This window comes from Burkholderia sp. CCA53 (assembly GCF_001685525.1).
GTDB classification, from domain to species: domain Bacteria; phylum Pseudomonadota; class Gammaproteobacteria; order Burkholderiales; family Burkholderiaceae; genus Burkholderia; species Burkholderia multivorans.
In genome coordinates, this window is the sequence record NZ_BDDJ01000001.1 from 2,826,283 (window position 1) to 2,941,625 (window position 115,343).

Here is a 115,343-nt window from a genome sequence, read left to right on the forward strand (position 1 = left end):
GCGCGGATGCGGTCGTCGTCCGGGAATTCGATCTCGTGCTGCGGCGCTTCGTCGACGACGGCTTCACGATCGACGTGCCGGGCCATCACACGGTCGGCTGGATCGATCGCGATACGGTGTACGTGAGCTGGGATCGCGGCGACGCGCATTCGACCGCAGCCGGCTATCCGTACGACGTGCGGCGCTGGGTGCGCGGCACGCCGCTCGCAAAGGCGCCGGTCGTGTTTCGCGGCGAACCGGACGACATCAGCGCCGGTGCGTGGTTCGATCCGATCGACGGTCGTCACGCCGCGTGGCGCAGCGTCGACTTCTTCGACGCGCATACCTACCGGCTGACCGAGGCGGGCGAGTGGGCGCGCTACGACGTGCCGACGCACGTCGAGGTCGGCTTCTGGGAAGGCTGGCTCGTGCTGGAGCCGCGGCTCGACTGGGACTGCGACGGCGTGCGTCATGCGGGCGGGTCGTTGCTCGCGATCCGCGAGCGCGCGTTCCTCGAAGGTTCGCGCGCGTTCACGACGCTGTTCGAGCCGCAGCCGTCGACGTCCGCCTGCACGTGGACGCATACGCGCCACACGCTGATCGCGAGCTGGCTCGACGACGTGCACAACCGCACGCTGCTATGGGAGCCGCGGCAGTCGGCCGACGGTACGTGGACCTGGGATGCGCGGCCGCTCGATTGGCCGGGCGACGCGCAGATCGACGTCGAGCCCGTCGAGCCGACGCTGAACGACGACGTCTACGTGGACGTCGATACCTATCTCGATCCGCCCGAATGCTGGCTCGCCGATCTAGCCGACCGCGCGGCGGATGCCGCGTCGCGGCGCGTGCTGCTCGATCGTCCGCCGGTGCAGTTCGATGCGGCCGGGCTCGTCGTGCGTCGCGCGAGCGCGCTCTCGCGCGACGGCACGCGCGTGCCGTACACGCTGATCGGCCCGCGCGATGCGCTCGACGGCGCTACGCGCATCGCGCGGCCGTGCCTGCTGTCCGGCTACGGCGGCTTCGCGCTGCCGAACCTGCCCGGCTACAGCGACGCGCTCGGCATCGGCTGGCTCGAGCGCGGCGGCGTCGCGGCGTTCGCGCACATCCGCGGCGGCGGCGAATTCGGGCCGCGCTGGCACGTCGACGCACAGCGCGAACATCGCCAGCGTTCGTTCGACGATTTCATCGCGGTCGCGGAGGACCTGATCGCGACCGGCGTGACGACGGCCGCGCAGCTCGGCATCGAAGGCGGCAGCAACGGCGGGCTGCTGGTCGCCGCATGCATGGTGCAGCGCCCGGCGCTGTTCGGCGCCGTGCTGTGCCGCGTGCCGCTGCTCGATATGCGGCGCTATCCGAAGCTGCATGCGGGCGCCGCGTGGCTCGACGAATACGGCGACCCGGACGATCCCGACGAAGGGGCGGCGCTCGCCGCGTATTCGCCGTATCACCGCGTGCGCGACGGCGTCGCGTATCCGCCGCTGCTGCTGACGACGTCGACGCGCGACGACCGCGTGCATCCGGCGCACGCGCGCAAGATGGCCGCGCGCATGCAGGCGCTCGGTCATCGCAACGTGTGGTACTGGGAGAACACCGACGGCGGTCACGGCAGCGCCGACGATCTGGAGCGCGCCGAATCCGACGCGGCGGAATTCGGCTTTCTGTGGGCCCATTTCGGGCCCGCGCCCGCGCGCGGCTGAGGGCACGTGGGGCAGGAGCAGGGCAGAAGCGGCAGGGCGGCGGCGTCAGCCGAGGACCGCGACGACCGGCGTATGGTCGGACGGCTGCTCCCACGTGCGCGGCACGCGATCGACTTCGCACGACGTGCAGCTGCCCGCGAGCGCCGGCGACAGCAGGATGTGATCGATGCGCAGCCCGGCGTTGCGGCGGAACGCGAACATCCGGTAGTCCCACCACGTGAAAGTCTTCTCGGGCTGCTCGAAGCGGCGGAACGCATCGACGAAGCCGAGCTCGATCAGCTTCGCGAAGTGCGCGCGCTCCTGCGGCGACACGAGGTTCTCGCCCTCCCATTTCGCCGGATCGTGCACGTCGCGATCTTCGGGCGCGATGTTGTAGTCGCCGAGCAGCGCGAGCTTCGGGTAGCGCTGCATCTCGGCGCGCAGCCACGCGTGCAGCGCGTCGAGCCACTGCATCTTGTACAGGAATTTGTCGGAGCCGACCGCCTGACCGTTCGGGAAGTAGGCGGACACGATCCGCACGCCGTCGATCGTGACGGCGATCACGCGCTGCTGCGTGTCCTCGAAGCCCGGAATATTGCGCACGACGTCCGATTCGTCGAACGGCAGCGTGTCGCGCGCGAGAATCGCGACGCCGTTGTAGGTCTTCTGGCCGGCGAACCAGCTGCGATAGCCGGCCGCCTCGAGATCGGCGCGCGGAAATTTCTCGTCCGGCAGTTTGAGTTCCTGCAGGCACAGTACGTCGACGGCGCTTTGCGCGAGCCAGTCGAGCACGTGCTGCTTGCGGACGTTGAGCGAGTTGACGTTCCAGGTGGCGATTTTCATGAACGGGGAAGCGCGCGTGCGGATCAATGCAAAGGCCGCCATCTTACCGCGAGCACGGGGCAGGAACGCGCGAAGCGCCGCGATGCATTAAGTACGAATATGACAAAAGTGTTGACGTAAGTGCTTAGCCACCCTATAATTTATTTCTCTGACGCGGGGTGGAGCAGTCTGGCAGCTCGTCGGGCTCATAACCCGAAGGTCGTAGGTTCAAATCCTACCCCCGCAACCAAGCACACCAGACGATGTGCAGCGCAAGTGACCGATGCGCGCTTCGTCGACAGGAACCCGGCCCCGTGCCGGGTTTTTTGTTTTGGGCGTTCGTTTCGCGTCGTTGCGTCAGCGCGCGGCCCATTCGACGGCCGCCTTGGCGTGCAGTGCCGTCGTGTCGAACACCGGCAGCGGCGAATCGTCGGTGCCGATCAGCAGTGTGATTTCCGTGCAGCCGAGAATCACCGCCTGCGCGCCGCGTTGCGCGAGCGATTCGATGATCCGCACGTACGTGCCGCGCGACTCGCGCGCGATGATGCCGTGGCACAGCTCGTCGTAGATGATCCGGTGCACGTCGGCGCGCTCGCGTTCGTCGGGCACGAGCACGTCGATGCCGAACCGCTCGCGCAGCCGCTGCGCGTAGAACGGCAGTTCCATCGTATAGCGCGTGCCGAGCAGCGCGACGCGCTCGACGCCCGCGTCGCGCAGCGCGGCGCCGGTCGGATCGGCGATATGCAGGAACGGCAGTGTGACGGCCGCTTCGATCGCGTCGTGCACGCGATGCATCGTGTTGGTCGTCAGCACGACGAGATCGGCGCCGGCCGCTTCGAGCTGCCGCGCGGCGTCGGCCATCCGTTCGCCGAGCGCAGGCCAGTCGTGCGCGCGCTGCAGCGCCTCGATCTCCGCGAAATCGACGGTCACGAGCACGCTCTTCGCGTTGTGATGACCGCCGTGCAGCGCTTTCGAATGGCGATTGATCAGCCGGTAGTATTCGGCCGACGATTCCCAGCTCATTCCGCCGATCAGTCCGATCGTCTTCATCCGTTGCCCTTTGGTTCGTATGGTCGCAGTCGAGTATAGGGGCCGGTGCGCGTGCGCGGCGGTACGCTTCGCGCAAAGCCGGCCGGTACGGCGCAGTGCGAGACGGCGGCGCGCGGCAGGGCAGCGCACGACGGCGGTCCGCGCCTGCCTCACGCGGCGGTTGAAACGCCCACTGTGTTTTTGTACAGTATCGGCACCGTGAATCCGTCCGCCATTCCGTCTTCCGATCCGCGCGAGCCGCCGCCCGACGGCGACGCACCGCCGCGCGTGCGCAAGATCATCCACTGCGATTGCGACTGCTTTTACGCATCGGTCGAGATGCGCGACGATCCGTCGTTGCGCAATCGTCCGCTCGCGGTCGGCGGCCGGCCCGACCAGCGCGGCGTAATCGCGACGTGCAATTACGAGGCGCGGCGCTATGGCGTGCACTCGGCGATGTCGTCGGCGCTGGCGATGCGCAAGTGTCCGGATCTGCTGATCCTGCCGAGCGCGATGGACAAGTACCGCACCGCATCGCGGCAGATCATGGCGATCTACCGCGACTACACCGCCGACGTCGAACCGCTGTCGCTCGACGAAGCCTATCTCGACGTGAGTCGCTCCGAGCGCTGTCAGGGCAGCGCGACGCTGATCGCGCGCGAGATCCGGCAGCGCGTGTACGAGACGGTCGGCGTGACGGTGTCGGCCGGCGTCGCGCCGAACAAGTTCATCGCGAAGATCGCCTCCGACTGGAACAAGCCCGACGGTCTATTCGTCGTGCGGCCGCACGAAGTCGACGCCTTCGTCGCCGCGCTGCCGGTGCGCAAGCTGCACGGCGTCGGCAAGGTCACGGCCATGCGGCTCGACCGGCTCGGAATCCAGACCTGCGCACAGCTGCGGACCTGGTCGCTGATCGATCTGCATCGCGAATTCGGCGCATTCGGCCGGCGGCTGTACGAGCTCGCGCGCGGGATCGACGAACGGCCGGTGCAGGCCGATCAGGAGCGCAAGTCGGTCAGCGTCGAGACGACCTACGTGACCGATCTGACCACCCTCGAGCAGTGCGCGGACGAGATCCGCCGGCTCGTCGTGCAGCTCGATGCGCGGATCGCCCGCGCAGGCGCCGCACGTGCGATCCGCAAGCTGTACGTGAAGATCCGCTTCGCGGATTTTCAGCGCACGACGGTCGAATGCGTGGCCGACGCCACGAATGCCGATACGGCCGTCGCGCTGCTCGCGAAAGGGCTGCTGCGGCGCGCGCAGGCGGTGCGGCTGCTCGGCGTCGGCGTGCGCATCGACGAAAACACGCCCGAGCGCCACGGGCAGTTCTCGCTGTTCGACGACGACTCGCGCGTGCAATGAAAAAGGCACCGCCGAAGCGGTGCCTGTGCGGCGGCGACGCGGCGCGGCCCGTCAGTGCGCGGGCGCGGCCATCCCGTTATGACGCAGCAGCGCGTCGATCTTCGGCTCGCGGCCGCGGAATGCCTTGAACGAATCCATCGCCGGGCGGCTGCCGCCGACCTCGAGGATTTCGCGGCGATAGCGCGTGCCGGTTGCCGCATCGAGCACGCTGCCGTTCGCGGCGGCCGCTTCCTCGAACGCCGCATAGGCGTCGGCGGACAGCACTTCGGCCCACTTGTAGCTGTAGTAGCCGGCCGCGTAGCCGCCCGCGAAGATGTGGCTGAACGTGTTCGGCCAGCGCGAGAACGGTGCCTGCGGGATCACGTGATAGCGCTCGTTGATGTCGCGCGCAAAGTCGTTCACGGCGAGCGCGCCGGCCGGATCGAAATCGACGTGCAGCAGCATGTCGAACATCGAGAACACGATCTGGCGCAGCGTGCCGAGCCCGCTCTGGAAGTTCTTCGCGGCGATCATCTTGTCGAACAGCGCGCGCGGCAGCGACGCGCCTGTATCGACGTGCGACGACATCGACGACAGCACGTCCCATTCCCAGCAGAAGTTCTCCATGAACTGCGACGGCAGCTCGACCGCATCCCATTCGACGCCGTTGATGCCGGACACGCCGAGCTCGTCGACGCGCGTGAGCATGTGATGCAGCCCGTGGCCGAATTCGTGGAACAGCGTGATCACTTCGTCGTGCGTGAAGCAGGCGGGCTTGCCGCCGACCGGCGCGGAGAAGTTGCAGGTCAGATACGCGACCGGTGTCTGCACGCCGTCGCCGCGCTTCGCGCGCGAACGCGCGTCGTCCATCCACGCACCGCCGCGCTTGCCTTCGCGTGCGTACAGATCGAGATAGAACTGCGCGACGAGGGAGCCGTCGCGGTTTTCGACGCGGAAAAAGCGCACGTCCTTGTGCCAGACCGGCGCATCGTCCGGCTTGATCTGCACGCCGAACAGCGTCTCGGTCACGGTGAACAGACCCTTCAGCACGGCCGGTTCCGGGAAGTACTGCTTGACCTCGTTTTCCGAGAACGCATAGCGCTGCTGGCGCAGCTTCTCGGCCGCGTACGCGACGTCCCACGGCGCGAGTTCGCTGAGGCCGAGTTCCTTCGAGGCGAACGCGCGCAGCTCGTCCCAGTCCTTTTCCGCGTGCGGACGCGCGCGCGTCGCGAGATCCTCGAGGAACGCGATCACCTGCTGCGGCGACTCGGCCATCTTCGGCGCGAGCGACACTTCGGCGAAGTTACGGTAGCCGAGCATCTGCGCCTCTTCGCGGCGCAGCTTCAGTTCGTCTGCGACGATCGCGGTGTTGTCCCATTCGGCCTTGCCGCCGCCGTACTGCGGGCCGAGCTCCGAGGCGCGCGTCGCATACGCGCGGTACAGCGCCTCGCGCATCGCGCGGTTGTCCGCGTACTGCAGCACCGGGAAATACGAGGGAAAGTGCAGCGTGAATTTCCAGCCTTCCTTGCCGTCCTTCTGCGCCGCTTCGCGCGCGGCTTCGATCGCGTCGCCCGGCAGGCCGGCCAGTTCGGCTTCGTCGTGCGCGAAGTACGCATACGCGTTGGTCGCGTCGAGCACGTGATCGGAGAACGCCTTCGCGAGCGCGGCCTGCTGCTCCTGCAGTTCCGCGAAACGCGGCTTCCGGTCTTCGGGCAGCTCGGCGCCCGACAGGCGGAAGTCGCGCAGCGCGTTGTCGAGGATCTTCTTGCGCTCGGCGGACAGCGTCGTATATTCGGCGCCGGCCGCGATCGCCTTGTACTTGTCGTAGAGCGCGAGATTCTGGCCGACGCTCGACCAGAACTCAGTCACGCGCGGCAGGTTTTCGCCGTACGCGGCGCGCAGCTCGGGCGTATCGGCGACCGCGTTCAGGTGGCCGACGATACCCCATGCGCGGCCGAGCGGCTCGGTCGCACGCTCGACCGTTTCGACGACGTCGGCCCAGGTTGCGGGCGTCGCCGGCGCGCTCGCGGTTTCGACCGCGCGATTGGCGGCATCGAGCAGTGCGTCGAGCGCGGGCGTCACGTGTTCGGGGCGAATCTCGCCGAAGCGGGGCAGGCCGGAGAAATCGAGGAGCGGATTGGTGTGGGCGCTGTCGGACATAAGACTCCCTGTCTGTTGCCGGATGAACCGGGATGAAAACGGTGAGGCGCGAGGCGCGCCGATACCGACATTATTGGGGCGCGTCGCGCGCTTTCCAATCGTTAGTTTCTAACGGCGCGATTGAGGCAGGGTCGGATGCGCGGCGCGTACGCACTGCGCAATGGGCGAGGCGCGCGGCGAGCGGCGCTCGCGCGGGGGCCGCCGAGCGGCGGCCGGCAGGAAGCCGGCGCGCACACGCGCCGGCGGGCATGGGGTCAGGCGGCCGCGGCGGCGCGCTCGGCCGATTCGAGCGTGTTGATCAGCAGCATCGTGATCGTCATCGGCCCGACGCCGCCCGGCACCGGCGTGATGTAGCCGGCGACTTCCTTCACGCCCGCGAAATCGACGTCGCCGCACAGCTTGCCTGCGTCGTCGCGGTTCATCCCGACGTCGATCACGGTCGCGCCCGGCTTCACCATGTCGGCGGTCAGGATGTTGCGCTTGCCGACCGCGGCGACGATGATGTCGGCCTGCCGCGTATGCGCGGCGAGGTCGCGCGTCTTGCTGTGGCAGATCGTCACGGTCGCGCCCGCTTCGAGCAGCAGCATCGCCATCGGCTTGCCGACGATGTTCGAGCGGCCGATCACGACCGCGTTCGCACCCTGCAGCGCAATGCCGTGCGCGGCGAACATCTTCATCACGCCGTACGGCGTGCACGGGCGGAACAGCGGCTTGCCCGTCATCAGTGCGCCGGCGTTGGCGACGTGAAAGCCGTCGACGTCCTTCTCGGGCGCAATCGCCTCGATCACCTTGTGGCTGTCGATATGCGCGGGCAGCGGCAGTTGCACGAGGATCCCGTGAATCTTCGGATCGCGGTTCAGTTCGTCGATGCGCGCGAGCAGGTCGGCCTCGGACAGCGTCGCCGGGTACGCGTCCTTTTGCGAGAAGAAGCCGTTGTCCTCGCACGCCTTGATCTTGTTGCGCACGTAGACTTCGCTCGCCGCGTTGTCGCCGACGAGGATCACCGCGAGGCCGGGCTGGTGGCCGCGGGCGGTCAGGGCGGCGGCGCGTTCGGCGGCCTGCGCGCGCAAGGTCTTCGAGAGGGCGTTGCCGTCGATGAGGAGGGCTGTCATGGTGGTGGGTTCTGCCGGGAAGTTGGAATGCGGGCGTGCGGCGTCGGGAAACGCCGCAGCAAAGCACGCAATTATACCGTTCGCCTGTCGCGGTCCGACAGCGAATGCGCGGAATGCGTCATGATCGGCGCGCACGGGCGCCGCAAGCAACGCCGCCCCGAGCGAGAGGGCCGTATCGCTCGGGGCGGAAGGGGAGCGGGCGCACCGGGCCGCGCGGCCCGGCGTGCGCGCCGCGTGTTCAGGCGGGCTTCTTCGACAGCGCGAGGCGCAGCAGGTCGGCTACCGTGTTGACGTTGAGCTTTTCCATGATGTTCGCGCGGTGCGCTTCGACCGTCTTGATGCTGATCCCGAGATCGTCGGCGATCTGCTTGTTCAGGCGGCCTGCAATGATGCGCTCGAGCACCTGCTGCTCGCGCGCGGTCAGCTTCGACAGGCGCTCGCTCGCGGCGCGCTGTTCCTGCACGCTCTTGCTTTCGCTTCGGGCCTTGTCGAGCATCCGCTCGACGAGCTTGCGCAGTTCCGCTTCGTCGAACGGTTTCTCGATAAAGTCCATCGCACCCTTTTTCATCGTCGACACGGCCATCGGCACGTCGCCGTGACCGGTGACGAAGATGATGGGCAGCGCGGCATTGTCGGCGATCAGACGCTCCTGCAGTTCGAGGCCGCTCATACCCGACATCCGCACGTCGAGGATCAGGCACGCGATCTGGCCGGCCTGCTGCGCGGGCTGATACGCGTCGAGAAACTGCTCCGCGCTCGAGAAGCATTGCACGCGATAGCCGTTCGCCTCCAGCAGCCAGCGCAGCGAGTCCCGCACGGCCTCGTCGTCGTCGACGACAAAGACGGTTTCCTGGGTGGTGGTGACAGGACTATTCATAGTTCTCCCGTAACGGTATGTGATGCCGATGTCTCGGACCCCCCTTGGCCGAGATCAGCGGGTTCCCCAATGGGCAGGCTGCAGTGGAACGTCGCGCCGGAAATGCGGCCGTCCGGCTCGACGTTGTTGACCACCCACAGGCGCCCCCGATGCGATTCGATGATCGAACGGCAGATGTTCAGCCCCATGCCCATGCCGTCGGACTTGGTGCTGTAAAACGGTTCGAACAGGCGCTCGGCCGTCGCTTCGTCGACGCCGGGCCCCTGATCGATCACGCGAATGTCGACGAAGCCGGCGTCGATGTCGGCGACGACGCGAATCACGCCGTCGGCCGACGGCGGCTTCACGTCTGCCATCGCTTCGGCCGCGTTCTTCATCAGGTTCACGAGCACTTGCTCGATCAGCACGGGGTCGACATAAATAATAGGCATTCTTGCGAGGATTTCGGTGACGATCCGAATCCTGCGCTTCCTGGCCTCGATTTCGGCGAGCCCGACCGCATCGGCGACGATGTCCGCGACGCGCGCCGGCTGGCGCTTCGGCTCGCTGCGCTTCACGAATTCGCGGATCCGCTTGACGATCATGCCCGCGCGCAGCGCCTGCTGGGCGGTCTTTTCGAGCGCCGGCTGCAGCATCTCCGGCGTGCCGCGGCCGCTCTTCACGAGCGCGAGCGTGCCGGAGCAGTAGTTGTTGATCGCCGCGAGCGGCTGGTTCAGTTCGTGCGCGATCGACGACGCCATTTCGCCCATCGTCATCAGCCGGCTCGTGAACTGCAGCTTTTCTTCCTGCTGATGCGCGAGTTCCTGCGCCTTCTTGCGGGTCGTGATGTCGGTCGCGATCTGCATCTGCGCGAGGTGGCCGTCGACCCACTGGATGTACTGGCGGCGCACCTCGAACCATTTCTGGATGCTTTCGACGTACACCTCCTGCGCGTCGGCCGCGGTGTTCGTCAGCGCGGTGGCCGGCAGGCCCGCGAACGCATCGACCATGTCGATCGAATCGGACGACGCCTGCGCGCGGTCGAAGCCGCCGCCCGACAGCTCGAGATGGCCGTCCGGGCGGATCCCGAACAGGTGGCGGTAGTAGCGGTTCGCGAACAGCAGCTCGGCTTCGTCGGCCGCGAGCACCGACACCGCGGCGTCGAGGCTTTCGAGCACCGTCGTGAAGCGCTCGTGCGCGGCCGCGAGCTCCTCGCGCGCGCGCTTCGGCTCGGTGATGTCGGTCATCGACGACATCCAGCCGGTCTGGCGCCCCGAGCTGTCGATCAGCGGCGAGACGTAGAGCCGTGCGTGGAACAGCGTGCCGTTCTTGCGCCGCACGCGCAGCTCGAAGCCCGAGCTCGGCGCCTTGCCGCGCAGCGTCATGTCGAGCTGGCGCTGCATTTCGGGATACGCATCGCGCGGCCAGTAGGGGAACGGTGCGACCTTGCCGACCAGATCGCTTTCGTCCCAGCCCGTCATGCGGCAGAACGCGGGGTTCACGTGCGTGATGCGGCCGTGCATGTCGAGCACGCGCATGCCGATCAGCACCGAGTTTTCCATCGCACGGCGGAAGAACGCTTCCGCGTAGAGCGCCTGCTGCGCCTCGAAGCGCTGGCGCGTGTGCTTCCACAGGCTCCAGAGGCTCCACAGCACGAAGCACGACAGGCCGGCGACGAGCCACACGAGCGTGTTGTTGGTCAGGTTCGTGAGCTGCGGGAACGCGTAGACGCGCACCGTGAGCCCCTGGCCGGGCGGATCGAGCGGCAGGTCGTAGTGCGAGTCGCGCGGCAGGCGCGGGCGCGTGGAAGTCGACGACAGTTCGCGGTTGTTCGCGTCGGTGATCGAGATCTTGTACTTCGACGACAGTTCCTGCGGGATGTCGTGCTTCAGGATGCCCTCGACCGAGAACACCGCGGCGAGCGAGCCGAGATAGTCGCGGTCGCCGCGCATCACGGGCGTCTGCAGCGTGATGTAGCCGTTGCCGAAGTCGTCGTAGATCAGCGGCGAATACGCCTGGCGGCGCGAGCTGCGCGCTTCGTCGTAGGCGCCGCGCACCGCGTCCTGCAGCTGCGCGTCGCCGGGCTTCGCGAGCCGCTGGCCGAGCAGCGGCGGATGCACGGTCGGCCAGCGCTGCACGCCGGGCGCCGTATACCAGTTCAGATAGAGGATTTCCGGATGCGTCTGCATGACGTCCGCGACGGCCATCTGGAACGCGTTCTGGTCGAGGCGCCCCGACGCGAGGTCGCGCGACAGCGCCTGCAGCTGTTCCTGCGCGCCCGTCATCGACAGCCGGATCTGCTGCTGCGCCCACGCGACGTTACGGAACAGCGTGTCTTCCTGCTGCTGCTGTTCCCGGCGGTTGAGGCTCCATAGAATGAGGCTCATCACCACGAGGAACACGAGGATCGACAGCAGCGGCGTCAGCAAATAGGAATTGGACCACCACGGTCCGTGGTGCCAACGGGACGGCTGCGACTCCGCCGGCGGGCCCGACGGTCGCGCCGAGCGTGCGAAAAGCCGATCGGTCAACATGGCAGGATTGTAGCGCAGCGCAATACATGGAAAACCTATACCCGATATGTTGAGCCGAAACGAATTTATGCGGCCGGCGCGGGCCGCAGCGCCCCGCGGCATGGGTGCAGCGCAGCAATATTCCGCATTACGAGAAAAGATCTCATAATTCGAAAATTTTGTTGCGTGCGGCCCGGCACGCTCATTACAATCCGCTGAGCTTGCCCGCAGCCGGCCGCGCCGCGTCGTCTGCACGAGAGCGATCCTCACATTCCAGGACCCAGGAGACGAGAATGTCCGCTGTACCGAACGAAGTGATGAAGTATGTCGCCGCCGAGCGTGACGACGACCCGCAGGAAACCGTTGAATGGCTCGAGGCGCTGGACGGCGTGATCTCCTCCGTGGGTACCGGCCGCGCGCACTACCTGATCGAAAAGCAGATCGAATTCGCACGCATGCATGGCGAACATCTGCCGTTTTCCGCGAACACCCCGTACATCAACACGATTCCGGTCGAAGCCCAGGCCAAGATTCCGGGCGACCAGGACATCGAGCACCGCATCCGCTCGTACACGCGCTGGAACGCGCTCGCGATGGTGCTGCGCGCCGGCAAGGACACGAACGTCGGCGGCCACATTGCGTCGTTCGCGTCGGCCGCGACGCTCTACGACGTCGGCTACAACCATTTCTGGCACGCCCCGTCCGACCAGCACGGCGGCGATCTCGTGTTCGTGCAGGGCCACTCGTCGCCGGGCGTGTACTCGCGCGCGTTCCTGCTCGGCCGCCTGACCGAGGAGCAGCTCGACAACTTCCGCCAGGAAGTCGGCGGCAACGGCATCTCGTCGTACCCGCACCCGTGGCTGATGCCGGACTTCTGGCAGTTCCCGACCGTGTCGATGGGTCTCGGCCCGATCATGGCGATCTATCAGGCGCGCTTCATGAAGTACCTCGAGGCGCGCGGCATCGCGAAGACGGAAGGCCGCAAGGTGTGGGCGTTCCTCGGCGACGGCGAGACCGACGAACCGGAATCGCTCGGCGCGATCGGGATGGCGAGCCGCGAGAAGCTCGACAACCTCGTGTTCGTGATCAACTGCAACCTGCAGCGTCTCGACGGCCCGGTGCGCGGCAACGGCAAGATCATCCAGGAGCTGGAATCGGAATTCCGCGGCGCCGGCTGGAACGTCATCAAGGTGATCTGGGGCAGCCGCTGGGATGCGCTGTTCGCACGCGACAAGACGGGCGCGCTGATGCGCCGGATGATGGAAGTCGTCGACGGCGAATACCAGACGTACAAGTCGGAGTCGGGCGCGTTCGTCCGCGAGCACTTCTTCAACACGCCGGAGCTGAAGGCGCTCGTCGCCGACTGGTCCGACGACGACATCTGGAACCTGAACCGCGGCGGCCACGATCCGCACAAGATCTACGCGGCGTTCCATGAAGCGACGCACACGAAGGGCGCGCCGACCGTCATCCTCGCGAAGACCATCAAGGGCTACGGGATGGGCGAGTCCGGTCAGGCGATGAACATCACGCACCAGCAGAAGAAGCTGCCGGTCGAGCAACTGAAGAAGTTCCGCGACCAGTTCCGCCTGCCGATCACCGACGAGCAGATCGCCGACGTGCCGTATCTGAAGTTCGAGGAAGGCTCGAAGGAACTCGAATACATGCGCCAGAAGCGCATGGACCTCGGCGGCTACCTGCCGCAGCGTCGCCAGAAGGCGGCATCGCTGCCGGTGCCGGCGCTCGACGCGTTCGAGCCGCTGCTCAAGGGCACGGGCGAAGGCCGCGAGATCTCGACGACGATGGCGTTCGTGCGGATCCTGAACATCCTGCTGAAGGACAAGGCGCTCGGCAAGCGCGTGGTGCCGATCGTCCCGGACGAGTCGCGCACGTTCGGCATGGAAGGCCTGTTCCGCCAGATCGGCATCTGGAACCAGGAAGGCCAGAAGTACGTGCCGGAAGATTCCGATCAGCTGATGTTCTACAAGGAATCGCAGACCGGCCAGATTCTGCAGGAAGGCATCAACGAAGCGGGCGGCATGTGTGACTGGATCGCGGCGGCGACGTCGTATTCGACGCACGGCGAGATCATGGTGCCGTTCTACATCTTCTACTCGATGTTCGGCTTCCAGCGGATCGGCGATCTGGCATGGGCGGCCGGCGACATGCGTTCGCGCGGCTTCCTGCTCGGCGGCACCGCGGGCCGCACGACGCTGAACGGCGAAGGTCTGCAGCACGAAGACGGTCACTCGCTGCTGTGGGCGGCATCGGTGCCGAACTGCGTCAGCTACGACCCGACGTTCGGCTACGAGCTCGCCGTCATCATCCAGGACGGCCTGCGCCGGATGGTGCAGGATCAGGAAGACGTGTACTACTACATCACGGTGATGAACGAGAACTACGAGCACCCGGCGATTCCGCAGGGCGAGCACGTGGCGGCCGACATCATCAAGGGCATGTACGCGTTCCGCAAGGCGGACGCCAACGCGAAGGCGCCGCGCGTGCAGCTGCTCGGCGCGGGCACGATCTTCAACGAAGTGATCGCCGCCGCCGATCTGCTGAAGAAGGACTGGGGCGTCGCCGCCGATCTGTGGAGCGTGCCGAGCTTCACCGAGCTCGCGCGCGAAGGCCACGACGTCGAGCGCTGGAACCTGCTGCACCCGACCGAGGAGCGTCGCCTGTCGCACGTGCAGAAGTGCCTGAAGGACACGCAGGGCCCGGTCATCGCCTCGACCGACTACGTGCGTGCGCTGGCCGACCAGATCCGCGGCCAGATCGATCGCCGCTACGTCGTGCTCGGCACCGACGGCTACGGCCGTTCGGATACGCGTGAGAAGCTGCGTCACTTCTTCGAAGTCGACCGCTACTGGGTGACGGTGGCCGCGCTGAACGCGCTGGCCGACGAGGGCACGATCGATCGCAAGATCGTCGCCGACGCGATCGCGAAGTACAACCTCGATCCGTCGAAGCCGAACCCGATGACCGTTTAACGACACGCGCCGCGTGATGCCGCGCGCCGCCTCGCGGGGAGGCGCGCGGTCCTGGAGACACAGACAGATGAGTCAAGCGATCGAAGTGAAGGTGCCGGATATCGGCGATTACAAGGACGTGCCCGTCATCGAGGTGCTCGTGAAAGCGGGCGACACGGTCGAGCCCGAGCAGTCGCTCGTCACGCTCGAGTCCGACAAGGCGACGATGGACGTGCCGAGCCCCGCCGCGGGCACGGTCAAGGAAGTGAAGGTCAAGGTGGGCGACGCCGTGTCGGAAGGCACGCTGATCATCCTGCTCGAAGGGGGCGCCGCCGCGCAGCCGAACGGCGCCGCTGCGCCGGCGGCCGCACCGGCCCAGGCGTCCGCGCCGGCTCCGGCTGCCGCGCCTGCCGCACCGGCCGCTGCGCCCGCCGCATCGGGCGGCACGCTCGAAGTGAAGGTGCCCGACATCGGCGACTACAAGGACGTGCCGGTGATCGAGATCGGCGTGAAGGTCGGCGACACGGTCGAGAAGGAGCAGTCGCTCGTCACGCTCGAATCGGACAAGGCGACGATGGACGTGCCGAGCCCGGCCGCCGGCGTCGTGAAGGACATCAAGGTGAAGGTCGGCGACACCGTGTCGGAAGGCACGCTGATCGTGCTGCTCGAGGCCGCCGGCGCAGCGCCGGCCGCTGCGGCGCCGCAGGCGAGCGCACCGGCGCCGGCCGCCGCCGCTCCGGCCGCTGCGCCTGCTCCGGCACCGGCACCGGCACCGGCGAAGGCCGCGGCACCGGCTGCCGCGTCGGCCGCTGCCGCACCGTCGGGCGAACACCGTGCGAGCCACGCGTCGCCGTCGGTGCGCAAGTTCGCGCGCGAACTGGGCGTCGACGTGTCGCGCGTGCAGGGCAGCGGTCCGAAGGGCCGCATCACGAAGGAAGACGTCACGGCGTTCGTGAAGGGCGTGATGACGGGCCAGCAGGCGGCACCGGCCGCAGCGGTCGCGCCGGCCGGCGGCGGCGAGCTGAACCTGCTGCCGTGGCCGAAGGTCGACTTCTCGAAGTTCGGCCCGTTCGAGTCGAAGCCGCTGTCGCGCATCAAGAAGATCTCGGGCGCGAACCTGCATCGCAACTGGGTGATGATCCCGCACGTCACGAACAACGACGAAGCCGACATCACCGATCTCGAAGCGCTGCGCGTGCAGCTGAACAAGGAGCACGAGAAGGCGGGCGTGAAGTTCACGATGCTCGCATTCGTGATCAAGGCGGTCGTCGCCGCGCTGAAGAAGTTCCCGACCTTCAACGCGAGCCTCGACGGCGACAACCTGGTGTTCAAGCAGTACTACCACATCGGTTTCGCGGCCGACACGCCGAACGGTCTCGTCGTGCCGGTGATCCGCGATGCGGACAAGAAGGGCCTCGTCGAAATCGCGAAGGAAATGGCAGAGCTGTCGAAGGCCGCGCGCGAAGGCAAGCTGAAGCCGGACCAGATGCAGGGCGGCTGCTTCTCGATCTCGTCGCTCGGCGGGATCGGCGGCACGCATTTCACGCCGATCATCAACGCGCCGGAAGTCGCGATCCTCGGCTTGTCGCGCGGCCAGATGAAGCCGGTGTGGGACGGCAAGCAGTTCGTGCCGCGCCTGACGCTGCCGCTGTCGCTGTCGTATGACCATCGTGTGATCGATGGCGCGGAGGCCGCGCGGTTCAATGCGTATCTGGGGTCGTTGCTCGGCGACTTCCGTCGGGTGATTCTTTGATGAGCTGAGGGGTGCTCGCAGGGGCGCGGGCCGCATGTCGGTGATCCGCGCCCTGTCGTTGAACTCGCTTTCTTGACGGTCTGCCGGCGTCGCCCCTGCGCGGGGCGGCGGTCACTTTTCTTTGTCTTGCCAAAGAAAAGTAACCAAAAGAAAGGCGCGTCCTTGGGCGGACGGCAAAGGGGGTACTGCCGGTGTCGGCGTGCTCCGGTCAGGCCGTAGTTCAATGCGAGTTTCCCTTCCTCTCTCTGCAGCTAAACAAGAAGGGGACGTATATGAGTCTCATCGAAGTCAAGGTTCCGGATATCGGAGATTTCAGCGGCGTCGATGTCATCGAAGTCAACGTGAAGCCGGGCGACGTGATCGAAAAAGAGCAGACGCTCATCACGCTCGAATCGGACAAGGCCTCCATGGAAGTGCCGAGCGACGTCGCCGGCACCGTCAAGGAAATCAAGATCAAGGCCGGCGACAAGGTCTCGCAAGGCACGATCATCGCGCTCGTCGAAGCAGCGGAAGGCGCAGCCGCCCCGGCACCGGCGAAAGCGCCGGAGCCGGCCAAGCCCGCCGCAGCCGCGCCGGCGGCCGCCCCCGCAGCCGCACCGGCACCCGCGCCGCAAGCGGGCAGCTATGCGGGCGCAGCCGACATCGAGTGCGACATGCTCGTGCTCGGCGCCGGCCCCGGCGGCTACTCGGCCGCGTTCCGCGCGGCCGACCTCGGCATGAAGACGGTGCTCGTCGAGCGCTACCCGACGCTCGGCGGCGTGTGCCTGAACGTCGGCTGCATCCCGTCGAAGGCGCTGCTGCACACGGCGCTCGTCGTCGAGGAAGCCGAGGCGCTCGCGGCGCACGGCATCTCGTTCGGCAAGCCGCAGGTCGACCTCGACAAGCTGCGCGACTTCAAGGGCGGCGTCGTCAAGAAGCTGACGACGGGCCTCGCCGGTATGGCAAAGGCGCGCAAGGTCGAAGTCGTGACCGGCGTCGGCACGTTCGTCGATCCGCATCACATGGAAGTGCAGGGCGAAAACGGCAAGAAGGTCGTCAAGTTCAAGCAGGCGATCATCGCCGCGGGCTCGCAGGCCGTGAAGCTGCCGTTCATGCCGGAAGATCCGCGCGTCGTCGATTCGACGGGTGCGCTCGAGCTGCGCCAGCTGCCGAAGCGGATGCTCGTGATCGGCGGCGGCATCATCGGCCTCGAAATGGCGACGGTCTATTCGACGCTCGGCGCCGAAATCGACGTCGTCGAAATGATGGACGGCCTGATGATGGGCGCAGACCGCGATCTCGTGAAGGTCTGGGAAAAGTACAACGCGAAGCGCTTCGGCAACGTGATGCTGAAGACCAAGACGGTCGGCGCGGAAGCGAAGGAAGACGGCATCTACGTGAAGTTCGAAGGCGAGAAGGCGCCGGCGGAACCGCAGCGCTACGACCTCGTGCTCGTCGCGGTCGGCCGCAGCCCGAACGGCAAGAAGATCGGTGCCGACAAGGCGGGCGTCGCCGTCACGGACCGCGGCTTCATCGAAGTCGACAAGCAGATGCGCACGAACGTCCCGCACATCTTCGCGATCGGCGACATCGTCGGCCAGCCGATGCTCGCGCACAAGGCCGTCCATGAAGGCCACGTCGCCGCCGAAGCCGCACACGGCGAAAAGGCGTACTTCGATGCGCTGCAGATTCCGTCCGTCGCCTATACGGATCCGGAAGTCGCGTGGGCCGGCAAGACGGAAGATCAGTGCAAGGCCGAAGGCATCAAGTACGGCAAGGCCGTGTTCCCGTGGGCCGCATCGGGCCGCGCGATCGCGAACGGCCGCGACGAAGGCTTCACGAAGCTGATCTTCGACGAGGAGACGCATCGCGTGATCGGCGGCGGTATCGTCGGCCTGAACGCGGGCGATCTGATCAGCGAAGTGTGCCTCGCGGTCGAAATGGGCGCGGACGCCGAAGACATCGGCAAGACGATTCACCCGCACCCGACGCTCGGCGAATCGGTCGGCATGGCTGCCGAACTGTACGAAGGCGTCTGCACGGACCTGCCGCCGCAGCGCAAGAAGTAACGCGCACGACCGGCCGCGCGCCGGTCGAAACGAACGCCGCCTGCCCGGGCTTTCCGGCAGGCGGCGTTTTTCGTTGGATCGGGCGCCGGTCGCGCCGGTCCGGCGCCTGCGCGAGCGGCGGTGTCAAGTCCTAGAATAGGTTGACAGTATCCGTACGCTAGAACGCCCGATGCACCGCATCGGGCGTTTTGTATTTCAGGGCAGCATGTGGCCGCTCGTGGTTGTAGGTGCGCACGGACTGTTCGACCATCTTGGTGGCCTGCTCGAGGTCAGCAGGACGCTGCAGCAAGAACTCACCCTTGAGGATGCCGTTGACCCGCTCGGCCAGCGCATTTTGATAGCAGTCGTAGCCGTCCGTCATCGAACAGCGCAAGCCGTGACGCCGATGGATGTCCTGATAGTAGGTCGAGCAGTACTGGATCCCACGATCGGAATGATGGATCAAGGGCTGGCTGGTCTGGCGCGTGCGCAACGCCTTCTTCAGCGCCTGACTGACCTGTTCGGTCTGTAGGCTGTCGTGAACGTGATGACCGACGATCTTGCGCGAGAACGCATCGGTAATCAGGCTCAGGTACACGAACGGGCCAGCCGTGGGCAGATAGGTGATGTCGGCCACCCACACTTGTTCGGGCCCAGTCGGCACGACCTGATCCGGCCCGGGTTTAAGCAGATTCGGATGTCGCCGGAAGCGATGATGGCTCTGCGTCGTCTTGTGGTACGCCCGGTGTGGCACGACCAACAGGCGCGCGGCGCGCAGCACATCGAACAATCGATCTCGCCCGAGCTTGATGCCGCGCTCACCCAAGACAGGCCCGAGCAGATGGTGCAGCTTTCGTGCCCCGAGTCTCGGTTGGCGCAGCCGTATATCGCGCACCAGCGTCGTCACGACTTCGGCTTGCGTGCTGCGGCGTTCCTCGCTGCGACATCGCTTGTAATACGCTTGCCGGCTGATGCCCATGTAGCGGCAGGCTCGTTCGACGCTCAGCTTTTTGATCCGCTTTTGCGCGACGACCTGCCCGAAGGCTTTTTTACGGTGATCCCGTAGTCCTTGCGCATCACGTCGAGCACGGCCTCGAACAACGCAGCTTTCTCCTGTGCCTCTCGCAGCTGCGTTTCCAATTCCTTGATGCGCTGCTCCGGCGTGAGCGGCTTGGCGTCTTGCTTTGACATAGTAGAACCCGATCGCGCACGGCCGGATGGATCGGCCCAATCCTGCAAGCCGTGCTTACGTAACCATACCAGCACGGTCGAGCGTCCTTGGATGCCGTAGCGCCGCTGCGCCTCTTTATACGTCAGCTCGCCTTTTTCGACTTGGGCCACCACCGATAGCTTAAAAGCCAAGCTGTAGTCCCGCTGCGTCCGCTTGATCCCTTGTTCCACTTGCCACCTCTTCGTCTCGGCGAAAAAGTGTCAACCTATTTCAGGACGGGTCACGGAAATGAAAAAAGCCGCGCAGTGCGCGGCTCTTTCCGGGAGCAGAGGACGCTTACGCGGCCGGCTTGCTCGTGCGGCGCGACGCAGCGGCGGTCGCAGCCTTCGACGCGACCGCAGCGGCTGCGTTGAAGTTCGTCTCGGCGATCTCGACGGCCTGCTTCGTGGCCTTCTGGACCGTTTCGTACGTCGTGTTCGCGGCGTTCAGCGCCGACTTCAGCGCGGCGACAGCCGTTTCCGAACCGGCCGGTGCGTTCTTCGCGACGTTGTCGACGAGCGCCTGCACCTTCCTGTTCTGCTCTTCGAATTGCGCTTCGGCGACCTTCGCGAACTCGGCTTGCGTGGCCGACGCGATTTCGTAGAGATGACGGCCGTACGACAGCACCTTTTCCGCGACCGGCTGCGTCAGGCTCGCCTGCAGCGCGATCAGTTCCTGCGCATCCTTCACCGACAGCAGACGCTGTGCGTTTTCCTGGCCTTCGGCCAGCGTCGACTTCACGACCTGAAGGTTGAGTTCGATCAGCTTTTCGACGCCTTCGAACGCCTTGGTGGTCAGACCGAACAGGCTCTCGAGGTTGGCTTTTTGGGCGGCGGCGATTTGCTCGGGGGTCAGCAAGGACATGTCAAGCTCCTGGAAAGCGATCGCGTCGATCGCGGGGTAAAGGGCACTGCGCTGGGGAATCTTGCGGCGACGTGCTTTGTGCAACGCAGCAATGGAGCCTATTTTAGGGCAGAGAAAAACCTTGTCAAGCATTTTTTGTGCATTGCACAATAATGACAAATTATCGACAAAACAACGGCTTACCGCCGCGTTCCGGAATCGGTTTCAGCGGCTGTCCACGCTGGTGCACGGCGCGTGCCCCGGCGCGCGGCGCACCATGATCGCGCGCAGGTAAACCGCGCACGCGCGTGGAACGTTATGCTTATGTCCGTGTCGAAATGCGCGCCGTTTCGACACACGCGCCCGTGGCGACGTGCCTTCGCCCGTGCCGAGCCCGCGCCGCGGCAGGCCTGGCGCGGACTACGTAGTAACCCCGCTTTAAAACGCCCCCGAAGTGACGTTATCTCAATTAACCGTGCGGTAATCGGGAGACGGCCGCTGTCGCGCCGTATCGATGATTTTTTTCGATGGAAGCGCGCAGGTCGATCGACCGAATGTTGGCGGACGCTTACAATTCGGTTTAACGACGCTCGGTAAGTGCCTAATATTGCTCTTTTTTTCAGCTTTAACTACACTGGCGGAACCCTCCCGCCCGCTTTGTCCAGACCCCAATGAAAGCCGAATCGTTTTCACCGCGCAGATTGTTGCAGAGCATGACGCTCGGCACGGCTGTGTCGGTCGCCGTCGCGCTGCTCGCGACCGCCGCGTCCGTCACGCCCGCTGACGCCTTTGCCGCCACTGCGAAGACTCACCACGCCGCCAAGAAAGCCGCTTCGCCCGCGAAGCAGAAGGCGGCATCCGGCAAATCCGCGAAGGTCGCTGCGGCCGAGGCGCCGCGCGCGAAGGCGTCGCGCAAGCGCGTGACGCTCGCGGCGAACGTGCGCGGCGGCCACCATGGCGCGGTGCGCCGCGTTGCGTTCCAGCCGCGTCAGCCGACGGTCGGCCAGGCCTTCGGCCTGCATGACACGCCGGACGCGCTCGCGCTGCGTTCGAGCGTCGCGTATGTCGTCGACCAGAACACCGGCGAGCCGCTGTTCGACAAGAACTCGCACGCCGTCGTGCCGATCGCGTCGATCTCGAAGCTGATGACCGCGATGGTCGTGCTCGATTCGAAAGCGCCGATGACCGAGCAGATCGAAGTCACCGACGAAGACCGCGACTACGAGAAGGGCACGGGCTCGCGCCTGTCGGTCGGCTCGGTGCTGTCGCGGGAAGACATGCTGCACATCGCGTTGATGGCGTCGGAAAACCGCGCGGCGGCCGCGCTGTCGCGCTATTACCCGGGCGGCCGTCCGGCCTTCATCGCGGCGATGAACGCGAAGGCGAAGGCGCTCGGGATGACGGATACGCACTTCGAGAATTCGACGGGGCTGTCGAGCTCGAACGTGTCGAGCGCGCGCGATCTCGTGAAGATGGTCAACGCCGCGTATCAGTATCCGCTGATCCGCAAGTTCTCGACCGATCGCACCTACGAGGTCTATACGGGCAAGCGCAATCTCGTCTACAACAGCACGAACGCGCTGATCCGCGGCAACGGCTCGTGGGATATCGGTCTGCAGAAGACGGGCTTCATCAACGAGGCCGGCGAATGCCTGGTGATGCAGGCGACGATTCACGGCCGCCCGGTCGTGATGGTGCTGCTCGATTCGTTCGGCAAGTATTCGCGTTTCGCCGATGCGTCGCGCCTGCGCAACTGGCTCGACGCCGGCGGCGGCGAGCGCCTGACCGCGGCCAACACGCCGGCCGGCGGCACCTGAACCCGATCGCGCGACGCGGCGCTGCCGTTGCAGTCGCCGCGCCCGAAGTCGAAAAAAAGCCCCGCGACAGCGAGGCTTTTTGCATTCCGACGCCTGCGGCGGCGCATCATGCCTGCCGTTGCAGGCCTTCCGCTTCCTTCACGACTTCCGGTCGGTAGCCGAGCGCTTCTGAGATCGTCAGCGCGGTGCGGCTGAGCTGGCTGATCCACGCATCCTGCAGACGATCGGCCGGCGCCGACAGCGACAGCCCCGCGACGAGCTTGCCCGAATCGTCGTAGATGCCGGCCGCGATGCAGCGCACGCCGAGCTCGAGCTCCTCGTTGTCGCGCGCGCACGATTGCTGGCGCACGAGCGTCAGTTCGCGCTCGAGCTTGGTCAGATCGGTGATGCTGTTCTGCGTGTGGCCGGACAGCCCCGTGCGCGTCGCGTACGCGCGTACGCGCGACGTTTCGTCGGCCGCGAGGAACAGCTTGCCGACGGAGGTCAGATGCAGCGGCGCGCGGCCGCCGATCGCGCGGACGACCTGCATGCCCGAGCGCTCCGAATACGCACGCTCGATATAGACGATCTCGTCGCCTTGCCGGACCGACAGGTTGACCGTCTGGCCGGTGAGGCGGTGCAGTTCGCGCATCGGCATCAGCGCCGCGTCGCGCACCGACAGGCGCGCCTTCACGAGGTTGCCGAGTTCGAGCAGCCGCATGCCGAGCCGGTACGTGCCGGGATCGGAGCGGTCGACGAGGCGGCAGGTCACCATGTCGTTCAGGATGCGATGCGCGGTGGACGGATGCAGTTCCGTGCGCTGCGCGAGTTCCTTCAGGCTGACGGGATCGCTGTGAGCGGCGAGCGCGTCCAGCAGCCTCATCATGCGTTCGATCACCTGGATCGACGTTTTGGAATCCGGGGTGGGTTGGTTCATGTCGGCGGGAGAATCAGTTGACGCGGCAAGCGGTGTTGAACCGATTGTATCTCGTATGGTGAAAAAAGCGAACGCTGTTCGAGGAAGTCCTCGTTTGCGGCAGGGGCACGCGCCGGCGTTGGTCTTGTCGGCCAAACGGCGGATAATGAGGGCCGTTTTCCCGGAGGAGCGCGTATGCGAGTCGGTTTGTTCGTGACCTGTCTGGTCGATCTGATGCGTCCCGAAATTGGTTTCTCGGCGCTCAAGCTGATTCGCGACGCGGGCTACGAGGTATTCGTGCCGCCCGCGCAGACGTGCTGCGGCCAGCCTGCCTACAACTCGGGCGAGCGCGCGCTCGCGCGCGACCTCGCCGAAAAGATGCTGCGCGAGTTCGAGCAGTTCGACTATGTCGTCGCGCCGTCCGGGTCGTGCGGCGGGATGATTCGCGCGCACTACGGCGACCTGTTCCGCGACGATCCGGAGCTGATGGCCCGCTATGCGCGGCTGCAGCCGAAGGTCTACGAGCTGACCGATTTCCTCGTCAACGTCGCGAAGGTCGCGCTGGCGCCCGGCGAGTTCGCGGGGCCCGTGACCTATCACGACTCGTGCTCCGGCTTGCGCGAACTCGGCGTGAAGGCGCAGCCGCGCGCGCTGCTCGCGCAGCGCGGCGTCGCGGTCACCGAGATGAAGGACTGCGAGCATTGCTGCGGCTTCGGCGGCACGTTCGCGGTCAAGTACGGCGACATTTCGGCGGCGATCGCGGACGAGAAGTGCGCGAACGTACGCGCGTCGGGCGCCGGCACGGTCGTGCTCGGCGATCTCGGCTGCATGCTGAACATCGAAGGGCGGTTGCGCCGTACCGGCGACCGCGATACGCGCGTGCTGCACGTCGCGCAGGTGCTGGCGGGCGACGTCTGACGCCCGGTTCCGCTCACTTTCCCCCGATACCGCGATGCAAGTCCAATCGATGCACTTCAAGGCGCGCGCCGGCCAGAAGCTGGCGGATCAGCGTCTGCAGCAGAACCTGAAGAAACTGTCGACGAAGTTCGTGTCCGCGCGCGCGGACGCGATGACGGCGATCGACTTTCCGGCGACGCGCGCGGCGCTGAAGGCGCGCCGCAACCGCGCGCTCGACAATCTCGACGTGTGGCTCGAGGCCTTCGAGCGCGAAGCGACGCGCCGCGGCACGACTGTGCTGTTCGCCGAAACGACGGCCGACGCGGCGCGGCTCGTCGCCGACATCGCGCGCCGTCACGACGTGAAGAAGGTCATCAAGACGAAGTCGATGGTGTCCGAGGAAATGCACGTGAACGCGGTACTCGCCGAGATGGGCGTGCAGTCGATCGAGACGGACCTCGGCGAATACATCCTGCAGATCAACGACAACGAGCCGCCGAGCCACATCATTGCGCCGGTCGTCCACAAGGACAAGGACGAGATCGCCGATCTGTTCGCGCGCACGCACCGGCGCGAGCGGCTGACCGAGATCCCGGACATGACGCGCGAGGCGCGCGAGATGCTGCGCCCGCACTTCCTGTCGGCGGACATGGGCGTGACGGGCGGCAACTTCGTGATCGCGGAAACCGGCTCGGTCGCGCTCGTCACGAACGAGGGCAACGAGGGGATGTGCACGGTGATGCCGCGCGTGCATGTCGCGGTGACGGGCATCGAGAAGGTGCTGCCGACGCTCGAGGATCTCGCGACCGCGATGCGCTTGCTGCCGCGCTCCGCGACCGGCCAGAAGACGTCGAACTATTTCTCGCTGCTGACGGGCCCGCGCGGGCCCGGCGACGAGGACGGCCCCGAGCACAACTACGTCGTGCTGGTCGACGGCGGACGCACCGGCCTCATCGGCGGCGAATTCCAGGAAATGCTGCGCTGCATCCGCTGCGGCGCGTGCATGAACCATTGTCCCGTGTATCAGAAGGTCGGCGGCCACACCTACGGATGGGTGTATCCCGGCCCGATGGGATCGGTGCTGACGCCGAGCTACGTGGGGCTCGACCGCGCGCTCGACCTGCCGCAGGCGGCGACGCTCTGCGGCGAATGCGACAGCGTGTGCCCGGTCGGGATTCCGCTGTCGCACCTGCTGCGCACGTTGCGCGAAAAGCAGGTGGAGCGTCACCTGCGGCCGTGGCGCGAACGCGCGGCGCTTGCCGCGTGGGGCTTCCTCGCGCGCCGTCCGATGCTGTACGCGCTGACGACGAAGCTGGCGGTGCGGATTCTCGAGCGGCTCGGCGGCGACGGCGGGATGCTGCGACGGCTGCCGATGATGGGCGGCTGGATGGACACGCGCGACATGCCGACGCCGACGGGGCGCACGTTCCGCGAACTGTACGCGGCGTCGCAAAGCCATCTCGGCTGATACTGTTCATCGCGACGCAACACTGCATTCACTATTTGCGTATTTATCCTGATAGATGCGGTCTATAGAATACGTCCTGTAGTCCCCGGAATCGGGTTTCCGGGGCATCAGGTCAACGAGGTCCGCATCATGAGAAAGACAATAGCGACGTACTGGCCGCTTGCAATCGTCGTACCGCTTGCAGCGGCCGCTTATCTGCACGCGATGGACAACGCGCCGTCGCGCGGTCCGGTCGCGGTTCATCAGGCTTCCGCCGAACTGGCGCGCGCCGTGTCGTTCGGTCTCGTCGGCGACGCGTCGCAGCCGTTGCCGGCCGCCTCCGGCGACGTCGTGCTCGCCGCCCCGAAGACGCTGTAGTACAGGTCGCCGTCGCATGGCGCGACGGCGCGATCTCGGGCGCCTTTGTATAATGGCGCGTTCTTCCTCCACGCGGTCCGCCGCGGCTTTCCGATAGTGCGATGACCCGCGTTGCGATCTGTTTCGTCTGTCTCGGCAACATCTGCCGCTCGCCCACCGCGGAGGGCGTCATGCGGCATCGGGTCGACGCGGCAGGGCTGGGCGACCATATCGAGATCGATTCGGCCGGCACCGGCGACTGGCACGTCGGCGAGCCGCCCGACACGCGCGCGCAAGCCGCGGCGCGCACGCGCGGCTACGATCTGTCGACGCTGCGTGCACGGCAGGTGAGCGCCGACGATTTCGAGCGCTTCGACCTGCTGCTCGCGATGGACGAAGCCAATCTCGCGGAATTGCGGCGGCGCTGCCCGTCCGCGCATCGCGACAAGGTGCGCTTGCTGATGGAATTCGCGCCCGACGCGACCGAAACCGAGGTGGCTGATCCGTATTTCGGCGGCGCGCAGGGCTTCGAACAGGTGCTCGACCAGGTCGAGCGCGCGTGCGAGGGCCTGCTCGACACGCTGCGCGCGCGCATCGCCCGCTGATCGCGGCGCGGTATTCAGCGATCTGCGAATACCCTGCCGAAGACATGGATACTTGACTAAAATCGTCAAATATTTATACTTGACCAAAATCGTCAAGATTGCAGTCCCCTAGACACCATGAGACTCACCACCAAAGGCCGTTTCGCCGTCACGGCGATGATCGACTTGGCACTGCGCCAGGAGCAGGGCCCGGTGACGCTTGCAGGCATCAGCCAGCGCCAGCGGATTTCGCTCTCGTATCTCGAACAGCTGTTCGGCAAGCTGCGCAGGCATGAAATCGTCGAATCCGTGCGCGGCCCGGGCGGCGGCTACAACCTCGCGCGCCGCGCGCAGGACGTCACCGTTGCCGACATCATCATCGCGGTCGACGAACCGCTCGACGCGACGCAATGCGGCGGCAAGGGCACGTGCGACGGCTCGAAGCAGCCGGACGGCCACTGCATGACGCATGAGCTGTGGTCGACGCTGAACCAGAAAATGGTCGAATACCTCGATTCCGTGTCGCTGCAGGATCTCGTCGATCAGCAGCGCGCACGCGAAGGCGCGCCCGCGGTGCTGCGCGACCGGCGCGCGCCGGAGCCCGTCGCCGCGCCGGCCGAGCCGGTGCGCACGATGCCGCTCGGTCCCAATTCGGTGTTCAACATCGCGAGTTCGTGAGCGCGAACCGCGCCACACCCTATAACGCATATCGTCCCTGCACAGAATCCCGGAGCGACAGATGACTCAACAGACCCTCCACCTGCCCATCTACATGGATTACAGCGCCACGACGCCCGTCGATCCGCGCGTGGTCGACAAGATGGTGCCGTACCTGCGCGAACAGTTCGGCAACCCGGCGTCGCGCAGCCATGCGTACGGCTGGGATGCCGAGCGCGCGGTCGAGGAGGCGCGCGAGCAGGTGGCCGCGCTCGTGAACGCGGATCCGCGCGAGATCATCTGGACGTCCGGCGCCACGGAATCGGACAACCTTGCGATCAAGGGCGCCGCGAACTTCTACAAGGGCAAGGGCAAGCACATCATCACGGTGAAGACCGAGCACAAGGCCGTGCTCGACACGTGCCGCGAGCTCGAGCGTGACGGCTTCGAAGTCACGTATCTCGACGTGAAGGAAAACGGACTGCTCGACCTCGACGTGTTCAAGGCCGCGCTGCGCCCCGACACGATCCTCGTGTCCGTGATGCACGTGAACAACGAGATCGGCGTGATCCAGGACATCGAGACGATCGGCGAGATCTGCCGCGAGAAGGGCATCGTGTTCCACGTCGATGCCGCCCAGGCGACCGGCAAGGTCGAAATCGATCTCGCGAAGCTGAAGGTCGATCTGATGTCGTTTTCGGCGCACAAGACGTACGGCCCGAAGGGCATCGGCGCGCTGTACGTGCGTCGCAAGCCGCGCGTGCGCATCGAAGCGCAGATGCACGGTGGCGGCCACGAGCGCGGCATGCGTTCGGGCACGCTGCCGACGCACCAGATCGTCGGCATGGGCGAAGCGTTCCGCATCGCGCGCGAAGAAATGGCGACCGAGAACGAGCGCATCCGCATGCTGCGCGACAAGCTGCTGCGTGGCCTGTCGCAGATCGAGGAAACGTACGTGAACGGCGACATGGAGCACCGTATCCCGCACAACCTCAACATCAGTTTCAACTTCGTCGAAGGCGAGTCGCTGATCATGGCGATCAAGGACGTCGCGGTGTCGTCGGGTTCCGCCTGCACGTCGGCGTCGCTGGAGCCGTCGTACGTGCTGCGTGCGCTCGGCCGCAACGACGAGCTCGCGCACAGCTCGATCCGCTTCACGGTCGGCCGCTTCACGACGGAGCAGGAAGTCGACTACGTGATCGAACTGCTGAACAGCAAGATCGCGAAGCTGCGCGAGCTGTCGCCGCTCTGGGAAATGCACCAGGAAGGCATCGATCTGTCGACGATCGAATGGGCCGCACACTGAGCACCGCATATCGAACATACCCGCGGGCGGATTCGCGCACGCAGACGTAACGAGTCAAGGAGTCTGAGTCATGTCTTACAGCAACAAGGTTCTGGATCACTACGAAAACCCGCGCAACGTCGGTTCGTTCGCGAAGGACGACGATGCGGTCGGCACGGGCATGGTCGGCGCGCCGGCCTGCGGCGACGTGATGAAGCTGCAGATTCGCGTCGGCGCGGATGGCGTGATCGAAGACGCGAAGTTCAAGACCTACGGCTGCGGTTCCGCGATCGCATCGAGCTCGCTCGTCACCGAATGGGTGAAGGGCAAGACGCTCGACGAAGCGCTCGCGATCAAGAACACGCAGATCGCCGAAGAACTCGCGCTGCCGCCGGTGAAGATCCACTGCTCGATCCTCGCGGAAGACGCGATCAAGGCAGCCGTGGCCGACTACAAGAAGCGCCACGACACGAAGCAGGACGATCAGGCAGCGGCCTGACGCATCGAGCGGCTTGTGAAGGGAATCGCGGCGTGCCGACGGCGCGCCGCGGCAAGGACATCATGGCAATTACACTGACCGAAAAAGCAGCACAGCACGTCCAGAAATACCTGGTCCGTCGCGGCAAGGGCCTGGGCCTGCGGCTCGGCGTTCGCACGACCGGGTGCTCGGGGCTCGCGTACAAGCTCGAGTATGTCGACGAGCTTGCCCCCGAGGATCAGGTGTTCGAGAGCCATGGCGTGAAGGTCGTCGTCGACCCGAAAAGCCTCGCGTATATCGACGGCACCGAGCTCGACTTCGCGCGCGAAGGCCTGAACGAAGGATTCAAGTTCAACAACCCGAACGTGAAGGACGAGTGCGGCTGCGGCGAATCCTTCCGCGTCTGACGCGGATCTCCGCGCGACGCGGGCAAGAGGCGGCACGGGCCGCCTTTTTAATGGGCGGCGTTCGCCGCACGACGAACCGGAATTGAACGCGACGATGGTCTCGCTGAAAGACAGCCATTTCGATCTGTTTCATCTGCCGGCGCAGTTCGCGCTCGACGAAGCGGCGCTCGACGCCGCCTATCGGGCCGTGCAGACGCAGGTGCATCCGGACCGCTTCGCCGCGGCCGGCGACGCGCAGAAGCGCATCGCGATGCAGTGGGCGACGCGCGCGAACGAAGCGTACCGGACGCTGCGCGATCCGTTGAAGCGCGCGACCTATCTGCTGTCGCTGCGCGGCGTCGACATCGGCGCGGAGAACAACACCGCGATGGAGCCCGCGTTCCTGATGCAGCAGATGGAATGGCGCGAAAGCATCGAGGACGCCGCGGCAGCCCGCAACGTCGATGCGCTCGACGCCCTGCTTGCGGAACTGCGCGACGAGAAGCGCGCGCGTCTCGAGCGGCTCGGCACGCTGCTCGACAGCGGCGCCGATCAGGCGGCCGCCGAGGCCGTGCGCCAGCTGATGTTCATCGAGCGCGTCGCGTCTGAAGTGGGCGCGCAGATCGAGCGCCTCGAAACTTAACCGCGTGCCTCGCGGCACGCGCAGCAAACGGGCCGAGCGCCCGAACCAACCAAGATGGCTTTACTGCAAATTTCCGAACCGGGCATGGCGCCGGCGCCGCACCAGCGGCGGCTCGCCGTCGGGATCGATCTCGGCACGACGAACTCGCTCGTCGCGGCCGTGCGCAACAGCGTGCCCGAAGTGCTGCCGGACGACGCGGGCCGCGTGCTGTTGCCGTCCGTGGTCCGTTATCTCGAGAACGGCGGCCGCCGTATCGGCCATGACGCCAAGGCGCAGGCCGCCACCGATCCGCGCAATACCATCGTGTCGGTCAAGCGCTTCATGGGTCGCGGCAAGGCCGAAGTCGAAGGGGCGGCGAACGCGCCGTACGAATTCGTCGATGCGCCGGGCATGGTGCAGATCCGCACGGTCGACGGCGTGAAAAGCCCGGTCGAGGTGTCGGCCGAGATTCTCGCGACGCTGCGGCAACGTGCCGAAGACACGCTCGGCGACGAGCTCGTCGGCGCCGTGATCACGGTGCCGGCCTACTTCGACGACGCGCAGCGTCAGGCCACGAAGGATGCCGCGCGGCTCGCCGGCCTGAACGTGCTGCGTCTGCTGAACGAGCCGACCGCGGCGGCGATCGCATACGGTCTCGACAATGCGGCCGAAGGGCTTTACGCCGTCTACGACCTCGGCGGCGGCACGTTCGACCTGTCGATCCTGAAGCTCACGAAGGGCGTGTTCGAAGTGCTGGCGGCGGGCGGCGATTCCGCGCTCGGCGGCGACGATTTCGATCACGCGCTGTTCGATCACGTGCTCGCACAGGCCGGTCTCGACGCGAAGACGCTCGCGCCCGAAGACGTGCGCCTGCTGCTCGATCGCGTGCGCGTGCTGAAGGAGGCGCTGTCGTCGGCACCCGAGGCGGCGCTCGACGTCACGTTGTCGAACGGCACGCATCTCGCGCAGACGATCTCGCACGACACGTTCGCGACGCTTGTCGAGCCGCTCGTGCAGCGCACGCTGACGCCGACGCGCAAGGCGCTGCGCGATGCGCAGGTGACGCCGGCCGACATCAAGGGCGTGGTGCTCGTCGGCGGCGCGACGCGCATGCCGGTGATCCGCGAGGCGGTCGCGAAGTATTTCGGCCAGCCGCCGCTCGTCAACCTCGATCCGGACCAGGTCGTCGCGCTCGGCGCGGCGATCCAGGCCGATCTGCTCGCCGGCAATCGCGGCAGCGGCGACGACTGGCTGCTGCTCGACGTGATTCCGCTGTCGCTCGGCGTCGAGACGATGGGCGGACTCGTCGAGAAGATCATTCCGCGCAATTCGACGATTCCGATCGCACGCGCGCAGGAATTCACGACGTTCAAGGACGGCCAGACCGCAATGGCGATTCACGTCGTGCAGGGCGAGCGCGAGCTCGTCGCCGACTGCCGGTCGCTTGCGCGCTTCGAGCTGCGCGGCATTCCGCCGATGACGGCCGGCGCGGCGCGCATTCGCGTCACGTATCAGGTCGATGCGGACGGGCTGCTCTCGGTGTTCGCGCGCGAACAGCATTCGGGCGTCGAGGCGTCGGTCGTCGTGAAGCCGTCGTACGGCCTCGCCGACGACGACATCGCGAAGATGCTCGAGGACAGCTTCAAGACGGCCGAAGTCGACATGCGCGCACGTGCGCTGCGCGAGGCGCAGGTCGAGGCCGAGCGAATGATCGAGGCGACGCAGGCCGCGCTCGCGGCCGACGGCGAACTGCTCGATGCCGCAGAGCGCGCGGAAATCGATGCGCGCGTCGCGGCGCTGCGCACGATCGCGCAGGGCGACGACGCGGACGCGATCGAAGCGGCGACCAAGGCGCTCGCCGACGGCACCGACGAATTCGCGGCGCGCCGGATGGACAAGAGCATCAAGCGCGCGCTGTCGGGCCGGCGGCTCGACGAGATCTGAACGAACGACGACTCGCGCGCGGGCCCGACGGCCCGCGCGATATTGAACCGTGCGGCGCGCGTCGCCGCACTCTGACTGACGGAACGGACATGCCTCAACTGGTGGTGCTGCCTCACGTCGAACTGTGCCCGGACGGCGCGGTGATCGACGCGACGCCCGGCAAGAGTATTTGCGACAACCTGCTCGACAACGGCATCGAGATCGAGCACGCGTGCGAGAAGTCGTGCGCGTGTACGACCTGCCACGTGGTGATCCGCGAAGGCTTCAACGAACTCGATCCGTCCGAGGAGGACGAGGACGATCTGCTCGACAAGGCGTGGGGGCTCGAACCGACGTCGCGCCTGTCGTGTCAGGCGATCGTCAAGGAGGATTCGGATCTGGTGGTCGAGATTCCTAAGTACTCGATCAATCACGCGAAGGAAAATCACTGACGGACGGACGGACGGACGGACGGACGGACGGGCGGGGCGACAGGCGGCCTGTCTGCCGGGCCGGCCCGCCATCGATACGGGAGAGCAGGCCATGAAATGGACCGATTCGCGCGAAATCGCGATCGCGCTTGCAGACAAGCATCCGGATGTCGATCCGCAGCGGATCAATTTCGTCGATCTGCGCGCGTGGGTGATCGCGCTCGACGGGTTCGACGACGATCCGAACCGCTCCGGCGAGAAAATCCTCGAAGCGATCCAGGCGCACTGGATCGACGAATCGGACTTCGACGACGAAGACTGACGTCCCCGCGCTTCGCGCAAAAGAAACGGCTCGTGACTTGCGTCACGAGCCGTTTTTTATTGTCTCAGCGCGTAGCCGCCCGCCGTGCGGGCGGCCGCGACGATCATGCACCGACCAGCGTGCCGTTCTCGACGCGTACGCGCTGACCCTGGCCGAACGGCGGCGGGTTGCGGTACGTGAACGTGCGCGTCGCGCCGTTCTCCATCTGCACTTGCACCTGATAGTCGGTTTCCGCGCGAACCTGCTTCTCGACCTGGTTGCCGGCGAGACCGCCGCCCAGCGCGCCGATGATCGTCATCGCGGTGCGGCCGTTGCCGTGCCCGAACTGGTTGCCGAGCAGGCCGCCCGCGGCCGCGCCGCCGATCGCGCCGATGCCCGAGCTCTGGCCGGCCGTACGCGTCTGCGTGATCGCGACGACCGTGCCGCACGACTGGCAGTACGCGGCCTGCGCGGGCGCGGACGGCTGCTGTGCATACTGCGGCGGCTGCGGCGCCGGCGTATGGCGCCGGTGAACCGGGCGCGGCGCCGGCTTCGGCTCGGGCTGAGCGGCCGCGGCCTTGTGCTGCGCGGCCTGTTCGGCCGCCTGCTGCTGCGCCTGCGCGGCGAGCGCGGCGCTTGCGGCCGCCGCCGTATCGACGGCCGGCTGCGAGGCGATCAGCGCGGCCTGGGTCTGCCCGTTCTGCTCGCCGGTACTGTTCGCTTTCGGGAATACGCCCGTGATCGCGGCCGTTGCCGCGAGACTCGCGACGATCACGGCGCCCGCGGCCGTGGCGATCAGCGGATGAAGGCGTTGCTTTTGCGGTGTGGTCTGATTCTGATTGTCCATTTTGGCTCTCCGAGGGTCGATCCGCGTTGCGCAGCAGCGCTGAAGCGGATCCCACGCGTCGGGATCGATCGGACGCGGCGTGCATGCCGCCGTGCCGGCCCCGTTGCAATGCGTGGTGACGCATCCGGAGTGTCGTCCACGCGCAAACGGCGTGCCGTATCAAGGTGTAACGAATTGCAGCGGTCGCGCCCGTATGGCGGGGCGGCGAAGGAGAGGGCGGCCGGGCGCGCGCGGCGCCGGTGAAGCGAATAAAACGGGGGAGGATCGACAGCCGGCCCGTATCGGCCGGCAGGATTTACGCGCCGTTACAAAGCTGACGCGTGCGCCGCAGCGGCGGCGCACGCGAGCGCGTGAATCGTCAGTCTTCGCGACGCAGGTGCGGGAACAGCAGCACGTCGCGGATCGTCGGGCTGTCGGTGAGCAGCATGACGAGACGGTCGATGCCGATCCCGCAGCCGCCGGTCGGCGGCATCCCGTATTCGAGCGCGCGGATATAGTCGGCGTCGAAGTACATCGCTTCCTCGTCGCCGGCATCCTTCTGCTCGACCTGCTTCTTGAAGCGTGCGGCCTGATCTTCCGGATCGTTCAGCTCCGAGAAGCCGTTCGCGATCTCGCGGCCGGTGATGAACAGCTCGAAGCGCTCGGTGATGCCCGGCACCGTGTCCGATGCGCGTGCAAGCGGCGACACTTCGACCGGGTAGTCGATGATGAACGTCGGCTCCCACAGCTGCGATTCGGCCGTTTCTTCGAACAGCGCGAGCTGCAGCGCGCCGATGCCGGCGTTCAGGAACGCGGGCTGCGCGACGTCGACGCCGAGGCGCTTCAGTTCGCTGCGCAGATACGCGTCGTCGGACAGCTGACCGTCGGTGTACTGCGGCGCGTATTTCTGGATCGCCTGCGTGATCGTGAGCCGATGGAACGGCTTCGCGAGGTCGAGCTCGCGGCCCTGGTACTGGATCGTCGCGGTGCCGAGCGCATCGATCGCGGCCTGGCGGATCAGCTGCTCGGTGAAGTCCATCAGCCAGCGATAGTCGGTGTACGCGGCGTAGAACTCCATCATCGTGAATTCCGGGTTGTGGCGCGGCGACACGCCTTCGTTCCGGAAATTGCGGTTGATCTCGAACACGCGCTCGAAGCCGCCGACGATCAGCCGCTTCAGGTACAGCTCCGGCGCGATGCGCAGGAACATCTGCATATCGAGCGCATTGTGATGCGTGACGAACGGCTTCGCCGCGGCGCCGCCCGGGATCGGATGCAGCATCGGCGTCTCGACTTCCATGAACTCGGCATCGCTCATGAACTTGCGGATCGATGCGATCGTCTTCGTGCGCGCACGGAACGTGTCGCGCGTCTCCGGCGTGACGATCAGGTCGACGTAGCGCTGCCGATAGCGCATTTCCTGGTCGGACAGGCCGTGGAATTTGTCGGGCAGCGGACGCAGCGCCTTCGACAGCAGCCGAAGCTCCGTGCACTTGACCGACAGCTCGCCCTTGTTGGTGCGGAACAGCACGCCGCGCGCTGCGACAATGTCGCCGAGGTCCCACTTCTTGAACGCGTCGTAGGTTTCTGCGCCGACGTCGTTCGGCGTCACGAAGAACTGGATCTGGCCCGAACCGTCCTGCACGGTCGCGAAGCTCGCCTTGCCCATCACGCGCTTGAGCATCATCCGGCCCGCGACGGCGACCTCGAACGGGTTCGCTTCGAGCGCTTCCTTGTCCGACTCGGCGAATTTCGCCTGCAACTCGGCCGCGCGGTGCGTCGGGCGGAAGTCGTTCGGATAGGCGACGCCTTGCTCGCGCAAGGCGCGGAGCTTGTCGCGGCGTTCGGCGATGATCTGGTTTTCGTCCGCCGCGACGGCGGGCTGCGTTTGGGTCGGTTCGGTCATGATGGTCGGAATTCGGAATGGGTGCGGCAACGCAAACGGGAAGGGCGGCGCGGCCCGGCCGCGCCGCGGCGCTTACACGCCCTGTTTGAGGCTCGCGCTGATGAAGTCGTCGAGATCGCCGTCGAGCACCGCCTTCGTGTTGCTCATTTCGACGTTCGTACGCAGATCCTTCACGCGGCTCTGGTCGAGCACGTACGAGCGGATCTGGTGACCCCAGCCCACGTCGGTCTTGCTCGATTCGAGCTTGTCCTGCTCGGCCTGGCGCTTGCGCAGCTCGGCTTCGTACAGGCGCGACTTCAGCATCGCCATCGCTTCCGCGCGGTTGCGGTGCTGCGAGCGGTCGTTCTGGCACTGCACGACGATGCCGGTCGGCATGTGCGTGATCCGCACCGCCGAGTCGGTCTTGTTGATGTGCTGGCCGCCCGCGCCCGATGCGCGGTACGTGTCGATCCGCAGGTCGGCCGGGTTGATCTCGACTTCGATCGAGTCGTCGATTTCCGGATAGACGAACACCGACGAGAACGACGTGTGACGGCCGCCCGACGAGTCGAACGGCGACTTGCGCACGAGCCGGTGGATGCCGGTTTCGGTGCGCAGATAGCCGTATGCGTATTCGCCCGATACCTTGATCGTCGCGTTCTTGATCCCGGCGACGTCGCCGTCGGATTCTTCGAGCACTTCGGCCTTGAAGCCCTTGCGCTCGCAGTAGCGCAGGTACTGGCGCAGCAGCATCGACGCCCAGTCGCAGGCTTCGGTGCCGCCGGCGCCGGCCTGGATGTCGATGAAGCAGTTGTTCGGGTCGGCCGGGTTCGAGAACATCCGGCGGAATTCGATGTCGGCGACGCGCGCTTCGAGCTTCGCGGCGTCCTCTTCGGAGGCGATGAGCGTGTCCTCGTCGCCTTCCTCGCGTGCAAGCTCGAACAGGTCGAGCGCGTCGCGCAGGTCGTTATCGAGTTCGGTGAGCGTCGTGACGACGCCTTCGAGCAGCTTCTTTTCGCGGCCGAGCGCCTGGGCGTTCTTCGAATCGTTCCAGACGTTCGGGTCTTCGAGTTCCTTGTTGACTTCGGTCAGACGCGCTGCTTTGGCGTCGTAGTCAAAGATACCCCCGAAGCTCGCCCGCGCGCGTGCGCAGGTCGAGCAGGGAGCTTTCGATCGCGTTGAGACGTTCCGCTTCCATGATCGTTTCGCTTTTCGTGCTTCGTAAAAAAGCGGAATTATAGCCGATCGGCAGAGGCTCCCGGTGGCGCCGATCGAATGCGGGCGGCCGCGGCGGGCCCGTCCGGCGCGGCATCGCGCCAGGCCGCGGTGCCCGTCACGCGTCCGCGTGCTCGACGATCAGCTGCACGCGCGTGACGCCGTTCCACGTGTCGGCGACGAGCCGATACGCGAGCAGCGCGCTCGCCGGCAGCGGCTCGGTCCGGTTGAACCAGATCGCGTTGAAGCGCTGGCGCCCGCGCGCGAGCTGCAGCTTCAGGTGCTTGTCCTTCACGAGGCTTTGCGACACGACGTCGAACTCGCCCGAGAAAAGCGGGGCCGGAAAGCCCTGGCCCCAGACCGCCTCGTCGAGCAGGCCGACGAACTGCGGCGTGAAGTACGCGTCCTCGAGTTCGCCGTCGGTCTCGATCACGCGCGCGAGCGCGTCGTCGGACAGCCATTCGCGAGCGACGGCCTCGAACGCGGCGGCGAAGCGCGGCACGTTGTCGGTGTCGAGCGTGACGCCGGCTGCCATCGCATGGCCGCCGAACGCGACGAGCAGGTCCGGCTCGCGCTTCGAGACGAGGTCGAGCGCATCGCGCAGATGGAAGCCCGGAATCGATCGCCCGGAGCCCTTCACGCGCGTGCCGTGCTCGTCCGCGTGCGCGAACGTGAACGATGGCCGGTGGAACTTCTCCTTGAGCCGGCCGGCGACGATGCCGATCACGCCCTGGTGCCATTCGGGATTGAACAGCGTGATCGAGCACGCATCGGCCGGATCGACGTCGGCGAGATCGGCGAGCGCCTGCTGCTGCATGCCGGCCTCGATCTCGCGCCGTTCGCGGTTCATCGTGTCGAGCTGCTGCGCGAGCGCCCAGGCGCGGCCGATGTCGTCGGTGATCAGGCATTCGATGCCGAGCGACATGTCGGAGAGCCGGCCGGCCGCGTTCAGCCGCGGGCCGAGGCCGAAGCCGAGATCGAAGCCCGACGCGGTGCGGGCGTCGCGTCCCGCCGCGCGGAACAGCGCGGCGATGCCGGGCTGCATGCGGCCGTTGCGGATGCGCTGCAGCCCCTGCGCGACGAGCACGCGGTTGTTGCCGTCGAGCCGGACGACGTCGGCGACGGTGCCGAGCGCGACGAGGTCGAGCAGCCCGTCGAGGCGCGGCTCGGCGGCCTTGCTCGCGAATGCGCCGCGGCGACGCAGCTCGGCGCGCAGCGCGAGCAGCACATAGAACATCACGCCGACACCCGCGATGTGCTTGCTCGCAAACGCGCAGCCGGGCTGATTCGGGTTCACGATCGCGCGCGCGGGCGGCAATGCTTCGCCGGGCAGATGGTGGTCGGTCACGAGTACGTCGATGCCGCGCGCGTTCGCCGCTTCGACGCCGGCGACGCTCGCAATGCCGTTGTCGACGGTGATCAGCAGGTCGGGCTTGCGCGCGGCGGCCAGCTCGACGATTTCGGGCGTGAGCCCGTAGCCGTATTCGAAGCGGTTCGGCACCAGGTAGTCGATCTGCGCGCCGAACATGCGCAGCCCGCGCACTGCCACCGCGCAGGCGGTCGCGCCGTCGCAGTCGTAGTCGGCGACGACGAGCAGGCGCCGCTTCTCGGCGATCGCGTCGGCGAGCAGCGCGGCGGCGTCGGCGCAGCCTTTCAGTTCGGTCGGCGGGACGAGGCGCGCGAGCGCCGTCTCGATGTCGGCGGGCGATTGCACGCCGCGCGACGCGTACAGGCGCGCGAGCACCGGATGCAGGCCGTGGCGCGCGAGCGCTTCGGCGTCGGCGGGCGCGACGGGACGGGTAACGATGCGGGTCATTCGGTATCGGGTGGGGCTTATTCGAACAGGGAGGCGAGCGCGCGGCGGCGCCAGAACTTGCGCAGTGCGCCGCGCGTCGCGCGCAGCGTGGCCGAACTCGTGTCGCCGCACAGCGTGACGTCGATACCGGCCAGTTCGCCGCGCTGCAGGGCGGCGAGCGCCGGCGCGAACCAGTCGCGCTCGAGCGCGGCGAGCGCATCGTGCCAGCGTGCCCAGTCCTGTTCGATAAACGGGGTAGTGAGGGGCGTCAGCTCGACGAGCGTCGCGCCCTCGGCGGCCGCCAGCGCATCGAATGCGCGGGGCGGCGCGCCGCCATCGATGCCGGCTGCACGCGCGAGGCCGAGTGCGGCCGGCGACGCGGACAGCACGCGCGCGAACGGCTTGCCGACCGGTTTCAGCGTGCCCTGTGCGTGGAACCAGATCGAATTGACGGCGGGCAGCCCGCGCGCTTCGCGCGCTTCGTTGACCGGGTGCTGGAACCACGCCATCTGCACTTCGTTCTGCAGCTTCATCCACATCCGCGAGCGCTCGCCGGTGTGCGCCTCGTGCGGCAGCCAGATTTCGATGTTGCGGCCGCTTGCGCGCAGCGGTGCCGCGCCGGCCAGATGCGCGAGCTGATCGCTCGACAGATACCAGCGCGCCGGCGTCGGCGCTTCGACGCGCACGCCGAGCTCCTCGATCAGCGGCCGTGCGACGGCGAGCAGCGCGGCGGCGTCGCCGTCGTCGAGCGCGAGCGCGGCCGGGTCGACGAGCACCAGATGGTCGTGCGCGATTTCGACGTGAACGGGCTCGACGCAGGCCCACGGCTGCGTGCCGGGCTCGCCGCCGTCGGCGAGCAGCATGTAGGGCGCGAGCGGCGCCTCGTCGGCGGCGCTGCCGTGCGTCGCGCCGAACTGGCGCGCCAGCCAGCGCTCGTGCGGCAGCGTGCGCTGGAAGTCCTCGCCGGCCACGCGCTCGACGACGCTCGCGCGCGCGAGCAACTTTTCGAGCGCGGGACTGTCCAGCGTGTGCAGGGACGAGGCCGCATCGGCCGCCGACGGCAGCGCGAACGGAACGAGAAAATGGAGGCGTCGGTCGTGCATGATGCTGCGCATTGTATGGCAAACTGCGCGCGTGATCGGGCCGGCCGACGGCCCGGTCGCGTCCGGCGGCCGTTTTTCGACCCGCGTCCGCGGCCGGCGGCGTTGCGGCCGCAGCGTGCCGCGCGCCGGCCGCCCTCCCGCCGTAACCAGCAGAAAGGATTCGCTTGAAACTTCCGTACGAATGGCAAATCGGCTGGCGCTATACGCGCGCCGGCAAACGCACGACCGGCAACGGCTTCATTTCCTTCATCGCGCTCGTCTCGATGCTCGGGATCGCGCTCGGCGTCGCCGCGCTGATCGTCGTGCTGTCGGTGATGAACGGCTTCCAGAAGGAAGTGCGCGACCGCATGCTGTCGGTGCTCGCGCACGTCGAGATCTTCTCGCCGACGGGCTCGATGCCCGACTGGCAGCTGACCGCGCAGGAAGCGCGCCGCAACCCGTCGGTGATCGGCGCCGCGCCGTACGTCGAAGCGCAGGCGCTGCTCACGCGCCAGGATGCGGTGAGCGGCGTGATGCTGCGCGGCATCGAGCCGTCGCTCGAACCGCAGGTGTCGGACATCGGCAAGGACATGAAGGCCGGGCAACTGAGCGCGCTGGTGCCGGGCCAGTTCGGCATCGTGCTCGGCGACGCGCTCGCGGGCAATCTCGGCGTGAGCGTCGGCGACAAGATCACGCTCGTCGCGCCCGAAGGTTCGATCACGCCGGCCGGGATGATGCCGCGGCTCAAGCAGTTCACGGTCGTCGGCGTGTTCGAGTCCGGCCACTACGAATACGACAGCACGCTCGCGATGATCGACATCCGCGACGCCGAGGCGCTGTTCCGGATGTCCGCGCCGACCGGCGTACGGCTGCGGCTCAAGGACATGCAGAAGGCGCCGCAGGTCGCGCTCGAGCTGTCGCATACGCTGTCGGGCAGCCTCTACATCCGCGACTGGACGCAGCAGAACAAGACCTGGTTCTCGGCCGTGCAGATCGAGAAGCGGATGATGTTCATCATCCTCACGCTGATCATCGCGGTGGCGGCGTTCAACCTCGTGTCGTCGCTCGTGATGACGGTTACCAACAAGCAGGCCGACATCGCGATCCTGCGCACACTCGGCGCGCAGCCCGGCTCGATCATGAAGATCTTCGTCGTGCAGGGCGTGACGATCGGCTTCGTCGGCACGGCGTCGGGCGTCGCACTCGGCTGCCTGATCGCGTGGAGCATTCCATGGCTGATCCCGATGATCGAGCATCTGTTCGGCGTGCAGTTCCTGCCGCCGTCCGTGTATTTCATCAGCGAACTGCCGTCCGAACTCGTCGCGAGCGACGTGATCAAGATCGGCCTGATCGCGTTCGCGCTGTCGGCGGTTGCGACGCTCTATCCGAGCTGGCGCGGCGCGAAGGTGAAGCCGGCGGAGGCGCTGCGCTATGAATGATCGCGCCACCGCCTTCGCGGATTCACGACAACACCTCAAACAGGATTCGGCAGGTATGCAGGAATACGTGCTTCAGGCGCGCGGCATCACGAAAGCGTTCGTGCAGGGCGGCTTCAACGTGCAGGTGCTCAACAACACGGAACTCGCGGTGCGGCGCGGCGAGAAGCTCGCGGTGGTCGGCGCGTCGGGCTCCGGCAAGAGCACGCTGCTGCACGTGCTGGGCGGCCTCGACGAGCCGAGCGCGGGCGAGGTCTCGCTGCTCGGCAAGCCGTTTACGCAACTGGCCGAACGCGAACGCAACGACCTGCGCAATCGCGCGCTCGGCTTCGTGTATCAGTTTCACCATCTGCTGCCGGAATTCAGCGCGCTCGACAACGTCGCGATGCCGCTGCGCATCCGCCGGATGACGACCGAAGACGCACGCGAGCAGGCACGCGCGATGCTCGAACGCGTGGGGCTCGGCCCGCGTGCGAAGCATCGGCCCGGCGAGCTGTCGGGCGGCGAGCGGCAGCGCGTCGCGATCGCGCGCGCGCTGGTGACGAAGCCCGCCTGCGTGCTGGCCGACGAGCCGACCGGCAACCTCGACGGCACGACGGCCGACACGGTGTTCAACCTGATGCTCGAGCTGTCCGAGACGCTCGACACGAGCTTCGTGATCGTCACGCACGATCCGGAGCTTGCCGCGCGCTGCGACCGCACGATGCGGCTGCGCGACGGCGTGCTGCACGAGGAGCCGGCGCTGCCGGTGTAAACGACGAACGCCCGCGTGCCGGGCCTGCCGCGTGCGGCTCGGCGCGGCGGCGCGGCGCACGGGATGCAGGAGTGCCGACATGTGGATCGACACGCATTGTCATCTCGATGCCGCCGAATTCGACGGCGACCGCGACGCGGTCGCGCACGCGGCCCGCACGGCCGGCGTGTCGCGCATCGTGATTCCGAGCGTCGGGCGCGACAATTTCACGACCGTGCGCGAGCTCGCGCACCGCACGCCGGGCGCCGTCTATGCGCTCGGCATTCATCCGCTGTTTACGCCGCAAGCGCGCGACGAGGATCTCGACCGGCTGCGCATGGAGATCGAGGCGAGCATCGACGATCCGCGCTTCGTCGCAATCGGCGAAATCGGCCTCGACTATTTCGTGCCGGGCCTCGACGAGGACCGGCAGCAATTCTTCTATCAGGGGCAGCTGCGGCTCGCGCGCGAATTCGACCTGCCGGTGCTGTGCCATGTCCGCAAGTCGCAGGATCGCGTGCTCGCGGGCCTGCGGCGCGCGGGCGTGCGCCGCGGCATCGCGCATGCGTTCAACGGCAGCTTCCAGCAGGCCGAAGCGTATCTCGCTCATGGCTTGCATCTCGGTTTCGGCGGCAACGTGACGTTCGAGCGCGCGCGGCAGATCCGCCGGCTCGCGACGCAGCTGCCGCTCGACGCGATCGTCGTCGAGACCGACGCGCCCGACATCGCGCCCGAATGGGCATACAAGTCGCGCAACACGCCCGACCAGATTCCGCGCATCGGCGACGTGCTCGCCGAACTGCGCGGCATCGACGCGCACGCGCTGTCCCTATCCACTTCGGCTAACGCGCTCGCCGCGCTGCCGCGCCTCGCGCTTTCGTCCGCATAATCGTTGCCGCAGGGCGTCGCATGCGCAAGCGCGGCGCCGGTTCGGTAAGGAGGCGGGATGCGTGGGTGGTGGATGGCGTTTGCGCTCGGCGTCGTTGTGCTGCAGCGGCAGGCGGCATTGCCCGGCCCGCGCATGTGGGCGGCCGGCGCGGCGGTGCTGGGCGCCTGCGCGGCGCTGTACCTGGCACGTCGGCGCTGGCGGCGCTGCGCGAAGGGTGTGCCGGGATGGACACTGTGTGCGGTCGCGGCGTGCGTGTCGGGGTTCGGCTACGCGGCCGCGCGCGCCGAATGGCGGCTGCGCGACGTGCTGCCGGTCGAATGGGAGCGGCGCGACATCGTCGTGACGGGCGTGATCCGGGGGCTGCCGATTGTCGACGAAACGGGCGCGCGATTGCTGTTCGCAGTCGAGTCGAATGACGCGCGGCTCGCGCGGTTCCCGCCGTTGATCCGCCTATCGTGGCGAAACGATCGCGCGCCGGCCGTGCCCGACTTTCGCGCCGCGCAGCGCTGGCAGTTCGTCGTGCGCCTGAAGCGCCCGCACGCCGAGGCGAATCCCGGCGTGCGCGACGCCGAGGCCGCATGGCTCGCGGCCGGCATTCGCGCGGTCGGCTACGTGAGCGCGCCGTCGCGCGCGGTGCTGATCGATGCGCGCGCATCGGGCTGGCGCGCGTCCGTCGACCGGCTGCGCGACATATTGCGTGCACGCATCGCCGCGGCGCTCGGTGACGACGCGCGACATCGCGGCATCGTCGCCGCGCTCGCGATCGGCGACCAGTCGGCAATCGGCGACGACGACTGGCGCGTGCTGCGCGATACCGGCACGAGTCATCTGGTCGCGATCTCGGGGCTGCACGTCGGGCTGGTCGGCGCACTGGCGGGCGCGCTCGCGTCGGCGGTGTGGCGTCGGTTGCACCGGCGCGGGCGGGCCGCGACGCTCGCGGTGCCCGCACCGTACGTCGCCGCGCTGGCGGCGCTTGCCGCGGCCGGCGGCTACGCGGCGCTAGCGGGATTCAACGTGCCCGCGCAACGCGCGTGGTGGATGATCGCCGCGGGCGGCGTCGCGTATCTGGCCGGCCGCAGCGTGCCGACGTCCGCGGTGCTGTGCGCGGCGCTCGGCGGCGTGCTGCTCGCCGATCCGTGGGCCGTGCTGTCGGCCGGCTTCTGGCTGTCGTTCGGTGCGGTCGCGGTGATCCTGCTGTCCGTGGCCGGCTGGCGCGCGGTACGCGAACACGACAGCGAGGGTGAACCGCCCGGCGTCATGCAGCGGCTGCATGGGTGGACCATGCGTGCGCTGCACCGCCTCGCGGACGCCGCGCGCGTGCAGTATGCGGTGACGATCGGCCTCGCACCGCTGACGGCTGCATGGTTCGCGCAGATCTCGCTGTCGGGGCCGCTCGGCAACGCGCTCGCGATTCCGTGGGTCAGTTTCGTCGTGACGCCTACCGTGCTTGCCGGCCTCGTGCTGCCCGCGCCGCTCGACGCGGCGATGCTGCGGCTCGCGCATGCGTCGCTCGAACCGATGATGGCGCTGCTGGCACGGCTTGCCGCGTGGCCGGCCGGCGTGATGTGGCTGCGCATGCCGGACGCGCCCGTGCTCGTGCTCGCGTGCGTCGGCGTCGTCTGGATGCTGATGCCGCGCGGCTGGCCGTTGCGCTGGGCGGCGCCGCTCACGTGGCTGCCGCTCGTCGCGCCCGCGCCCGACGCACCGCCGATCGGCGCGTTCCGGCTGACCGTGCTCGACGTCGGGCAGGGCACGTCGGTGCTCGTCGAAACGGCGCGCCGCACGCTGCTGTTCGATGCGGGGCCGGGCGCCGAATCGACGCACGCCGGGCAGCGGATCGTCGCGCCGTCGCTGCGTGCGCGCGGCATCCGCACGCTCGATACGCTCGTGCTGAGTCACGCGGACAGCGACCATACGGGCGGCGCGCCGGCCGTCTACGGCGCGGCCGAGGTGCGGCAGCTGCTGGCCGGCATTCCGGCCGGCCACGCGCGATGGCGCGACGCGCAGGCGGCCGGCGTGGCCGACCGCGTGCCGTGCGCGGCGGGGCAGCGCTGGCGCTGGGACGGTGTCGATTTCACGGTGCTGTGGCCGCCGGGCGGCCCGCGCGCGGGGCCGTCGAACCGGCAGTCGTGCGTGCTGCGCATCGACGCGGGCGCCACGTCGGCATTGCTGACCGGCGACATCGACGCGTATGCGGAGCGCCGGCTCGTCGACACGATGCGCGACGCGCTGGCCGCGCAGATCCTCGTCGTTCCGCACCACGGCAGCCGGACCTCGTCGGTCGAGCCTTTCCTCGACTCGGTCGGGCCGCGCGTCGCGGTATTTCCTGTAGGCTATCGAAACCATTTCGGGCACCCGCACCGCACGGTCATCGCGCGCTATGCGGCGCGTGGCATTCCGTTGCCGCGCACCGATCGCGACGGCGCGGTGCGCTTCGACGTCGGGCCGGCCGAGCGCGGATTCGGATTCGCGCGCTACCGCGATGAGCGACGCCGGTACTGGATGGACCGCTGACGCAGGCATGCGACGGCGCGGGGCGGGCGGCGACACAGGAGACAACGGCGTTTGAAGGACATTCTGCATTTTTCACATGCGAACGGCTTTCCGGCCTCGACGTACCGGACGCTCTTTGCCGAACTCGCGGACGATTACGAGCTGCGCTACATCGAGCGGATCGGCCACGACCGTCGCTATCCGGTGACGCGCGACTGGCCGCATCTCGTCGAGCAACTGCTCGACGACATCGGCAGCCGCTACGAGCGTCCCGTCTGGCTCGTCGGCCATTCGCTCGGCGGATACCTGTCGCTGATGGCGGCCCTGAAGAAGCCGCACTGGGTGCGCGGCGTCGTGATGCTCGATTCGCCGATCATCGCCGGGTGGCGTGCCGGCGCGCTGCGCGCGACGCAGTGGGCGGGGCTCGACGAGCGGCTGTCGCCGGCCGCCGCGACGCGCAACCGCCGCACGCACTGGGCGAACCGCGACGAAGCGTGGCGGCACTTTCGCGAGAAGCCGGCGTTTGCGCGCTGGGACGAACGGATGCTCGCCGACTACATCGACTACGGCATTCCGCAGGTCGACGCCGACGGCACGCGCGCGCTCGCGTTCGATCGGCAGATCGAATACCTGATCTACCGGACGCTGCCGCACACGCTGGGGCCGCGGCTCGCGCACGGCGCGCCGGTACCGCTCGGCTTTCTGGCCGGCACGCGCTCGCGCGAGGTGCGGCAGGTCGGGCTCGACGCGACGCGGCGCGCGGCGCGCGGGCGCATCGAATGGATCGAGGGCAGCCACCTGTTCCCGATGGAGCGCCCGCTCGAGACCGCCCGCGCATTGCAGCGGATGCTGAATTCGCTGCGCGCGGACGAAGCGGTGCTGCCGCTCGCACAGAGCGCGTGACGCGCGGCGCCGGCCGCGCCGCAGGCCGGCACGGGCCGCCGGTCGCGGCCGGTCCGCGCGGCTGACGCGCCCGCGCGCGGCACAGCGCGAAGGGGCGCGAAGGGGCGCGATCATCGCGTCGATTGCTGAGAGAAGGGCGGGCTTTACGGTATAATCCGTTTTTCCCGCGAGCATCCAGCGATGACCAAATATGTTTTCGTCACCGGCGGCGTAGTTTCTTCCCTCGGCAAGGGCATTGCCGCCGCCTCTCTCGCCGCGATCCTCGAATCGCGCGGTCTGAAAGTCACCCTCCTCAAACTCGATCCCTACATCAACGTCGACCCCGGCACGATGAGCCCGTTTCAGCACGGCGAAGTGTTCGTGACGGAAGACGGCGCAGAGACGGATCTCGACCTCGGCCACTATGAGCGCTTCATCAGCACGAAGATGCGCAAGGCCAACAACTTCACGACCGGCCAGATCTACGAATCGGTGATCCGCAAGGAGCGCCGCGGCGACTATCTGGGCAAGACCGTGCAGGTCATCCCGCACATCACGAACGAGATCCAGGCGTTCATCGAGCGCGGCGCGGCGTCGGCCACCTGCGGCGAGCCGGACGTCGCGATCGTCGAGATCGGCGGCACGGTCGGCGACATCGAGTCGCTGCCGTTCCTCGAGGCCGCGCGCCAGATGAGCCTGCGCCTCGGCCGCAACAGCGCGTGCTTCGTGCACCTGACGCTCGTGCCGTACATCGCGACGGCCGGCGAACTGAAGACGAAGCCGACGCAGCACAGCGTGCAGAAGCTGCGCGAGATCGGCATCTCGCCGCACGTGCTGCTGTGCCGTGCCGACCGCCGCATCCCCGACGACGAATCGAAGAAGATCTCGCTGTTCTCGAACGTGCCGGAAGACGCGGTGATCTCCGTGTGGGACGTCGACAGCATCTACAAGATTCCGCAGATGCTGCACGACCAGGGCCTCGACCGCATCATCTGCGAGGAACTGAAGCTGTCGCCGAAGGACGCCGACCTCAGCATGTGGTCGGAGCTCGTCGAGAAGCTCGAGAATCCGAAGCACGAAGTGACGATCGGCATGGTCGGCAAGTACGTCGACCTGACCGAGTCGTACAAGTCGCTGATCGAGGCGCTGCGCCATGCGTCGCTGCACACGTCGACGAAGGTCAACATCGAGTACATCGACTCGGAAGAGATCGAGACGAACGGCGTCGACAGCCTCAAGCATCTCGACGCGGTGCTGGTGCCGGGCGGCTTCGGCCGTCGCGGGACCGAAGGCAAGATCGCGGCGATCCGCTATGCGCGCGAAGCGAAGGTGCCGTATCTCGGCATCTGCCTCGGCATGCAGCTCGCGGTGATCGAATTCGCGCGCGACGTCGTCGGCCTGAAGCAGGCGAACAGCACGGAATTCGATCCGGACACGCCGGAACGCGTGGTCGCGCTGATCACCGAGTGGTACGACCGCGAAGGGAAGGTCGAGACGCGCACGGAGGATTCCGATCTCGGCGGCACGATGCGTCTCGGCTCGCAGCGCTGCCCGATCAAGCCCGGCACGCTCGCGGAAGAGATTTACGGCAAGGACGTGAACGAGCGTCACCGCCACCGTTATGAAGTCAATAACCGCTTCGTGCCCCAGCTCGAAAGCGGCGGCCTTATCATCAGCGCGCGTACCCCGAGCGAGGATCTGCCGGAAATGATGGAACTGCCGCGTTCGATGCACCCGTGGTTCGTCGGCGTACAGTTCCACCCGGAATTCACGTCGACGCCGCGTGACGGTCACCCCCTGTTCAAGTCGTTCGTCGAAGCCGCGCTCGCCAACAAGGAAGCGCGCGCCGGAGTGCAAGCATGAAGCTCTGCGATTTCGAGGTCGGTCTCGACAAGCCTTTCTTCCTGATCGCGGGTACCTGCGTCGTCGAATCGGAGCAAATGACGATCGACACCGCCGGCCGGCTGAAGGAGATCTGCGGGAAGCTGAACATTCCGTTCATCTACAAATCGTCGTACGACAAGGCGAACCGCAGTTCCGGCAAGTCGTTTCGCGGCCTCGGAATGGACGAGGGGCTGCGGATCCTGTCCGAGGTGAAGCGTCAGCTCGGGCTGCCGGTGCTGACCGACGTGCATTCGATCGACGAGATCGAGCAGGTCGCGTCGGTCGTCGACGTGCTGCAGACGCCCGCGTTCCTGTGCCGCCAGACGGACTTCATCCACGCGTGCGCGCGCTCGGGCAAGCCGGTCAACATCAAGAAAGGCCAGTTTCTCGCGCCGCACGACATGAAGAACGTGATCGACAAGGCGCGCGATGCCGCGCGTGAGGCCGGTCTCTCGGAAGACCGCTTCATGGCGTGCGAGCGCGGCGTCTCGTTCGGCTACAACAACCTCGTGTCCGACATGCGCTCGCTCGCGATCATGCGCGAGACGAACGCGCCGGTCGTGTTCGATGCGACGCACTCGGTGCAGTTGCCGGGCGGGCAGGGGACGAGCTCGGGCGGCCAGCGCGAGTTCGTGCCGGTGCTCGCACGGGCGGCGGTCGCGACCGGCGTCGCGGGGCTGTTCATGGAAACGCATCCGAATCCGGCCGAAGCGAAGTCGGACGGTCCTAACGCAGTGCCGCTGAACCGGATGAGCGCGCTGCTCGAAACGCTCGTCACGCTCGACCAGGCGGTGAAGCGCGGTCCGTTCCTGGAAAACGATTTCAATTAAAGACCGAATGAACCTTGCGGCGGCTTCGGGCGTCAGTAGCGAAAGCAGTCCCGGCGCGCAGGCCGTCGCAGCTTGAAGAATCCATCGTCATTCTCAGAGGAAACCCATGAGTGCAATCGTAGATATCATCGGCCGCGAGATTCTGGATTCGCGCGGCAACCCCACCGTCGAATGCGACGTGCTGCTCGAATCGGGCACGATGGGCCGCGCGGCGGTGCCGTCGGGCGCGTCCACCGGCTCGCGCGAAGCGATCGAACTGCGTGACGGCGAAGCCGGCCGCTACAACGGCAAGGGCGTGCTGAAGGCCGTCGAGCACATCAACACGGAAATCTCCGAAGCCATCATGGGCCTCGACGCGTCGGAACAGGCGTTCCTCGACAAGACGCTGCTCGAGCTGGACGGTACCGACAACAAGTCGCGCCTCGGCGCGAACGCGATGCTGGCCGTGTCGATGGCCGTCGCGAAGGCGGCGGCCGAGGAAGCCGGCCTGCCGCTGTACCGCTACTTCGGCGGCTCGGGCGCGATGCAGCTGCCGGTCCCGATGATGAACATCGTCAACGGCGGCGCGCACGCGAACAACAGCCTGGACATCCAGGAATTCATGATCGTTCCGGTCAGCCAGCCGACGTTCCGCGAAGCGCTGCGCTGCGGCGCCGAAGTGTTCCACGCGCTGAAGAAGATCCTGAGCGACCGCGGCATGAGCACCGCCGTCGGCGACGAAGGCGGCTTCGCGCCGAACTTCGGCAGCAACGACGAGTGCCTGTCGACGATCCTGCAGGCGATCGAGAAGGCCGGCTATCGCGCGGGCGAAGACGTGCTGCTCGCGCTCGACTGCGCGGCATCCGAGTTCTATCACGACGGCAAGTACCAGCTCGCGGGCGAAGGCCTGCAGCTGTCGTCGGCCGAATTCACCGACTACCTCTCGACGCTCGCCGACAAGTTCCCGATCGTGTCGATCGAAGACGGCATGCACGAAAGCGACTGGGACGGCTGGAAGCTGCTGACCGATCGCCTCGGCAAGAAGGTTCAGCTCGTCGGCGACGATCTGTTCGTCACCAACACGCGAATCCTGAAGGAAGGCATCGAGAAGGGCATCGCGAACTCGATCCTGATCAAGATCAACCAGATCGGTACGCTGACCGAAACGTTCGCAGCGATCGAGATGGCCAAGCGCGCGAGCTACACGGCCGTGATCTCGCACCGCTCGGGCGAAACGGAAGATTCGACGATCGCCGACATCGCGGTCGGCCTGAACGCCGGTCAGATCAAGACGGGTTCGCTGTCGCGCAGCGACCGCATCTCGAAGTACAACCAGCTGCTGCGCATCGAGGAAGATCTCGGCGACATCGCGAGCTACCCGGGCAAATCGGCTTTCTATAACCTGCGCTAACGCGCTACTATCGGGTTCGTCATCTCGACGCCGCTCTGTGCCGACGCGCGGAGCGGCGCTTCTTATATCTGCGTCTTCTACATGCGGCTTGTCACTGTCGTCCTGATTGTCCTGCTGGCGCTCATTCAGTACCCCCTATGGTGGGGACACGGCGGCTGGCTGCGGGTGCACGAGTTGCGTCAGCAACTTGACGACCAGTTGCAGAAGAATGCAGACGAGAAGCTGCGCAACGAGCGCATCGCAGGCGAAGTGCAGGATCTGCAGAGCGGCACGGCCGCCATCGAGGAGCGCGCGCGCTATGAGATGGGGATGGTGAAGGACGGCGAAGTGTTCGTGCAGTTCGTGTCGCCGAATGCGCCGCCCGCGCCGGTCAGCAACACGCCGTCGAATACGTCGACGCGCGGCGTCGTCTCGGCGGCGCCGGTGCGCGTCGTCCCGAACCCGCAGTCGATCGCGAAGCCGTCGCGGCATCACGGCGGCGACAAGGGCAAGGCCGCGCATCATTGAGTGCGACGCAGCCGATTCATTGAAAAAGCGCGGGAAATGCCGCGCTTTTTTATTTCCTGCCGAGTGTCAATCGGCGGCGATTCCGGTGGGCGTTACCACCACCAGCCCGGATAGCCGTAGCTGATGCCGGTTCCCCAGCGATTGCCCCATCCGCCGTAATACCCGCCGTACACCGTGACGGGCGGCGCCGCATAGTACGACCACGCGCGGGCGGCGGCCTCGGCTGCCATCGCGTTGTTCTGGTCGCGCAGCACCTGCTTGTCGATTTCGTCGTAGCGCTTGCGCTCGGCGGCCGACAGCACGGGCGGCTGCCCCGACGATGCGCCCGGCTCCGGCAGCCGGCTCAGGATCGTGGACGACGGCTGCACTGCGCAGCCGGCAACGGCGAGCGTACCGGCGGCGGCGCTCGTCAGGACGAAGAGGCGAAACGGGCGGTTCATGCGATTCTCCTGCAGCGCGCCGCCGGCGGGAAACGATCGGCGCCGTGGGTCGAGGCCCCGGCGCCTGACCGCAGTGCGGCGCTCTCGTGCGTCATTATGCGCCCGCGCGGTGCGGGCGCGCGCTTCAGTGACGCTGCTCGGCGGCGGGCGTGATGCCGCTCGCGAGTTCGGGTGCCGCGAACAGCTGCGCGACGTCGACCGGATCGAATTCGTAGCGCTGGTTGCAGAACTCGCAGTGGATCTCGACGTGGCCGCGTTCGGCGATGACGCTGTCGACTTCGTCGCGGCCGAGCATGCGCAGCATCGCGCCGACCTTCTCGCGCGAGCAGGTGCACTGGAAGCGCGTGCCGGCCGGCTCGAAGTGCTGGACGTTTTCCTGCCAGAAGAGCCGGCGGAACACGACCTCGGGCTCGACCTCGAGCAGCTCCTTCGCGGACAGCGTGCCGCCGAGCGTGCACACGCGTTCCCACGTGTCGATGTCCGTCTCCGCGTTGCGCGGCACGATGCCGCCGTCGCCGGGCAGCTTCTGCAGCAGCATCCCGACCGCGCGATCGCGGTCGGCCGCGAGCCACAGCCGCGTGTCGAGCTGCTCCGAGTGGTGCATGTAGTGTTCGAGCACCTGCGACACCGATTCGAGCGGGCCGTCGGCGCCGTTCAGCGGCACGATGCCCTGATACGGCTGCTGACCCGGCTGCTTGTCGGCCGGATCGAGCGTGATCACGCAGCGGCCGTGGCCGCTCGCATTGACGAGCGTTGCGAAGGTCGCATCGTCGCCGATCGTCTGCGCGGCGTCGCCCGAGAATTTGGCGGTGGCCCGCATCGACAGATCCGAACTGCACTGGACGACCAGCATCTTCACCGGCCCGTCGCCGAAGATCTGCATGATGAGGGTGCCGTTGAACTTCAGGTTCGCGGACAGCAACGCGCACGCGGCCATCATCTCGCCGAGCACGGTGCGCACCGGGGCAGGATAGTCGCGCCGCGCGAGCACTTCGTGCCACGTGTTGCGCAGCGAAACGATCTCGCCGCGCACGGGCGCTGCGTTGAACATGAATTTCTGTAACTGGTCGCTCACTCTTGTTCCTTGAAATCCGTGCCGATCAGCCGATCCGCACGAGTTGCTCCTTGAAATGCGCACGCCGCTCGACATACGTCTTCGCGTTCGCGCGCAGCCGCGCAATGTCGTCTGCCGACAGCTCGCGCACGACTTTCGCCGGTGCCCCGAGAATCAGCGAGTTGTCCGGGAACGTCTTGCCTTCCGTCACCACGGCGCCGGCACCGACCAGACAGTTGCGGCCGATCACCGCTCCATTCAAGACCACCGCCTGAATTCCGATCAGCGAACCTTCGCCGATCGTGCAGCCGTGCAGCATCGCCTGGTGGCCGATCGTCACGTTTTCGGCGATCGTCAGCGGATAGCCGGGGTCGGTATGCAGCACCGCACCTTCCTGCACGTTGCTGCCCACGCCGACCGTGATCGTCTCGTTGTCGCCGCGAATCGTCGCGCCGAACCACACGCTCGCGTTTTCCTCGAGCACGACTTTGCCGATGATGGCCGCCGTATCGGCGACGAACACGCTTTCGTGGATCGTCGGGGCCGTATCGCCCAGCTTGTAGATCGTCACGGAGTCTCCCTGTCTCTTCGATGATGGGCGCCGGTAGAATGGCGCGTCTGCGCGGTGCGCCGGTCGCGCCGCGGCGAAAGTCCGTATTGTAAACCGTCGCGTGTGCGCGCTCGCGCGCGCGGCGCGACAGTGTCCCCGTTTTCGAACATGGCGTCTTCTTTTCCCGATGCGACGCAATGCGTGCGCCGCGCCGCGCTCGCCGCGCTGCGTGAATCCGCGCCCGCCGCGAAGGCCGAGCGCGTGCGTGCGCTATACGACGCGCTCCAGGCCGGGCAGGCCGCGATCGCATCGTCGCTCGCGCTGCCCGAACCGGCCGATCTGCCCGGACGTCCGGCGCGTCCGCCGCTCGTCGAGCCGCGCCGGCTCGAGCGGCGCAGCATGCGCTCGCCCGAAGGGCGCGCGGTGCTGCTGCATGCGCTCGCGCATATCGAATTCAACGCGATCAATCTCGCGCTCGACGCAGTCTGGCGCTTCGCGGGCCAGCCGGACACGTTCTATGCGGACTGGTTGAAAGTGGCGGCCGAGGAGGCCTATCACTTCACGCTGCTGGCCGATCGGCTCGCGGCATTCGGCCATGCGTACGGCGATTTTCCGGCGCACAACGGCCTGTGGGAGATGTGCGAACGGACCAAGGACGACGTGCTCGCACGCATGGCGCTCGTGCCGCGTACGCTCGAAGCGCGCGGCCTCGACGCGTCGCCGCCGATCCGCGCACGGCTCGCGCAGGCGGGCGATCACGCATCGGCCGCGATTCTCGACGTGATCCTGCGCGACGAGATCGGGCATGTCGCGATCGGCAATCGCTGGTTCCGTCACCTGTGCGCGGCCGCCGGGCGCGATCCGGTGCCGACTTACCGGCTGCTGGCCGAGCAGTACCGCGCGCCGCGGCTGCGCGGCCCGTTCAACTTCGACGCGCGCCGCAGCGCGGGCTTCGAGCCGGCCGAACTGGACGAGTTGGCCGCGCAGGACGCCGCGGCCGGGCCGGCGGGCGAGTAGCGCGGCCGCGCGTCGTTCTCGTCAGGCTAGAGAAGTGCCTCGACACGCGCGCGGAACGCCGTGCCCCGGCGCGTGCCGGCCTCCGCGATCGCTATAATCGAACGATCATTCTTTTTTTGGCGGCCGCAATGAATGCCTCGAGTTCCGTTTCCGATTTCGTTACCGTGCGCGGCGTCCGGCTGCATGTGCGGCGCTGGGGCCGGCCCGATGCGCCGACGCTGTTCATGCTGCACGGCTGGATGGATGTCGCCGCTTCGTTCCAGTTCGTCGTCGATGCGCTTGCGGGCGACTGGCAGGTGATCGCACCGGACGCGCGCGGCTTCGGGCTGTCGGACTGGCCGGTCGCGCGGCAGGGCGGCGGTCACTACTGGTTCCACGACTATCTGGCCGACCTCGACGCGCTCGTCGACCACTATGCGCCGACCGGCGCCGTGAACCTGGTCGGCCACAGCATGGGCGCGAACGTCGTGTGTCTCTATGCGGGCGCGCGTCCCGAGCGCGTGCGGCGCGTCGTCGATCTCGAAGGCTTCGGGCTCGCGCCCGCGCGCGCCGAGCAGGCGCCGCGCCGGCTGCGCGGCTGGCTCGACGAACTGCGCGAGCCGCCGGCGCTGCGCGCGTACGCGTCGCTCGACGAGGTTGCCGCGCGACTGATCAAGACCAATCCGCGTCTCGCACCGGCACGCGCGGCGTTTCTCGCCGCGCATTGGTCGAAGCGCGGCGACGACGGCCTCTACCATCTGCTCGCCGATCCCGCGCACAAGCTGCCGGGGCCGTTGCTGTACCGGCTCGACGAGGTGATGGCGATTTGGGCGAAGGTCAGCGCGAAGGTGCTGCACGTCGAGGCCGTCAATTCGCCGACGCTTGCGCAGCTTGCCGGCGACATCCCGCTGCCCGAGTTCAAGGCGCGTTTCCGCGCATTCCCGGACTGGCGCGAGAAACTGGTCGAGGATGCGGGCCACATGGTGCATCACGACCAGCCCGAGCAGATTGCGGCGCTGATCGAGGCGTTCTGCGCGTAGCGGCGCGGCCGGCAGGCGGCGTGACGGCCGAGCCGGCGCGCGCAGAGGCGGGCGGACAGGCGCGCCGACAGGCGGGCGGCGCAATGCCGCATTGCAGTAGAATGAAGCTTCACCTGCCATGCCGACAATGAACGCCGATCTCCACTGCCATTCCAATGTTTCCGACGGGCTGCTGTCGCCCGCCGACGTGGCGCGCCGCGCGTACGACGGCGGCGTGACGCTCTGGGCGCTCACCGATCACGACGAGGTCGGCGGCCAGGCGGCGGCGCGCGCCGAAGCCGAAGCGCTGGGCATGCGCTACCTGAGCGGCGTCGAGATTTCGGTCACGTGGGCGTCGCGTACCGTGCACATCGTCGGCCTGAACATCGATCCGGAGAACGCGGCGCTCGTCGACGGGCTGTTCCGCACGCGCCACGGCCGCGCGGCGCGCGCGCAGGCGATCGGCGCACAGCTCGCGACGCTCGGCATCCCGGGCGCGTACGACGGCGCGCTGAAGTACGTGTCGAACCCGGACCTGATCTCGCGCACGCACTTCGCGCGCTTTCTCGTCGAGAACGGCTACGCGGAATCGACGGCCGACGTGTTCGACCGCCTGCTCGGCGACGGCAAGCCGGGCTTCGTCCCGCACCGCTGGGCGACGCTGTCGGACGCCGTGCAATGGATTCGCGGCGCGGGCGGCGAGGCGATCGTCGCGCACCCGGGCCGCTACCGCTATACGCCGGTCGAATTCGACGCGTTTTTCGGCGAATTCATCGATCTCGGCGGCCGCGCGATCGAAGTCGTGACGGGCAGCCACACGCCGGATCAGTATCGCGAATACGCCGATGTGGCGCGCCGCTTCGGTTTCGAAGCGTCGCGCGGGTCGGACTTTCACGCGCCCGGCGAGGGCCGCGTCGAGCTCGGCGGCCTGCCGCCGCTGCCGTCCGATCTCAAACCGGTCTGGGCACGCTGGCTCTGATGCGCCGCCGCGGCACGCGGCCGTGCGTGCCGCGGCCCGTGCCGGCGTCCGAACTCCTTCTCTTTACGTGCTCCCATGTCCCAGTTCTTCAGGATTCATCCGGATAATCCGCAGCCGCGCCTGATCAAGCAGGCGGTGGAGATCGTCAACAAGGGCGGCGTGGTCGCGATGCCGACCGACTCGAGCTATGCGCTCGCGTGCCACCTCGACGACAAGGACGCGGTCGAGCGCGTGCGCCGCATTCGCGGCCTCGACGAAAAGCAGCATTTGTCGCTGCTCGTGCGCGATCTGTCGGAGCTCGCGAACTTCGCGATGGTCGACAATCGCCAGTACCGGCAGATCAAGTCGGTCACGCCGGGGCCGTACGTGTTCATCCTGCAGGCGACGAAGGAAGTGCCGCGCCGGCTGTCGCACCCGTCGCGCAAGACGATCGGGCTGCGCGTGCCCGATCACGCGATCACGCTCGCGCTGCTGGAATCGCTCGGCCAGCCGCTGCTCGGCACGACGCTGATCCTGCCGCCGGACGACGAGCCGCTCAACGATCCCGAGGACATCCGCGCGCGGCTCGAAAAGCAGGTCGATCTCGTGATCGACGGCGGCGCGTGTCCGCGCGAACCGTCGACGGTGATCGACCTGACCGGCGACGTGCCGCAACTCGTGCGCGCAGGGCGCGGCGCACTCGAGCCGTTCGGGCTCACCGCGCCGTAAGCGCGCCGTTTCATGTTTGCGCGGGGGCGCTTGTTACAATAACGCGATATGGATGCTTCCCTGATACAGACCATCGCCGTCTACGCGCTGCCCGTGATCTTCGCGATCACGCTGCACGAGGCGGCGCACGGCTATGCCGCCCGCCTGCTCGGCGACAACACCGCCTACATGATGGGGCGCGTGTCGTTCAATCCGATGCGGCACATCGATCCGCTCGGCACGATCGCCATTCCGCTCGCGATGTATTTCCTGACCGGCGGCATGTTCCTGTTCGGCTATGCGAAGCCGGTGCCCGTCGCCTTCCGCAACCTGCGCGATCCGCGCTGGGGCAGCCTGTGGGTGTCGCTCGCGGGCCCGGCGTGCAACTTCGTGCAGGCGCTGGCGTGGGGCGTGATCGGCATCCTGCTGCGCGCGGCGGGCGTCGACGAGCCGTTTTTCACGCGGATGGCGTTCGCCGGCGTCAGCGCGAACCTCGTGCTCGGCGTGCTGAACCTGTTTCCGCTGCCGCCGCTCGACGGCGGCCGCATCCTCGCGGCGCTGCTGCCGCCGAAACAATCGATCGCGCTGTCGCGTATCGAGCCGTACGGTTTCATCATCGTCCTCGTGCTGGTTGCGACGGGCGTGCTGACGAATTTCTGGCTGCGTCCGCTCGTCAACGTCGGCGCGGACGTCCTGAACGCCATCCTGACTCCTTTGGCCTTGCTTTTCTAACGACAATCATGTTCCCAGATCGTATCTTCTCCGGCATGCGACCCACCGGGTCGCTGCACCTCGGCCATTACCACGGCGTGCTGAAAAACTGGGTGAAACTGCAGTCCGAGTACCCGTGTTTCTTCTGCGTCGTCGACTGGCATGCGCTGACGACGCACTACGAGACGCCCGAGGTCATCGAGAAGAACGTATGGGACGTGCTGATCGACTGGCTCGCCGCCGGCATCGATCCCGCGCAGGCGACGCTGTTCATCCAGAGCAAGGTGCCCGAGCACGCGGAACTCGCGCTGCTGCTCGGCATGAGCACGCCGCTCGGCTGGCTCGAACGCGTGCCGACCTACAAGGAACAGATCGAGAAGTTGAAGGACAAGGATCTGTCGACCTACGGCTTCCTCGGCTACCCGGTGCTGATGGCCGCCGACATCCTGCTGTACCGCGGCTCGCTCGTGCCGGTCGGCGAGGACCAGGTGCCGCACGTCGAGATGACGCGCGAGATCGCACGCCGCTTCAACTATCTGTACGGCCGCGAGCCGGGCTTCGAGGAGAAGGCGCTCGAAGCCGCGAAGAAGCTCGGCGGCAAGCGCGCCAAGCTCTACCACGAGCTGCGCAACGCGTATCAGCAGGAAGGCGACGACGAGGCGCTCGAACAGGCGCGGGCGATGCTGCAGGAATCGCAGAGCCTGTCGATGAGCGATCGCGAGCGCCTGTTCGGCTATCTGGAAGGTGCGCGCAAGATCATCCTTGTCGAGCCGCAGGCACTGCTGACGGAAGCGTCGCGGATGCCGGGCCTCGACGGGCAGAAGATGTCGAAGTCGTACGGCAACACGATCGGCCTGCGCGAAGACGCCGAGACGATCACGAAGAAGGTCCGGACGATGCCGACCGATCCGGCGCGCGTGCGCCGCAGCGATCCGGGCGATCCCGACAAGTGCCCGGTGTGGCAGCTGCACCAGGTCTATACCGACGAAGCGACGCACGAGTGGGTGCAGAAGGGCTGCCGTTCGGCCGGCATCGGCTGTCTCGACTGCAAGCAGCCCGTGATCGAAGGCATCCTGCGCGAGCAGCAGCCGATGCTCGAGCGCGCGCAGAAATACATGGACGATCCGTCGCTGCTGCGCGCCATCGTCGCGGACGGCTGCGACAAGGCGCGCAAGCACGCGACCGAAACGATGCGCGACGTGCGCGACGCGATGGGTCTGTCGTACACCTGATCGCATGCGTGAACCGATCCTTGCCGCCGCGGGCGGTCATGTCGCCCACACCGAGCCGTCGCGCTGGGTCGTGCGCTGGTCGGCGCTCGTGCGCGCGCACGGCGCGGTACTCGACGTCGCGGCGGGCGGCGGCCGCCATGCGCGCTGGTTTGCGTCGCGCGGGCATCCGGTCGTCGCGCTCGACCGCGATTCGGCGGCGCTCGCCGCGTTGCGCGCGATTCCCGGCGTCGACGCGCGCGACGCCGATCTCGAAGGCGCGCCATGGCCATTACCGGCCGATGCGCGGTTCGCGGCCGTCGTCGTCACGCATTATCTGCATCGTCTGCTCTGGCCCCATCTGCTCGACGCGCTCGAGCCGGGCGGCGTTTTGATCTACGAAACGTTCGCGCGCGGAAACGAAACGGTCGGCAAACCGTCCAACCCCGCGTTCCTGCTTGCGCCGGGCGAGCTGCTGGACGCCGTGCGCGGCCATCTGCGGGTGGTCGCGTACGAAGACGGTTTCGTCGCGGCGCCGCGCGAAGCGTTCGTTCAGCGCATCTGCGCGGTGCGCGAGGACGCGACCCCGAAGGCGGGGGCGGGAATTCCACGTTACGGACTGCCCGGCTAATCCGCTACAATCTCAACGTTTACCGGTACACAATCAATCGCGTTTCATGGCTAACGGCACCCAAGACGGCATTCAAATCCGCGGCAGCATCCCCGCGATCGTCACCCCGATGCTCGAAGACGGCAGTCTCGACCTGCCGGCATTTCGCAAACTGATCGACTGGCATATCGAAGAAGGCACCGATGCGCTGGTCGTGGTCGGCACGAGCGGCGAATCCGCGACGCTCAACGTCGAAGAGCACATCCTGATGATCCGCACGGCCGTCGAGCACGCGGCCAAACGCATTCCGATCATCGCGGGCGCGGGCGGCAATTCGACCGCCGAAGCGATCGAGCTGACGAAGCACGCAAAGGCGGTCGGCGCCGATGCGACGCTGCAGGTCGTGCCGTACTACAACAAGCCGACGCAGGAAGGGATGTACCGGCATTTCCGCACGATCGCGGAAGCGGTCGACCTGCCGGTGATTCTCTACAACGTGCCGGGCCGGACGGTGGCCGACATGTCGAACGAAACGATGCTGCGCCTCGCGCAGGTGCCGGGGATCGTCGGCGTGAAGGAAGCGACCGGCAACATCGATCGTGCGGCGCAGCTGATCAAGGCCGCGCCGAAGCATTTCGCGATCTACAGCGGCGACGATCCGACCGCGATCGCGCTGATGCTGCTCGGCGGCCACGGCAACATCTCGGTGACGGCGAACGTCGCGCCGCGCGCGATGAGCGCGCTGTGCCGCGCCGCGCTGGCCGGCGACGTGCAAACTGCGCGCGAGCTGCACATGAAGCTGCTGTCGCTGCACAAGAATCTGTTCATCGAGGCGAACCCGATTCCGGTGAAGTGGGCGCTGCATGCGATGGGCAAGATGCAGGGCGGCATCCGTCTGCCGCTCACGGCGCTCGACGAGCGCTGCCACGATGCCGTGCGTTCGGCACTCGTCGAGGCGGGCGTTCTCGCCTGACACGGAGGCGGCCGCGTCCTGCGGCCGCCGGCTCGACCCCTGATCAACCCGCACCGGCCGGCTCCGTCCGGCGCCGCTCCTGACGAGCGTTCTAGCAAGACGAAGGATTTCATGAAACGTTTCGCCATTTCCTCTCGCGCCATCCAGATGTCGGTGATGGTGCTTGCGCTGGGCGCGCTCGCCGGCTGCGATACGCTGAACGACTACCTGGCTCCCGACCGGGTCAACTACAAGAACACGGGTTCGGCGCCGCCGCTCGCGGTGCCGAGCGACCTGAAGCCGGTGCCGACCACACAGCAGTTCGTCGCGCCGCCGACCAACGCCGGGCTCGGCACGCTGCCGCCGCGCGCCACCACCGCGGCGGGCAACGCGACGGACGGCATTCCGAACGCGCAGGATCCGCTCGGCATGCACATCGAGCGCGACGGCGACCGCCGCTGGCTCGTCGTCGACGGCCGCACGCCGGAGCAACTGTGGCCGATCCTGAAGGAGTTCTGGCAGGAGAACGGCTTCTCGCTGAAGACCGACGCGCCGTCGACCGGCATCATGGTCACCGACTGGGCCGAGAACCGCGCGAACATTCCCGACGACTGGTTCCGCCGCACGATCGGCAAGGTGATCGACTTCGCGTACTCGTCGGGCACGCGCGACCGCTTCCGCACGCTGGTGAGCCGTACCTCGGGCGGCAACACCGACATCTCGATCACGCACAGCGCGATGGAGGAAATGATGGTCGGGCCGCAGGGCGGTACGTCGTCGCGCTGGGAAGAGCGTCCGCGCAACCCCGTGCTCGAAGCGGTGTTCCTGACGAAGCTGATGCAGAAGTTCGGGCTGACCGATGCGCAGGCGAAGCAGCTGCTGACCGATGCGCGTCCGGCCACCGCGCCCGCGCAGGTGGCCGACACGAGCGACGGCGCGGCGACGCTGCAACTGGCCGAATCGTTCGATCGTGCGTGGCTGCGCGTCGGTCTCGCGCTCGACCGGACGAACTTCACGGTCGACAACCGCGACCGCGAGAAGGGTATGTACACGGTCCGTTACGCGAACTCGATGGAAGAGCTCAAGCGCGACGGGCTGTTCGGCAAGCTGTTCTACGGTGGGCCGTCGGCCGCGAAGCCGGGCAGGGAGTTCCTGGTCAACGTGCGCGCGCAGGGCAACGGCGGCACGCGGGTCGCGGTCGTCGATGCGAACGGCCAGGTCGACAACTCGTCGGATGCGAAGCGAATCATTTCGCTGCTCCACGCGCAGTTGAACTGAGCGCGTGCGATTCGCCAGCCTGGGAAGCGGCAGCGAAGGCAACGCGCTGGTCGTCGAGGCCACGAGCGGCACGACGACCACGCGCGTGCTGCTCGACTGCGGCTTTTCCGCAAAAGAGGTCGAGCGCCGGCTCGGCCGCCTGAATCTCTGCGTCGACGATCTCGACGCGATCCTGATCACCCACGAACATAGCGACCATGTCGGCAGCGCGCTGACGCTCGCGCGACGCGCATCGCTGCCGCTCTACATGAGCTGGGGCACCGCGCGCGCGGCGGGGGCGGACGAAGCCGACGTCGATCTGCGCGTGCTGTGGGGCGACGAAACGGCCGCGATCGGCGATCTGGCCGTGATGCCCTATACGGTGCCGCACGACGCGCGCGAACCGCTTCAATTCGTGTTCATGGACGGTTGCCGACGGCTCGGCGTGCTGACCGATGTCGGCATGGCGACGCCGCACATCACGGCCGTGCTGAGCGGCTGCGACGCGCTGGTGCTCGAATCCAACCACGACACGGCGATGCTCGCCGCGAGCCGCTATCCGCAGTCGCTGAAGGCGCGAATCGGCGGCACGCACGGGCACTTGAGCAACGACGCGGCAGCGGGCATTCTGGCGTCGCTGGAACGCAGCCGTCTGCAGCATCTCGTCGCGGCTCACCTTAGTCAGCAGAACAACCGGCCGGAACTGGCGCGCGCGGCGCTGGCCGACGTGCTGGGCACGGACGGCGACGACGTGATCGTCGCGACGCAGGAGGCCGGCTTCGACTGGCTCATGCTCGGCTGAACCTACGCAGGAGCAGGGCGGGGCGCCGCAGCACGTGGTCCGAGCGCGATTGCAAAAACGACGGACACAAAAAAACCGGCCCTCGGGCCGGTTTTTTTTCAGCTGATGCTGACGCTTACTGGCTTGCGCCCGAAGCCGGAGCAGCCGTCTCTGCCGAAGCAGCCGACGCCACAGCAGCAGCTGCATCGCTCGCAGCAGCGCTCGCCGACGAAGCAGCAGCAGCTGCATCGCTCGCAGCACCGGCAACTGCCGAAGCAGCCGACGAAGCGGCAGCAGCAGCGTCGCTAGCAGCCGACGAAGCGCTTTGGTCAGCGCTCTTGTTGCAAGCAGCCAGTGCAACAGCAGCCAACAGGGAAGCTACGAGGAGGGATTTCTTCATGATCACGTCCTTTTATGGTTAAAGGTAAGCAACAGCGCGAAACAATACCGGTAATGTGCTCCAACACCGACCTGGGCCGCTGGTGGAGACGCACTTCTAGAGCGTGAATCTTCCCTACGGCTTGGGCGGAAATTATATGCACTTTCCTATCGACCGTCGACAAATGCGGGGTCAATACGTTGTCTTTCCCATACAAAATTTGATTCATATGGGCGAACAGTTCGGCTACCACTCATTCCGGTTTCCGACCCGTATCCAGCCCGCACGATACCACTCGTGCAGCAGGGCTGTCATGGAGGGAACCCGGGATAGTGTTACAAACCGTTTCGCCTCCATCTGGCGCTGATTTGCCAGCTCGGGCAGCCATTCTCCGGCCTCCTCGAGCGGTCCTTCCTCGCCGTTGATGAAGTACGAGCGCGCGTTATACAACAATGCAGCGCGTCTGTCGAGACGGACTCCGCGACGTGATGCCTGCGCAACGAATGCGGCTTCGGACAATGGCCGTGCCGGCGGCTCGAACACCACGTTCGACTTCGGTTCGCTCAGGTAGCAGCCCAGAAATTCCGCGACGTCGCGCTTGCGCCAGCGAATCGCATCGACGATCTCGGCGACGCGCGCGACCATCGCCGGCGGCAGTTCGGCCGGCGCGGCGACCGCAGGCTGCTTCGGGTCGCGGTAGAGGTCGTCGGCGCCGCTGTCGCGAAGGCCGCCGCGCTCCGCCAGGTAATACAGGAACTGCGCGCCCAGTTCGCCGGCGGACGGCGCGCGAAAGCCGATCGAGCAGGTCATGCATTCGCCTTCGGCGACGCCGTCGTGCGCGATATGCGGCGGCAGATAGAGCATGTCGCCCGGCTCCAGCACCCATTCGTCGGTCGGCTCGAAGTTCGCGAGAATCTTCAGCGGCACGCCGGGCTGCAGCGACAGGTCCTGCTGCGCGCCGATGCGCCAGCGGCGCCGGCCCTCGACCTGCAGCAGGAATACATCATACGAATCGAAGTGCGGGCCGACACCGCCGCCGTTCGTCGCGTAGGAGATCATCAGGTCGTCGAGACGCGCGTCGGGGATGAAGCGGAACCGGTCGAGGAGCGCGCGCGCCGCGTCGACGTGCAGGTCGAGCCCCTGCACGAGCAGCGTCCAGGCATCGCGCGTCACGGCCGGCAGCGAGCCCGGCTCGAACGGACCGTGCGCCAGTTGCCACTTGTTACGAAAATGGGTGATCAGTCGCGATTCGGCGTCATAGTCTGCAGCTAGGTCGAACAGTGCGTCGCGCGTGACGGGCGGCTTTACGCCGGGCATCGCCTGGCGGATCAGCAGCGGCTTTTTCTGCCAGTAGCGGCGCATGAATTGCGCCGGGGTGAGACCGCCGAGCAGCGGAGTGGGAAGATCGGGGGGCGGCGCGCCGAGCGGCGCGGCAGCGGCGTTCCGCGGTTCGGCTTGAGACCGGTTGCGCATCGTATAATGAGACTTGTATTTGGGAGAATTGGATGAAAATCGCAAAAAACACTGTCGTGTCTATCGCTTACAAGCTGTCGGATGCGCAAGGCAATCTGATCGAGGAAAGCGACGAGCCGATGGTCTATCTGCACGGCGGCTATGATGGCACGTTCCCCAAGATCGAGGAACAGCTCGATGGCCAGGAGCCCGGCTACCAGACGCAGATCCAGCTCGAGCCGCAGGACGCGTTCGGCGACTACGATCCCGAACTCGTGAAGATCGAGCCGCGCGACCGTTTTCCCGAGCCGCTCGAAGTGGGCATGCAGTTCGAAGGCACGCCGGAAGACGGCGACGAGGAAGTCGACTCGCTGATCTACACGGTCACCGACATCGCCGAAGACAAGGTCGTGCTCGACGGCAACCATCCGCTCGCCGGCATGGCGCTGCATTTCGCGCTGACCGTGAAGGACGTGCGTGAAGCGACCGAGGAAGAGATCGAACACGAGCACGTGCACGGCGCGGAAGGGCTCGAGATCGTCGACGAGGACGAAGACGACGAAGACGATCGTCCGAACGACGCGTCGCCGTCAGGGCGCACGCTGCACTGAGCTCGCCGGTTCGCCTGGCGTCGCCTGCGGCGGCGCCGGCCATGATGCGCTGCCGGGCGCCGTGCCGTCGCCCTGCAGCGGCGGCGCGACCGACGACGAGTCCGGCAGCGCCGGCAACGCCGGGATCTCCGGCATTTGCGGCAACGGCACGTCGTCGTGCGGGACGAGCGGCAGCGAGGGCGGCACCGGCACATTCTTCGGCACCGTCTGCAAGCTCACGCCGAACGGCGTCTGCCGCGCCGGCGACACGCTCACCTTGACCCACTGATTCGCCGGCTGACGCGGGCCGATCGCGACGCGCGTGACATTTCCCACCGGTTCGCCATCGTCTGCGCGCAGCGGACGGTCGATCAGAAAGCCGTTCGCGAGCGGTTCCGCGCTCGCATGAATGACGAGGATCGGCCCGCGGAATGTCGCCGCTGCCTTGACCAACGTGCGTTTCAGCTCGCGGAATCCGTCGCGCACGCGCGGCCGGTTGAAGCGCAGCCACGCAAAGCGTTCCGCGCGTTCATAGCGATCGAACTGCGGATCGCCCTCGAAAATCACCACCATCGCGCGTGCATCGCGCCGCTTCGCGTATTCGGCCGCATGGTCGACCCAGAACGCGTTGGCGATCACGCGATCCTCGAATTCGCCGTTGCGGCCGCCGGCCGTCAGAAAGTGGTTGTTCGGCGCGGGCGCATTCAGCGCGACGTAGACGACGTCTCCTTGCATCCAGCGCGCGTTTTCGCGATACGGACGGAACCGCGCGACTTCGCTTTCGCGCGTGATCGGCAATGCGTTGCGATCGGGCAGCGCGGATTCGGCGAGCAGCGTCTGCCGCAGGAAGTCCAGTCGCTCGACCGGATCGTAATGCCCGCCCGTCGGTGTCCCGCAGGTTACCCAGTCGTCGTGGCCGGGGACGAATACGAGCGGCGCGCGCGACGCGTCGAGGATCGCACTGCGCTGCGTATAGATCGCGTCGCGACACGCTTCTTTTGGTCCCTTGAGGTTGCCCGCATAGACGACGAACGCGAGATTGCGTTCGCGTGCGATCGATTCGAGCATGCGCTGCGCGGCGGGCTCGTCGGCGGGCGTGCTCATGACGCCCGATACGACCGCGAACGAGTAGGGCGCGGACGCGCGCGCGGCCGGCGCGCCATGCGCGCGGGCCGGCGACAGCACGATTGCCGCTGCGGCGAGCGCAGCCATCGCGCACGCCGGCAGGCGCGACATCACGCGCTCACGCGCGTGCGTCGCCATCGTGGTCCCGCACGAGTGCGCGCAGCTGGTACAGCAGGTCGAGCGCTTCGCGCGGCTTCAGGTCGTCCGGATCGATCTCGCGCAGCTTCTCGAGCGCCGGATGCGGTGTGTCGGGGACGACGGGCGCATCCGCACACTCGAGATCGCCGGGCGCCGGCTGCGCGCTGAACAGATCGAGCTGCGGCGTTTGCTGTGCCGCCGACTGCTGTTCGAGGTGCGCCAGATGCTTGCGTGCCGCGCGGATCACCGGCGCCGGCACACCGGCGAGCTGCGCGACCTGCAGCCCGTAGCTCTGATTTGCCGGCCCTTCGTTGACCGCGTGCAGGAACACGATCCCGTGCCCGTGCTCGACGGCCGACAGATGCACGTTGGCCGCCTGCGGGAATTCGAGCGGCAGCTGCGTGAGTTCGAAGTAGTGCGTCGCGAACAGCGTATAGCAGCCGTTGTGTGCGAGCAGGTGGCGCGCAATCGCCCAGGCGAGTGCGAGACCGTCGAATGTCGACGTCCCGCGACCGATCTCGTCCATCAGCACGAGGCTCTGCGGCGTGGCGTCGTTGAGAATCGCGGCGGCCTCGGTCATCTCGACCATGAACGTCGAGCGGCCGCCTGCCAGATCGTCGGCGGCGCCGATGCGCGTGAAGATCCGGTCGATCGGGCCGAAGCGCGCCGACTTCGCCGGTACGTAGCTGCCGACGTAGGCCATCAGCGCGATCAGCGCCGTCTGCCGCATGAACGTCGACTTACCGCCCATGTTCGGGCCCGTGATCAGCAGCAGCTTGCGCTCGGCGCCGAACCGGCAGTCGTTCGCGATGAACTGCTCGACCTGCGCTTCGACGACCGGATGCCGGCCCTGTTCGATTTCGATGCCGACTTCGTCGGTGAACGTCGGCGCGACCCAGTCGAGCGCGCGTGCGCGCTCGGCGAACGCGGCGAGCAGATCCAGTTCCGCGAGCGCCGAGGCGACGCGCTGACATTCCGGAATGAACGGCAGCAGCGCCTGCAGCACCGAGTCGTACAGTGCGCGCTCACGCGATAGTGCGCGCTCCTGCGCGGACAGGGCCTTGTCCTCGAACGTCTTCAGTTCGGGCGTGATGTAGCGTTCCGCATTCTTCAGCGTCTGGCGGCGCCGGTAGTCGTCGGGCACCTTGTCGGTCTGGCCGCGCGTGACTTCGATATAGAAGCCGTGCACCTTGTTGTATTCGACGCGCAGGTTCGCAATGCCGGTGCGTGCGCGCTCGCGTGCTTCGAGATCGATCAGGAACTGCCCGCAGTTCTCGGAGATGTCGCGCAGCTCGTCGAGCTCGGCATCGTAGCCGCGTGCGATCACGCCGCCGTCGCGCACCATCGCGGCAGGCTCGGGTGCGATCGCGTTCGTCAGCAGGTCCAGGCATTCGGCGGGCGGGGCGAGCGCCGCGTCCAGGCGTGCGAGCGTATCGGCGTTCGCGACGATCGGCTTGATGCGCTCGCGCAGCGCCGGCAGTGCGGCGAACGTATCGCGCAGGCTCGACAGGTCGCGCGGACGCGCGGACAGCAGCGCGAGACGCCCGGTGATCCGTTCGACGTCGGCAATCTGGCGCAGCGCACTGCGCAGCGCGTCGAGACTGGCGTCCGCCGGCGCATCGAGCAGCGCGCCGATCGCCTGCTGGCGCGACTGCGCGGCGACGGACGCGCGCGGCGGATGATGCAGCCAGTGGCGCAGCAGGCGGCTGCCCATCGTCGTGCAGCAGGTATCGAGCAGCGAATAGAGCGTCGGCGACTCGGTGCCGCGCAGCGTTTCGGTCAGTTCGAGGTTGCGGCGCGTCGCGGGATCGAGGCCGATGTATTCGCTTTCGTTTTCGACTTTCAGGCTGCGCACGTGGCGCAGTTGCTGGCCTTGCGTCGCGGCCGCATACAGCAGCAGCGCGCCGGCCGCGCCGCACGCGCTCGTCAGCGAATGCGCACCGAATCCGTCGAGGCTCGCGACGTCCAGCTGCTCGCACAGACGCTGCGTACCCGAAGCAATATCGAAGTGCCATGTAGGCACGCGCTTGATCGCGCCTGCGCCGGCCGGAATCGCGTCGGTCGCGCCGTCGGCCGTCAGGATTTCGGCGGGCCGGATCCGCTCGAGCGCCGCGCCGAGCTGGTCCGGTTCGATTTCGGCGAGCCGCAGCGCGCCGCTCGCGAGGTTCAGCCACGCGAGGCCGATGTTGATCGCCACGCCGCGCTTGTTGTGCCCGGTGCACATCGCGAGCAGGTATACGTCGTTCTTGTCGGACAGCAGCGCCGCGTCCGTCAGCGTGCCCGGCGTGACGACACGCACGACCTTGCGTTCGACCGGGCCCTTCGACATCGCGGGATCGCCGATCTGCTCACAGATCGCGACCGACTCGCCCATCTTCACGAGTTTCGCCAGATATTGTTCGACCGCATGGTGCGGCACGCCGGCCATCTTGATCGGATTGCCCGCCGACGCGCCGCGCTGCGTGAGGGTCAGGTCGAGCAGGCGCGCGGCCTTCTCGGCGTCCTCGAAGAACAGCTCGTAGAAATCGCCCATCCGGTAGAAGACGAGCGTGTCGGGATGCTCGGCCTTGATGCGTAGGTACTGCTGCATCATCGGCGTATGATTGCTTATTGCGGCTTCCGTAAGCTGCTGTTTCACTTCCGTAATTTCCTGCACGTCCTTATCCATCAAGGCATTCCGTCCGTTTTGGGGTATCGGCTATCGAATTTCCCCATGTCGCGACATCTTGCGAAATTTCCGTTGTCGGCGTAGCTTTTTGCCTCTGTCACAACACGAGCCTACGCCGGGCTACCCCGGCGTATGGCGGAAACCTACGCTGAGGTATGAATGCGGTTTGACGCCCGTACGGCAAAGCAACTTTTGCCCGGTGCACACCTGAATATTGACGGATGTCCGGGTCTTCGGCTGCAGGCGACTGCGTCGCGCCGTAGCTGGATTTACCGTTACAAGTCGCCCGTCGATGGACGTATGCGACAAATCAAGATCGGCGAATGGCCCGCCCTGTCGATCGCCGCGGCGGCCGTTGAGTGGGAGCGCTTGAGGGACGAGCGCAACGCAGGCAACGATCCGGCGCTGAAGAAGCGGCAAGCAAACGGTTCTGTCGGCGTAATGGTACAGCAAGGGGATTCGCCGACCGTGCGCGAAATATGTGCGGCATATCTGAAAGGCCACATAGACGTAAATCGAGGCATCAAGGGAGCGACTGAGGTCGCCCGCATGTTTCGAACCATGATCGAAGACATCGCCGACTTGCCGGTTGCCGAGGTGACGCGCGAGCGTGCGTTCGCCAAAATCGACGCCTTTCGGCACATTCCGGTGCAAGCCTCGAAGCTCCGGCTCGAGCTGGGTGCGGCATGGGACTACGCGTTAGACGCCGGCAAGATTCCGGAGTCGACGCCGAACTGGTGGCGTCAAATTATGCGCGGTAGGCTGAGGAGCAACGGCAAGCGCATTCAGGGGCAGCCCGTCGGGACCGTAAAGCGGTTTCTGAATGAGGGTGAGGTTGGGGCGTTAATAAACTGGTTGCCGAACTTCAGCCGCAACGTTGAGGACGCTTTGACTCTTTACCTCTGGACCGGAACGCGCGGCGCAGAGATTGCTTCGATGGAGGGCGCGGAGATTAGCGAGGAGCCAGACGGCCTGTGGTGGACGATTCCCAAGGCAAAGACGAAGAACGCACGGCATGCGAACGCTACCGACCTGCGAGTGCCGTTGATCGGCCGAGCGGAAGCGATCGTGCGCCGCCGGCTCGCGCGTTATGGCAAGGGATGGCTATTTCCGGCGGAAAGGGGCGGACCGATGCAACAAAAGGTGTTTGGGCAGGCGGTTCATTTCCATATGCCCTACAGCGAAACGCGGCCGGAGCAGTCTCGGCCGCGGCTACCCGTTACGCATTGGGCACCTCACGACCTGCGTCGGACAGCGCGTACCATGCTGGCGGCGCTCGGCTGCCCATACGAGGTCGGTGAGGCGATCATCGGGCACATGCTGCCCGGAGTCGGCGGCGTTTACAATCGTCACAGGTATGACGCCGAGCGCCGGCAGTGGTTGACGAAGCTGGATGCGAAGCTTGAAGAGCTTGCTTGTAAAAGGTTGGACTAGATCCAACGGTCAGCGTCAGATCGGCTGGCTCAGGTCGGCCACAATCGGTCATTCGGCACTTGGGTTCAAATTGCCGACAATTGGGCGCGTCCGATCTAAAGAGAACTCATATGCCGGCTGATCGCGATTTCCATTCGACCTGGAGCAAGACCTCGGAGTATCTTCGCGAGGCGCGAGCTCACCTCTCCGAAACTGCGGACGGAGTGTGCGCAGATGAGATCGCCGATTTTGAGGAGTTCTTGAATCACAACGAGTTCGAACTGGCGCTGGACGCCATCGAAGCCGCTTTCAGGAAGGGAGACGATGCGAACTGGCGCGTGCTGGAGTATATGGCCATGGCAGCGCTGAGCATGGAGCTGGTAGATCGCCAAAGGACGTACGATCAATGGCTAACACAAGCGCGAGGATGGAATTACAGGACGGTTCTACCACGATAGGTTGCAAGACGAATGGCGGGTTTACGTCGAATTGATGGACCGCTCCGGTTCGATCACTGCCATTGGCGACGAGCGGTCGTATTGTCCGAGACCTAACCTGACGTTGATTGACCGGTGAGGTCTCGGCCTATACAACTTAGTCGGGCGCATGCGCGTTAGCCTTGCGTCGCCCAGTCCCACAGTTCGGCGGGGGCAGAAACTCCGAGGGCGTGCGAGCTTCGGCCCATTCTTCGATTTCCCGAGTAAGCCATCCAACGCGACGACCCGAGAGCGCCCGCGGCTTCGGAAACTGGTCTTGGCGAACCAGTTTATGAATGACGGCGGGCGAAAGCGAGATAGCTGCGGAGACCGATTCAATATCCAGATAGATCGGCTTCATTGCGACGGTCATGCGTTACTGCCCTCGCGCGACGTTGAGTTCCAGTGCGATCGACATCACGTCGAAACCGTCGCGGCGCGTATCCGCCAAGGCTTCGTTTTTCTGGATCGCTGTTTCGGGCGTCAGCCCATCGTTGTTCGACTGCAACGAAGTGCCGTTGAGGCTCGCCAGTGCGATAGGCGTGCGCTTTTTCGCGTGTTCCCGCTTTCGCGGCAGCGGAAGAGGGGTAGAAAGGGCCGGGCGCGAGGTCAATTGGCGACTCCTGTCGGAAACGGCCATGCGGTCGCAGGGTGCAGCCCGTGTTTCGCGGCGGCCGACGTCGTGGTGATTGGTCGAACGTCCAGCAAATCGGCGACGGGCATCAGCGCTGCGTGGACGGCTTCGATGGTTGCAGGTGAGAGCTTGCCGAATCCATCGTCGTGCAGGACCGCTTGCAGCGCCCGCAAAAGTTGCTTGGCCTGCCCGTCAGCGACTTGGCGCGGTGCGTTCGAGCGCGCGGCCGGTTTTGCTGCGGTTGACGCAGCTACACCCGCGTCGCGAGACGTAGAGGACGCAGGAGCCATGTCGAGGTGCTTCTTCGTCACGCGCGTCTTACCGGCCGCAGCAGCCTTTGCCACGCCTTTCTGGAGCCGGTCGAGAGCCTTGTCTGCCCCATGGTCGCGGATCTGTTCGATCGCCAACGTGCCCGAGACCGTCCCGTCGCGGACCATCTGGTGCAGTTCCGCTGGCGCACGTTCGAGCAGCGCGACGTCACGGACGGTTTGATCCGTGATGTTGAGCCGCTTGCAGATCGTCGCGATGGTCATGCCATGAACGTCACGCAATTCCGCGATAGCCGCAGCAAGGTCGAGCGGCGATGACCGCTTGCCTTCGTTGCTGACGATGCCGTCGATGATCATTTCGGCGCGATTGACTGTCGATGGAAATGTTCGAGTTGCTGATCGAGTGGATGCAGGAAAAGACCGAGGCCAAGGCGCACGCACTCGATGCGCTCCATGCACTGAACGCCCGTTTCGGATTGGTCGCAGAGCACGTGGACGAGCACGGTGCCGATGAGGCGCTGGAGCCGGGCGCAATGCGGCTGGTTTCGACGGCGCTGCATCTGCAGGCGCACGTCGGCCGCGTCGCAGACGACGTGACGCGCGCGCTCGAAGATCAGCGGATCGATGATCGCAAGGCCGAAGAGATCATCGCGACGGGCCGAAAGGGACAGCGCCTGTTCCAGCGCCTCATCCATGCCGCCCGCAACCTTGCGAAGCGCCGCCGCCGCTGACATGGAGCGATTCAAACCCGGCATGGGGTGCTGCCGTGTCGCGCGCGAGCAGGTCGAACTGTGCTGCAGCTACTCGCAGCAGCTCGCGTGCGCGACCGCAAGCCTTGCTCATCGCTTTGCCATTGCGCCTGACGACGCTGGCCGATTTCTTGGCGATCTGATGGCGACATTTCCCGATCGCGTCGCCGTGTTTCTTGCGGAGGCGGAGCGAGTCAGTCGCGTTGACGTGTTCATCGCGGCGGCGGCCCGTTTCTGCGGCGCACTTCCCACCAAGCCGGAACGTCACGCGTTCCGCGATCAGATCGTCGGCCAGCTTTGTGCGGCCGATCTTTCAGCATTCGATGAGCGCATGTCCGCTGAATGGCGTCGCCTACGTGGCAAATGATGAGTGTGCGAGTGAGGAGCCGACCGCTAACAGACCAACTATTTGGTCAATGTGTTCCACAGGAACAGAGTGCCTGCAGTGAGTGCGGCGGTAACGCCTTGTTTCACGGCCTCTGTTGTGCCGCTGCGGACGCTATCGACCAAGAAGTCGCCGAGCGCTGAGGCGCAGTTGCGGAGCCCGATGCAGCGGGGGAGCAAAGTGACTTTGCAGAGCGTCAGCAGCGGCCTGCGCCGCCGGCATTCAATGCCGCAACGCAAGACGATCGGGACCGATGTGTATAGCGCCGGCCGTAAGGCATGGCGCTCGACCCTCCATCAACGTGAACTGGAAAGGAGAATCGCTGAATGTCGTCGCTAGACCAGATCCGGGCGCAGCTCGCGGCAGCGGGGCATCCGGAATTGCCGGCTGGCCACCCGATCGCGGATGGCAAGCATCATCGCTATGGTCCGCGAAAAAAGTACTGGTACCAGCTGCGCGAGGTAATCAGCAAGGGCGCCGTGATCGGATACGCCGGCACTTACGGTCACTTCTCGGGTGACGATCCCGGTACGGAACGCTTCCGATGGGACGGTGCGCCTTTGAGCGGCGAGGTGCTGGCGGAAACGCGTCGACGTCAGGAAGCCGCCGAGCGCGCGCAGGCCGAGCGGGAGGCGCGGCAGGCGAAGCTCGCTGCCAATCGGGCGCGTGATCAGTGGGAGCGTGCGGCCGAGAGTGGTACGTCCGCATACCTCGAGCGCAAGCAGATCACGGCAGAAGGCGTTCGCTTCGATGATGACGGCACGATGCTGGTGCCGATGTACCAGTACGCCGATGGCGCGCGTCTCGTTGGTCTGCAGAAGATCACGCCGGACGGCGCGAAGCGGTTCAACAAAGGCATGCAAAAGAAGGGTGCAGCCTATCTGTTAGGCGACGTCGGTCCGGACGACAAGATGGTGTTGGTCGCCGAAGGCTACGCGACTGGCCGCTCAATCCGCATGGCGACGCGTGAAGCTTTCGCGCTGTCCGTATGCTTCGATGCTGGCGGCATTCTGCCCGCCGTGCAGCATCTGCGCGCGGCGTATCCGGACGTTCACATTCTCGTTTGCGCAGATGACGACTGGAAGGTCGAGCAGCGCATGCGCGAATGGCTCGCCGAAGAATTCGGGTTCGAGGGCATGTTGACGTTCGATGCGCCGCCTATTCGGATCGAAGCGAAGAACACGTGGTACATGATCGCCGCGCACAAGCGGGCTGACGAGAATGGCATCGAGTACGTCGAGGTGACGTATGGCAACGACGTCCTGCCGCAGCGTCGCAAACGGTTCGAGAACACGGGCCTGAAACGTGCGCATGAAGCGGCAGCGGCCGTCGACGGTGTCACCGTAGTCCATCCCGTGTTTGCGAATCGAGGCGAGCGTAAGCTGACCGACTTCAACGACCTGCACGTCGAGGAGGGCACCGGCGCCGTTGCTCGACAGATCCAGTCCGCGATCCTGTCCGTTCTCGCGCCAGCGAGCGATGAGATCCGGCCGGTCGTTATGGATGCGCCCGCAGCGCCTGCGTCGGCCGCGACGTCCGCTGCCGCCGAACAGAGCGAATGGGACGGTCGTGAAACGGAGAACGGCGCATATACGTGGGAGCGGGATCTTGCCCGCTCGGAAAAGGGCACGCTGCTGCCTACATTGGGGAACGTGCACCTCATTCTGTCGAACCACAAGGCATGGCAGGGCGTCATTGCGCACGACGACTTCGCGGGCCGCGTCGTAAAGCGTAAAGCGCCGCCGTTTCCGCAGGGGGCCACCGGCGAGTGGACGGACATGGACGACTACCGCTGCACGCTCTGGTTGTCGCAGAAATACGGCATATCGGTGCGACCGGACATCGTCATGAGCGCAGTGCTGTTGGTCGCCGATTCGACGCATTTCCATGACGTGCGCGAGTACCTGAATGGTCTCGTGTGGGATGGTGTGGAGCGCGTGCGTCAGATGCCCGCGACGTACCTCCACGTCGAGGATAGCGAGTACGTCCAGCTGGCGTTCATGAAATGGATGATCGCGGCCGTCGCGCGTGTCATGGAGCCGGGCTGCAAGGTCGACAACGTGCTGATCCTCGAAGGCCGGCAGGGTTGGCGCAAATCGACGGCCCTGAAGGTTCTCGCCGGCAAGCAGTGGTTCACCGATACGCCGATCCAGATCGGCAACAAAGACACGTACGCCGTCATGGCTGGCAAATGGATCATCGAGCTGGCTGAACTCGATTCGCTGAACAAGACCGACTCGTCGGCCGCAAAGAGCTTCTTCGCGACCGAAACGGACCGCTTCCGAAACTTCTACGGCAAGCGCGCGACGGACGTCCATCGTCAGTGTGTGTTCGCCGGCTCGGTCAACTTCGATGCGTACCTGAAGGATGAGTCGGGCAACCGGCGTTACTGGCCGCTGCGATGCGGCGGGCTGGTCGACATCGACGGGATCGCGCGTGTGCGCGATCAGCTGTGGGCTGAAGCCGTACACCTGTATCGCTCGGGCGTCGTATGGCACGTCACTGAGGCCGAGCGACCGCTGTTCGAAGTCGAGCAGGCCGAGCGCTACGAAGGTGACGTGTACGAGGATGTGATTGGCAAGCAGCTGGAGTTCGCGCATCGCACGACGATGGAGGAGATTCTGCGCGACGTGCTGAAGCTCGATTCGTCTAAGTGGACGTTGCCCGAGCAGCGACGCATCGGCAAGGCATTGAAGTCGCTCGGTTGGGTTCGCAAGCGCGAATCGACCGGGTCGCGTGGGTGGTTCTATGTGCGCGACGAGCACGAACCGGAGCGCATCCCTGAAACAGTGGCCGCAGGCGATGACGACAGTCCGCTTTGATGTTGTGGCGCGCGGAGTCGGTGTGTTCGGCGCGCTGCTGCGCCAGCCTTGGCGCGCTGTGGACGTCCCAATGTCCCGACGTCCCAAAGCCCGCTCCGTGCGCGCGTGTGTGCATGCGACGTGCGCGACGTAGGCGACGCATGTCGCGCGGGCGCGCGCCCCTGCAAGGCTTTTTCATTGGGACATTGGGACGTTAGGACGGTAAGGAGAAGAGAATGATCGATTTGATGGAGCGAGCGGGTGTCGCGATGAGCGTTCGTGGTCAGTTCACCGACCCGATTGCCGATCCGAAAGTTACTTTGGGCGCACTCGCCTTTGCGAACGATCTCGGTCGGCTGCTCGTTCGGATCAAGGCGGGGCAGGAGGTCAGGCGCGAGACCGTGCGTCGAGCAACGCTGCTGTTGGCGCAAATGATTCGCACGTCTGGCCGGTTCAAGCGCAACCGCTTCACCGGTTTGAATCGAGACGATCGTCGCGAGCAGCGCTCGGGACACGAGGTAGAGCGTGCGAGGGCCGACATCGTCGAGCGATTTGCGCTGCGGTTGCTCGATGAATGGGTCAATGATCAGTGCGTGCAGTGCGAGGGGCGCGGCGTGGTGCGCCGGGGCGGTCGGTATATCTGCCCCGATTGCTCCGGGTCAGGCAAGCGTCCGATCGATGAGGCGGCACGCGCGCACGCGCTCGGTATCCCGCTTGTCGACTACCGACGACACTGGACGCGTCGCTTTCACGACATGCTCGCGCTGCTCGATAGCGTGAATGGATCGGTGTACGACACAATGCGCCGGCAATTGCGAGAATGAAACGTCTTCCATTCCAAGAGCGGATCGCGTAAACTTCGCACATCCTTTACTGCAGCACTGGATGTTCGCTGGCACCGCGCGTTAGTCGTGCAAACCTCTCGGGACATAAGAATAGATAGTGGAGCCCGTTAGGTCGTGTGGGGGCGTTCGTCCCTACGAAATGAGTTCTGAAACCCTGAGTGCGCAAGCCCTCAGGGTTTTGTTTTGCTGGTCCTGTCTGCGCTATATTTGCATAATGGCAACAACGTGAGGCTGTTTATGGTGCAGGACGGCAGTGCAAGGCAACATCGGGAAAATCAGAGCGCGGAGGATGGTGGCAAGCGCGGCACGGCCCAATTGCTCGACGTCCTCGAGGCGAATCTGAATGACCTGTATGACAGGTGCAGGGATCCCCAGAATCACGATCTTCTTCCGAAGCTCGGCTTCTTTCTGCAAGTGTCGATGTTTCACTACGAGATGGCACGAGAACTTGTATCGCTCGAGGCCAGTCCGGGTTCCGGATTCGCGCAAGCTTTGGCGGTCAGAGGGATGATTCATAGGACCGTAGCGTTCGGGAAGCATCTGAGGAAGGCGTTGCTTCCGCAAATGTATGAGCTTGCTGCGCGCTTCGCTGCTGATCTGTCGCGACAGAAAATTAGAGACCTGAGGCGCCGATTCAAACCCGAGATTGCGCAGGTATTACGTTGGGAGAGGATCACAAACAAGGCGGCGGGTTACTACGACTCTGACATAACCTTGGTAGTGTCTCTCCTTGATGGACTGACCTACGAGCAGGTGGTTGAGACGGTGCAAGGCTTTATACGGTACACCGGTAACGTTTTGTCGCTGTTCTCGATAGCGCTTAACGAAGCTCCATCGAAATCGCCGTAACTTCAACGACTACTTCAAAGCCCTGAGCGCGCAAGCCCTCGGGGCTTTTTGCATTGGAGCGCAAGAATGGGAACAAGCCCGATAGATAGCTCGGCGGTCGCGATGGTTGGCGAGCAGGTCGCGGCGGCCGTCGAAGAGGCGGCGCAAAACGATCCGCGTTCGTGCGGCTTGTCGGATGCAGAGCCGGTCGACGCACTCAGGGCGTTGTCGGCGGCGCTGAGCGCGTCGGACGACTTCGGCAGGACCATATCGGCCGTCTTGGTCCGCCCTCACTTCGGCGTGAACGTTCTCGCCATTGCAATCGTCGACTGCACCTCATCTTTGTAGTGTTCGCGCCATTTCGGCCAAACAGGAAGATTGTCAGCCGTGTTCGATATCGCGTCCGCGAGGCTCGTTAGGAATTCGTCGGCATCCGGACGTTCCGCCGCAGTCGTTGCCAGCAATGCGGCAACGAGCGTTCGTAGAGCGAGGACGCGAGATTGCAGTTCGTCGAGCTTGTCGGCGGTTGCTTGATCTGACATGGCGTAGTGCTGGGTGGTTGGCGAGCCAGCATCATCGCATGGCGGTGCCGGGTCGCGCCGCACGGGCCAGCGACAGACTGGCCGATTTGGATGCGTTTTCGGCCCGGCTGCCTATTTTTTGAGCAAGCCGGGGACCCTGCAGGGAACCAGACATGCGGGGGCTCGCACCCGCGTTTTTTCTCTACTGGCGAGTCTCCCTAGGGGGTCATATTCATGCCGACTCAGCAGCAGATCGCCGAGCATCTTGATCTTGATCAGTCGGCCGTTTCACGGTTTGTCGACAAGGCTCGGCTCGATTACAAGACCGCGTCGATGGACGAGATCCGCGTCGCATATATCCGGCACCTGCGCGAAGTCGCTGCCGGCCGCGCGAGCGAGACCGGCATCGATCTCGTCGCAGAGCGCGCGATGACGGAGCGCGTCGACCGCGAGATCAAATTGCTGACGCTGGCCGAGAAGAAGGGGCAGTACGGCGCGACGGCGACGGTGAAGGCGGGCAAGCTGATCGTCGGGCCGATCGGCGGCGGCAAGAGCGCCAGCGGCAAGCCGTTGCCTGCCATCACCCTGACGCCGGACGATCTGACGGACTACGAGATCTCGTTTCCTGATCGTGCGAGCTTCGTTGCTGTACGGACGAAGGTGCACGACAAGAAAACGGGGAAGAAGATCGACCTGACGATCCCGAATCCCGACGCTCCGCCCGGCGCCGCCGCGGTGCACACCGAGCGCCACGCGTTCGCCAGCCCGGAGGCTGCGAAGGCTGGCGCGAAGTCGCGGCTCGAGAAGCTGAACAGGCACACCGCGCGCAGCGTACTGCGAATGAAGGGGCGCGCGGACATATCGGCCGAGAAGATCGTGAAGCTTTCCGGCTTCAAGCAAGAGGCGGATGGCGATTTTCTGGTCGATTCCGTCCGACACACGTACGCCGGCCGGGGGTGGGAGACGTCGGTGGAGCTGAACGCCGGCAACAAGGGCAAGGCGAAGGTCGGCCATCGCAAGAAGCCGACGAAGAAGATCGATTTGGTTGTGCCGGCGCCGCCGAAGTAACACGCGCGCAGGTCGATTTTCGGTAGCCGCCTCGAGGCAACTCGGGCGGCTTTTTCTTTTTATTGCGGGGGTGGAATGCAGGACCACGAGAAAACCATTCTGGAGCTGATCGTCATGGGCGGACTGATTGGTGTCGCGAAGGTGCTGGTCGGCAGCGAGCAGCTGACGTTCCGGCTGGTTGCTGGCAGGGCGGTATTGGGTTCGGCGACGTCGATGGTCGCCGGGCTGGCACTGTTGCAGATCCCGGATCTGCCGCCGATCGCGCTGCTCGGTCTCGGCAGCGCGCTCGGCATCATCGGGTCGCAGTACCTCGAGGTGCTGCTGCGTCGGAACGCGAAGCGACTGTTCGGGGAGAAGTGACGGTGGCGCGTATCTCTGTTACCGCTGCCGGCGGCCGGAATCGTGTCGCGTTCCTCGACATGATCGCCGTGAGCGAGATTGGCTCCGCGTTGCTGGCGAAGTCGGACGACGGCTACAACGTGCTCGTTGGTTCGACGCCGTCGCGCCCGCTGCTGTTTTCGGGCTACGCGGCGCATCCGAACGTGCTCAATCGGCAGATCCCGGTGCCGTCGACGGCCGCCGGCCGCTATCAGATTCTCACGCGCTGGTGGCGGATCTATCAGGCGCAGATGAGGTTGCCCGACTTCGGCCCGGTGTCGCAGGACCGATATGCGCTGCAGCAGCTGCGCGAGCACGGCGCATTGACGCTGATCGACGCCGGCCGGTTCCGCGAGGCCGTCGCGAAGGTCTCGAACGTATGGGCCAGTCTGCCGGGGGCCGGATACGGCCAGCATGAAAACAAGATCGAGCATTTGCTGGCCGCGTATCGCGCGGCCGGCGGGGAGGTGGCCGCATGACGTGGATCGACCCGCGCATCTGGCTGCTTGTCGTTGCCGGCGTCGTCGCCGGTGCGGCGTGCGGATATTTCAAGGGGCATCGTGATGCAGACCAGTCCGCGAAGGTCGCGGATCAGGCGCATCAGATCGAATCCCTGACGAACGAACGTAACGAGTTTCGCCGCCAGCTGGCGGCTCAACAGGAGATCGCAACCCATGCTGCGAAAGAACGTGATCAGGCACGCCTCGATGCTGCTGCTGCCGATGGCGCTGCTGACGGCCTGCGCAAGCAAGTCGCCGCGCTCGTCGCCGACGCTCGGCGTGCCGGCGCTGCGGCCGGAAGCCCGGCAACCGGCGGCGCCCTTGATCTGCTTGCCGACTTGTTCGGCCGGGCTGACGAAGCGGCGGGAGAGCTGGCGCGAATCGCTGACGAGCGCGGTATCGCCGGCCAGCAGTGCGAGCGCAGTTACGACGCGTTGACGGGCAACGCGCAATCCGACCAGCCGCGATAGAGCGGCGCTGAGGCCGAAGGGTCTCGAAAGAAACAGGGCGACCGAGGTGCGTGCGGCAACACGCGCCCCGGTCGCCTTTCCACTGAGCATGCCAGTGAATCGGCCAAGGCCCTGCTACCTACCGGTAGGCGGGCCGGATTCTACACCAAGTTTAAAAACGGCTTTCACAATGGCAAATCCGATTATTCCGTGGATCGGCGGCAAGCGTCGCCTTGCGGACCATCTCATCCCGCGCTTCCCGGCGCACGACTGTTACGTCGAGGTGTTCGCCGGCGGGGCAGCGCTGTGTTTCCTCCGGCCGCCAGCCAAAGTCGAGGTGATCAACGACATCAATGGTGAGCTGATCAACCTCTACCGCGTCGTCCAGCACCACCTCGAGGAATTCGTGCGGCAGTTCAAATGGGCGTTGACGAGCCGGCAGGTCTTCGAGTGGCTGAAGCAGACCGTTCCCGAAACGCTCACCGATATCCAGCGTGCCGCGCGGTTCTACTACCTGCAGAAAAGTTGCTTTGGAGCGAAGCTCGAAGGGCAGACGTTCGGCACGGCGACGACAACGCCGCCCGACCGGAATCTCCTGCGCATCGAGGGGAAACTGTCAGCGGCGCATCTGCGCCTTGCGAACGCGTTCATCGAGCGGCTGGATTGGGCTGCGTGCATCGATCGATACGACCGCCCACATACGCTGTTCTGCTTGGACCCGCCGTATTACGAGACGTAAGGGTATGGCGTGGCGTTTCCATTCGGCGGGTGCGAGCGGATGGCGCAACGCCTGCGGTCGATCAAAGGGGCGCGATCGTGAGCCTTAATGACCATCCCGATATTCGGCGAGTGTTCGACGGTTTTCACATCGAGACCGTGCCGATTCAATACACGGTCGGCGGCGGGAGGGGCCTCGAGCGAAACGAGCTGATCACTTTCAGTTGGGACGACGCAGTGCAGCTCGCAGAACTGTTCTAACCGATGATGCCGTCGCATGGCATCGCACCGGCATTGCGCTTACAAATTCGCGAACGTGGGAAGGAGGTCTTGATCTACGAGCCGAATCTCGATGCGATTCGCTGTCCCGATGTGTTCGGGCTTTTTTCATCGAGAAGGGAGCATCGGTGGTACTGACGATGATCGTGCCGGTCTGATCCTTGCTGGTCTCCGGAGCAGGAACAATCTCACGTGCCTCCGGAACCTGATGCTGCGAGATTACCTTCGGCAAGTAGATTATGCAGCCGACGCCCGGCTTGTCGTCGAAGACCTTCTTCGATGTGTGACTTCTCGCTTCCTGCAATCCAAGTCTCCGCGACGTGCTACGATTGATTACCGAATGATCGGGAGTAGGCAATGGACCTAGACGGATTCAAGCTGTATCGCAGCTATTTCTATCGCGTCTCTGCAAATTCCTGTCCGGCAGGAGAGTGGCGCGGCACGATTGATATTCGACGACGTCATTGGAACGGCACAACCGAAGCTGTGATTTCGAATATGGACGTGCCGGGCACGTTCATCTCCGAGGGCTTGTTCCTCGCTGCCTCTGACGCCTACTGTCACATGCTCATCGACGAGCAAAAGTTCGGGGATAAGTAGGCTCAATGCGCCCTCCAGAATTCAATTAGCGAGACTTGCTGATTTGCGTCCCAGCCATGGCCTCGCGCTGTGCCGCTGACGTACAAGTCGGTGATATCGCCGGCATCACGTGTACAATGAATCGACATCACCCTTCGCACAGCCCCGACAAGAGGCGCGTTGGTTCGTCAATAGACGGAGCGCATCATGTACCGGACAATCCCATATCGGGGTTTCGAGATTCATGTTGAACTGACGTCCTCGGCAGAGGACCTATACGACGTAAGTTTTCAGATAAAAGGTAGCCAGAACCTCGTCCTCATTGGCGAACGAGGTAGCCGTATCCGTTTGCGCAACGGCCCTTTTACCCGACGCTGGGCATACCTCATCGCGGAGGTGGCGGGGCAGGCAGCGATCGACGTGCTGCTTGGTCCGCCAAACGACGATAGCTCTGCTGCCTGATCTGCGACGCGTTCGCTCCGAACGGCCAGATCGCCGCTAGCGTGCACCTCTCTCTCGCCTCCGTCCAGAAGCGCTGCGGTAAAAGTTGCACTGGCTGCCCGAGTTTACCAGCGGCCCGAAAGGGATTGCTTGAAGTTCGCCTTGGCCACCTGTAGGGGACTGCGAGAGACTGTTGGCGGCCTCGATCCGACACTTGACTTGACCGGATGGATTGTCAGTTGCCAAAGGTCAAGCAGTGCGTGCTCGGAATTTGTTGGCGACAGTGATCGGCATGTTCAGCGCGCGGGCTGCAGTCGGCGTGGGCTTTATCTGGTCAACCATCCACGTCGAAAGCATCTCGGTTAACGCGGGCACGATGGCATATTGTGTGCTGTAGGGGCGGTGTGACGAGGCGCTTTGTCATCTGTTTGGTGGCGGTCGAAATAAGATCGACACCCGATCAGCGATGCGCGTATTATGGGTTCGTTCGAGCGCCCGTTTGCTGTTTTGACTGCTCGCCCTTCACCTACCGTCGTGTTGCGTCGCGCATTTCGTCGCTTGCTGTGCGCACAATCCGGGCGAAGTAAAGTTCGCGCACTCGAAGTGGACAAGCTTTTGGCCCGGCTTGAACGCATTCACGATTCGCGATTCGCGCTTCCGAAAACAGGAGCCTGCTCCTTCGCCCTCATTTTTCCGGGTGTACTTGCGCCGCAGGGAGCAGTCCAAGGGGGGCGCATCCGAACTTTGGAGCAACATCATGATTGACGCTAACCCAAGTAACACCTTTCGACACCTTCCACTCTCGCCCGAGCAAGACGCGGAAATCCGTCACTATATAACGAAGAAGGAGAAAAGGGGCGAGCCATGGGACACGTCAGAACTGAGGATGATGTTGAAAGACATGCTTTCCCCTCCGCCGAGCGACGAAGAGGGGCCAGAGTCTACCGTTGAAGAGACGAAACTGGCCTGTGAATATGCATTGTCGTCGATCGACGAAGCCATGGAATCTGTATCCGCAACTGAAGAACGGCTCGCAGCAATGGAAGCCGAAGAAATGAAGCACCCTAGGTGGTAGCGCATCCACGATGCTTGGAGTTTAGACCACAGGCGAGCAACCCTGAGCGGCCAGCCATCTCTCCGCCCATTGCGTCGCGTACGCAATCGCGTCATCGCGCCTATCGAAACCGGTCAGATCGCCACTGGCATGCACCTCTCTCTCACCTCCGTCCAGAAGCCTCATGGTAATCCTCGCATGTGCGATGTACTCTCCATCAGCCCTGCGGGGCGTCGGGTCGATTCGGAATTGTGTCGTATCGAAGAGCACTTGCTCCCCCTGTTTGGTTGTCGAGAGCGGGGCTGCCGTGTGGGTGCGGCGAGCAGAAGTGTCCGCCATTGAGAAGTGCCACGATCCGGCTAGCTTCACCATCGCGTCGTGGTCGCGCACCACTCGACGACTCAATAGCGGCAGCGGCCAAGAGGTCTGGTAGACCTCAGAGCGATAACAATGGACGAAACAGCTCTGCTCATGAAAGTTGATCACCTCTCGATACCCTATTACCTGATCCTCTGCCGTCGCTGGTCAACCTATGTGCTAAATGCGGACCGTATAGTTCTTCGCCGTGCAGCAAGTCCGCTGTTGCGTGCCTTTGCGCGAACTCACGGAGAATTTGCGAGTATTGACGGCACCGTATGGAACGCCTTCTCCGATGCCGAAGGGCTTTCAGTCGTCGAGCGACGGCAGACACGGTGCTATGCGCTGGTTAAGGGAACTGAAACCGAGCACCAATTGCGATTGCTGGCGACCCTCTGACGTCAATGTGCGGGCGGTCTTATCGGGTCCGACGGGACGGACAAGCCGAAATTCAGTGTGCCCAGTGCTGATTGCGCCGTTCAATCGCAGCCACGACAACATTGAGTACATGACGGGCAACACTCTCATTAGTCATGCCAGCATTGAGGTACTGACGAACCTTCATGATCTGTGATTGGTGAGAGCCATCGTCGTTATCCGTGACGAAAATATTGACCGTCGCGATATCACCCATCAAGACAACGTGGATGGTCTTACGACCCACGACCGCTTGCATACTTAAAGTAGCCATGGCCGCTTCCGATTTGTTCGATGGAGCTTCCAGTATGCCCGCCAACCGCAAGTGGAATTCGTCTATAAGCGCCGCCGTTGCAGTCGTTTCGTAGGCAATTCGTGCGCTGTGAGCATTTTTGACTTATGCGACTGCCAAGGGCGCGCCAGGGCCAGATCCGATCCCGGCGGCTCAGCGCTGCTGTACACGTCAAGACGCGGACTCGGAGTCCAATTTGTTGGCGTGGGATTCACGAGGATTTGCGGTCGTCGCTTGATGCATGCTCACGTGGCGAACAGTCGCTTTGGCGACTCTGGTTGTCGAGCGGGGTGCAGGGGGCCGCTCGGAGTTCGCCAGTCGCAGTGATCACCCGCGCCGCTGTCGGTCAGAAGCGGTCAGCACATGCAAACGGATCACCGCTGGCTGTCTCGTGAGAGGTTCAAAAGATCACCGATCACGCCGAGCAGGCGTGCGATGGGTACAGGCTTACTAAGCAGCGCATTCCAAAGGGGCTCTATTTGCGGACCGGGCGTCCCGGCCGTAAGCATCACAATTGGAATGTGTGCGGTGGCCGCATGTGGCTTAAGACGTCGGCATAAGGCGACGCCGTCGAGCACTGGCATCATCCAGTCCGTAACAATGAGATCTGGATGTTCTGCCGATGTGACGCTGACAGCAGCCTCTCCGTCAGACGCGACGAGGACACGATATCCCCTCGCTTCCAGCACTGTCCGCAGGAGTTCGAGAATGCGTGCATCGTCGTCAATCAGCAGAATCGTCTCCACGTCGCCTCCTGTCGAAAACCATAGGGGCGCAAGTCTCGAACCTGTCGGTCTGTCCCATCGACCCGAACCGCAGTTGTTCAATTTGCCTTATCTCGGAATGAGTCGTTCTGCCTTCAGCCGCTCGAAAAGATCGAAGAACGCGTCGGTCGTAGGGCTCGCCCGACAATGCCGCTGGCACCGACGATCAGTGCTCGGTGATTCATCGTGACTCCACGTTCGTTAGTGATACAAGCGTACTTCAGACCTGGATTCGCATCTTGGATAGTATTTCGGGGTTTAATGGAATTGGATTCAACAATGGCCAGCTTCCCGACCGAACATCTGAAGGGCATCGTTCCATTCGTGTGTGTCGCCGACGCGGGCGGTTTCACCGCTGCGGCCGAGCGGCTGAACCTCACGAATTCAGCGGTGAGCAAGAGTGTCGCCCGGCTCGAACGGCGGCTCGGCGTCGTGCTGTTCGAGCGGACGACGCGCAGGCTCGTGCTCACGGACGCGGGCCGTGCGTTCTATGAAACCTGCACGCGCATCCTGGCCGAGCTTGCCGAGGCGGAGGCCGTGCTCGCCGCGCAACAGCGCGAGCCGGTCGGCACCGTTCGCATCGCGTTGCCGGCCTCGTTCGGGCGTCTCTGCGTCGTGCCGGTGCTCGTGCGCTTTTCGGAGCAGTATCCGGACGTGCGGCCGCACCTGTTGTTCACGGACCGCTTCGTCGATCTGGCAGAAGAGGGCATCGATCTCGCCGTGCGGATCGGCGGGCCGCCGGGGCTGCCGCCGTCGCTCGGTCGGCGTTTTCTCGGGCGCGAACGACTGATCTTCTGCGCGGCGCCGGCCTATCTCGAGAAAAACGGCATACCGCAAACGGTCGACGACCTGCAGGAACATGCCTGCATCGTCTACGGACGGCCCGACGGAGCGCAGTCGCTGTGGTCATATGCCGCGGCCGACGGGCAGTTCGAGCAACGCGTCGTGCGGCCACGCATCGTCGCAGGCGACGCCGAGGCACAACTCGCATTCGTACGCGCGGGGCTCGGCGTCGCGCAGCTGGCGACATGGCTGGTACGGGACGATCTGAAGGCCGGCCGCCTCGTCGCTATCCTCGACGAAGCCGCAACGGACGGCTTGCCGCTCAGTCTGATATGGCCGGTCGCGCGGCAGTTGACGCCGAAGATCCATGTGCTGGTGCAGAAGCTTGAGGCCCATCTGCATACTGGATGAATAAGATCGTCCCATTTCTCACTCGAACCTCTAGCTCAATTGAGCGCGATCACCCCGGGCCGCAGCGCTGCTCCAGACCCACGCGGCGTCACGCCGGTTGTCGAGCCGACGGACCTTCTCGTTCGGTAACGGTCGATCCCCGAAAGAGTAGCGTAGGTCTGAGCGTAGGTTTGTGCTCCGGGCCTTATTGGGCAGGGTGAAGGTACTGCTGCATCATTGGCGTGTGGTTGGCGATGGCGTCGGGAGACAGCGTGGTCATAGGTCAGGCCGAAAGTTGCTTTGGTTGCCGAGTTTACCAGTGCGGTCGAATGTGGAGCCGAAGTTGGCCGATTGGCAGATGAGGGGGGCGTGCGGGAATCCTCGCGCGTTGGTGGCGGGTCTATCGAGTGTAGAGGCGGGTCTATCGAGTGTAGATGAAGCTGTTCGACTTCCCGGCCGATTTGGCAGAACGGACTTGCGCGGCGGCAGCTGCGCGAGCACGGCGCGTCGCCGCTGATTGACGCTGGCTCCCTCCCGTGTGGTCCCCGCGATGGTCTCCAACGTATGGGCCGGTCTGCCCGGACGGGTGAGCGTCGGCTCGAAAACGAGATCGCGAATCGCTGATGGACGGGGCATCGCCGGCCAGCAGTGCGAGTCTAGTTAGACGACTTGAACAGCAACGTGGAATCCGATCGGCCGCGATAGCGCCGGCATCGGGCCGATTGGCGTCGAGAGAAACAGGGCGCCGAGAGGCCGTGCGGCAACACGCTCCTAGGTCTCCACCGAGCGTGCCAATGACTTTCACTCGGGACGACAGAGTGACCTGCCGTCTGAAGGGTGGTGGGGCGGGTACTGCGCGGACCGACTTAGTGTGTACGGAACGACCAGACGTTACGAATCCTTCCGCCGCGAAAGACGCGACAAAACGGGGTGCCGCTGCATATCAGTCTTGGTTGAATGCGTACAATTCGGCGGCGCGCCACCCCTGTCATTTTCCGGCGATTGCCGTCGAATTTGGTATCCTCTGATCAGAAATCGGCGGTTTGCCGGTCCCGACACGCGGCCCGATCGCCTGAATTCCAATACGTATTCAATAAGAATCGAGAGGGCGGCTGTGTCATTAAATGAAACAATACGCAGTTTCGCGGCGGGGGCCGTCGACTGGAATAATCGGCCGGTCGCGCTGAATTTCGGTCGGCTGCAAAGTAGCCTGGGGCCGCTCTTGGCCCTTCAGCACGCGAGCATTCGCGAAGCGCTGATGACCGGTATCTACGGGCATTTGACCTGTGTATCGACGCGTCATGATCTGTCGCCCCGGCTATTCCTTGGGGTGCCCATCTCTCTGCGGCTTGTCACCGATCGCGGGCAGCTTCGCTTCATCAACGCGATCGTGAAGGACGTGCAAATCGGCCAGAGCGACGGCGAGCTGTGCGTATACCAGCTCACGGTGTGCGACGCGCTGTCGCTGATGGACAAGCGCACCAATTCGCGCGTGTTCCGCAAGACGAGTGTCGTCGACGTGCTGGCGGTCCTGTTGAACGAATGGCGGCGTCGTAGTCCGGCGCTCGCGGCGGCGTTCGAGTTCGACCTGTCCGACCTTGATCGGAGCCGCTATCCGGTGCGTGAGCTGACCCGGCAGGTCAATGAGTCGGACGCGAAGTTTGTGCGCCGGCTGTTGCGCCGCGAGGGCATCAACATATTCGGAGCCTATCCGAACTTTTGTGTGTGAGGCATAAACTGATGGCCAAGGAGCCACGTTATGCCACGCAAACGCAAGGAAGAAGTGCCGGTAGAACCGGGCAAGGGATTGAACCTGGACCCGGAACTGATCAAGCAACTGGTGCCCGGGACGCTGGATCGGGCGACGATCAACGAACAGCTCGCGGCGCTCAAGAAGGCAATCTTCGAGCGTGCACTGGGCGGCGAACTGACCCACCACCTGGGCTACGAGAAGGGCGATGCCAAGCCGGCGGGCCGCACGAACCATCGCAACGGCACCAGCCGCAAGCGCATCGCAACCGACAATGACCTGCTCGACGTCGAGATTCCGCGCGACCGCGAAGGCACGTTCGATCCGGTGCTGATCGCCAAGGGCGAGCGACGCTTCACAGGCTTCGACGACAAGATCATCGCGATGTATGCCCGCGGCATGAGCGTGCGGGAGATTCAGGGCTTCCTGCTGGACATGTATGGCATCGAGGTGTCGCCGGACTTCATCAGCACGGTGACTGATGCCGTGATCGACGAAGTGCGCGAATGGCAGCAGCGACCGCTCGAGCCGATGTACCCGGTCGTGTTCTTCGATGCCTTGCGAGTCAAGATCCGCGACGAAGGCGTGGTGCGCAACAAGGCGATCTACCTGGCGCTGGGCGTGCGCCGCGACGGCACACGCGACGTGCTCGGCCTTTGGATCGAGCAGACCGAGGGCGCCAAGTTCTGGCTGCGGGTGGTGAACGACCTGAAGCTGCGCGGCGTGCAGGACATCCTGATCGCCGTGGTCGACGGCCTGAAGGGCTTCCCCGAAGCGATCAACACGGTGTTCCCGGAAACGACGGTCCAGACCTGCATCGTGCATCTGATCCGGAACTCGCTGGACTTTGCCAGCTGGAAAGACAGGAAATCGGTCGCAGCGGCGCTCAAGGAGGTCTATCGGGCACCGTCGGCCGAAGCGGCCGCCGTGGCGCTGGACGCGTTCGATACGAGCCCGTGGGGTACGAAATACCCTCCGATTGCCGCGCTCTGGCGCCGGGCCTGGGATCAGGTGATTCCGTTCTACGCCTTCGCGCCTGACATCCGGAAAATTGTATATACGACCAACGCGATCGAGTCGCTGCACATGCAGCTTCGAAAGATCATCAAGGCGCGCGGCCACTTCCCGTCGGACGAGGCCGCGCTCAAACTGATCTGGCTGGCGCTGCGCAACGTCGTGGCCAAGTGGACCGGCTCTCGGCACGATTGGAAGAGCGCGATGACCCAGTTCGCGCTGCTTTACCCGGAACGATTCAACATTGGAATCTGAATCTCAACCCGCCTCACACACGGAATTCCGGATACCTCCCATATTCGCGAAAGCCGGTCCCGCGAAGTCGCCGCGCAACCTTCATGACGAGACGCCCGTCCATACGCTCGTGTTTTGCGACAACCCGCTGCAATTGCCTGAGGCCCCGGCGGGCACGGTGCGCCTGCACCCGCGCGACGCCGCGACCGAGCAGCGCGACACCATTACGCTGTTTGCGCTGCACCAACAATTGATTTCCGGGCAGGCGAGTCGTCCATCGTGGGACTACAAGCAGGGACGTATCCACGATTCGGCCGCGACCGCGAGTATCGACCAAGGCGAAGCCGGCAACGACCTTGCGAACCTGCTAACGGACGTGGCGATCGACATTCCGCATGTCGGCGATTCGTGGGACGACCACGACCGCATTACCCGTGATCGGATGCTCGCGCATCAATTCGACGCCGAACGTTACGACGGCGTAAGTAGTGTGCGGGATATGCCGGTCGGGCACTGGTTCACGCTAGCCGGCGATGTCGATCTCGACATGCAGCCAGCCGAGAAACGGCAGTTCACGATCACGTCCTTGCATCACGAGGTCTGGAACAATCTGCCGAAGGGCTTGACGGAGCGAGCTCACGCGCTATTTGCCGCGAGCCGCAATCTGACGCTCGCCGCACCCGCATTGCCGGCTGCGTTTGACGCAGAGTCGGACACCCGCTACGAGAATGCGTTCACCTGCGTGCGGCGCGGGGTTCCGCTTACACCGGCGTACGATCCCAAGATCGACCTGCCGCCGGTCCATCTGCTCACGGGCGTGATTGTGACGCGCGACGATGAGGAAGTCGTGTGCGACGAACTCGGCCGGGTCTACGTACAGATACCGGGGCTCGATTCAGGCGATCACGCGCATGCGCAGGGCGCAGGAACCAACGGCAATGTCGGCGACAGTGCCCCGATTCGAGTGGCGTCCAGCTTGGCCGGGGCAGGCTTCGGCGTATCGTTCCTGCCGCGCGCCGGCATGGAGGTCTTGCTGGGCTGTATCGCTGGTGACCCCGATCGTTTGGTGATCCTGTGTGTGCTCGGAAACGGAGTGAACACGCCCGCGACGTTCAGTCATACAGGCTCGCTGCCGGGTAACCGTTTCGTGTCCGGAATCAAGACGCAGGAGATTAAGGGTCGGAAATATAACCAGCTCCGGCTCGACGATACGCCGCAGCAGATAAGCGCCCAGCTCGCGAGCGAGCACGCGCATTCGCAGTTGAATTTGGGATACCTGACCCAGCCGCGCAATAACGGCGTCGGGCAGGATCGTGGCGAAGGCGCGGAGTTGCGCACTGACGCGGCGGCGGCGTTGCGGGCAGCGCAAGGTATTTTGCTGACTACCTACGCACGTTCGCAGGCAAGTGGCGGCCAGCTTGATCGAGACGAACTGTTGCAGTTGCTCGGTGAGTGCACTGAGCTCTTCAAGTCGCTCGGCGACTACGCCGGACAACACGGCGGACAAACTGCGGATGTGTCGGGCCAGCAAGCCGTCGCGCAGGCGTTCAAGGGCTGGACGCCGGGCAGCGGCGCATCGGAATCGAGTGGCGCTGTCGGCGGTTCGCAGGCGCTGATGGCGCTCGGTGCGCAGGCCGGTTCGGTGAACGTAACGCCGAAGACACACGTGACGTACGCAGGCGAGAACATTGATCAGGTCGCGCAGCAGCATCTTCAGTTGATGAGCGGTCAGCGTTTTAATGCCACAGCAGGACAGGGAATGCAGTTGTTCGCGCGCGGCACTGGCGTGCAGGCCGTGGCCGGCGAGGGGCCAATGTTGCTGCAGGCGCGGGCCGACATCCTGACAGCGAATGCTCAAAAGGGCGTCAAGATCGCGACGAATGAGAACGAGGTGCTTGTCACCGCACCGACGATTCGTTTCGTCGCCGAAGACGGCAGCTATATCAAGATCGGCGGTGGCGTGACGCTCGGCACGAACGGCGACATCAAGTTGCTGTCGGCGTCGCATCAGTGGGGCGGGCCGTCGACGGAACAGGCCTCGAAAACATCGTTCACGAACCAACCGACCGACCAGCAGTTTCGTTTGCACTTTCCTGGACATACGCCGGAAACACCGGCGCTGGCGGCTAACCAGCAATATCGCATTGCGCTCAACGACGGTCGGATCATCGAAGGGAAGTCAGATGCCAGTGGGCTGACGGATCTGGTGAAGGACGACGTGATGCGCATCGCCAAGATCGATATTTTGAAGCCGTCGCTCTGAGGCGACCGGGGAGAATTCTATGGCCGAGACCAACAACGACTATCGTGTGCATGCTCAAGGCGCTGGCATCACGACTTCAAATCGTCCCGATGCCCGCAATGTGCAGTTGCCGGGTGACTTGCCGGGCATCGTGATTTTTATTCATGGGGTGAACGATCCGGGGGCCGTGTATTCCGTTGTCGAGCAAGGGCTGTGTCAAGGGCTCAATGAGCGCTTGTCGCGGACCGATTTGAAGGGAGGCAGCTACGGTGCCCTTTATCAGCGGGCAAAGGCTCAAAAAAATCCAGGCAAGCGGCAAGCGGAGATTTTGTCCGATCCTGACATGTATCTATACCAGCGTGCCGAGCTCCCTGGCGTTACGAAAAGTTTTTTTATTCCGTTTTATTGGGGGTTGCGTGTCGATAATCAAGATATCGCCAAATTGAATAAGCCCGGAATCGTAAAAAGTCGGGTAGCAGACGATCACGGCAACCTTATGACACGTGGCCAGTATCAGGATGTCAACGGAAATCGGCTAGATGCACACTTTGCAAAGTCTGGTGGATTCTTTGCCAACGCGACCAACAATATTCCGCAAATGTATGGTAAAGGTTTTGAGCCAGACTGGAAAACCAAACAAGTGGCGTTTCACGCATTAGGTGGAAACAGCGTGTATCCCGGACGGGCACCTGACCGGCGCTATTTCGTACTGGCAGCGACACGACTGGCGAATCTTATCAAGACGATTCGCGCGATCCAGCCGAAGGCGTTGGCCTCTGAGCACGGCATAGACCCTCGACATGAAACCATTACAGTGTTAGGCCACAGTCAGGGGACGATCATTACTCTGCTGGCACAGGCAATACTCAAGCAGCAGGGGCAGCGTTGCGTTGATTGCATCATTATGGTGGATACACCCTACAGTCTCTATGCAACGGAAGACGACGGCAACCAGACCGGGCACGGAAAGCTTAAAACTCTGATCGATATCGTCAATGCGGTCACGAGCGAACCGCATACCGTTCCCGATCTGGCAGATCTGCTGATTACTGCGGAGCGATCAGGTGGCCGGACAGGCGCGAACTGGAGCAAGACCTGCGGAAAGAGGCTGGACAAGAACGGTAAGAGTTGGATTACGTTCGACGAGCGAGACAATCGCGGTAAGGTGTATCTGTACTTTTGCCCTGAAGACACGGTGGTAGGTCTCAAGAAAGTGCGCGGGATCGGGACGTTCGGTGTGCCCGATGAAGTGCCGGCTGACGGGGCTGCTGCCAAACACGGTAAGACCATGCCCGCCATGACGGCCCTTGCGCCCAAGCGTTTCTATCAGCGCATGTGGACGCGGATGGAGCGCGATGATAGCGGCAAAGGCAAGTTCAAGAAGGTGCTGGTCGGCGTATCACCTGCACGGGTGCCTGTGCGCGACCGGTTCGAGCGACTTACACCTGGACCTGATACGGACGGATCCATGTTGGGCACGGTGCTTGAGTCGAGCAAGAATGCTGCTCTGCAGGCGTCATTTACTCGGAACGATATCCGCTTTATTAACGGTGAGGAACTGAAGCCGCCGTGCGAGCCAGATTTATACGGTGGCGAAATCGAGAAAGGTGGTCCACGTTCTGGCCACGCTGACGTGGCGGGGATGATGACGCCAGACGATGTCACGAAGAATGTCTCGTTGGGTAATCAATACGCGTCATTTGAATGGATTACCGTCGAATCGACGCGCAATCCGTTGGCTAACATTGAATCTTACAAGACGGCTTTCAATCACGGCAAGACAATTGACAATCAGTCGCAGAACTGGCGAGTGGTCCCGAACACCTCGGCGACGTCGCTCATCAAAAATGCGCTGCTTCCAGTCGTGCCGCCCGAGCAACTTATTCAACGAGAAGAAACTCCTAACGAAGCTCGCGAGCGCATGCAGCACGACCCGAAAGCTCGAGAAGCGAATAACTACCATTCGGGTGTGCTGCACAGTACGGAGAATCATCGGTGGGTTACCGCGATGGACGTCGCCATCGGCCAAGCGGTCACGCTCGATGATCCTGTTTGGCGAGAATTGCTGATCCTGATGGCGGACTGGAAAATGGTTCCGGCATCACTCGCCAAGATTCAGAAAAATCCAAATTATGGTCGCCTTGACTCCAAGATGCGGGATTTTATTCAAGCTTGTGCCGACTATTATATGTATGGAACTTTTCCTGAGGCGCACGTGTCTTCGACCCCGCCGCCGTTGGTAACCAGTGAATTGACATCAGCGGCCATCGCTGCACAAGAGAAGGCTCAGGCAGAGTACTACAAACAAGAGGCGCAGAAAGCCCAGATGATGTATGGGAATAAGACGATCGGGGAAGTCTTCCAAGGGATGCCGCGATGATCGCGAGACCGCGAATTTGGCCATATGCGGCCGCGTTTGTTGTGGTGGCGATAGTCTGGACCATCTTTGTGATGGCGCGGCACTACAGTTATTGGCAAACGACAGGGCAGGAGATGCCGCAAATGGGAAGTAGCATTCGGAATGGTGTGCTGGCGGTCTTGGCTTTGGCCGCTTTGGCGTACGGCGCGAGCGTCGCTTGGTTGCATCGATCTCCCGTGGCGACTGCCGCCACGTCCGACCGGCTGGTTCCGGGCAGTCAAGAGAGCGGCGCAGTCGTAACGCACGGCTTCAACGGCTCTCGCACAATGTTGTCACGGACCGGACAGAGGTACGTGCTTGAGGTTCGTGGAATGGGGATCGTGGTGGGCGAATATGCCGACGAGGAAATCTGGCGCGAGATCGAAAAAAAGGCTGACAACCATGCATCGTATGTATCGGCAAATCCCGAAGACTACCCGGATAGTGACGATATCCGAATGGCTGATCTTCGTGTGTCAACCACGTTGTCATTCAAGGAAGGCGGTCGTCATGCCGTCGAATACTGGCCGGTGCCAACCATTGTCTGGGGGCCACCGAAAGACAAGGGAAATAGTTTCCGTGCGGCAAAAAGTATTGCTGATGGCCGGCAACAAGCAAGTCTTGGCGTGACACTTTTCCTTTGGGAGGCGGACGCCAATACTAGCGACGGTGCGGCAATGATCGATAAGCTGTTCGCATTCTTCGACTCGCATCCGGATGTTCCGGCGGCATTGGTCGTCAGTCAGGACGGATCGATGCTGCGTTCGCTTCTTGTTGCGCCTGGCAGTGGCGGACCCTCTAGCGCGGGACACGTTGTTCCGGACTTGCCGGACAGTATGGGTGCCATCCTCGTGTCCCGTTCGGATCGAGTGGACAAACTTATTCGTCCGTACGCCGTCGAGCAGACTGCGCAAATCAACCGGAATAGTACCGAATACGACATCATCAGGTTGTGGAATTTCTTTTGGGAGCAGAACGACGATCGCGGCCCTGACAGCTTCACTGCCCATTACCTCGAGCAGGAAAAGCGGGCTGGCGTTCTGTATCCGGGAGCGATCGGTGTGATGTCGTCTACTTGGTGGCAGGCGAAATTGCCGGAGTTCTGGAAAACCATCGACAACAAAGGGCCGGGTCAGTTCACGCCGACGCCGTACATTCCAGTGCGCTGGACGACATGGCAGGTCAAGCAATTCGATGACGCGCCCCTGCTCGGTTATCTCCATCGCCCGGTGGACGTGAAGTTGACCGACGATCACGGACAACCGCTCAAGACTGCGGCTCAGGCAGCAGCGCTGAAAGCGGGGTGGGAGCAGGCCGTCGCAACGTTGCCAGACGGGAAGGAGCCGAAACGCGTGTTTTACGATACGACTGGCGATCGGCTGTGGGCGGTGCCGCTGAATCAGGCGCTCGCGCAAGTGGGCACCGCTGCCCCGAGCCTGAGCGACGTCAAGGATGGTTACGATATCGGCGCTCGCATTGGTAACACTGGTGTGAGTTCGCCACTTGTACAAATCGGTTTGGCACTGATTGCAGGCTATCAGGATGGTGGAGCGAGTGCGACCGTCAACCGGCGGCCTAATGGTACAGCGAGCATCATCATGATTAGCCCGCCCGACGCTACGAGTAAAGCGGCGTGGGCTCAAGCGAACAACGGCGCGAATCCGTTCAAATGATAGCTATATCGTGAACGCCGTGAAAGAACCCGACCATCAGATCCAATCCACGGACGCGAAACCTGACGACATTCGTGAATGGATGCCGCCTTCGCCGGTGCGTTCTGTTTTGTTTATGGCGACCTTCATCGGCTTTTGGATGTTCTACCCCTTCGGAGTTTGCGCGGCGCTCATTCATGGCATGGCCGGTGTCAACGGTGCCGATTGGTGGTGGGTATGGACCTTTCGAAGCACGGCGTTGTTGCTTGCGCTTCACTGCGTGTATGCCTTTATCACGTCGCCTTGGGAAAAGCGCGGTCCCGGATACCGAGGCTATGTTGTCAATAGCGTTGCGCTGATGGCGGGCATTGTTTTCCTCGTCTGGACCGGACCGGAAGTAGTCGCCGCGGCGTTCGATCCTCGGTATGGTTTTGAGTAACCTCGGAGAGTAAGTCGATGAGAGGCGTGATTCGAGTGGGCGATTCGACGGATCATGGTTGTCAGGTCAAGACTGGTAGCGAACGATCGGTGGTAATGGGGCGTTCAGTTGCTCGGGTCGGCGATCGTTGTACTTGCCAGGTAGGGCTTGGCGAATGCGAAATTCTTGAAGGTGATAAGGGCATTCAGATTGACGGAAGAGCCGTCGCCTTCGACGGTCACAGGACGTCATGTGGGGCCGCTCTGATTTCTTCGATACCGACATCTGGTCGAACTTAGACGACTGCAGGCTATACCGGGCGGCATTGCTGCCGCGAGCCGTTTTTCGTGCACTAGAGATTGCTACAGCACGTGGCGGGACCCTTGTCGGACGAAGCGATCTGCCGCTGCTAGTTGCCAGTTTTCTGGTGAAACATCTGGCAGAGTTCCGGCTGGCATATCCTCGCGTCCAGTTGTGCGTTTCTGGACAGGCTCCGCAGGTTTCCCTTAGCGAAGAGAGGCGGATATCGCCTTACGGCCGGTTCGTCCGGAAGAAGCGACCAGTGTGGTGCGCGAGGTGGGGCATATGCCGTTCGAGCTGTACGCAAGGAGGAACTATCCGCACCTGCATAATCCGTCTGCCGGGGAGTTCATCGCCTACGACGCCGAATTCGCGACGTGCCACAGCAGAAGAGGTTGATAAGCGTTGCAAGGGGGGGCTATTGCATGCGAAATCGGCGGCCATCTTTCGGCGATTCAAGCTGGCGCTGGCGTGGCCGGATTACCGTGCTTTGTCGGCGACGCCGATGCGGATTTCCAACGAGTCACATACGACGGCGACCTGATTTCGCGAGATATCTGGATGGTCGGGCATCGCGACCGGCGTCGGTCACCACAAGTACGGGCAGTCATGGAGTTCTTGCTGAAAATCGTCGGAGAAAGTTCCACCTTCGCAACACGCAAGTAAAAGCCGGATGTCCGGACTACTGTTTTTTCTGAGCGAGTTCGCGATGCGAGCCCCGGCGGCGACGACCGTAGCTCGTTGCGTCCGGAACTAGCATTCGGAGGAGTATCAGCAACCCGCCATCTTGGGGAAGATCGTGTCTGTTGGCGATATCTATGGAATCCGTATGAACGCACCTCAAATTCGTCGCGCGCACCCAGTCGACTATCCCATCGTACGCACACTGCTTGAAAGCGAAGATCTGCCAAGTGAGGATGTGACGGTCGAGAGAATCCCGCACTTCTATGTTGCATCTGTTGCCGATGGAAGCATCACGGGATGTGTTGCGATCGAGCATTGCGGGACGAATGCTCTGCTGCGATCGCTAGCCGTCGCTCGTGGCGCTCGCCGTGAAGGGCTGGGCCGTGCCCTTGTGACCGCGGCGGAGCAGAATGCACTGGCTCACGGTGTGCGTCGTCTATTCTTACTCACAACGACCGCCGCCGACTATTTCGAGAAAATGGGATATCAGAGGGTCGACAGGGCGGTAGCACCGGGCGAAATTCAGTCCAGTTCGCAATTTGCTTCTCTCTGTCTGGCCTCGGCGACATGCATGACGAAGCCGCTATAACAATGCACGGAGCGCGTCGAATAGCCGCGTCGCATCGAACCCGCTGTTGCGTTCGTGTCGGTAGATCTCAAATCTCAATTAGCAACGCAGATTTCGGCGCAGGTTTTTGCAGAGGCCCACAGATGGCACCGCTACGTCATCAACGCGGGATTGAGGATTGCGTCGGGAGACATCGCGGTCGTGAATCAGGCAGAAAGTTGCCTATGCTGCCGAGTCTATCAGTGCGGTGCAATATGCGGCCGAAGTTGCTCCAGCGGCCGATGAAGGGTGCGCGCGTGAAGCCGTCGCGGCCCGTCCGAAATGGCAATATCCGAGCCTATCCGAACTTTTGTGTGTGAGGCATAAACTGATGGCCAAGGAGCCACGTTATGCCACGCAAACGCAAGGAAGAAGTGCCGGTAGAACCGGGCAAGGGCTTGAACCTGGACCCGGAACTCATCAAGCAACTGGTGCCCGGAACGCTGGATCGGGCTTCGATCAACGAGCAATTCGCGGCCCTGAAGAAGGCGATATTCGAGCGTGCACTGGGCGGTGAACTGACCCACCACCTGGGCTACGAGAAGGGCGAAGCCAAGCCGGTAGGCCGCACGAACCATCGCAACGGCACCAGCCGCAAGCGCATCGCAACCGACAATGACCTGCTCGACGTCGAGATTCCGCGCGACCGCGAAGGCACGTTCGATCCGGTGCTGATTGCCAAGGGCGAGCGACGCTTCACAGGCTTCGACGACAAGATCATCGCGATGTATGCCCGCGGCATGAGCGTGCGGGAGATTCAGGGTTTCTTGCTGGAGATGTACGGCATCGAGGTGTCGCCGGACTTCATCAGCACGGTGACTGATGCCGTGATCGACGAAGTGCGCGAATGGCAGCAGCGACCGCTCGAGCCGATGTACCCGGTCGTGTTCTTCGACGCCTTGCGAGTCAAGATCCGCGACGAAGGCGTGGTGTGCAACAAGGCGATCTACTTGGCGCTGGGCGTGCGCCGCGACGGCACACGTGACGTGCTGGGCCTCTGGATCGAGCAGACCGAGGGCGCCAAGTTCTGGCTGCGGGTGGTGAACGACCTGAAGCTGCGCGGCATGCAGGACATCCTGATCGCCGTGGTCGACGGCCTGAAGGGCTTCCCCGAAGCGATCAACACGGTGTTCCCGGAAACGACGGTCCAGACCTGCATCGTGCATCTGATCCGGAACTCGCTGGACTTTGCCAGCTGGAAAGACAGGAAATCGGTCGCAGCGGCGCTCAAGGAGGTCTATCGGGCACCGTCGGCCGAAGCGGCCGCCGTGGCGCTAGACGCGTTCGATACGAGCCCGTGGGGTACGAAATACCCTCCGATTGCCGCGCTCTGGCGCCGGGCCTGGGATCAGGTGATTCCGTTCTACGCCTTCGCGCCTGACATCCGGAAAATTGTATATACGACCAACGCGATCGAGTCGCTGCACATGCAGCTTCGAAAGATCATCAAGGCGCGCGGCCACTTCCCGTCGGACGAGGCCGCGCTCAAACTGATCTGGCTGGCGCTGCGCAACGTCGTGGCCAAGTGGACCGGCTCTCGGCACGATTGGAAGAACGCGATGACCCAGTTCGCGCTGCTTTACCCGGAACGATTCAACATTGGAATCTGAATCTCAACCCGCCTCACACACGGAATTCCGGATACCTCCGGGGGGTATGGGCTTCGTCATGCGACAAGCTTCATCGCCTCGTCCCAGGCTTTCTGCTTCAATGTCGCGCCTGCGCCGAACCAGGCGGCGTCGAGGCGGTGACCGATCCGACGAAGCAGGACCATGACTACTACTACGGCGGACTCGGTATCGGTTACGGCCTGGGGCTGAAAATTCCCAAGATCAGGTTTCCGAAATTCACTACCCCCGAGATCAAATTGCCGCCCATTGGCGGGCGCGATGCCGCCGCCGCTGGCGCGGGCGTACATACGCCCAGTGGCGGTTGGGTCTATATGACCCACGCATTCCAGGGCAAGGAGCTGAGCGCGAACGATTTTCGCGGCGCGACCGTGTATCTGGACGCTTCCTTGTCGGCGATCATCGGTCAGGCGGGCGACATCATGCTGATGGGCATCGATTCGGCGATGCTCGCGCTCGGACTATCCAGTCCCGCATTGAGTATGCTCGCCGAGGAGGCGATCGCCAACGCCCCGGTCTTGCTGATTACGCACGGACGCACCTATGGATTTCAGGCCGGGTTTGGCGTCGGACTGCTGGTGGGTTATGTGCACTGAAGCGCGTTAGAGCAACGCGCGCGTACCGGGACGGGCCTCGCATCGAATCAATTCTTGATCGGTTTGCGCTGACCTGATCACGAGTTGCACATAGCTGTTCGTCGGTGCGTAAGGGGCAAAGAGGCGGTCGAGTATTCGCGCAAACGTGTTGAGCGCAATGGCGCGTAGCGCGGACTCGTCGATCGATACGAGAATTTCGATGCCGCGCACGAAGGACTGCATCTTGCCGTCGAGCGACATCCATTTCATGGCAGGCTTGTAACCCAGGCTTCGTAGCGCGTCGATACCTTGCTGTGCGACGATCGCCGCGCGCGGTGCATGAAGGCGAAGAAAGGCCTTGAGTTCGCCAAGACCCTGCCGTGAGAGATCGAACGGTTGAGGCGAAAAGGTGGCGAGGACGCGCCAAAGCGCCCCTTCGCCGCGCGTCAACGTCATGGGAGCGGTCGGTCGCGTGAGCAAGCGAATTGGGCAAGGCAGCGCGGCCCCTTCGTTCAGCAGGTCGCCTTGCGGGTCGCCGAGCGGCAATCGAGATGGAAGATCGCCATTCGTGGCGAGCAAATCGATCTCGACTTGCGGCTGCTCCGGCCTCGCTGGCTGACCGTCGAGTCCGACGAGCGACAGCCGCCACGGGCTTTGGCGGGGATTGAATAAGGTGACGTCGCGATCTCGAGAGAGCAGCCAGTAGACCTTTTGCGAACTCAAGCTGTGACTGAACGCCCGGTATGGCGGCACGGGCGTCCGAGGCGTTTGAGATGCAGACGAGAACGATTTCATCTGCTCGTCGATCGCGGACTTCTCGCCGAGAAAGACTTGATCTATCGCATAGAGATCGGGGGGCACGCCCTTTTCTTCGAGGGGAAGGGGCGTAATCGGATAGGCGCGGTCGGTGTCAGTCAAGAGGATCGGTGCCGCCGCGCGCTCGAAGAGGTTGATTATCGGTGTACAGAACAGCTTGAACGTGCGCGCGCTGACCGCCCCCAGCATTTGCGAGATGGCTGAATCGGTCGGCGTGTCGCGTACCACAACGTGCAAGGTCAACTGGCGTGCGTGAGGGGCGCTGGCCGCCCGCCGAATCCGCGCGAGATCGATGTCGATGAAATCGAATTTTTCCGGGAAAGCGAAATATTCGAGCAGATACTGGAACGACAGGCCTGCGCTGCCGGCGTCGTCCGGCAGAAGCGCTTCATTGTCATCAAAACCGACCGCTTCAAACGGTACTTTGGAAAGCGCGCGCCAGCGCCCGTCGTGATCGACCTCAACGAATGCACTGGCCGCACGCAATAGCAGCGTGTCGGTGAGGGCCGCGATCACCGGACGTTCTCCCGAGAGATGCACGCGGATCGGCCCGGATGGAATAGATGCGTCGAAGTGTCCTGTCGCAGACAGCGAGGCGAAGGTAACGGACAGAATTCCCGTCGCATCTGTGCCGAGCCGGATCTTGGCGGGGGCGATAGTGGTTGGTGAGTAGCGGGCGGTGTCGACATGCAGCGGCGTCAGAGTGACGTCGTAAATCGTCTTGAATCGGCAGAGTGCCGCTCGTGCGTCCAGTGGCGTACCGCGTGGAATGACAAACGGTCCTGTCAGATTGCCGAACTGACCGGTCGGGTCGATTTCCGCGATCGCGCACGACGGGATGCATCGCAGATATTGCGGGTAGATCACGCCGAGCAACGACTCGATAAATTCGGGATAGTCGTCGGTCAGCCGGGTATCGAGCGCCGAAGCCATGAAGGCGAACGTCTGGACCAGTCGGCTGATATGCGGATCATCCACCTGCCCGCTCTGGATGCCGAGCCGGGTGGCAATTTTGGGAAAGCGCTCGGCAAATTCCGTTAGTTTGCGGGCCAGCAGTCCAAGCTCGTATTCAAAATGCGGCAACAGTTCGTCCATCGATACTCCGGGAATACTGGCTCCTGGGGAAACTTGAAGTTCCGTTAAATTGGCGGATCGATGAAAAGGGCACTATCATCGTACGATTAACCAGCAGTAATATCGACACTCATTCCGGGGTAGCGCTGAGGCCAATCATGCAATTGTCCGATATTCCGAGCTTTTTTCAGCTTCAAAGCAATCGCCTGTTCACGATTGAAACGCCGTTGAAAGGGCGTTCCGAGCTCGTTCTAGTCAATTTTACCTGCTCGGAAAATCTTTCCGATCTGTTTCACATTGACACGCAGCTCGCGTCGCAGGATCGCTCGATCGAACTGAAAAAGATGATCGGCCAACCTGTGACAATTACGCTACAGTTGACCGATGCCATTGCGAGTTCGGAGGAACGGTATTTCCATGGCTACGTCGTCGCGTTTTCGCATCTTGACACCGACGGCGGACTCACGACATACAGCGCGGTGATCAAGCCGTGGCTCTGGATGCTGTCCCGCCGGCAGGACATCCGGATCTTTCAGGAAAAGACGACACAGGACATTCTTTCGGCGCTTTTCCGTGACTATGGCTCGATGGCGTCCTTTGAGTTCCGTCTGTCGAAGGCGACGCAGAATCGGAGCTACTGTACGCAGTACAAGGAAACCGACCTGGAGTTCGCGCAGCGGCTGATGCAGGAAGACGGCCTGTTCTACTACTTCGAGCACACGAAAGACGGGCACAAGCTGATCATCACCGACAACTCGATCGCGGCGAAGCCGATCGACGGCATGAGTCCGATTCTGGAGTACTCGAAAGGGGAGGCACGCGACGATCTGGCAGTCGTGAAGAACTTCTCTGCACGACGGCAGCTTGAGTCGAGCCGGGTCGGCCTGAAGACGTACGATTACAAAGCGCCCGGCGCGCGTCGGTTCTCGGGCGGAAACACGGGCGTCGATCAAGGCGATGTGCCAGCCTACGAAATCTACGACTATCTGGGCGAGCACGGTTTCCCGGACAGTGATCGCGGTGAGGATCTGGCCCGCTTCCGGGCGCAGGCGCTTGCGGCGCATAGCAAGATTTTCACCGGCACGACGACGAGTCGACGAATGACGCCTGCCCGGTACTTCCAGCTGGACGAGCACTATGACCACGAGGGGAAGCCGGAAGATCGCCAGTTTCTGATTACGGGCGTCATGCATGCCGGATCGAACAACTATCAGGCGGGCGAGGGTGCGGCAACCTACGCGTGCAGCTTCACCTGCATCCGCAAGAAGATCCCGTACCGGCCGCCGTTCACCATTGCCAAGCCGACCATCATCGGGCCGCAGACTGCTGTCGTGGTCGGCCCGAAGGGTGAAGAAATCTACACGGACAGCCTCGGGCGCGTGAAGGTCCAGTTTCCGTGGGACCGGCTGGGCCAGCGCAATCAATCCAGCTCGTGCTGGGTGCGCGTGGGGCAACCGTGGGCCGGCAGCGGTTTCGGCATGGTCAACATTCCTCGAATCGGCGACGAAGTGGTCGTGATTTTTCTGGATGGCGACCCTGATCGACCCCTAATTATTTCTCGCGTTTACAACGCGCAGAACATGCCGCCGTGGGCATTGCCGGCTAGTGCGACCCAAAGCGGCATTCTGTCGCGATCGACCAAGGGCGGTAACGTCAATACGGCCAACGCGATCCGTTTCGAGGACAAGAAGGGCGAGGAAGAGGTCTGGCTTCACGCCGAGAAGGATCAGCGCATCGAGGTCGAGCACGACGAGTCGCATTGGGTCGGCAACGACCGCGCCAAGAACGTCGATCACGACGAGACGGTGCATGTCGGCCACGACCGCACGGAGACGGTAGGGAACAACGAGACGATCACGATCGGCGTGGATCGCACGGAACGCGTCGGGAACAACGAGACGCTGACGGTGGGCGGCAACCGGAACGAGACGATCGAAGGCATGGAGAACCTCGTGATTGCGCTCACGTCGACGGAGACCGTGGGGCTTGCGAAAGCGCTGACAGTCGGTGGCGGGTATCAGGTAACGGTCGCCGGTGCGGTGAATACGTCGGCGGGGCTGGCGAGTGCAGAGGAAGTCGGTCTTTCGAAAACTACGATGGTCGGCAAAACATACATGATTACGGCCGGCGACCGAATCGAGCTGAAGACCGGTAGCGCCGTCCTCATCATGGAGTCCAACGGGCATATCACACTACGTGGCACGCAATTGCTGATCGAAGGCTCTGGGCCGGTACAAATCAACGGCAGGGACGTTGACATCAACTGACGGGGCCGCGATGGAATTTTCCAATTACACGCCTTTCCCTGCACTGGCGTTCGAATCGTTTGCACCCGACGGCGCGTCCTTCCATACCGTCGTACTGCGGCAGACATTCGAACTGCGTCACGGTTCGCTGGTATTGGCGCAGCAGCAAAAGCCGCTCGCCACTTCCGACCGTTTTCATGGCGAGCCGAATCTGTCCAGCGTGGCAGAGGAAAGCGATCTTGCGCCGTACAAACCGTTTTGCGACGTGCTGGTTAACGGAACGGCTTATGCGCCGCAGGGGCGACCCGTGCCGCGCTTTGTGGCGGGCGTCCGGATTGTGTCTGCGCCCGTACAACCCGACGATGACGCCGGTGTGCCGACGACGAAAGTTTTGCTGGATCGCAGATTATCCATAATGGGTCCAAGGTACTTTGTTCGACGGTCGATGTTTGGACGAAGCATGAATCGACTCGCCAAGGTCGCATCGCTCGGCATCGTGCGTCCCATCGACTGGCGTCTGACGCCTCCGGAACCAATCGCCGCGCTGCCCGTTCGCTACGAATACGCATGGGGCGGGCAGTGTCGGATCGACGCGCAGGATCCAGCTTCGAAACGTGTCCCGAAGGCATTCCGGCTCGATGACAAACAGCAGGCCGTGCATCCTGACCAAGATAATCTTCCGGTGGCGCATACGGTCTGTGAAGACAATCCAATCGGTCTGGGGTTTGCCGAGCGTTGGTTTCTTGCCGCTACGAAGCAGCAGAAGATTGCTGCGCCGCAGATCGAAGCCAGCAGTGAGCCCATTTCGATACAAGCATGGCTGGCAGCAGCGAACGGGCGGACGCATCCGTCGCTGCGTTCGGCTGGCTTCGGTATCGTCGCGAAAGCATGGCGATCGAGGCGTGAGCTTGCTGGCACCTACGACGACGCGTGGCTTGCCGAGCGCCATCCGGGCTTACCAGACGATTTTCAGTTTCAGTATTGGAACGGCGCGCATCCGCTGATGCAGGTGCCGCACCTAAAGGGGAACGAGACGATCCTGCTGACGAACCTTGTTCCCGCCGGCACGCCCGGATCGACCATCGACGAGCGTGGCAATACGATCCTTCGCATCGCGTTGCCCGGACATCTGCCGATGGGATGGGTCTACACCGACCAGACGCTGAAGTTCGCGCCGTTGCTGCTCGATACGTTGTCCGTCGACGTGTCGGATGCTGCGAAGCCTATGTTGACGTTGGTGTGGCGCGGGACGCTGATGAAGTCGATTCGCGCGCGACGCTTCGAAGCACGGTTTGTTGAGCGGACCGACATCGAGCGACTTGCCACGTCTTCTCCGGCCAACGTGACTCAACGCGCGGGGACGCAACATGGCTGAGCCGTTGCAAATTTCAGTGGCCGGCGATGCGGGCGATGTATTTCGCGAGCATTTCAACATTCAGAGTGTGGATCAGGCTCGCGATGCCGTGAACAACTTGGACACGCTATGGAACACGCCCAACCCGTGGAGTGAGCGAGGGCGACCTGTCGATCGCGAAATATTTGATGAGGCGGCGCAGTCGGTTCAAAAACGCTTTGAGTCGGGTGTTTATAAACCTGAAGATCAGGCGCAGCCTTCCGATCATTTCTCGAAGGGCAATCGGATCGCGTCGAGACAGGACGGTAGTTTCAAGGCGGTCAGCAGTACTCCCGACGTTTGCAAAACACCGATGGGCAGCTCGACACCGCCGGTGCCTTATCAGGTCATCTCGGACCTGAGCGGGTCATCGGGCATCGTACCGAGCGTGCGGTTCAACGGAAAGCCGGCGTACGTGCTCGATCAGAGTGTAGTCCCGACCTGTACCGGCGATGAGTCGGGGACGGCCGATGGGGTTGGCTCCGGCACAGTGGGCGGCGAGACCAGGCCGACGAAGGGCAGCACGACGGTTCGCGCGGGCGGCCATCCCGTTATTCGTGACGGTGACCCGTGCACAATGAACTCTGGCAACTGCACCGGGACTTATGTCACCGAACCTGCGCCGGGGAGCTCGGTGGATGCAAGCGGGAACGTCGTTGGGAATGCCAATCCGCCGCCTGACAAGGGCGTGATGCATCAGGTTGGCGGATTCTTCGAAGGGGCCGGCGGTGCGCTTTGGGATATGGCAAAGGGCCTCGGAGGATTGGCGCTCGGGGCGGCCAAGCTAACGCCCATATCGCAAGCCGCCGAAGGACTGTCCGACCTGACCGGGTTATACGATTACCACGGTTATTCACAGACGCTGGATTCGGCCGGAAAGACGGTGCAGGCGATCTACGATCATCCGGGAGCGATTGTCGACGGCATCACCAAGCCGTACATGGAAGCGTGGAGCCAAGGCAACTATGGTGAGGCGCTGGGGCGGGGCGCGGTCGACATCGGTGGACTGTTCGTCGGTGGAGTCGGGGCCGCGGGCAAGGCCGGCGAAGCGGCTAATGTGGCTGGTAAAGTTGGAGAGGCGGCGAACGTTGCCGATAAAGTCGGTGAGGTCGCAAATGTTGCCGCGAAGGTCGGTGAGACGTCTGATGCTGCGAATGCTGCCAACAAGACCGCTGAAATTGGTGCGGTGGGCGCTAGGGGAATTGACGCTGATAGTGCCGCCGACGCTTCTAAGGCAGCGAAGTCAGCTGATACAGACCCTGCGGGTGACGGGCTAAAAGTTGAACGTAAGCCGGTTCGAGTTCGAACCGCGGAGGAGGTAAACGCTGAGGCAGTTGCCCAGGGGAGGGATCCACCGTATAAGGAAGGAACGTTAGTCATCGAGAGAGAGGCCAAAGTCGGAGAACAGTACAATATGGTCATCGATGACGCACAAAAGGCGAAAATTGAGAATGGGCAAATGTATCTTGGAGGGTGGGCATCGCCCGATGAGATTCCAGATCAGGTCTTTGCGCGTAATAATTTGGCAATTAAAGAGGAATACAAACCTGATTTGCCATACGTGGCGAGGTTGGAGGTAAATAGGCCCGGTATGATGATCAGAGAAGGAATTGTTGGCCCTCAAGGTAATCTTCCGGGTGAGGCTAATCAAATTGAGTTAATGGTCCCGCCAAAGAATCGTGGAGATTATTTCGAGGTGTTGGGAATCGATCCTCTTCCGCCCGGACGGTGAAGAATGAAAGTTGAAAATTTGATTAGAGTCGGTGAAAAGGGTGAGCGTATACCCGAATCTATGTCGAGCGATGAGCGGCGTCGACTTTATCCACCTCTCGGTATTGTGAAGGTTGTGAAGCTTACGTGGTCACTAGACGGGGTCGAGTATTCGCTTGACCTCGAAGGAGGGCGTGTTAATTATGAGATGCTCCCTGATAGATCCGGGTTTCTTGTTACGAAGCCGAGAGTAAATGGTAAGACGCAGGCTATGGTTTTAAACGCAGATTCATCGATTCGTTACACTCTTGATAACCCATGGCCAACACATGCGAGCTATAAAGTAAATCAAGATTACGATTTTTCGTTGCCTCTCGTTGAACGAGGGCAGCCCGGATTCGTTGTGTCTGTTAGTGGGGTTGGGCCAACGGGAGTCTTTGTGAATGTGGATCATTTCTTTGCAATCGATCCCAATGACGGCAAGTTTATTGGTAATCATCCACTATATTAAAAATTGCGATAGTTCGGCTAAAAGTTGACTCTCTTGGTCGATCTGGTGCGTATTGGCGCAGCTTGATTATACATTCGTTGTTGTTTTCGCCTGCGTGTTACCGAGCAAGTGGGGTGAGTTCGTGATTGTTCCATAGGCAGATTATTTAATATCGAACTGAAGATTTTGATCTCTCTTGGATTGTTGAGATGCCGAAGGATTCGTGGCGACGAATGATGCGGGCTTGCTATAGCTTATTCGTCAACTCGATGATAAGAGGCGACAGGCGGTGGTTGTCGGTATAAGTACAAAGTGGCAGATAAAGTTGCACGACGGTTTTATTGAAAATTTCACAGATTTGTGTTCTGCCGCAGCTGCTGATAAGTTACCCCGGCCGTCACGCGGCGGAACTCGGCCGGGTGCTGGATTGGGATTGAGTCGTTGGGTCGGCGAGTGGTGTGAAGATGATGAGCTGCTTGATAAAGGCGAAGCGTTGAAAATTAGTTCCGTGTCACTTTATAAATGACCGGAAAAGTGGCGAATGGACACTGGCGAGATTTTAGGAGTGAAGCAGCAAGCGAATGCAGGCTCAACGGCCTCGTTCGGTGAGCACAAGCGTCACTTCCGAGTGCTGCTATAGCTGGCGTGGCTAGTGAAGAACATCCAGTCGGTATTCGAGAATAGGCGGTCGAAGTATCGGGTCTGGTGATGACATTCAAGCGATGCGTGGAGACAACGTGCGCCGCTCCGCTGAAGCGCGAACGGATAGAGGAAGAATGATGGCAAAGCCAAAAAGAATGACAGACACAACCACGGCGTCGTTCTTTGAAGAGGACTACCTGGTGCGCACTCTTGGGCGCATTGCGCACGATCCGGAGGTTGCGCTCACCGAACTTGTGGCCAATGCTTGGGATGCTGGTGCCTCGCTGGTCGACCTGACGATTCCGCCGACGCACCAACTGGCCTTGACCGTCGTAGACGACGGGCACGGGATGAGCGCAGCCCAATTCAAAGGCCGGTGGATGAGGTTAGGCTACGACCGTATCAAGCACCAAGGGTCGACTGTGGAGTTCCCGGCCGAGCGCAGAGACTGGCGCCGCAGGGCCTATGGTCGCAACGGGGTCGGCCGCCACGGGCTGCTGTGCTTCGCGAGCCAGTATTCCGTGGAGACTTGGCGCGACGGCAAAGGTGCGGGCTTCGAGATTGGAACGCAAAGCCAGGAGACTCCATTCCGCATCGAGAAGGAAACGTCGTTTCTGCACCAAGGGCACGGCACGAAGCTCTCCGTGGTGGTAGAGCGCCACTTACCCGACCCGGACAAGATTCGCGAAATCCTGTCGGCGCGGTTCCTGCATGATCCGCAATTCGTGGTGCGCGTCAACGGTCAGTCGGTGTCGCTGGCCGATCAGACTGGGTTGATCGAGAGAGCTGATTTGGCAATCGAGGGTTGCCCTCCCGCTGAGGCCTACGTTGTGGACTCAACCCGTGCGGCCAAGTCGACACTCTACCAAGGCATCGCCTTTTGGGTGAACAGCCGGCTGGTGGGGACCCCTGGCTGGGTCGTGGGGGCCGAAGCCGTGATTGACGGCCGCGCGCGCTTTGCCAAGCGGTACTCGATCGTGGTCAAGACCGGCGATGGCTGGATGGCTGAGGTCGAACCGGATTGGTCGCGCTTCAAGCCTGGTCCCAAGGCTGACGCCCTGTTTGAGGGGGCGCGCCAGTACGCACAGCACGTCTTTGCTTCTCTCTCGTCGACATTGGTGGAGGAGAGTTCGGAGGAGGTGCTAGTCCGCAACAGGGAGCAGTTCAAGGAACTCTCGCAGCTTGGCAGAGCAGAGGTTGCCACTTTTGCACGGGAGCTGGTGAAGTCGACTCCCACGGTTTCGCAGGATGTTCTATCCGCCGCAGTGCAGGCACTGATCAACTTGGAGAAGGCGAGAGGTGGGGCGGCCTTGCTTGAGAAGCTTACAAAGCTGGATGAGTCGGACATCGAAGGCCTGGATCGTTTGCTGGGCCAATGGACAGTGCGCGATGCCCTTTCAGTTCTTGACGAGATCGACCATCGGCTCGCGGTGCTTGCCGCAATCGAGAAACTCAGCGGAGATGACGCAGCCGACGAGCTGCACACCCTTCACCCGTTGGTGACACAGGCTAGGTGGCTTTTTGGTCCGGAGTTCGACAGCAGCGAGTACGCTTCGAATGTGAGTCTACGGACGGCAGCAGAGAAGGTCTTCAAAAAGCGAGTATCTACGGATGCCTTCGTCAACCACAAACAGCGGCCGGATATCATGTCGTTGGCCGACGCGACTTGTTCGATCGTTGGAACTGAAGGCTTTGATCCAGCGGATGCGAGTCTCACCCGTATCCAGAACGTCTTGATCATCGAACTCAAGAAGGGCAAATCAACGATCGGTCGCGAGGAGATGACCCAAGCCGATGGCTACGTACAGGACTTCCTGTCTAGTGGGTCGTTGGACGGGACACCAATGTTCCGGGCCTTTGTTGTAGGGCACGAGATTGCTCCGAAGACCACGAAAGAGAAGGAGCTCAGAGAAGAGGGCGTCCTTCGGGGGCGCGTGGTTGCCGCCACTTATGGGCAGCTTACGCGCTCTGCGCACCAGCGGCTTTTCCGGCTTAAAGAGCGGATTCCCGCACGGTATGAGGATGTGTCGGGCGCGGACCTGTCGGCAAAGGTCATGCAGACTGCCACGCAGGCCCCACTTGCATTGTTGGGAGCAAAACGAGAATGAGCGTTGAATCAGGGGTGAGATGTCAGCGCACTGCGTCGGTCGCTCGGCGCCGAAGCTGATAGCCAGGGCGCTACACCGCACGAAAACTCATCGGCATTGCGAAAGTGAGAGGGACCTATGCCAAATTATGCGCCAGAAAGCGGCGTTGCCATCACAGACGTCCGTGTCAGCAACTTTCGCTCGTTGGCCAATATTGAGGTCGAGCTCAACGACTTGACCGTGCTCATTGGAGCAAACAATGCTGGAAAAACGAGCTTCCTTGACGCGATGTTCGCGGCTATCGGCTCCGGGCGCAAGCTGTTGGGGCAAGACGACATTCGGCTGATGCACGGCGAGGCGATGCCGCCAAAAGACCGGCGGGTTGTGGTCGACATTCGGATTCGCCCTGTCGACGAAAACGGAAAGGTCGTCGACAAGTTCCCGGAGGGCAGCTTCTGGACGGCTTTGTGGGGGCCCGGCATCGTGCTGGACGATCACGATTTTGATGAGTTCATGGCCTTTCGCACGGTGCTGGCTTGGCGTGTCGAAAAAGCAGACTACGTCGTCGAAAGGCTCTTTCTCAAAGAATGGAAACCGTTTGAGGAGTGGATTGACACGCCGACGCAAGACAAGCCAATCACGGCGGCCCAACTCGAACCCGTCGCCTTGCATTATATCGACGCCAAGCGCGACCTGGAGGACGACATGCGCCGCCAAGGCTCGTTCTGGCGACGGATGACCGAGGATCTTGGGTTGTCTGGCGACGAGGTGGCCGAATTGGAGGCTGCACTAACGGGGATCAACCAGCAGATCGTAGACAAAAGCTCGATGCTCCAACGCCTGAAGACGAACTTGTCGGACTTGCAGGCAGTGGTTTCCGCCGACAGCGCTGGCATCGACATCGCTCCGGTCGCGCGAAAGCTGCGAGACCTATCGAAAGGCGTCGACGTGTCGTTCTCGACGGCGGGAGCCCAGTCGTTCCCGCTCGCACGCCACGGGATGGGAACGCGGAGCTTGGCCTCTCTGCTCGTTTTCAGGGCGTTTACCGCTTGGCGCGGGGACGTGGCGGCGAAGAACAACGACAAATTGCATTCTGTTCTGGCCTTGGAAGAGCCAGAGTCGCACCTTCATCCGCAGGCGCAACGGTCGCTGTTCGCACATATCAAGAAAATCAAGGGGCAGCGCGTTGTCAGCACCCACTCACCGTATTTCGCCGGCCAAGCTCAATTAGAGGATCTTCGGCTTTTCATCAAGAAGGGCGGAGATACTGGAGCGCGTAAGCTTGATTTGTCGAAGCTCGAGAAGGCCGACGATATCCGCAAGTTGCAGGAGACGGTCATCGAATCGCGGGGGGACATCCTCTTTGCAAGGGCCGTGGTTTTGTTCGAAGGGCAGACGGAAGAGCAGGCGCTGCCGATTTGGGCGGAAGCGTATTGGGGAGCGTCGATTCACGAATTGGGCTTCAGCTTCGTGCGGGCGAACGGGACAGACTACTTCCCGTTCATCTGGCTTGCGAAGAGCCTTGAAATCCCGTGGTATGTCATGGGGGACGGAGAGCAGAAGCCGGTCAGCGACCTGGAGGCGGCCTTGAAAAAAGCGGGGCAGCCGAACATCGCTTCGTCTCCTAACGTGGTCGTCGTGTCCTCTGGTAAGAACTTCGAGACACAGTTGTTGGAGGACGGCTATCTTGCCGAAATCGAAACCGCTTTGAATGAAGCGCACGGTCGAGAGTCGTTTTTGGACGAATTCATCGACAAGCATCATGGGCTGGAATTGGCGAAGGGGAAGGGCGTCAGGGACTACAAAAGCGATGGAGGTAGAATTCGCGCCGCAGCTGATGCCATGAAAGCGTCCAAAACACGTCTCGCCAAGCCGTTAGCCCGAACGATCTCCGGCTTGACGGACCCGGAGAGACGTTTTCCGAAACACGTCGAGAGGCTATTTGCGGTCATCGGAGAGAATCACGGAATTCACAAGCTGGCAGTAGAGGCGGAGGTTGAGGAACAATGAACAGTCCAACCAAGTTGCGCCTGTCGACGCTGCAAGCCCAGGTCGTCGAACATGTCGACGGCGCGTTGCTCGTGGTAGCCGGCCCGGGTTCCGGAAAAACTCGCGTGTTGACGGAACGAGTCCGCTCACTTCTCACGAGTGTTCCTGGCCACTTTCGTGTGCTGGCGCTGACGTTTACCAACAAGGCCGCGGACGAGATGCGTGATCGCCTCTCCGACTTGGGTGAAAATCGGCAGCGCGCATTCATTGGCACCTTCCACAGCTTCTGCTTGGAAATGCTGGTGGAGCGAGGGAAGCTTGTGGGCGTGGAAGGCGAGCCGCACATCTTTGAACAGCATAAGGACCGGAAGGAAATTTTGTTGGAGGCGATTCGGCAGGACCCTGTTCTTGACGAGGAGGTCAATCAGATCGTCGATCGCAAAGAGCGCAATCGGCGAGTCGACAACTGGCTTCAAATGATCTCGCGCGTCAAGGCGCACCCCATCACTTGCGCCGTGCTCAGTGATGAGCTTGACAAGCGGGTCCTGGATGCCTATGACGCCGGGTTGCGTGCTTGTGGTGCTTACGACTTCGACGATCTTTTGCTGCTTGGTTACCGGCTGCTGACGAACAATCCCAAGCTGGCGGATTTTTATCGGAGGCTTTACAGGTTCGTGTGCGTTGACGAAGCGCAGGATCTTAACGAAGCGCAATACGCTCTGCTTTGTGCGCTCTGCGGAGATTCGTATAAAAACGTCATGATGGTGGGGGATCCAAAACAGTCGATATATGGATTCAACACCTCGAGCCCGGAATACATGGAGAAGTTCCGGTTCGAGTTCGCAGCGAAACTGATCGAGCTGACCGAGAACTTTCGATCTTCGCAGGCAGTGGTGAACGTTGCTCGGTCCATCGATCCGAATTACTTGGTTGACGCCCAGCTTCCGATCAAGGGCGACGCTCGCGTGTTCGTTGGAGACGACGAAGAGCACGAGGCGCGGTTGATAGTTGACGAGCTTGAACTGCTGTTTGCCCAAGGACACCCCGATGTTGAGGGCGGTGTTGAGCCGTCGAAATGTGCGATTCTGGGGCGGACCCGTTTCGCTTTGCTCGCAATAGAGAACGAACTGCGCCGGCGCAACGTTCCCTTCTACAAGCGATTGACCGCTAATCATGAAAACGAGTCCGACCTCGTCGACGAGTTCCACTTGTCGTTGCGCATCTTGGCGAACCCGAGGGACCGGCTCCATTTGGCGGCGTTGGCAACGAAGTGGGTGACGCAGCCGCCTGAAACGGCAACGGACGCCATGGTTGCGCTGTCGCAGATGGCGCGGAGTGCGGCCGAGCAGCGAGCCAAGGCCGTGGCGGAAGCGGTCGCTTCGATTGTTCAGAACACGGCACGCCTAGACCTTATGCCGGCGTTCAAGCTATTGAGGGGTTATGCCGACTCCCTGGACGAGAATTCTAGGCGCGCGATCTATGAGGACGTAGCCGTCTTTCAGCAAGAATGGGACCAATACCTTCGCTCCGACGGCACGTCGCGCACCTTGTCCGGTTTTATGAGCAGCAAGGCGTTGGGGGCCACCCAAAAGGCCCATCGCGACGGCGTTGCCCTGCTGACCGTTCACTCGTCCAAAGGGCTGGAATTTGACGCCGTGTTTATTGCAGGGATGGCGGAAGGAACGTTCCCCGACTATCGGGCCGTTGGCAAAGTGCGCGAGATGGCTGAGGAAAGTCGCAACGCGTTTGTCGCGGTCACGCGATCAAAGCGCTTACTTTACCTCACCTATCCCCGGGTCAAACTCATGCCGTGGGGCGATTATAAGGCTCAGCAGGCTTCTCGATTCGTATCCATGTCTGGGATTAGTTAATCGGCGCGAGCCGCGTGCTCTAGGGGTAGTGGCGTGGGCGGATTAGTTTGAGGTCGCCTGTCTAGCATCGTCCGGGACGCTACAATAGCATCCAGCTGTGCGACGTTGCCGCCGGCCCTATTGGATCGTTGAAGCTGAGTGGGCAATCGAACCAGAATGCTCCTGAAAATTGGGGGGCACTTCTGGGGGCATGATGAATTGGTCGGATGACTAGAAACCTTATGCAAAAAGGGTTTTGGTCATTAATTCCATTCCTGCAGCCCACCAGTAAAATCAAGGGGTTACGTGAATTTCACGTAACCCCTTGTGCTTTCTGGGCGTTGAAAAGTACATTTTCGGTACAGTCAGCTCTCAGAACAGGTACATGGCGACCATCGTTAAGACGCCTTCCGGCACGTGGAAGGCAGTCATCCGCAAGATCCGTTGGCCGACTACGGCCAAGACTTTCCGCACCAAACGTGACGCCGAGGACTGGGCGCGCCGGACCGAAGATGAAATGGTTCGGGGCGTCTAGTCGTCAGGAGCCGATTAAGGCCCACTGACGACCATGACAAAGTCGACTAGCTAACACCTCGTGGATTCGTTCTGAGCCGATTTAATCGCTATGAGACATGTTCAAACGTTACATCCACGTCGGAGAGCAATTTCTTGCCGATGAGAGCAAGACGGAATTCGAAACAAGCGCGGCAACGGTCAATTCGAGCCCGCTTATCGCAAAGCTTGAGAAGGCCCTCGATGCAAACCATGATGGCAAGGTGACTGCACAAGAATTGAAACATGCGCAAGAAGTAGATTGGTCGGCGGAAGCGCTTTCCCACCTCATCGTGCGTTGTGAAAGTGAATGGGGCGGAGGCTTGGGAAAATGGGAGGAGTTATCGCCATTAATGAAGAAGCTACTGTGGTTGTGGAAGGCCGAAATCGAGCGCATCGGGAAGCTTCAATGGTGGGAGGCGGTTGCTGCGAAAAAAGTGGACGGATTTCCTGATGATCCAAATCCGTGGCATTTTCATCCGATTGGGATTATCGGTAACTTCTGCGGTCTGAGCGGGATTGGTATTACTCTAGAAGAAGCCAGGGTGCGTGCGTTTTTACGAATGCTTCGAGTCGGCGAAGGCACCGAGGGGCCAGAAGGATATGAGAGGCTATATGGCGGACCGTCTTTCATCAAAGATTATCATCGAGATTTTAGCGACCATCCGAAGATATTTGTCACGCGAGAACATAACGGAAAGAGCATAACCTCGTCGGCTGCAGGCGCATATCAGATCATGGGATATAACTGGTTCCCGGAAGAGGGGCAAACCTACAGAAGATTGGCAAAGGTCAAAGATTTCTCGCCAATTTCTCAGGATAGGTATATTGTTGCGATCATGAAATACAAACGAAATTGTCTCGATGATGTGAAAAATGCTGACTTGGAACGAGCGATTTTCACGCATCATGCCAATAATGAGTGGGCCAGTCTGCCAGGCGATCAGTATGGTCAAGGTGGCGTCAACATGAAATCAGTGAAGGAGCATTTTGAAAAATATGTGGCGGACGAGCTCGCGGGAAATAGCGATCTTGCAGTTCCTGTTGGTGGTCTTGATGATTTGATTAAATAAAAAGCGAACAATGAAGAGTGATATTTTACTGAAATTTGCCATTGTGGTTACAGCAATGAGCCATGCCTTGTGCTGGGGGCAGGATATCGATTTCGCAAATCATCCTTCCGCTCTTTATCGAGGTTCTCTGCATATACCAAAGTACTACAAAAAAACCGATTCCGGCTGGCGAGATGATGATGGCAAGCTAGTGGAGCCTCCTGTAATAAATTTCGCGGGAAAATATCACATCGGGGTCCATAGTTGTGGCATGGAGTGTCGTTATTACACTTTATCAGATATTTCAACGGGAAAGGATTTAAACTCCCTGGATATGTTTTCGTCAAATGGCAAGGCGCCTAACAAAATTCAGGATGGTAGATCATATATCACCGAATTGCTAAGCAAGGCAGACAGCAAGATGCTTGTCGCGAAATACTATATCGACGCATCGAACGGAAAGCCTGCCGAGTGCCGGGAGCGTAAATTCATTCTCGACGATAATCTTAAGATGGTCGCCATCCCCAATTCATTCTCTTCTTGCAAAACAGAAAATTAGGATAATTTTTTTGTCAAGACGAAATATCATGATAAATTTAATCCGCCTTCACGATGACACTGACCACGAAGGCACGGTCATTACGGCCTCTTCGACAATGTCTTTTGACGGCCGCTACGTCGCACGAAAAGGCGACTATGTGTCGTGCCCTCAGCATCCTGACGTATCACCCAATGTTA

At 63.6% G+C, this 115,343-nt stretch carries 100 protein-coding genes, 1 tRNA gene and 9 pseudogenes (2 of these 110 only partly in view); 80 read left to right on the plus strand and 30 right to left on the minus strand.

Annotation, left to right across the window (positions count from 1 at the left end; genetic code table 11):
• Positions 1-1,676, plus strand: partial view of a prolyl oligopeptidase family protein gene (locus BCR55_RS13105; protein ID WP_244104667.1) — the 3' portion only. The gene continues 424 nt to the left of window position 1, outside the view; the window shows 1,676 of its 2,100 coding nt (coding positions 425-2,100); its start codon lies off the left edge, out of view; the stop codon is at positions 1,674-1,676.
• Between the two features lie 45 nt (positions 1,677-1,721).
• Here BCR55_RS13105 and xth read toward each other — a convergent pair whose 3' ends face one another.
• The gene (gene xth / locus BCR55_RS13110; RefSeq protein WP_035945196.1) at positions 1,722-2,498 is read right to left on the minus strand and encodes an exodeoxyribonuclease III; all 777 of its coding nucleotides are present in this window, start codon (positions 2,496-2,498) and stop codon (positions 1,722-1,724) included.
• Positions 2,499-2,650: 152 nt separating this feature from the next.
• Between xth and BCR55_RS13115 the strand changes: the two genes are divergently transcribed.
• A tRNA-Met gene (locus BCR55_RS13115) sits at positions 2,651-2,727 on the plus strand.
• Between the two features lie 107 nt (positions 2,728-2,834).
• Here BCR55_RS13115 and BCR55_RS13120 read toward each other — a convergent pair.
• Positions 2,835-3,527, minus strand: a complete 693-nt coding sequence (locus BCR55_RS13120; protein ID WP_006411998.1) for an aspartate/glutamate racemase family protein — start codon at positions 3,525-3,527, stop codon at positions 2,835-2,837.
• A 174-nt stretch (positions 3,528-3,701) separates the two neighbouring features.
• Between BCR55_RS13120 and dinB the strand changes: the two genes are divergently transcribed.
• A complete protein-coding gene (gene dinB, locus BCR55_RS13125) occupies positions 3,702-4,868 on the plus strand; it encodes a DNA polymerase IV (RefSeq protein WP_065494962.1) in 1,167 nt (388 codons plus the stop codon).
• Between the two features lie 51 nt (positions 4,869-4,919).
• On the opposite strand, the gene BCR55_RS13130 is transcribed toward dinB, so the two are convergent.
• The 4 genes from BCR55_RS13130 to fixL form a co-directional block, all read right to left on the minus strand.
• Positions 4,920-7,007, minus strand: coding sequence for a M3 family metallopeptidase (locus tag BCR55_RS13130; protein ID WP_065494632.1), 2,088 nt, complete (start codon positions 7,005-7,007; stop codon positions 4,920-4,922).
• 254 nt (positions 7,008-7,261) lie between these two features.
• Entirely contained in the window at positions 7,262-8,119 is an 858-nt protein-coding gene (gene folD, locus BCR55_RS13135) for a bifunctional methylenetetrahydrofolate dehydrogenase/methenyltetrahydrofolate cyclohydrolase FolD (RefSeq protein WP_035488310.1), read from the minus strand.
• Between the two features lie 238 nt (positions 8,120-8,357).
• Entirely contained in the window at positions 8,358-8,996 is a 639-nt protein-coding gene (fixJ, locus tag BCR55_RS13140) for an oxygen response regulator transcription factor FixJ (RefSeq protein WP_006401970.1), read from the minus strand.
• Positions 8,993-11,509, minus strand: a complete 2,517-nt coding sequence (gene fixL / locus BCR55_RS13145) for an oxygen sensor histidine kinase FixL (protein WP_012213070.1) — start codon at positions 11,507-11,509, stop codon at positions 8,993-8,995. Before fixL ends, fixJ begins: the two co-directional genes overlap by 4 nt.
• On the opposite strand from fixL, the pseudogene BCR55_RS33885 reads away from it, so the two are divergent.
• The 4 genes and pseudogenes from BCR55_RS33885 to lpdA form a co-directional block, all read left to right on the plus strand.
• Positions 11,429-11,646: pseudogene (locus tag BCR55_RS33885) on the plus strand (hypothetical protein); the annotation flags it as partial. The gene fixL and the pseudogene BCR55_RS33885 sit on opposite strands and share 81 nt — an antisense overlap.
• A gap of 135 nt (positions 11,647-11,781) precedes the next feature.
• Positions 11,782-14,478: a pyruvate dehydrogenase (acetyl-transferring), homodimeric type gene (gene aceE, locus BCR55_RS13150; RefSeq protein WP_006401967.1), complete on the plus strand. Its 2,697-nt coding sequence runs from the start codon at positions 11,782-11,784 to the stop codon at positions 14,476-14,478.
• 67 nt (positions 14,479-14,545) lie between these two features.
• Positions 14,546-16,210 (plus strand): dihydrolipoyllysine-residue acetyltransferase, encoded by a 1,665-nt coding sequence (gene aceF / locus BCR55_RS13155; RefSeq protein WP_065494633.1) that lies wholly within the window; start codon positions 14,546-14,548, stop codon positions 16,208-16,210.
• 272 nt (positions 16,211-16,482) lie between these two features.
• Positions 16,483-18,258, plus strand: coding sequence for a dihydrolipoyl dehydrogenase (gene lpdA / locus BCR55_RS13160; protein WP_006408168.1), 1,776 nt, complete (start codon positions 16,483-16,485; stop codon positions 18,256-18,258).
• Positions 18,259-18,415: 157 nt separating this feature from the next.
• Here the strand turns inward: lpdA and BCR55_RS13165 are convergent.
• Together BCR55_RS13165 and BCR55_RS13175 are read right to left on the minus strand one after the other, a co-directional pair.
• Positions 18,416-19,638 (minus strand): IS3 family transposase gene (locus tag BCR55_RS13165; protein WP_105775252.1). Its coding sequence is split into 2 segments (ribosomal slippage): positions 18,416-19,270 and positions 19,273-19,638, totalling 1,221 coding nucleotides; the frame shifts between segments, so codons are not numbered across the junction.
• A 106-nt stretch (positions 19,639-19,744) separates the two neighbouring features.
• On the minus strand, positions 19,745-20,311 hold the full coding sequence (locus tag BCR55_RS13175) for a phasin family protein (protein ID WP_006408169.1): 567 nt from the start codon (positions 20,309-20,311) through the stop codon (positions 19,745-19,747).
• A gap of 650 nt (positions 20,312-20,961) precedes the next feature.
• Between BCR55_RS13175 and pbpG the strand changes: the two genes are divergently transcribed.
• Positions 20,962-22,107 (plus strand): D-alanyl-D-alanine endopeptidase, encoded by a 1,146-nt coding sequence (gene pbpG / locus BCR55_RS13180; RefSeq protein ID WP_006408170.1) that lies wholly within the window; start codon positions 20,962-20,964, stop codon positions 22,105-22,107.
• Positions 22,108-22,213: 106 nt separating this feature from the next.
• Here the strand turns inward: pbpG and BCR55_RS13185 are convergent, their stop codons facing one another.
• Entirely contained in the window at positions 22,214-23,023 is an 810-nt protein-coding gene (locus tag BCR55_RS13185) for an IclR family transcriptional regulator (protein ID WP_006401960.1), read from the minus strand.
• A gap of 174 nt (positions 23,024-23,197) precedes the next feature.
• Between BCR55_RS13185 and BCR55_RS13190 the strand changes: the two genes are divergently transcribed.
• From BCR55_RS13190 to iscX, 12 genes are all read left to right on the plus strand, one after another.
• Positions 23,198-23,920 carry a (Fe-S)-binding protein gene (locus tag BCR55_RS13190; RefSeq protein WP_006409547.1) on the plus strand — a complete coding sequence of 241 codons (723 nt, stop codon included), beginning with the start codon at positions 23,198-23,200 and terminating at the stop codon, positions 23,918-23,920.
• A gap of 34 nt (positions 23,921-23,954) precedes the next feature.
• Positions 23,955-25,367, plus strand: coding sequence for a lactate utilization protein B (locus BCR55_RS13195; RefSeq protein WP_006408173.1), 1,413 nt, complete (start codon positions 23,955-23,957; stop codon positions 25,365-25,367).
• A gap of 129 nt (positions 25,368-25,496) precedes the next feature.
• Positions 25,497-25,724, plus strand: coding sequence for a hypothetical protein (locus BCR55_RS13200; protein WP_006408174.1), 228 nt, complete (start codon positions 25,497-25,499; stop codon positions 25,722-25,724).
• Positions 25,725-25,825: 101 nt separating this feature from the next.
• Positions 25,826-26,308 carry a low molecular weight protein-tyrosine-phosphatase gene (locus tag BCR55_RS13205; protein ID WP_065494634.1) on the plus strand — a complete coding sequence of 161 codons (483 nt, stop codon included), beginning with the start codon at positions 25,826-25,828 and terminating at the stop codon, positions 26,306-26,308.
• A 117-nt stretch (positions 26,309-26,425) separates the two neighbouring features.
• Positions 26,426-26,965 (plus strand): Fe-S cluster assembly transcriptional regulator IscR, encoded by a 540-nt coding sequence (gene iscR / locus BCR55_RS13210; RefSeq protein ID WP_006401955.1) that lies wholly within the window; start codon positions 26,426-26,428, stop codon positions 26,963-26,965.
• Positions 26,966-27,026: 61 nt separating this feature from the next.
• On the plus strand, positions 27,027-28,250 hold the full coding sequence (locus BCR55_RS13215; RefSeq protein ID WP_006401954.1) for an IscS subfamily cysteine desulfurase: 1,224 nt from the start codon (positions 27,027-27,029) through the stop codon (positions 28,248-28,250).
• Positions 28,251-28,320: 70 nt separating this feature from the next.
• Positions 28,321-28,728: a Fe-S cluster assembly scaffold IscU gene (gene iscU, locus BCR55_RS13220; RefSeq protein ID WP_006401953.1), complete on the plus strand. Its 408-nt coding sequence runs from the start codon at positions 28,321-28,323 to the stop codon at positions 28,726-28,728.
• Between the two features lie 62 nt (positions 28,729-28,790).
• Positions 28,791-29,114 (plus strand): iron-sulfur cluster assembly protein IscA, encoded by a 324-nt coding sequence (gene iscA, locus BCR55_RS13225; protein WP_012213076.1) that lies wholly within the window; start codon positions 28,791-28,793, stop codon positions 29,112-29,114.
• A 94-nt stretch (positions 29,115-29,208) separates the two neighbouring features.
• Entirely contained in the window at positions 29,209-29,736 is a 528-nt protein-coding gene (hscB, locus tag BCR55_RS13230; protein ID WP_012213077.1) for a Fe-S protein assembly co-chaperone HscB, read from the plus strand.
• 54 nt (positions 29,737-29,790) lie between these two features.
• A complete protein-coding gene (gene hscA, locus BCR55_RS13235; RefSeq protein WP_006409699.1) occupies positions 29,791-31,659 on the plus strand; it encodes a Fe-S protein assembly chaperone HscA in 1,869 nt (622 codons plus the stop codon).
• A gap of 89 nt (positions 31,660-31,748) precedes the next feature.
• Positions 31,749-32,090 carry an ISC system 2Fe-2S type ferredoxin gene (gene fdx, locus BCR55_RS13240; RefSeq protein WP_006401949.1) on the plus strand — a complete coding sequence of 114 codons (342 nt, stop codon included), beginning with the start codon at positions 31,749-31,751 and terminating at the stop codon, positions 32,088-32,090.
• Positions 32,091-32,181: 91 nt separating this feature from the next.
• Positions 32,182-32,391 (plus strand): Fe-S cluster assembly protein IscX, encoded by a 210-nt coding sequence (gene iscX, locus BCR55_RS13245; RefSeq protein WP_006408177.1) that lies wholly within the window; start codon positions 32,182-32,184, stop codon positions 32,389-32,391.
• A 103-nt stretch (positions 32,392-32,494) separates the two neighbouring features.
• Here the strand turns inward: iscX and BCR55_RS13250 are convergent, their stop codons facing one another.
• From BCR55_RS13250 to BCR55_RS13275, 5 genes are all read right to left on the minus strand, one after another.
• On the minus strand, positions 32,495-33,217 hold the full coding sequence (locus tag BCR55_RS13250) for a glycine zipper 2TM domain-containing protein (protein ID WP_006412884.1): 723 nt from the start codon (positions 33,215-33,217) through the stop codon (positions 32,495-32,497).
• A gap of 358 nt (positions 33,218-33,575) precedes the next feature.
• A complete protein-coding gene (lysS, locus tag BCR55_RS13255) occupies positions 33,576-35,102 on the minus strand; it encodes a lysine--tRNA ligase (protein ID WP_053297053.1) in 1,527 nt (508 codons plus the stop codon).
• A gap of 72 nt (positions 35,103-35,174) precedes the next feature.
• Positions 35,175-36,279 (minus strand): peptide chain release factor 2 gene (gene prfB, locus BCR55_RS32410; RefSeq protein ID WP_100085614.1). Its coding sequence is split into 2 segments (ribosomal slippage): positions 35,175-36,197 and positions 36,199-36,279, totalling 1,104 coding nucleotides; the frame shifts between segments, so codons are not numbered across the junction.
• Between the two features lie 135 nt (positions 36,280-36,414).
• A complete protein-coding gene (gene recJ / locus BCR55_RS13270; RefSeq protein ID WP_065494635.1) occupies positions 36,415-38,112 on the minus strand; it encodes a single-stranded-DNA-specific exonuclease RecJ in 1,698 nt (565 codons plus the stop codon).
• Positions 38,113-38,129: 17 nt separating this feature from the next.
• A complete protein-coding gene (locus tag BCR55_RS13275; protein WP_139094030.1) occupies positions 38,130-39,194 on the minus strand; it encodes a regulator in 1,065 nt (354 codons plus the stop codon).
• Positions 39,195-39,358: 164 nt separating this feature from the next.
• Here BCR55_RS13275 and BCR55_RS13280 point away from each other — a divergent pair, with 164 nt between their 5' ends.
• The 9 genes from BCR55_RS13280 to ftsB all read left to right on the plus strand — a co-directional run bounded on the left by BCR55_RS13280 (position 39,359) and on the right by ftsB (position 50,217).
• Positions 39,359-40,612, plus strand: coding sequence for a lipoprotein-releasing ABC transporter permease subunit (locus BCR55_RS13280; protein WP_006408181.1), 1,254 nt, complete (start codon positions 39,359-39,361; stop codon positions 40,610-40,612).
• Entirely contained in the window at positions 40,605-41,363 is a 759-nt protein-coding gene (gene lolD, locus BCR55_RS13285) for a lipoprotein-releasing ABC transporter ATP-binding protein LolD (RefSeq protein ID WP_081000562.1), read from the plus strand. Before BCR55_RS13280 ends, lolD begins: the two co-directional genes overlap by 8 nt.
• Before the next feature lie 79 nt (positions 41,364-41,442).
• On the plus strand, positions 41,443-42,231 hold the full coding sequence (locus tag BCR55_RS13290; RefSeq protein ID WP_006408183.1) for a TatD family hydrolase: 789 nt from the start codon (positions 41,443-41,445) through the stop codon (positions 42,229-42,231).
• A 57-nt stretch (positions 42,232-42,288) separates the two neighbouring features.
• Positions 42,289-44,745 carry a DNA internalization-related competence protein ComEC/Rec2 gene (locus BCR55_RS13295; RefSeq protein ID WP_065494637.1) on the plus strand — a complete coding sequence of 819 codons (2,457 nt, stop codon included), beginning with the start codon at positions 42,289-42,291 and terminating at the stop codon, positions 44,743-44,745.
• Positions 44,746-44,796: 51 nt separating this feature from the next.
• On the plus strand, positions 44,797-45,627 hold the full coding sequence (locus BCR55_RS13300) for an alpha/beta fold hydrolase (protein ID WP_006408185.1): 831 nt from the start codon (positions 44,797-44,799) through the stop codon (positions 45,625-45,627).
• 180 nt (positions 45,628-45,807) lie between these two features.
• Positions 45,808-47,469, plus strand: a complete 1,662-nt coding sequence (locus tag BCR55_RS13305) for a CTP synthase (RefSeq protein WP_006401937.1) — start codon at positions 45,808-45,810, stop codon at positions 47,467-47,469.
• Positions 47,466-48,320: a 3-deoxy-8-phosphooctulonate synthase gene (kdsA, locus tag BCR55_RS13310; protein WP_006412164.1), complete on the plus strand. Its 855-nt coding sequence runs from the start codon at positions 47,466-47,468 to the stop codon at positions 48,318-48,320. The genes BCR55_RS13305 and kdsA overlap by 4 nt, the downstream gene beginning before the upstream one ends.
• Before the next feature lie 106 nt (positions 48,321-48,426).
• On the plus strand, positions 48,427-49,710 hold the full coding sequence (gene eno / locus BCR55_RS13315) for a phosphopyruvate hydratase (RefSeq protein ID WP_006401935.1): 1,284 nt from the start codon (positions 48,427-48,429) through the stop codon (positions 49,708-49,710).
• Between the two features lie 81 nt (positions 49,711-49,791).
• Positions 49,792-50,217: a cell division protein FtsB gene (gene ftsB / locus BCR55_RS13320; protein ID WP_006401934.1), complete on the plus strand. Its 426-nt coding sequence runs from the start codon at positions 49,792-49,794 to the stop codon at positions 50,215-50,217.
• Positions 50,218-50,309: 92 nt separating this feature from the next.
• On the opposite strand, the gene BCR55_RS13325 is transcribed toward ftsB, so the two are convergent.
• From BCR55_RS13325 to BCR55_RS13335, 3 genes are all read right to left on the minus strand, one after another.
• Positions 50,310-50,657 carry a hypothetical protein gene (locus tag BCR55_RS13325; protein WP_006401933.1) on the minus strand — a complete coding sequence of 116 codons (348 nt, stop codon included), beginning with the start codon at positions 50,655-50,657 and terminating at the stop codon, positions 50,310-50,312.
• A 124-nt stretch (positions 50,658-50,781) separates the two neighbouring features.
• Entirely contained in the window at positions 50,782-51,732 is a 951-nt protein-coding gene (hslO, locus tag BCR55_RS13330) for an Hsp33 family molecular chaperone HslO (RefSeq protein WP_006408187.1), read from the minus strand.
• A gap of 25 nt (positions 51,733-51,757) precedes the next feature.
• A complete protein-coding gene (locus BCR55_RS13335) occupies positions 51,758-52,282 on the minus strand; it encodes a gamma carbonic anhydrase family protein (RefSeq protein WP_006401931.1) in 525 nt (174 codons plus the stop codon).
• Between the two features lie 147 nt (positions 52,283-52,429).
• On the opposite strand from BCR55_RS13335, the gene BCR55_RS13340 reads away from it, so the two are divergent.
• The 11 genes from BCR55_RS13340 (at position 52,430) to BCR55_RS33035 (ending at position 61,770) form a co-directional block, all read left to right on the plus strand.
• Complete coding sequence (locus BCR55_RS13340; RefSeq protein ID WP_059939790.1) at positions 52,430-53,278, plus strand: ferritin-like domain-containing protein; 849 nt, start codon at positions 52,430-52,432, stop codon at positions 53,276-53,278.
• Between the two features lie 128 nt (positions 53,279-53,406).
• Entirely contained in the window at positions 53,407-54,297 is an 891-nt protein-coding gene (locus tag BCR55_RS13345) for an alpha/beta fold hydrolase (protein WP_065494638.1), read from the plus strand.
• Positions 54,298-54,424: 127 nt separating this feature from the next.
• The gene (locus tag BCR55_RS13350; RefSeq protein WP_035948606.1) at positions 54,425-55,255 is read left to right on the plus strand and encodes a 3',5'-nucleoside bisphosphate phosphatase; all 831 of its coding nucleotides are present in this window, start codon (positions 54,425-54,427) and stop codon (positions 55,253-55,255) included.
• Positions 55,256-55,330: 75 nt separating this feature from the next.
• Complete coding sequence (locus BCR55_RS13355) at positions 55,331-55,963, plus strand: L-threonylcarbamoyladenylate synthase (protein WP_006401927.1); 633 nt, start codon at positions 55,331-55,333, stop codon at positions 55,961-55,963.
• Between the two features lie 48 nt (positions 55,964-56,011).
• Positions 56,012-56,674, plus strand: a complete 663-nt coding sequence (locus tag BCR55_RS13360; RefSeq protein ID WP_012213093.1) for a site-2 protease family protein — start codon at positions 56,012-56,014, stop codon at positions 56,672-56,674.
• 8 nt (positions 56,675-56,682) lie between these two features.
• Positions 56,683-57,885, plus strand: a complete 1,203-nt coding sequence (locus BCR55_RS13365; protein ID WP_006401925.1) for a tryptophan--tRNA ligase — start codon at positions 56,683-56,685, stop codon at positions 57,883-57,885.
• A 4-nt stretch (positions 57,886-57,889) separates the two neighbouring features.
• On the plus strand, positions 57,890-58,492 hold the full coding sequence (locus tag BCR55_RS13370; RefSeq protein WP_065494639.1) for a bifunctional 2-polyprenyl-6-hydroxyphenol methylase/3-demethylubiquinol 3-O-methyltransferase UbiG: 603 nt from the start codon (positions 57,890-57,892) through the stop codon (positions 58,490-58,492).
• A gap of 46 nt (positions 58,493-58,538) precedes the next feature.
• Positions 58,539-59,444 carry a 4-hydroxy-tetrahydrodipicolinate synthase gene (dapA, locus tag BCR55_RS13375; RefSeq protein ID WP_006401923.1) on the plus strand — a complete coding sequence of 302 codons (906 nt, stop codon included), beginning with the start codon at positions 58,539-58,541 and terminating at the stop codon, positions 59,442-59,444.
• A 111-nt stretch (positions 59,445-59,555) separates the two neighbouring features.
• A complete protein-coding gene (bamC, locus tag BCR55_RS13380; RefSeq protein WP_065494640.1) occupies positions 59,556-60,701 on the plus strand; it encodes an outer membrane protein assembly factor BamC in 1,146 nt (381 codons plus the stop codon).
• A 4-nt stretch (positions 60,702-60,705) separates the two neighbouring features.
• Positions 60,706-61,482, plus strand: coding sequence for an MBL fold metallo-hydrolase (locus BCR55_RS13385; RefSeq protein WP_053297063.1), 777 nt, complete (start codon positions 60,706-60,708; stop codon positions 61,480-61,482).
• A gap of 105 nt (positions 61,483-61,587) precedes the next feature.
• Positions 61,588-61,770, plus strand: a complete 183-nt coding sequence (locus BCR55_RS33035; protein ID WP_006412183.1) for a hypothetical protein — start codon at positions 61,588-61,590, stop codon at positions 61,768-61,770.
• A 20-nt stretch (positions 61,771-61,790) separates the two neighbouring features.
• Here the strand turns inward: BCR55_RS33035 and BCR55_RS33890 are convergent, their stop codons facing one another.
• Together BCR55_RS33890 and BCR55_RS13390 are read right to left on the minus strand one after the other, a co-directional pair.
• Positions 61,791-62,036, minus strand: coding sequence for a hypothetical protein (locus tag BCR55_RS33890; RefSeq protein ID WP_011657350.1), 246 nt, complete (start codon positions 62,034-62,036; stop codon positions 61,791-61,793).
• Between the two features lie 50 nt (positions 62,037-62,086).
• Positions 62,087-63,313: a cupin domain-containing protein gene (locus BCR55_RS13390; RefSeq protein WP_065494641.1), complete on the minus strand. Its 1,227-nt coding sequence runs from the start codon at positions 63,311-63,313 to the stop codon at positions 62,087-62,089.
• Positions 63,314-63,345: 32 nt separating this feature from the next.
• Between BCR55_RS13390 and BCR55_RS13395 the strand changes: the two genes are divergently transcribed.
• Entirely contained in the window at positions 63,346-63,903 is a 558-nt protein-coding gene (locus tag BCR55_RS13395) for a peptidylprolyl isomerase (protein WP_065494642.1), read from the plus strand.
• Here BCR55_RS13395 and BCR55_RS13400 read toward each other — a convergent pair.
• Both BCR55_RS13400 and mutS read right to left on the minus strand, forming a co-directional pair.
• Positions 63,883-65,145, minus strand: coding sequence for a hypothetical protein (locus BCR55_RS13400; protein ID WP_065494643.1), 1,263 nt, complete (start codon positions 65,143-65,145; stop codon positions 63,883-63,885). The two genes, BCR55_RS13395 and BCR55_RS13400, sit on opposite strands and share 21 nt — an antisense overlap.
• Positions 65,126-67,813: a DNA mismatch repair protein MutS gene (mutS, locus tag BCR55_RS13405; protein WP_065494644.1), complete on the minus strand. Its 2,688-nt coding sequence runs from the start codon at positions 67,811-67,813 to the stop codon at positions 65,126-65,128. Before mutS ends, BCR55_RS13400 begins: the two co-directional genes overlap by 20 nt.
• A 159-nt stretch (positions 67,814-67,972) precedes the next feature.
• Here mutS and BCR55_RS13410 point away from each other — a divergent pair, with 159 nt between their 5' ends.
• A complete protein-coding gene (locus tag BCR55_RS13410) occupies positions 67,973-69,247 on the plus strand; it encodes an integrase family protein (protein ID WP_065494645.1) in 1,275 nt (424 codons plus the stop codon).
• Positions 69,248-69,357: 110 nt separating this feature from the next.
• Positions 69,358-69,684 carry a hypothetical protein gene (locus BCR55_RS13415; RefSeq protein WP_065494646.1) on the plus strand — a complete coding sequence of 109 codons (327 nt, stop codon included), beginning with the start codon at positions 69,358-69,360 and terminating at the stop codon, positions 69,682-69,684.
• A 136-nt stretch (positions 69,685-69,820) separates the two neighbouring features.
• Here the strand turns inward: BCR55_RS13415 and BCR55_RS30780 are convergent, their stop codons facing one another.
• Genes BCR55_RS30780 through BCR55_RS13420 form a run of 3 tightly spaced genes read right to left on the minus strand, consistent with a single transcriptional unit; the run spans position 69,821 to position 70,962 of the window.
• Positions 69,821-70,075, minus strand: coding sequence for an AlpA family phage regulatory protein (locus BCR55_RS30780; protein ID WP_346269210.1), 255 nt, complete (start codon positions 70,073-70,075; stop codon positions 69,821-69,823).
• Between the two features lie 3 nt (positions 70,076-70,078).
• A complete protein-coding gene (locus BCR55_RS30785) occupies positions 70,079-70,315 on the minus strand; it encodes a hypothetical protein (protein WP_139094031.1) in 237 nt (78 codons plus the stop codon).
• Positions 70,312-70,962, minus strand: a complete 651-nt coding sequence (locus tag BCR55_RS13420; protein ID WP_371493071.1) for a hypothetical protein — start codon at positions 70,960-70,962, stop codon at positions 70,312-70,314. The genes BCR55_RS30785 and BCR55_RS13420 overlap by 4 nt, the downstream gene beginning before the upstream one ends.
• 14 nt (positions 70,963-70,976) lie before the next feature.
• Here BCR55_RS13420 and BCR55_RS13425 point away from each other — a divergent pair.
• From BCR55_RS13425 to BCR55_RS13445, 5 genes and pseudogenes are all read left to right on the plus strand, one after another.
• A pseudogene (locus BCR55_RS13425) lies at positions 70,977-71,336 on the plus strand (phage regulatory CII family protein); the annotation flags it as partial.
• A gap of 1 nt (position 71,337) precedes the next feature.
• The gene (locus tag BCR55_RS13430) at positions 71,338-71,721 is read left to right on the plus strand and encodes a hypothetical protein (protein ID WP_065494647.1); all 384 of its coding nucleotides are present in this window, start codon (positions 71,338-71,340) and stop codon (positions 71,719-71,721) included.
• Positions 71,722-72,065: 344 nt separating this feature from the next.
• On the plus strand, positions 72,066-74,561 hold the full coding sequence (locus BCR55_RS13435; protein WP_006414288.1) for a VapE domain-containing protein: 2,496 nt from the start codon (positions 72,066-72,068) through the stop codon (positions 74,559-74,561).
• 215 nt (positions 74,562-74,776) lie between these two features.
• On the plus strand, positions 74,777-75,364 hold the full coding sequence (locus BCR55_RS13440; RefSeq protein ID WP_006414260.1) for a hypothetical protein: 588 nt from the start codon (positions 74,777-74,779) through the stop codon (positions 75,362-75,364).
• Positions 75,365-75,568: 204 nt separating this feature from the next.
• Entirely contained in the window at positions 75,569-76,234 is a 666-nt protein-coding gene (locus tag BCR55_RS13445) for a hypothetical protein (protein ID WP_060097137.1), read from the plus strand.
• 269 nt (positions 76,235-76,503) lie between these two features.
• On the opposite strand, the gene BCR55_RS32425 is transcribed toward BCR55_RS13445, so the two are convergent.
• Entirely contained in the window at positions 76,504-76,755 is a 252-nt protein-coding gene (locus tag BCR55_RS32425) for a hypothetical protein (RefSeq protein WP_125902822.1), read from the minus strand.
• A gap of 369 nt (positions 76,756-77,124) precedes the next feature.
• On the opposite strand from BCR55_RS32425, the pseudogene BCR55_RS13455 reads away from it, so the two are divergent.
• The 5 genes and pseudogenes from BCR55_RS13455 to BCR55_RS13475 all read left to right on the plus strand — a co-directional run.
• Positions 77,125-77,802 (plus strand): annotated as a pseudogene (locus BCR55_RS13455) (phage late control D family protein); the annotation flags it as partial.
• Positions 77,803-77,877: 75 nt separating this feature from the next.
• Complete coding sequence (locus BCR55_RS13460) at positions 77,878-78,162, plus strand: phage holin family protein (RefSeq protein WP_059783318.1); 285 nt, start codon at positions 77,878-77,880, stop codon at positions 78,160-78,162.
• A gap of 2 nt (positions 78,163-78,164) precedes the next feature.
• Entirely contained in the window at positions 78,165-78,659 is a 495-nt protein-coding gene (locus BCR55_RS13465; protein WP_065494648.1) for a glycoside hydrolase family protein, read from the plus strand.
• The gene (locus BCR55_RS13470; protein WP_065494649.1) at positions 78,656-79,150 is read left to right on the plus strand and encodes a DUF2514 family protein; all 495 of its coding nucleotides are present in this window, start codon (positions 78,656-78,658) and stop codon (positions 79,148-79,150) included. Before BCR55_RS13465 ends, BCR55_RS13470 begins: the two co-directional genes overlap by 4 nt.
• 169 nt (positions 79,151-79,319) lie before the next feature.
• Positions 79,320-80,107: pseudogene (locus BCR55_RS13475) on the plus strand (DNA adenine methylase).
• Positions 80,108-80,146: 39 nt separating this feature from the next.
• Here BCR55_RS13475 and BCR55_RS30790 read toward each other — a convergent pair.
• Positions 80,147-80,402 (minus strand): annotated as a pseudogene (locus BCR55_RS30790) (LysR family transcriptional regulator); the annotation flags it as partial.
• An 80-nt stretch (positions 80,403-80,482) separates the two neighbouring features.
• Here BCR55_RS30790 and BCR55_RS13485 point away from each other — a divergent pair.
• From BCR55_RS13485 to BCR55_RS13490, 3 genes are all read left to right on the plus strand, one after another.
• The gene (locus BCR55_RS13485; RefSeq protein ID WP_006414243.1) at positions 80,483-80,725 is read left to right on the plus strand and encodes a hypothetical protein; all 243 of its coding nucleotides are present in this window, start codon (positions 80,483-80,485) and stop codon (positions 80,723-80,725) included.
• 186 nt (positions 80,726-80,911) lie between these two features.
• Positions 80,912-81,166 (plus strand): hypothetical protein, encoded by a 255-nt coding sequence (locus tag BCR55_RS30795; protein WP_080594100.1) that lies wholly within the window; start codon positions 80,912-80,914, stop codon positions 81,164-81,166.
• Positions 81,167-81,902: 736 nt separating this feature from the next.
• Positions 81,903-82,220, plus strand: coding sequence for a hypothetical protein (locus BCR55_RS13490; protein ID WP_065494964.1), 318 nt, complete (start codon positions 81,903-81,905; stop codon positions 82,218-82,220).
• Between the two features lie 21 nt (positions 82,221-82,241).
• On the opposite strand, the gene BCR55_RS33400 is transcribed toward BCR55_RS13490, so the two are convergent.
• Complete coding sequence (locus BCR55_RS33400; protein WP_043281027.1) at positions 82,242-82,469, minus strand: hypothetical protein; 228 nt, start codon at positions 82,467-82,469, stop codon at positions 82,242-82,244.
• A 201-nt stretch (positions 82,470-82,670) separates the two neighbouring features.
• Here BCR55_RS33400 and BCR55_RS30800 point away from each other — a divergent pair, with 201 nt between their 5' ends.
• On the plus strand, positions 82,671-82,955 hold the full coding sequence (locus BCR55_RS30800; RefSeq protein ID WP_083211818.1) for a hypothetical protein: 285 nt from the start codon (positions 82,671-82,673) through the stop codon (positions 82,953-82,955).
• Positions 82,956-83,007: 52 nt separating this feature from the next.
• Here BCR55_RS30800 and BCR55_RS13500 read toward each other — a convergent pair whose 3' ends face one another.
• A complete protein-coding gene (locus tag BCR55_RS13500) occupies positions 83,008-83,247 on the minus strand; it encodes a hypothetical protein (protein WP_065494651.1) in 240 nt (79 codons plus the stop codon).
• A gap of 392 nt (positions 83,248-83,639) precedes the next feature.
• Positions 83,640-84,011, minus strand: coding sequence for a response regulator (locus BCR55_RS13505; protein WP_065494652.1), 372 nt, complete (start codon positions 84,009-84,011; stop codon positions 83,640-83,642).
• Positions 84,012-84,308: 297 nt separating this feature from the next.
• Between BCR55_RS13505 and BCR55_RS13510 the strand changes: the two genes are divergently transcribed.
• The 12 genes and pseudogenes from BCR55_RS13510 to BCR55_RS13550 all read left to right on the plus strand — a co-directional run bounded on the left by BCR55_RS13510 (position 84,309) and on the right by BCR55_RS13550 (position 98,725).
• Positions 84,309-85,223, plus strand: coding sequence for a LysR family transcriptional regulator (locus BCR55_RS13510; RefSeq protein ID WP_065494653.1), 915 nt, complete (start codon positions 84,309-84,311; stop codon positions 85,221-85,223).
• A gap of 1,189 nt (positions 85,224-86,412) precedes the next feature.
• A pseudogene (locus tag BCR55_RS30805) lies at positions 86,413-86,904 on the plus strand (contractile injection system protein, VgrG/Pvc8 family); the annotation flags it as partial.
• A 57-nt stretch (positions 86,905-86,961) separates the two neighbouring features.
• Positions 86,962-88,221, plus strand: a complete 1,260-nt coding sequence (locus BCR55_RS13520; RefSeq protein ID WP_065494115.1) for an IS256-like element IS1356 family transposase — start codon at positions 86,962-86,964, stop codon at positions 88,219-88,221.
• A 40-nt stretch (positions 88,222-88,261) separates the two neighbouring features.
• Positions 88,262-90,463: pseudogene (locus BCR55_RS13525) on the plus strand (DUF2345 domain-containing protein); the annotation flags it as partial.
• A 19-nt stretch (positions 90,464-90,482) separates the two neighbouring features.
• The gene (locus tag BCR55_RS13530; protein ID WP_065494655.1) at positions 90,483-92,822 is read left to right on the plus strand and encodes a DUF3274 domain-containing protein; all 2,340 of its coding nucleotides are present in this window, start codon (positions 90,483-90,485) and stop codon (positions 92,820-92,822) included.
• Positions 92,819-94,513, plus strand: coding sequence for a DUF2875 family protein (locus BCR55_RS13535; RefSeq protein WP_065494656.1), 1,695 nt, complete (start codon positions 92,819-92,821; stop codon positions 94,511-94,513). The genes BCR55_RS13530 and BCR55_RS13535 overlap by 4 nt, the downstream gene beginning before the upstream one ends.
• 10 nt (positions 94,514-94,523) lie before the next feature.
• Positions 94,524-94,931 (plus strand): hypothetical protein, encoded by a 408-nt coding sequence (locus BCR55_RS13540; RefSeq protein WP_139094033.1) that lies wholly within the window; start codon positions 94,524-94,526, stop codon positions 94,929-94,931.
• A 17-nt stretch (positions 94,932-94,948) separates the two neighbouring features.
• On the plus strand, positions 94,949-95,209 hold the full coding sequence (locus tag BCR55_RS30810; protein ID WP_083211819.1) for a PAAR domain-containing protein: 261 nt from the start codon (positions 94,949-94,951) through the stop codon (positions 95,207-95,209).
• A gap of 472 nt (positions 95,210-95,681) precedes the next feature.
• Positions 95,682-95,876 (plus strand): substrate-binding domain-containing protein, encoded by a 195-nt coding sequence (locus tag BCR55_RS33405; protein ID WP_249485767.1) that lies wholly within the window; start codon positions 95,682-95,684, stop codon positions 95,874-95,876.
• Between the two features lie 163 nt (positions 95,877-96,039).
• Complete coding sequence (arsN2, locus tag BCR55_RS30820) at positions 96,040-96,483, plus strand: arsenic resistance N-acetyltransferase ArsN2 (RefSeq protein WP_083211791.1); 444 nt, start codon at positions 96,040-96,042, stop codon at positions 96,481-96,483.
• 368 nt (positions 96,484-96,851) lie between these two features.
• Entirely contained in the window at positions 96,852-98,111 is a 1,260-nt protein-coding gene (locus tag BCR55_RS13545; RefSeq protein ID WP_065494658.1) for an IS256 family transposase, read from the plus strand.
• Between the two features lie 137 nt (positions 98,112-98,248).
• Positions 98,249-98,725, plus strand: a complete 477-nt coding sequence (locus tag BCR55_RS13550) for a hypothetical protein (protein ID WP_254661825.1) — start codon at positions 98,249-98,251, stop codon at positions 98,723-98,725.
• A 6-nt stretch (positions 98,726-98,731) separates the two neighbouring features.
• Here the strand turns inward: BCR55_RS13550 and tssF are convergent, their stop codons facing one another.
• The gene (gene tssF / locus BCR55_RS13555; RefSeq protein ID WP_053299173.1) at positions 98,732-100,615 is read right to left on the minus strand and encodes a type VI secretion system baseplate subunit TssF; all 1,884 of its coding nucleotides are present in this window, start codon (positions 100,613-100,615) and stop codon (positions 98,732-98,734) included.
• A 137-nt stretch (positions 100,616-100,752) separates the two neighbouring features.
• On the opposite strand from tssF, the gene BCR55_RS13560 reads away from it, so the two are divergent.
• The 11 genes and pseudogenes from BCR55_RS13560 to BCR55_RS13595 all read left to right on the plus strand — a co-directional run.
• Entirely contained in the window at positions 100,753-102,861 is a 2,109-nt protein-coding gene (locus BCR55_RS13560) for a type VI secretion system Vgr family protein (protein WP_065494659.1), read from the plus strand.
• A gap of 10 nt (positions 102,862-102,871) precedes the next feature.
• Complete coding sequence (locus BCR55_RS13565; protein ID WP_065494660.1) at positions 102,872-104,215, plus strand: DUF2169 domain-containing protein; 1,344 nt, start codon at positions 102,872-102,874, stop codon at positions 104,213-104,215.
• Positions 104,208-105,965 (plus strand): DUF4150 domain-containing protein, encoded by a 1,758-nt coding sequence (locus BCR55_RS30825; protein WP_083211792.1) that lies wholly within the window; start codon positions 104,208-104,210, stop codon positions 105,963-105,965. Before BCR55_RS13565 ends, BCR55_RS30825 begins: the two co-directional genes overlap by 8 nt.
• Before the next feature lie 3 nt (positions 105,966-105,968).
• The gene (locus BCR55_RS32430; RefSeq protein ID WP_012492773.1) at positions 105,969-106,454 is read left to right on the plus strand and encodes a hypothetical protein; all 486 of its coding nucleotides are present in this window, start codon (positions 105,969-105,971) and stop codon (positions 106,452-106,454) included.
• Positions 106,455-107,212: 758 nt separating this feature from the next.
• Positions 107,213-109,183: an ATP-binding protein gene (locus BCR55_RS13570; RefSeq protein ID WP_065494967.1), complete on the plus strand. Its 1,971-nt coding sequence runs from the start codon at positions 107,213-107,215 to the stop codon at positions 109,181-109,183.
• Positions 109,184-109,300: 117 nt separating this feature from the next.
• Positions 109,301-111,172 carry an ATP-dependent endonuclease gene (locus tag BCR55_RS13575; protein ID WP_065494661.1) on the plus strand — a complete coding sequence of 624 codons (1,872 nt, stop codon included), beginning with the start codon at positions 109,301-109,303 and terminating at the stop codon, positions 111,170-111,172.
• A complete protein-coding gene (locus tag BCR55_RS13580; protein ID WP_175403818.1) occupies positions 111,169-113,022 on the plus strand; it encodes an ATP-dependent helicase in 1,854 nt (617 codons plus the stop codon). The genes BCR55_RS13575 and BCR55_RS13580 overlap by 4 nt, the downstream gene beginning before the upstream one ends.
• 364 nt (positions 113,023-113,386) lie before the next feature.
• A pseudogene (locus tag BCR55_RS13585) lies at positions 113,387-113,533 on the plus strand (site-specific integrase); the annotation flags it as partial.
• A gap of 97 nt (positions 113,534-113,630) precedes the next feature.
• A pseudogene (locus tag BCR55_RS33895) lies at positions 113,631-114,626 on the plus strand (muramidase); the annotation flags it as partial.
• Between the two features lie 10 nt (positions 114,627-114,636).
• Positions 114,637-115,164 (plus strand): hypothetical protein, encoded by a 528-nt coding sequence (locus BCR55_RS13590; protein WP_254661826.1) that lies wholly within the window; start codon positions 114,637-114,639, stop codon positions 115,162-115,164.
• 28 nt (positions 115,165-115,192) lie between these two features.
• On the plus strand, positions 115,193-115,343 hold the 5' portion of the coding sequence (locus tag BCR55_RS13595; protein WP_059991260.1) for a PAAR domain-containing protein. The gene runs 101 nt beyond the window's last position; the window shows 151 of its 252 coding nt (coding positions 1-151); the start codon lies at positions 115,193-115,195; its stop codon lies off the right edge, out of view.

Excerpts from the sequence above, each read along its gene's own strand:
- xth (WP_035945196.1), bottom strand. The coding sequence starts at position 2,498 with ATGAAAATCGCCACCTGGAACGTCAACTCGCTCAACGTCCGCAAGCAG.
- BCR55_RS13120 (WP_006411998.1), bottom strand. The coding sequence starts at position 3,527 with ATGAAGACGATCGGACTGATCGGCGGAATGAGCTGGGAATCGTCGGCC.
- BCR55_RS13130 (WP_065494632.1), bottom strand. The coding sequence starts at position 7,007 with ATGTCCGACAGCGCCCACACCAATCCGCTCCTCGATTTCTCCGGCCTG.
- folD (WP_035488310.1), bottom strand. The coding sequence starts at position 8,119 with ATGACAGCCCTCCTCATCGACGGCAACGCCCTCTCGAAGACCTTGCGC.
- fixJ (WP_006401970.1), bottom strand. The coding sequence starts at position 8,996 with ATGAATAGTCCTGTCACCACCACCCAGGAAACCGTCTTTGTCGTCGAC.
- fixL (WP_012213070.1), bottom strand. The coding sequence starts at position 11,509 with ATGTTGACCGATCGGCTTTTCGCACGCTCGGCGCGACCGTCGGGCCCG.
- aceE (WP_006401967.1), top strand. The coding sequence starts at position 11,782 with ATGTCCGCTGTACCGAACGAAGTGATGAAGTATGTCGCCGCCGAGCGT.
- aceF (WP_065494633.1), top strand. The coding sequence starts at position 14,546 with ATGAGTCAAGCGATCGAAGTGAAGGTGCCGGATATCGGCGATTACAAG.
- lpdA (WP_006408168.1), top strand. The coding sequence starts at position 16,483 with ATGAGTCTCATCGAAGTCAAGGTTCCGGATATCGGAGATTTCAGCGGC.
- BCR55_RS13175 (WP_006408169.1), bottom strand. The coding sequence starts at position 20,311 with ATGTCCTTGCTGACCCCCGAGCAAATCGCCGCCGCCCAAAAAGCCAAC.
- pbpG (WP_006408170.1), top strand. The coding sequence starts at position 20,962 with ATGAAAGCCGAATCGTTTTCACCGCGCAGATTGTTGCAGAGCATGACG.
- BCR55_RS13185 (WP_006401960.1), bottom strand. The coding sequence starts at position 23,023 with ATGAACCAACCCACCCCGGATTCCAAAACGTCGATCCAGGTGATCGAA.
- BCR55_RS13190 (WP_006409547.1), top strand. The coding sequence starts at position 23,198 with ATGCGAGTCGGTTTGTTCGTGACCTGTCTGGTCGATCTGATGCGTCCC.
- BCR55_RS13195 (WP_006408173.1), top strand. The coding sequence starts at position 23,955 with ATGCAAGTCCAATCGATGCACTTCAAGGCGCGCGCCGGCCAGAAGCTG.
- BCR55_RS13200 (WP_006408174.1), top strand. The coding sequence starts at position 25,497 with ATGAGAAAGACAATAGCGACGTACTGGCCGCTTGCAATCGTCGTACCG.
- BCR55_RS13205 (WP_065494634.1), top strand. The coding sequence starts at position 25,826 with ATGACCCGCGTTGCGATCTGTTTCGTCTGTCTCGGCAACATCTGCCGC.
- iscR (WP_006401955.1), top strand. The coding sequence starts at position 26,426 with ATGAGACTCACCACCAAAGGCCGTTTCGCCGTCACGGCGATGATCGAC.
- BCR55_RS13215 (WP_006401954.1), top strand. The coding sequence starts at position 27,027 with ATGACTCAACAGACCCTCCACCTGCCCATCTACATGGATTACAGCGCC.
- iscU (WP_006401953.1), top strand. The coding sequence starts at position 28,321 with ATGTCTTACAGCAACAAGGTTCTGGATCACTACGAAAACCCGCGCAAC.
- iscA (WP_012213076.1), top strand. The coding sequence starts at position 28,791 with ATGGCAATTACACTGACCGAAAAAGCAGCACAGCACGTCCAGAAATAC.
- hscB (WP_012213077.1), top strand. The coding sequence starts at position 29,209 with ATGGTCTCGCTGAAAGACAGCCATTTCGATCTGTTTCATCTGCCGGCG.
- hscA (WP_006409699.1), top strand. The coding sequence starts at position 29,791 with ATGGCTTTACTGCAAATTTCCGAACCGGGCATGGCGCCGGCGCCGCAC.
- fdx (WP_006401949.1), top strand. The coding sequence starts at position 31,749 with ATGCCTCAACTGGTGGTGCTGCCTCACGTCGAACTGTGCCCGGACGGC.
- iscX (WP_006408177.1), top strand. The coding sequence starts at position 32,182 with ATGAAATGGACCGATTCGCGCGAAATCGCGATCGCGCTTGCAGACAAG.
- BCR55_RS13250 (WP_006412884.1), bottom strand. The coding sequence starts at position 33,217 with ATGGACAATCAGAATCAGACCACACCGCAAAAGCAACGCCTTCATCCG.
- lysS (WP_053297053.1), bottom strand. The coding sequence starts at position 35,102 with ATGACCGAACCGACCCAAACGCAGCCCGCCGTCGCGGCGGACGAAAAC.
- recJ (WP_065494635.1), bottom strand. The coding sequence starts at position 38,112 with ATGACCCGCATCGTTACCCGTCCCGTCGCGCCCGCCGACGCCGAAGCG.
- BCR55_RS13275 (WP_139094030.1), bottom strand. The coding sequence starts at position 39,194 with ATGCACGACCGACGCCTCCATTTTCTCGTTCCGTTCGCGCTGCCGTCG.
- lolD (WP_081000562.1), top strand. The coding sequence starts at position 40,605 with ATGAATGATCGCGCCACCGCCTTCGCGGATTCACGACAACACCTCAAA.
- BCR55_RS13290 (WP_006408183.1), top strand. The coding sequence starts at position 41,443 with ATGTGGATCGACACGCATTGTCATCTCGATGCCGCCGAATTCGACGGC.
- BCR55_RS13295 (WP_065494637.1), top strand. The coding sequence starts at position 42,289 with ATGCGTGGGTGGTGGATGGCGTTTGCGCTCGGCGTCGTTGTGCTGCAG.
- BCR55_RS13305 (WP_006401937.1), top strand. The coding sequence starts at position 45,808 with ATGACCAAATATGTTTTCGTCACCGGCGGCGTAGTTTCTTCCCTCGGC.
- kdsA (WP_006412164.1), top strand. The coding sequence starts at position 47,466 with ATGAAGCTCTGCGATTTCGAGGTCGGTCTCGACAAGCCTTTCTTCCTG.
- eno (WP_006401935.1), top strand. The coding sequence starts at position 48,427 with ATGAGTGCAATCGTAGATATCATCGGCCGCGAGATTCTGGATTCGCGC.
- ftsB (WP_006401934.1), top strand. The coding sequence starts at position 49,792 with ATGCGGCTTGTCACTGTCGTCCTGATTGTCCTGCTGGCGCTCATTCAG.
- BCR55_RS13325 (WP_006401933.1), bottom strand. The coding sequence starts at position 50,657 with ATGAACCGCCCGTTTCGCCTCTTCGTCCTGACGAGCGCCGCCGCCGGT.
- BCR55_RS13340 (WP_059939790.1), top strand. The coding sequence starts at position 52,430 with ATGGCGTCTTCTTTTCCCGATGCGACGCAATGCGTGCGCCGCGCCGCG.
- BCR55_RS13345 (WP_065494638.1), top strand. The coding sequence starts at position 53,407 with ATGAATGCCTCGAGTTCCGTTTCCGATTTCGTTACCGTGCGCGGCGTC.
- BCR55_RS13350 (WP_035948606.1), top strand. The coding sequence starts at position 54,425 with ATGAACGCCGATCTCCACTGCCATTCCAATGTTTCCGACGGGCTGCTG.
- BCR55_RS13355 (WP_006401927.1), top strand. The coding sequence starts at position 55,331 with ATGTCCCAGTTCTTCAGGATTCATCCGGATAATCCGCAGCCGCGCCTG.
- BCR55_RS13360 (WP_012213093.1), top strand. The coding sequence starts at position 56,012 with ATGGATGCTTCCCTGATACAGACCATCGCCGTCTACGCGCTGCCCGTG.
- BCR55_RS13365 (WP_006401925.1), top strand. The coding sequence starts at position 56,683 with ATGTTCCCAGATCGTATCTTCTCCGGCATGCGACCCACCGGGTCGCTG.
- BCR55_RS13370 (WP_065494639.1), top strand. The coding sequence starts at position 57,890 with ATGCGTGAACCGATCCTTGCCGCCGCGGGCGGTCATGTCGCCCACACC.
- dapA (WP_006401923.1), top strand. The coding sequence starts at position 58,539 with ATGGCTAACGGCACCCAAGACGGCATTCAAATCCGCGGCAGCATCCCC.
- bamC (WP_065494640.1), top strand. The coding sequence starts at position 59,556 with ATGAAACGTTTCGCCATTTCCTCTCGCGCCATCCAGATGTCGGTGATG.
- BCR55_RS33035 (WP_006412183.1), top strand. The coding sequence starts at position 61,588 with ATGCTGACGCTTACTGGCTTGCGCCCGAAGCCGGAGCAGCCGTCTCTG.
- BCR55_RS13390 (WP_065494641.1), bottom strand. The coding sequence starts at position 63,313 with ATGCGCAACCGGTCTCAAGCCGAACCGCGGAACGCCGCTGCCGCGCCG.
- BCR55_RS13395 (WP_065494642.1), top strand. The coding sequence starts at position 63,346 with ATGAAAATCGCAAAAAACACTGTCGTGTCTATCGCTTACAAGCTGTCG.
- BCR55_RS13400 (WP_065494643.1), bottom strand. The coding sequence starts at position 65,145 with ATGGCGACGCACGCGCGTGAGCGCGTGATGTCGCGCCTGCCGGCGTGC.
- mutS (WP_065494644.1), bottom strand. The coding sequence starts at position 67,813 with ATGGATAAGGACGTGCAGGAAATTACGGAAGTGAAACAGCAGCTTACG.
- BCR55_RS13410 (WP_065494645.1), top strand. The coding sequence starts at position 67,973 with ATGCGGTTTGACGCCCGTACGGCAAAGCAACTTTTGCCCGGTGCACAC.
- BCR55_RS13415 (WP_065494646.1), top strand. The coding sequence starts at position 69,358 with ATGCCGGCTGATCGCGATTTCCATTCGACCTGGAGCAAGACCTCGGAG.
- BCR55_RS30780 (WP_346269210.1), bottom strand. The coding sequence starts at position 70,075 with ATGACCGTCGCAATGAAGCCGATCTATCTGGATATTGAATCGGTCTCC.
- BCR55_RS13420 (WP_371493071.1), bottom strand. The coding sequence starts at position 70,962 with ATGATCATCGACGGCATCGTCAGCAACGAAGGCAAGCGGTCATCGCCG.
- BCR55_RS13430 (WP_065494647.1), top strand. The coding sequence starts at position 71,338 with ATGGAGCGATTCAAACCCGGCATGGGGTGCTGCCGTGTCGCGCGCGAG.
- BCR55_RS13435 (WP_006414288.1), top strand. The coding sequence starts at position 72,066 with ATGTCGTCGCTAGACCAGATCCGGGCGCAGCTCGCGGCAGCGGGGCAT.
- BCR55_RS13440 (WP_006414260.1), top strand. The coding sequence starts at position 74,777 with ATGATCGATTTGATGGAGCGAGCGGGTGTCGCGATGAGCGTTCGTGGT.
- BCR55_RS32425 (WP_125902822.1), bottom strand. The coding sequence starts at position 76,755 with ATGTCAGATCAAGCAACCGCCGACAAGCTCGACGAACTGCAATCTCGC.
- BCR55_RS13460 (WP_059783318.1), top strand. The coding sequence starts at position 77,878 with ATGCAGGACCACGAGAAAACCATTCTGGAGCTGATCGTCATGGGCGGA.
- BCR55_RS13470 (WP_065494649.1), top strand. The coding sequence starts at position 78,656 with ATGACGTGGATCGACCCGCGCATCTGGCTGCTTGTCGTTGCCGGCGTC.
- BCR55_RS13485 (WP_006414243.1), top strand. The coding sequence starts at position 80,483 with ATGGACCTAGACGGATTCAAGCTGTATCGCAGCTATTTCTATCGCGTC.
- BCR55_RS30795 (WP_080594100.1), top strand. The coding sequence starts at position 80,912 with ATGTACCGGACAATCCCATATCGGGGTTTCGAGATTCATGTTGAACTG.
- BCR55_RS13490 (WP_065494964.1), top strand. The coding sequence starts at position 81,903 with ATGATTGACGCTAACCCAAGTAACACCTTTCGACACCTTCCACTCTCG.
- BCR55_RS30800 (WP_083211818.1), top strand. The coding sequence starts at position 82,671 with ATGAAAGTTGATCACCTCTCGATACCCTATTACCTGATCCTCTGCCGT.
- BCR55_RS13500 (WP_065494651.1), bottom strand. The coding sequence starts at position 83,247 with ATGGCTACTTTAAGTATGCAAGCGGTCGTGGGTCGTAAGACCATCCAC.
- BCR55_RS13510 (WP_065494653.1), top strand. The coding sequence starts at position 84,309 with ATGGCCAGCTTCCCGACCGAACATCTGAAGGGCATCGTTCCATTCGTG.
- BCR55_RS13520 (WP_065494115.1), top strand. The coding sequence starts at position 86,962 with ATGCCACGCAAACGCAAGGAAGAAGTGCCGGTAGAACCGGGCAAGGGA.
- BCR55_RS13530 (WP_065494655.1), top strand. The coding sequence starts at position 90,483 with ATGGCCGAGACCAACAACGACTATCGTGTGCATGCTCAAGGCGCTGGC.
- BCR55_RS13535 (WP_065494656.1), top strand. The coding sequence starts at position 92,819 with ATGATCGCGAGACCGCGAATTTGGCCATATGCGGCCGCGTTTGTTGTG.
- BCR55_RS30810 (WP_083211819.1), top strand. The coding sequence starts at position 94,949 with ATGAGAGGCGTGATTCGAGTGGGCGATTCGACGGATCATGGTTGTCAG.
- arsN2 (WP_083211791.1), top strand. The coding sequence starts at position 96,040 with ATGAACGCACCTCAAATTCGTCGCGCGCACCCAGTCGACTATCCCATC.
- BCR55_RS13545 (WP_065494658.1), top strand. The coding sequence starts at position 96,852 with ATGCCACGCAAACGCAAGGAAGAAGTGCCGGTAGAACCGGGCAAGGGC.
- tssF (WP_053299173.1), bottom strand. The coding sequence starts at position 100,615 with ATGGACGAACTGTTGCCGCATTTTGAATACGAGCTTGGACTGCTGGCC.
- BCR55_RS13560 (WP_065494659.1), top strand. The coding sequence starts at position 100,753 with ATGCAATTGTCCGATATTCCGAGCTTTTTTCAGCTTCAAAGCAATCGC.
- BCR55_RS13565 (WP_065494660.1), top strand. The coding sequence starts at position 102,872 with ATGGAATTTTCCAATTACACGCCTTTCCCTGCACTGGCGTTCGAATCG.
- BCR55_RS30825 (WP_083211792.1), top strand. The coding sequence starts at position 104,208 with ATGGCTGAGCCGTTGCAAATTTCAGTGGCCGGCGATGCGGGCGATGTA.
- BCR55_RS32430 (WP_012492773.1), top strand. The coding sequence starts at position 105,969 with ATGAAAGTTGAAAATTTGATTAGAGTCGGTGAAAAGGGTGAGCGTATA.
- BCR55_RS13570 (WP_065494967.1), top strand. The coding sequence starts at position 107,213 with ATGGCAAAGCCAAAAAGAATGACAGACACAACCACGGCGTCGTTCTTT.
- BCR55_RS13575 (WP_065494661.1), top strand. The coding sequence starts at position 109,301 with ATGCCAAATTATGCGCCAGAAAGCGGCGTTGCCATCACAGACGTCCGT.
- BCR55_RS13580 (WP_175403818.1), top strand. The coding sequence starts at position 111,169 with ATGAACAGTCCAACCAAGTTGCGCCTGTCGACGCTGCAAGCCCAGGTC.
- BCR55_RS13590 (WP_254661826.1), top strand. The coding sequence starts at position 114,637 with ATGAAGAGTGATATTTTACTGAAATTTGCCATTGTGGTTACAGCAATG.